This is a genomic window from Bradyrhizobium cenepequi (assembly GCF_020329485.1).
GTDB lineage: Bacteria > Pseudomonadota > Alphaproteobacteria > Rhizobiales > Xanthobacteraceae > Bradyrhizobium > Bradyrhizobium cenepequi.
The window spans coordinates 1-115343 of the sequence record NZ_JAGKJI010000015.1; the positions used below are offsets into that span (position 1 = coordinate 1).

General features: G+C 63.2%; 101 protein-coding genes and 2 pseudogenes. 35 read left to right on the forward strand and 68 right to left on the reverse strand.

The features are described 5' to 3' along the window. Window positions 1-21 precede the first annotated feature (21 nt). Both J6497_RS17540 and J6497_RS17545 read left to right on the forward strand, forming a co-directional pair. A complete protein-coding gene (locus J6497_RS17540) occupies window positions 22-1206 on the forward strand; it encodes an autotransporter outer membrane beta-barrel domain-containing protein (RefSeq protein ID WP_225705654.1) in 1185 nt (394 codons plus the stop codon). Window positions 1207-1210: 4 nt separating this feature from the next. Continuing rightward, entirely contained in the window at window positions 1211-1948 is a 738-nt protein-coding gene (locus J6497_RS17545; protein ID WP_225705532.1) for a DUF6065 family protein, read from the forward strand. 67 nt (window positions 1949-2015) lie between these two features. Here the strand turns inward: J6497_RS17545 and gyrA are convergent, their stop codons facing one another. Both gyrA and J6497_RS17555 read right to left on the reverse strand, forming a co-directional pair. Next, complete coding sequence (gyrA, locus tag J6497_RS17550) at window positions 2016-4751, reverse strand: DNA gyrase subunit A (RefSeq protein ID WP_225705533.1); 2736 nt, start codon at window positions 4749-4751, stop codon at window positions 2016-2018. Between the two features lie 401 nt (window positions 4752-5152). Beyond that, window positions 5153-5644, reverse strand: a complete 492-nt coding sequence (locus tag J6497_RS17555) for a single-stranded DNA-binding protein (RefSeq protein ID WP_225705534.1) — start codon at window positions 5642-5644, stop codon at window positions 5153-5155. A gap of 450 nt (window positions 5645-6094) precedes the next feature. Here J6497_RS17555 and J6497_RS17560 point away from each other — a divergent pair, with 450 nt between their 5' ends. Next, window positions 6095-6841: an outer membrane protein gene (locus J6497_RS17560; RefSeq protein ID WP_225705535.1), complete on the forward strand. Its 747-nt coding sequence runs from the start codon at window positions 6095-6097 to the stop codon at window positions 6839-6841. 309 nt (window positions 6842-7150) lie between these two features. Next, on the forward strand, window positions 7151-10129 hold the full coding sequence (uvrA, locus tag J6497_RS17565; RefSeq protein WP_225705536.1) for an excinuclease ABC subunit UvrA: 2979 nt from the start codon (window positions 7151-7153) through the stop codon (window positions 10127-10129). 15 nt (window positions 10130-10144) lie between these two features. Here uvrA and J6497_RS17570 read toward each other — a convergent pair whose 3' ends face one another. Next, window positions 10145-10783 carry a glutathione S-transferase family protein gene (locus J6497_RS17570; RefSeq protein ID WP_225705537.1) on the reverse strand — a complete coding sequence of 213 codons (639 nt, stop codon included), beginning with the start codon at window positions 10781-10783 and terminating at the stop codon, window positions 10145-10147. A gap of 218 nt (window positions 10784-11001) precedes the next feature. On the opposite strand from J6497_RS17570, the gene J6497_RS17575 reads away from it, so the two are divergent. Beyond that, window positions 11002-11565: a hemerythrin domain-containing protein gene (locus J6497_RS17575; RefSeq protein ID WP_225705538.1), complete on the forward strand. Its 564-nt coding sequence runs from the start codon at window positions 11002-11004 to the stop codon at window positions 11563-11565. Window positions 11566-11602: 37 nt separating this feature from the next. Continuing rightward, window positions 11603-12032, forward strand: a pseudogene (locus J6497_RS17580) (hypothetical protein); the annotation flags it as partial. On the opposite strand, the gene J6497_RS17585 reads toward J6497_RS17580, so the two are convergent. Both J6497_RS17585 and J6497_RS17590 read right to left on the reverse strand, forming a co-directional pair. Beyond that, the gene (locus J6497_RS17585) at window positions 11978-13516 is read right to left on the reverse strand and encodes a pentapeptide repeat-containing protein (protein WP_225705539.1); all 1539 of its coding nucleotides are present in this window, start codon (window positions 13514-13516) and stop codon (window positions 11978-11980) included. The pseudogene J6497_RS17580 and the gene J6497_RS17585 sit on opposite strands and share 55 nt — an antisense overlap. Continuing rightward, complete coding sequence (locus J6497_RS17590; protein ID WP_225705540.1) at window positions 13513-14424, reverse strand: hypothetical protein; 912 nt, start codon at window positions 14422-14424, stop codon at window positions 13513-13515. The genes J6497_RS17585 and J6497_RS17590 overlap by 4 nt, the downstream gene beginning before the upstream one ends. A gap of 172 nt (window positions 14425-14596) precedes the next feature. Between J6497_RS17590 and J6497_RS17595 the strand changes: the two genes are divergently transcribed. Beyond that, window positions 14597-15238, forward strand: a complete 642-nt coding sequence (locus tag J6497_RS17595; protein WP_225705541.1) for an HAD hydrolase-like protein — start codon at window positions 14597-14599, stop codon at window positions 15236-15238. Between the two features lie 75 nt (window positions 15239-15313). On the opposite strand, the gene J6497_RS17600 is transcribed toward J6497_RS17595, so the two are convergent. Further along, window positions 15314-16069 (reverse strand): AAA family ATPase, encoded by a 756-nt coding sequence (locus J6497_RS17600; protein ID WP_225705542.1) that lies wholly within the window; start codon window positions 16067-16069, stop codon window positions 15314-15316. A gap of 13 nt (window positions 16070-16082) precedes the next feature. After that, entirely contained in the window at window positions 16083-16856 is a 774-nt protein-coding gene (locus tag J6497_RS17605; protein WP_225705543.1) for an AAA family ATPase, read from the reverse strand. Between the two features lie 93 nt (window positions 16857-16949). On the opposite strand from J6497_RS17605, the gene J6497_RS17610 reads away from it, so the two are divergent. Then, window positions 16950-17288, forward strand: a complete 339-nt coding sequence (locus J6497_RS17610) for a hypothetical protein (protein WP_225705544.1) — start codon at window positions 16950-16952, stop codon at window positions 17286-17288. 858 nt (window positions 17289-18146) lie between these two features. Here the strand turns inward: J6497_RS17610 and J6497_RS17615 are convergent. From J6497_RS17615 to J6497_RS17625, 3 genes are all read right to left on the reverse strand, one after another. Continuing rightward, a complete protein-coding gene (locus tag J6497_RS17615; RefSeq protein WP_225705545.1) occupies window positions 18147-19016 on the reverse strand; it encodes a PCC domain-containing protein in 870 nt (289 codons plus the stop codon). Next, window positions 19016-20659, reverse strand: coding sequence for an acyl-CoA synthetase (locus tag J6497_RS17620; protein WP_225705546.1), 1644 nt, complete (start codon window positions 20657-20659; stop codon window positions 19016-19018). Before J6497_RS17620 ends, J6497_RS17615 begins: the two co-directional genes overlap by 1 nt. A gap of 87 nt (window positions 20660-20746) precedes the next feature. Continuing rightward, window positions 20747-21151 carry an SPW repeat protein gene (locus J6497_RS17625; RefSeq protein ID WP_225705547.1) on the reverse strand — a complete coding sequence of 135 codons (405 nt, stop codon included), beginning with the start codon at window positions 21149-21151 and terminating at the stop codon, window positions 20747-20749. 209 nt (window positions 21152-21360) lie between these two features. Here J6497_RS17625 and J6497_RS17630 point away from each other — a divergent pair, with 209 nt between their 5' ends. Both J6497_RS17630 and J6497_RS17635 read left to right on the forward strand, forming a co-directional pair. Next, the gene (locus tag J6497_RS17630) at window positions 21361-21639 is read left to right on the forward strand and encodes a GNAT family N-acetyltransferase (protein ID WP_225705548.1); all 279 of its coding nucleotides are present in this window, start codon (window positions 21361-21363) and stop codon (window positions 21637-21639) included. Window positions 21640-21655: 16 nt separating this feature from the next. Next, on the forward strand, window positions 21656-21928 hold the full coding sequence (locus tag J6497_RS17635; RefSeq protein WP_225705549.1) for a GNAT family N-acetyltransferase: 273 nt from the start codon (window positions 21656-21658) through the stop codon (window positions 21926-21928). 101 nt (window positions 21929-22029) lie between these two features. Here the strand turns inward: J6497_RS17635 and J6497_RS17640 are convergent, their stop codons facing one another. Next, entirely contained in the window at window positions 22030-22434 is a 405-nt protein-coding gene (locus tag J6497_RS17640) for a DUF3597 domain-containing protein (protein ID WP_225705550.1), read from the reverse strand. A 301-nt stretch (window positions 22435-22735) separates the two neighbouring features. On the opposite strand from J6497_RS17640, the gene J6497_RS17645 reads away from it, so the two are divergent. Beyond that, the gene (locus J6497_RS17645; RefSeq protein WP_225705551.1) at window positions 22736-23644 is read left to right on the forward strand and encodes a DUF2189 domain-containing protein; all 909 of its coding nucleotides are present in this window, start codon (window positions 22736-22738) and stop codon (window positions 23642-23644) included. Between the two features lie 219 nt (window positions 23645-23863). After that, window positions 23864-24676 (forward strand): lytic murein transglycosylase, encoded by an 813-nt coding sequence (locus J6497_RS17650; protein WP_225705655.1) that lies wholly within the window; start codon window positions 23864-23866, stop codon window positions 24674-24676. Window positions 24677-24740: 64 nt separating this feature from the next. Here J6497_RS17650 and J6497_RS17655 read toward each other — a convergent pair whose 3' ends face one another. Then, window positions 24741-25154, reverse strand: coding sequence for a hypothetical protein (locus tag J6497_RS17655; RefSeq protein WP_312010310.1), 414 nt, complete (start codon window positions 25152-25154; stop codon window positions 24741-24743). A 681-nt stretch (window positions 25155-25835) separates the two neighbouring features. Here J6497_RS17655 and J6497_RS17660 point away from each other — a divergent pair. From J6497_RS17660 to J6497_RS17675, 4 genes are all read left to right on the forward strand, one after another. Then, window positions 25836-25988 (forward strand): DUF1127 domain-containing protein, encoded by a 153-nt coding sequence (locus tag J6497_RS17660; protein ID WP_080663824.1) that lies wholly within the window; start codon window positions 25836-25838, stop codon window positions 25986-25988. Window positions 25989-26113: 125 nt separating this feature from the next. Next, on the forward strand, window positions 26114-27547 hold the full coding sequence (gene trmFO, locus J6497_RS17665; RefSeq protein ID WP_225705552.1) for a methylenetetrahydrofolate--tRNA-(uracil(54)-C(5))-methyltransferase (FADH(2)-oxidizing) TrmFO: 1434 nt from the start codon (window positions 26114-26116) through the stop codon (window positions 27545-27547). Between the two features lie 3 nt (window positions 27548-27550). Beyond that, window positions 27551-28654 (forward strand): serine/threonine protein kinase, encoded by a 1104-nt coding sequence (locus J6497_RS17670; protein WP_225705553.1) that lies wholly within the window; start codon window positions 27551-27553, stop codon window positions 28652-28654. A gap of 176 nt (window positions 28655-28830) precedes the next feature. After that, window positions 28831-29106, forward strand: coding sequence for a DUF1488 family protein (locus tag J6497_RS17675; protein ID WP_225705554.1), 276 nt, complete (start codon window positions 28831-28833; stop codon window positions 29104-29106). Window positions 29107-29112: 6 nt separating this feature from the next. On the opposite strand, the gene J6497_RS17680 is transcribed toward J6497_RS17675, so the two are convergent. The 5 genes from J6497_RS17680 to yajC are packed head-to-tail and all read right to left on the reverse strand — an operon-like array spanning window position 29113 to window position 33401. Next, a complete protein-coding gene (locus J6497_RS17680) occupies window positions 29113-29973 on the reverse strand; it encodes a phytoene/squalene synthase family protein (RefSeq protein WP_225705555.1) in 861 nt (286 codons plus the stop codon). Beyond that, entirely contained in the window at window positions 29970-30353 is a 384-nt protein-coding gene (locus J6497_RS17685) for an Mth938-like domain-containing protein (protein ID WP_225705556.1), read from the reverse strand. The genes J6497_RS17680 and J6497_RS17685 overlap by 4 nt, the downstream gene beginning before the upstream one ends. A gap of 6 nt (window positions 30354-30359) precedes the next feature. Further along, window positions 30360-31385: a protein translocase subunit SecF gene (gene secF, locus J6497_RS17690; protein ID WP_225705557.1), complete on the reverse strand. Its 1026-nt coding sequence runs from the start codon at window positions 31383-31385 to the stop codon at window positions 30360-30362. A gap of 10 nt (window positions 31386-31395) precedes the next feature. After that, window positions 31396-33000, reverse strand: coding sequence for a protein translocase subunit SecD (secD, locus tag J6497_RS17695; protein WP_225705558.1), 1605 nt, complete (start codon window positions 32998-33000; stop codon window positions 31396-31398). 38 nt (window positions 33001-33038) lie between these two features. Beyond that, a complete protein-coding gene (gene yajC / locus J6497_RS17700) occupies window positions 33039-33401 on the reverse strand; it encodes a preprotein translocase subunit YajC (protein ID WP_225705559.1) in 363 nt (120 codons plus the stop codon). A 183-nt stretch (window positions 33402-33584) separates the two neighbouring features. Here yajC and J6497_RS17705 point away from each other — a divergent pair, with 183 nt between their 5' ends. Beyond that, window positions 33585-34556, forward strand: a complete 972-nt coding sequence (locus tag J6497_RS17705; protein WP_225705560.1) for an ATP-binding protein — start codon at window positions 33585-33587, stop codon at window positions 34554-34556. Window positions 34557-34721: 165 nt separating this feature from the next. On the opposite strand, the gene J6497_RS17710 is transcribed toward J6497_RS17705, so the two are convergent. Both J6497_RS17710 and J6497_RS17715 read right to left on the reverse strand, forming a co-directional pair. Continuing rightward, window positions 34722-36092, reverse strand: a complete 1371-nt coding sequence (locus J6497_RS17710; protein ID WP_225705561.1) for a peptidoglycan DD-metalloendopeptidase family protein — start codon at window positions 36090-36092, stop codon at window positions 34722-34724. Window positions 36093-36202: 110 nt separating this feature from the next. After that, window positions 36203-36853 carry a protein-L-isoaspartate(D-aspartate) O-methyltransferase gene (locus J6497_RS17715; protein WP_225705562.1) on the reverse strand — a complete coding sequence of 217 codons (651 nt, stop codon included), beginning with the start codon at window positions 36851-36853 and terminating at the stop codon, window positions 36203-36205. A gap of 289 nt (window positions 36854-37142) precedes the next feature. Between J6497_RS17715 and J6497_RS17720 the strand changes: the two genes are divergently transcribed. Further along, the gene (locus J6497_RS17720; protein WP_225122443.1) at window positions 37143-37520 is read left to right on the forward strand and encodes a response regulator; all 378 of its coding nucleotides are present in this window, start codon (window positions 37143-37145) and stop codon (window positions 37518-37520) included. An 88-nt stretch (window positions 37521-37608) separates the two neighbouring features. Here the strand turns inward: J6497_RS17720 and surE are convergent, their stop codons facing one another. The 12 genes from surE to J6497_RS17780 all read right to left on the reverse strand — a co-directional run bounded on the left by surE (window position 37609) and on the right by J6497_RS17780 (window position 49510). Beyond that, window positions 37609-38376, reverse strand: coding sequence for a 5'/3'-nucleotidase SurE (gene surE, locus J6497_RS17725; protein WP_225705563.1), 768 nt, complete (start codon window positions 38374-38376; stop codon window positions 37609-37611). A 97-nt stretch (window positions 38377-38473) separates the two neighbouring features. Next, window positions 38474-38863, reverse strand: a complete 390-nt coding sequence (locus J6497_RS17730; RefSeq protein ID WP_225705564.1) for a hypothetical protein — start codon at window positions 38861-38863, stop codon at window positions 38474-38476. A gap of 15 nt (window positions 38864-38878) precedes the next feature. Next, a complete protein-coding gene (serS, locus tag J6497_RS17735; protein WP_225705565.1) occupies window positions 38879-40210 on the reverse strand; it encodes a serine--tRNA ligase in 1332 nt (443 codons plus the stop codon). A gap of 169 nt (window positions 40211-40379) precedes the next feature. Then, window positions 40380-41183 (reverse strand): twin-arginine translocase subunit TatC, encoded by an 804-nt coding sequence (gene tatC / locus J6497_RS17740; RefSeq protein WP_225705566.1) that lies wholly within the window; start codon window positions 41181-41183, stop codon window positions 40380-40382. After that, window positions 41180-41719: a Sec-independent protein translocase protein TatB gene (tatB, locus tag J6497_RS17745; protein WP_225705567.1), complete on the reverse strand. Its 540-nt coding sequence runs from the start codon at window positions 41717-41719 to the stop codon at window positions 41180-41182. The genes tatC and tatB overlap by 4 nt, the downstream gene beginning before the upstream one ends. A 145-nt stretch (window positions 41720-41864) precedes the next feature. Then, window positions 41865-42101 carry a twin-arginine translocase TatA/TatE family subunit gene (locus J6497_RS17750; protein ID WP_225705568.1) on the reverse strand — a complete coding sequence of 79 codons (237 nt, stop codon included), beginning with the start codon at window positions 42099-42101 and terminating at the stop codon, window positions 41865-41867. A gap of 157 nt (window positions 42102-42258) precedes the next feature. Then, window positions 42259-42987, reverse strand: a complete 729-nt coding sequence (scpB, locus tag J6497_RS17755; RefSeq protein WP_225705569.1) for an SMC-Scp complex subunit ScpB — start codon at window positions 42985-42987, stop codon at window positions 42259-42261. A gap of 21 nt (window positions 42988-43008) precedes the next feature. Continuing rightward, window positions 43009-43839 (reverse strand): segregation and condensation protein A, encoded by an 831-nt coding sequence (locus J6497_RS17760; RefSeq protein WP_225705570.1) that lies wholly within the window; start codon window positions 43837-43839, stop codon window positions 43009-43011. Beyond that, on the reverse strand, window positions 43836-44858 hold the full coding sequence (gene nagZ, locus J6497_RS17765) for a beta-N-acetylhexosaminidase (protein ID WP_225705571.1): 1023 nt from the start codon (window positions 44856-44858) through the stop codon (window positions 43836-43838). The genes J6497_RS17760 and nagZ overlap by 4 nt, the downstream gene beginning before the upstream one ends. Window positions 44859-44904: 46 nt before the next feature. After that, window positions 44905-46374: an SPOR domain-containing protein gene (locus J6497_RS17770; RefSeq protein WP_225705572.1), complete on the reverse strand. Its 1470-nt coding sequence runs from the start codon at window positions 46372-46374 to the stop codon at window positions 44905-44907. Between the two features lie 115 nt (window positions 46375-46489). After that, the gene (gene argS, locus J6497_RS17775) at window positions 46490-48289 is read right to left on the reverse strand and encodes an arginine--tRNA ligase (RefSeq protein WP_225705573.1); all 1800 of its coding nucleotides are present in this window, start codon (window positions 48287-48289) and stop codon (window positions 46490-46492) included. 9 nt (window positions 48290-48298) lie between these two features. Further along, window positions 48299-49510 (reverse strand): deoxyguanosinetriphosphate triphosphohydrolase, encoded by a 1212-nt coding sequence (locus J6497_RS17780; protein WP_225705574.1) that lies wholly within the window; start codon window positions 49508-49510, stop codon window positions 48299-48301. Window positions 49511-49614: 104 nt separating this feature from the next. Here J6497_RS17780 and erpA point away from each other — a divergent pair, with 104 nt between their 5' ends. Further along, entirely contained in the window at window positions 49615-49944 is a 330-nt protein-coding gene (gene erpA, locus J6497_RS17785; RefSeq protein WP_225705575.1) for an iron-sulfur cluster insertion protein ErpA, read from the forward strand. An 11-nt stretch (window positions 49945-49955) separates the two neighbouring features. On the opposite strand, the gene J6497_RS17790 is transcribed toward erpA, so the two are convergent. The 3 genes from J6497_RS17790 to J6497_RS17800 are packed head-to-tail and all read right to left on the reverse strand — an operon-like array spanning window position 49956 to window position 55066. After that, entirely contained in the window at window positions 49956-50798 is an 843-nt protein-coding gene (locus J6497_RS17790) for an amidohydrolase family protein (RefSeq protein ID WP_225705576.1), read from the reverse strand. A 2-nt stretch (window positions 50799-50800) separates the two neighbouring features. After that, complete coding sequence (locus J6497_RS17795) at window positions 50801-53926, reverse strand: efflux RND transporter permease subunit (RefSeq protein WP_225705577.1); 3126 nt, start codon at window positions 53924-53926, stop codon at window positions 50801-50803. 6 nt (window positions 53927-53932) lie between these two features. Next, window positions 53933-55066, reverse strand: a complete 1134-nt coding sequence (locus J6497_RS17800) for an efflux RND transporter periplasmic adaptor subunit (RefSeq protein ID WP_225705578.1) — start codon at window positions 55064-55066, stop codon at window positions 53933-53935. 159 nt (window positions 55067-55225) lie between these two features. Here J6497_RS17800 and xth point away from each other — a divergent pair, with 159 nt between their 5' ends. Then, entirely contained in the window at window positions 55226-56017 is a 792-nt protein-coding gene (gene xth, locus J6497_RS17805) for an exodeoxyribonuclease III (RefSeq protein WP_225705579.1), read from the forward strand. 28 nt (window positions 56018-56045) lie between these two features. On the opposite strand, the gene J6497_RS17810 is transcribed toward xth, so the two are convergent. Both J6497_RS17810 and ilvD read right to left on the reverse strand, forming a co-directional pair. Next, window positions 56046-56885, reverse strand: a complete 840-nt coding sequence (locus J6497_RS17810) for a tetratricopeptide repeat protein (protein WP_225705657.1) — start codon at window positions 56883-56885, stop codon at window positions 56046-56048. After that, window positions 56872-58596: a dihydroxy-acid dehydratase gene (ilvD, locus tag J6497_RS17815; protein WP_225705580.1), complete on the reverse strand. Its 1725-nt coding sequence runs from the start codon at window positions 58594-58596 to the stop codon at window positions 56872-56874. The genes J6497_RS17810 and ilvD overlap by 14 nt, the downstream gene beginning before the upstream one ends. A gap of 700 nt (window positions 58597-59296) precedes the next feature. Between ilvD and J6497_RS17820 the strand changes: the two genes are divergently transcribed. After that, window positions 59297-61492, forward strand: a complete 2196-nt coding sequence (locus tag J6497_RS17820) for a lytic transglycosylase domain-containing protein (RefSeq protein ID WP_225705581.1) — start codon at window positions 59297-59299, stop codon at window positions 61490-61492. Between the two features lie 166 nt (window positions 61493-61658). On the opposite strand, the gene J6497_RS17825 is transcribed toward J6497_RS17820, so the two are convergent. From J6497_RS17825 to pdhA, 9 genes are all read right to left on the reverse strand, one after another. Next, window positions 61659-62627 carry a tripartite tricarboxylate transporter substrate binding protein BugD gene (locus tag J6497_RS17825; protein WP_225705582.1) on the reverse strand — a complete coding sequence of 323 codons (969 nt, stop codon included), beginning with the start codon at window positions 62625-62627 and terminating at the stop codon, window positions 61659-61661. A gap of 89 nt (window positions 62628-62716) precedes the next feature. Continuing rightward, on the reverse strand, window positions 62717-63958 hold the full coding sequence (locus J6497_RS17830) for a threonine synthase (protein WP_225705583.1): 1242 nt from the start codon (window positions 63956-63958) through the stop codon (window positions 62717-62719). Between the two features lie 18 nt (window positions 63959-63976). Further along, the gene (gene lpdA / locus J6497_RS17835; RefSeq protein ID WP_225705584.1) at window positions 63977-65398 is read right to left on the reverse strand and encodes a dihydrolipoyl dehydrogenase; all 1422 of its coding nucleotides are present in this window, start codon (window positions 65396-65398) and stop codon (window positions 63977-63979) included. Then, complete coding sequence (locus J6497_RS17840; protein ID WP_225705585.1) at window positions 65398-65583, reverse strand: hypothetical protein; 186 nt, start codon at window positions 65581-65583, stop codon at window positions 65398-65400. Before J6497_RS17840 ends, lpdA begins: the two co-directional genes overlap by 1 nt. Window positions 65584-65586: 3 nt before the next feature. Further along, a complete protein-coding gene (locus J6497_RS17845; RefSeq protein ID WP_225705586.1) occupies window positions 65587-66957 on the reverse strand; it encodes a pyruvate dehydrogenase complex dihydrolipoamide acetyltransferase in 1371 nt (456 codons plus the stop codon). A gap of 97 nt (window positions 66958-67054) precedes the next feature. Continuing rightward, a complete protein-coding gene (locus tag J6497_RS17850) occupies window positions 67055-67507 on the reverse strand; it encodes a nucleoside deaminase (RefSeq protein ID WP_225705587.1) in 453 nt (150 codons plus the stop codon). Between the two features lie 2 nt (window positions 67508-67509). Then, window positions 67510-67815: a DUF5076 domain-containing protein gene (locus tag J6497_RS17855; RefSeq protein ID WP_225705588.1), complete on the reverse strand. Its 306-nt coding sequence runs from the start codon at window positions 67813-67815 to the stop codon at window positions 67510-67512. A gap of 3 nt (window positions 67816-67818) precedes the next feature. Next, window positions 67819-69219, reverse strand: a complete 1401-nt coding sequence (locus tag J6497_RS17860; RefSeq protein WP_225705589.1) for a pyruvate dehydrogenase complex E1 component subunit beta — start codon at window positions 69217-69219, stop codon at window positions 67819-67821. Between the two features lie 38 nt (window positions 69220-69257). Then, window positions 69258-70280 (reverse strand): pyruvate dehydrogenase (acetyl-transferring) E1 component subunit alpha, encoded by a 1023-nt coding sequence (gene pdhA, locus J6497_RS17865; protein WP_225705590.1) that lies wholly within the window; start codon window positions 70278-70280, stop codon window positions 69258-69260. 639 nt (window positions 70281-70919) lie between these two features. Here pdhA and J6497_RS42445 point away from each other — a divergent pair. Then, window positions 70920-71075: pseudogene (locus J6497_RS42445) on the forward strand (VOC family protein); the annotation flags it as partial. Window positions 71076-71096: 21 nt separating this feature from the next. Here the strand turns inward: J6497_RS42445 and J6497_RS17875 are convergent. The 14 genes from J6497_RS17875 to eno form a co-directional block, all read right to left on the reverse strand. Further along, complete coding sequence (locus tag J6497_RS17875; RefSeq protein WP_225705591.1) at window positions 71097-71468, reverse strand: cupin domain-containing protein; 372 nt, start codon at window positions 71466-71468, stop codon at window positions 71097-71099. Between the two features lie 117 nt (window positions 71469-71585). Further along, window positions 71586-72833: an adenylate/guanylate cyclase domain-containing protein gene (locus tag J6497_RS17880; protein ID WP_225705592.1), complete on the reverse strand. Its 1248-nt coding sequence runs from the start codon at window positions 72831-72833 to the stop codon at window positions 71586-71588. Next, on the reverse strand, window positions 72830-73219 hold the full coding sequence (locus J6497_RS17885; protein WP_225705593.1) for a response regulator: 390 nt from the start codon (window positions 73217-73219) through the stop codon (window positions 72830-72832). Before J6497_RS17885 ends, J6497_RS17880 begins: the two co-directional genes overlap by 4 nt. Further along, window positions 73216-76278 (reverse strand): GAF domain-containing protein, encoded by a 3063-nt coding sequence (locus tag J6497_RS17890; RefSeq protein ID WP_225705594.1) that lies wholly within the window; start codon window positions 76276-76278, stop codon window positions 73216-73218. Before J6497_RS17890 ends, J6497_RS17885 begins: the two co-directional genes overlap by 4 nt. A 209-nt stretch (window positions 76279-76487) precedes the next feature. Continuing rightward, on the reverse strand, window positions 76488-77567 hold the full coding sequence (locus tag J6497_RS17895; protein ID WP_225705595.1) for a LysR family transcriptional regulator: 1080 nt from the start codon (window positions 77565-77567) through the stop codon (window positions 76488-76490). Between the two features lie 34 nt (window positions 77568-77601). Beyond that, window positions 77602-78069 carry a nuclear transport factor 2 family protein gene (locus tag J6497_RS17900; protein WP_225705596.1) on the reverse strand — a complete coding sequence of 156 codons (468 nt, stop codon included), beginning with the start codon at window positions 78067-78069 and terminating at the stop codon, window positions 77602-77604. 190 nt (window positions 78070-78259) lie between these two features. Then, window positions 78260-81046, reverse strand: a complete 2787-nt coding sequence (locus tag J6497_RS17905; protein WP_225705597.1) for an ATP-binding protein — start codon at window positions 81044-81046, stop codon at window positions 78260-78262. Between the two features lie 301 nt (window positions 81047-81347). Next, a complete protein-coding gene (adh, locus tag J6497_RS17910; RefSeq protein ID WP_225705598.1) occupies window positions 81348-82865 on the reverse strand; it encodes an aldehyde dehydrogenase in 1518 nt (505 codons plus the stop codon). Window positions 82866-83098: 233 nt separating this feature from the next. Next, a complete protein-coding gene (locus tag J6497_RS17915; protein ID WP_225705599.1) occupies window positions 83099-84613 on the reverse strand; it encodes a helicase HerA domain-containing protein in 1515 nt (504 codons plus the stop codon). A 120-nt stretch (window positions 84614-84733) separates the two neighbouring features. Further along, window positions 84734-85699, reverse strand: coding sequence for a helix-turn-helix domain-containing protein (locus tag J6497_RS17920; protein WP_225705600.1), 966 nt, complete (start codon window positions 85697-85699; stop codon window positions 84734-84736). Window positions 85700-85839: 140 nt separating this feature from the next. Then, on the reverse strand, window positions 85840-86157 hold the full coding sequence (locus J6497_RS17925) for an FtsB family cell division protein (protein WP_225705601.1): 318 nt from the start codon (window positions 86155-86157) through the stop codon (window positions 85840-85842). Window positions 86158-86255: 98 nt separating this feature from the next. Beyond that, window positions 86256-86807: an NADPH-dependent FMN reductase gene (locus J6497_RS17930; protein ID WP_225705602.1), complete on the reverse strand. Its 552-nt coding sequence runs from the start codon at window positions 86805-86807 to the stop codon at window positions 86256-86258. 174 nt (window positions 86808-86981) lie between these two features. Then, window positions 86982-88118, reverse strand: coding sequence for a zinc-binding dehydrogenase (locus J6497_RS17935; RefSeq protein ID WP_225705603.1), 1137 nt, complete (start codon window positions 88116-88118; stop codon window positions 86982-86984). 100 nt (window positions 88119-88218) lie between these two features. Then, window positions 88219-89502, reverse strand: a complete 1284-nt coding sequence (gene eno / locus J6497_RS17940; RefSeq protein WP_225705604.1) for a phosphopyruvate hydratase — start codon at window positions 89500-89502, stop codon at window positions 88219-88221. Between the two features lie 165 nt (window positions 89503-89667). On the opposite strand from eno, the gene J6497_RS17945 reads away from it, so the two are divergent. Further along, window positions 89668-90669, forward strand: coding sequence for a Vgb family protein (locus J6497_RS17945; RefSeq protein ID WP_225705605.1), 1002 nt, complete (start codon window positions 89668-89670; stop codon window positions 90667-90669). Window positions 90670-90784: 115 nt separating this feature from the next. Next, a complete protein-coding gene (gene queF / locus J6497_RS17950; protein WP_225705606.1) occupies window positions 90785-91237 on the forward strand; it encodes a preQ(1) synthase in 453 nt (150 codons plus the stop codon). On the opposite strand, the gene J6497_RS17955 is transcribed toward queF, so the two are convergent. From J6497_RS17955 to tpiA, 6 genes are all read right to left on the reverse strand, one after another. Beyond that, window positions 91234-92442: an MFS transporter gene (locus J6497_RS17955; protein WP_225705607.1), complete on the reverse strand. Its 1209-nt coding sequence runs from the start codon at window positions 92440-92442 to the stop codon at window positions 91234-91236. The two genes, queF and J6497_RS17955, sit on opposite strands and share 4 nt — an antisense overlap. A 19-nt stretch (window positions 92443-92461) precedes the next feature. Next, window positions 92462-93313 (reverse strand): 3-deoxy-8-phosphooctulonate synthase, encoded by an 852-nt coding sequence (kdsA, locus tag J6497_RS17960; RefSeq protein ID WP_225705608.1) that lies wholly within the window; start codon window positions 93311-93313, stop codon window positions 92462-92464. Window positions 93314-93409: 96 nt separating this feature from the next. Beyond that, window positions 93410-93736, reverse strand: a complete 327-nt coding sequence (locus tag J6497_RS17965) for an NIPSNAP family protein (RefSeq protein ID WP_225705609.1) — start codon at window positions 93734-93736, stop codon at window positions 93410-93412. A 234-nt stretch (window positions 93737-93970) separates the two neighbouring features. Then, the gene (gene pyrG / locus J6497_RS17970; RefSeq protein ID WP_225705610.1) at window positions 93971-95602 is read right to left on the reverse strand and encodes a CTP synthase; all 1632 of its coding nucleotides are present in this window, start codon (window positions 95600-95602) and stop codon (window positions 93971-93973) included. A gap of 168 nt (window positions 95603-95770) precedes the next feature. Beyond that, complete coding sequence (gene secG / locus J6497_RS17975; protein ID WP_225705611.1) at window positions 95771-96163, reverse strand: preprotein translocase subunit SecG; 393 nt, start codon at window positions 96161-96163, stop codon at window positions 95771-95773. 128 nt (window positions 96164-96291) lie between these two features. After that, on the reverse strand, window positions 96292-97047 hold the full coding sequence (gene tpiA / locus J6497_RS17980; protein ID WP_225705612.1) for a triose-phosphate isomerase: 756 nt from the start codon (window positions 97045-97047) through the stop codon (window positions 96292-96294). Between the two features lie 303 nt (window positions 97048-97350). On the opposite strand from tpiA, the gene J6497_RS17985 reads away from it, so the two are divergent. From J6497_RS17985 to J6497_RS18010, 6 genes are all read left to right on the forward strand, one after another. Beyond that, on the forward strand, window positions 97351-99252 hold the full coding sequence (locus J6497_RS17985) for a peptidylprolyl isomerase (RefSeq protein ID WP_225705613.1): 1902 nt from the start codon (window positions 97351-97353) through the stop codon (window positions 99250-99252). A gap of 71 nt (window positions 99253-99323) precedes the next feature. Continuing rightward, window positions 99324-100337 carry an anthranilate phosphoribosyltransferase gene (trpD, locus tag J6497_RS17990; protein WP_225705614.1) on the forward strand — a complete coding sequence of 338 codons (1014 nt, stop codon included), beginning with the start codon at window positions 99324-99326 and terminating at the stop codon, window positions 100335-100337. 66 nt (window positions 100338-100403) lie between these two features. Next, complete coding sequence (trpC, locus tag J6497_RS17995; RefSeq protein ID WP_225705615.1) at window positions 100404-101225, forward strand: indole-3-glycerol phosphate synthase TrpC; 822 nt, start codon at window positions 100404-100406, stop codon at window positions 101223-101225. 4 nt (window positions 101226-101229) lie between these two features. Further along, on the forward strand, window positions 101230-101733 hold the full coding sequence (gene moaC, locus J6497_RS18000) for a cyclic pyranopterin monophosphate synthase MoaC (protein WP_225705616.1): 504 nt from the start codon (window positions 101230-101232) through the stop codon (window positions 101731-101733). Between the two features lie 116 nt (window positions 101734-101849). Further along, a complete protein-coding gene (locus J6497_RS18005) occupies window positions 101850-102125 on the forward strand; it encodes a hypothetical protein (RefSeq protein ID WP_225705617.1) in 276 nt (91 codons plus the stop codon). Window positions 102126-102307: 182 nt separating this feature from the next. Continuing rightward, a complete protein-coding gene (locus tag J6497_RS18010; RefSeq protein ID WP_225705618.1) occupies window positions 102308-105037 on the forward strand; it encodes a bifunctional diguanylate cyclase/phosphodiesterase in 2730 nt (909 codons plus the stop codon). A 179-nt stretch (window positions 105038-105216) separates the two neighbouring features. Here the strand turns inward: J6497_RS18010 and J6497_RS18015 are convergent, their stop codons facing one another. Further along, entirely contained in the window at window positions 105217-106554 is a 1338-nt protein-coding gene (locus J6497_RS18015; protein ID WP_225705619.1) for a S41 family peptidase, read from the reverse strand. 127 nt (window positions 106555-106681) lie between these two features. Next, window positions 106682-107866, reverse strand: coding sequence for an NADH:flavin oxidoreductase/NADH oxidase (locus tag J6497_RS18020; protein ID WP_225705620.1), 1185 nt, complete (start codon window positions 107864-107866; stop codon window positions 106682-106684). Between the two features lie 1135 nt (window positions 107867-109001). Between J6497_RS18020 and J6497_RS18025 the strand changes: the two genes are divergently transcribed. The 5 genes from J6497_RS18025 to J6497_RS18045 all read left to right on the forward strand — a co-directional run bounded on the left by J6497_RS18025 (window position 109002) and on the right by J6497_RS18045 (window position 112861). Next, window positions 109002-109631 carry an HAD-IA family hydrolase gene (locus J6497_RS18025; protein WP_225705621.1) on the forward strand — a complete coding sequence of 210 codons (630 nt, stop codon included), beginning with the start codon at window positions 109002-109004 and terminating at the stop codon, window positions 109629-109631. 9 nt (window positions 109632-109640) lie between these two features. After that, a complete protein-coding gene (locus J6497_RS18030; RefSeq protein WP_225705622.1) occupies window positions 109641-110852 on the forward strand; it encodes a molybdopterin molybdotransferase MoeA in 1212 nt (403 codons plus the stop codon). A 201-nt stretch (window positions 110853-111053) separates the two neighbouring features. Beyond that, complete coding sequence (gene lexA / locus J6497_RS18035) at window positions 111054-111755, forward strand: transcriptional repressor LexA (protein ID WP_225705623.1); 702 nt, start codon at window positions 111054-111056, stop codon at window positions 111753-111755. A gap of 306 nt (window positions 111756-112061) precedes the next feature. After that, window positions 112062-112487: a hypothetical protein gene (locus tag J6497_RS18040; protein ID WP_225121953.1), complete on the forward strand. Its 426-nt coding sequence runs from the start codon at window positions 112062-112064 to the stop codon at window positions 112485-112487. A 152-nt stretch (window positions 112488-112639) separates the two neighbouring features. After that, window positions 112640-112861 carry a hypothetical protein gene (locus J6497_RS18045; RefSeq protein WP_225705624.1) on the forward strand — a complete coding sequence of 74 codons (222 nt, stop codon included), beginning with the start codon at window positions 112640-112642 and terminating at the stop codon, window positions 112859-112861. 7 nt (window positions 112862-112868) lie between these two features. On the opposite strand, the gene J6497_RS18050 is transcribed toward J6497_RS18045, so the two are convergent. Further along, the gene (locus J6497_RS18050; RefSeq protein WP_225705625.1) at window positions 112869-115157 is read right to left on the reverse strand and encodes a ComEC/Rec2 family competence protein; all 2289 of its coding nucleotides are present in this window, start codon (window positions 115155-115157) and stop codon (window positions 112869-112871) included. Window positions 115158-115343 lie beyond the last annotated feature (186 nt).

Consider the following 115343-nt stretch of genomic DNA (forward strand, 5'->3'; position numbering starts at 1 on the left):
CCTCCACCTCCGCCGCCATCCGTGACGCCTAGACCACTGCCGCCGCTGCCGGCTCCGCCGCCGTTTGGGCCACCTCCGCCCCCTACGTCGCCGCCACCGCCGCCGCCACCGCCTGCCACCGATCCGCCGGCGCCTCCATCCCCTCCGTCGCCACCGCCGGCTCCTCCATCGCCCCCACCACCCGGACCGCCGGGGTCACCACCTCCGCCGTTATTGCCGCCTCCACCGCCGACGCCGCTGATCCGGTCCGAGATTCCAGGCTACGTGCTTGTGCCAGCGATGGCGCAGCAGATGGGTGTCCTCTCGGTCGGTACGTTCCATAAGCGCGTGGGTGATCAGGCTCTGCTGAACAATTTCGGCGAGGTCAACGGCGCGTGGATGCGCGGGCTGGGCGAGACGCGCGAACAGCAATGGAGTTCGACGATCGCAGGCATCAATTACCAGCTTGCCCCGAAGATCGACGGCCATGCTTGGGGCATCCAGACGGGTCTGGACCTGTTCGCCAGCGACAACCCCGCGGGGCAGGACCGTTTCGGCCTGTTCTACACGCATGCCGAAGCGAGTGGGACTGTCTACGGCAATACGCTCGCGATCAACGGCAACCGCTCCGGCAGCCTCGCGCTGCAGGGGGACAGTATCGGCGGTTACTGGACGCATGTCGCCCCGAATGGCTGGTACGTCGACGCCGTCACGATGCACACGTGGCTCAGCGGAGGCGCCTCGTCGGACCGGCGATTCGGCGCAGGAGCTTACGGCACCGCCATGATCGCTTCGCTCGAAAGCGGCGTTCCTTTCTCGATCGCCCCCAACTGGAGCCTCGAGCCGCAAGGCCAGGTCATCTGGCAGCGCGTCAGCTTCAACGACACCAGCGATGCATTCTCCACGATCGACTATCAGAGTTTCGACGCGGTGATCGGCCGGCTTGGCTTGAGGCTGGAGAACACCACACTGGTCTATGGCACTCCGTGGCAATCCTTCGTCAGTGTCGATGTGTGGCACAATTTTTCGCGGACCGCGAATGTGATATTCAACGACAGGAACGTCGCAACGGCGCTCGGCGGAACCTCGCTGGAAGTGCGGGGCGGCCTGTCCATGCAGTTGACGGCCACTGTCGCCGCCTATGGATCCGTGGGCTATACGACCAATCTGAACGACGAGACGCTGCGCAGCGTCGGTGGCAATGTCGGCGTTCGCGTCCGGTGGTAGTGGCATGAAGGAATTGACCGCGTACGTCATCAACGGCCACGAACTGCGGATACGACCGGCCGCCGCCGAGCGGCAATGGATGGATGACAGCGATCAGCGCTTCGCCTATCGCTGTCTGCCGCTGAATATCGCCAACACCTACGGCTGGGAAATTCTGTGCACGGCCGGTTTCTCGGCGATCTGGGACGGTCGCAAGACCAAGGATGCGATCACGATCAAGGCAACGTCGCACCTTCCGCCGCCGGCGATCAGCCATTTCGGCGGCGGCGTGCTGACATTCCATGTGCCCTGCTTGTTCCGGACGGATTCGGGTATCGACCTCTACGTGACCGGCCCGGTCAATCGTCCCAAAGACGGTATCGCGCCGCTCTCCGGCATCATTGAAACCGACTGGTCGCCTTACACATTCACGATGAATTGGCTATTCACCCGGCCCCACCATGAGGTGTGGTTCGAAGCCGGCGAGCCGTTCTGTCATTTGCTTCCCGTTCGGCGCGGCGAACTCGAGGAGTTTTCTCCGGCGATTCGGAAGCTTTCGGAGAAGCCGGAGCTCGAACGCGAACACAGGTTCTGGTCGGAAAGCCGCAACACCTTCAACGCGGACCTCAACCAGCCCGGCTCCAAGGCGGTGCAGGATCAATGGCAGAAGACCTACTTCCGCGGCATCATGCCTTCGGGGCAGCCGGCGCCGGACGGACACCGAAGCCGACTGCGGTTGCGGCCGTTCAAGAGCGCGGAATAGAGCGCTGCCGGCGGCTCCGCGATCCGGCGACGGACATCCCGGGGTTTCGCTTCACCCGAGCTACTGATTACTGGCCGTTCCCGTTGCCGTTCTCGCCATTCTCGCTGTCGTCGCCGATATGCTCGACCGAGACGACATGCTCGTCGTCGGCGGTGTCGAACACGATGACGCCCTGGGTCGAGCGGCCGGCGATGCGGATGTCTCCGACGGGGCAGCGGATCAACTGGCCCTTGTCGGTCACCAGCATGATCTGATCGGCCTCTTCGACGGGGAACGAGGCCACCAGCTTGCCATTGCGGCTGTTGACGCTCATCGCGACGATGCCTTTGCCACCCCGGCCGGTGGTGCGGTACTCGTAGGACGAGGTCCGCTTGCCGTAGCCGTTTTCGGACACTGTCAGCACCACCTGCTCCTGCGCCGACATCTCGACATACCGCTCCTGCGAGAGCTGGATCGCGCCCGTTGTCTCCTCGGCCTCGGTCTCCGCCGGCTCCTCGGCGGCCGCTTCGCCCGCGACCGCGCGGCGCATCTTCAGGTAGGCCGAACGTTCGTCCGAGGTCGTCTCGACATGGCGCAGGATCGCGAGCGAGATCAGCTTGTCGCCTTCGGCCAGCGAAATGCCGCGCACGCCCATCGAGGTGCGGCCGGTGAAGACGCGCACGTCGGTGACGGGGAAGCGGATGCACTGGCTGCCGGCGGCGGTCAGCAGCACGTCGTCATGCTCGGTGCAGATCTGCACGTCGACGATCGCCTCGCCCTCCTCCAGCTTCATGGCGATGATGCCGGAGCGGCGGACGTCGACGAAATCGGACAGCTTGTTGCGGCGGACGTTGCCGCCGGTGGTGGCGAACATCACGTCCAGATTGCCCCAGGAGGATTCGTCCTCGGGCAACGGCATGATGGTGGTGATGCGCTCGCCCTGCTCCAGCGGCAGGATGTTGATCAATGCCTTGCCGCGCGCATTCGGCGCGGCCATCGGCAATCGCCAGACCTTCTCCTTGTAGACCTGGCCGCGCGAAGAGAAGAACAGGACCGGCGTATGGGTGGAGGCCACGAACACGCGGCTGACGAAATCCTCGTCGCGCGTCTGCATGCCGGCCCGGCCCTTGCCGCCGCGGCGCTGGGCGCGATAGGTCGACAGCGGCACGCGCTTGACGTAGCCGGCGTGCGACACGGTCACCACCATGTCCTCGCGCTGGATCAGGTCCTCGTCCTCGACCTCGCCTTCCTGCTCGAGGATGACCGTCTTGCGCGGGGTGGCGAACTCGGCCTTCACCTCGGCGAGCTCGGTCTTGACGATCGCCTGCACGCGGGCGCGCGAGCGCAGGATGTCGAGATAGTCCGAAATCTCGGCTGCAAGCGTTGTGAGTTCCTCAGCGATCTCGTCGCGCCCAAGCGCGGTCAGGCGCTGCAGGCGCAGATCAAGGATCGCGTTCACCTGGGCCAGCGAAAGCCTGATGGTGCCATCCGGATTGATGCGGTGGCGCGGATCGTCGATCAGCGTGATCATGTCTTCGACGTCCCGTGCCGGCCAGTCGCGCGACATCAGGGTTTCGCGCGCTGCCGCCGGGGTAGGCGAAGAGCGGATCACGCGGATGACCTCGTCGATATTGGCAACCGCAATGGCGAGGCCGACCCGCTCATGGGCGCGGTCGCGCGCCTTGGTGAGCAGATATTTGGTGCGGCGTGTGACGACCTGCTCACGGAAGTTGACGAAGATCGTCAGCAGGTCCTTCAGGTTCATCGTCTGCGGACGGCCGCCGTCGAGCGCGACGCTGTTGACGCCGAAGGTGGTCTGCAGCGGCGTAAACTTGTAGAGCTGGTTCAGCACGACGTCGGCCATCGCGTCGCGCTTGAGTTCGACGACCACGCGGTAGCCCTGGCGATCGGATTCATCCCGCAGGTCGGCGATGCCCTCGATCTTCTTCTCGCGGATCAGTTCGCCGATCCGCTCGACCATGCTTGCCTTGTTAACCTGGTACGGGATCTCGCTGACGATGATCGCCTCGCGATCCTTGCGGATCGTGTCGATCTCGACCTTGCCGCGCATCACGATCGAGCCGCGGCCGAGATGGTAGGCGCTGCGGATGCCCTGGCGGCCCAGGATGATGCCGCCGGTCGGGAAGTCCGGTCCCGGAATGATCTTGATCAGTTCATCGATCGTCAGCGCAGGGTTGTCGATCAGCGCCACGCAGGCGTCGATTACCTCGCCGAGATTGTGCGGCGGGATATTAGTCGCCATGCCGACCGCGATGCCACCGGCTCCGTTGACGAGCAGGTTCGGGAATTTCGCCGGAAGGACGACCGGCTCCTTGTGCGCGCCGTCGTAATTGTCCTGGAAGTCGACGGTTTCCTTGTCGGTGTCGTCGAGCAGCTTCAGCGCGATCTTGGTCAGGCGCGACTCAGTGTAGCGCATTGCCGCCGCCGGATCGCCGTCCACCGAGCCGAAGTTGCCCTGCCCGTCGATCAGCGGCACGCGCATGGAGAAATCCTGCGCCATGCGCACCAGCGCGTCATAGATCGCCTGGTCGCCATGGGGATGGTATTTGCCCATGACGTCGCCGACGATGCCGGCCGACTTCTTGTGCTTCTTGTCGTGCGTGTAGCCCTGCTCGTTCATCGAAAACAGGATGCGGCGGTGGACTGGCTTCAGCCCGTCGCGCGCGTCCGGCAACGCCCGCGCCACGATCACGCTCATGGCGTAATCGAGGTAGGACTTCTTCATCTCGTCGAGAATGGAGATCGGACGAATGTCTGAGGGCTCCGACGGCTCGCCGGGCTTGTCGTCTTCAGGGTCTGCCAAAGGGGAATCCGGGTCAGTTCTACTGGAGAATCATATAGCGTATCGGGGGGCCGATAACCACCCCGGAACAGCCTCGATAGCGGCTTTTTCTCTTCGTTTTTTCATAGACTTACGCGGTTGATGAGCGCCAGTCGGAACGCCTTTTTGAAGCCTTACAAGAGCGCCTCGCAGGCCGCCGGCCCGTCTGGGTGCCCGCCGAGCGGCACTAATCCGGTTAGCCCGATTTCCTCACAGTTCACATGAGCCGGGAGACGAGAATCCGGCCACAGCGTACCAAGCAACCTCAATTGCTTGATGAACATATCTTGAGTCATTCACGAGGATAAGTTCCCCCAACCTCAATCGCGCAAGGGGAATTTTTCTCATCCTCGCGCGACACCCTCAAGGAACGCACCGCTCGATCAGAACGGAATATCGTCGTCCATGTCGCTGTTGCGGGCACCGGCTGGCACCGCGCGGCGCGGTGCGGAACTCGACGGCCCGCTGCCCCCGAAATCGCCGCCACCGCCGCCCATGTCGTCGGAGAAGCTGCCGCCACCGCCCTTGCCGTCCAGCATCGTGAGGTTGGAGTTGAAGCCCTGCAGCACCACCTCGGTCGAATACTTCTCGACCCCGCTCTGATCGGTCCATTTGCGGGTCTGAAGCTGGCCTTCGATATACACCTTGGCGCCCTTCTTCAGATATTGCTCGGCGACCTTGGCGAGCCCCTCATTGAAGATCACGACTCGATGCCACTCGGTCTTTTCCTTGCGCTCGCCGGTGGCCCGGTCGCGCCAGGTCTCGGAGGTGGCGACGCTCAGATTGGCGATCGGCCGGCCGTCCTGGGTCCGCCGGATTTCCGGATCCTTGCCGAGATTGCCCACCAGAATGACCTTGTTCACACTTCCCGCCATCGCCGCTCTCCACTCAATCACTGGTGCGGCCGGTTGCACGGCCGACACATTCAGTCTTCGCTAACCAACATCTCACGTTGCCGACGGACCCTATACGCTCACCGACGCCGCGGCGCAGCCATTCCCGTCAATCTCGCAATTATCCACATATAGCACCAGCGACGCCATTGTTCCAGCTTTGTTCCCCACAACTTGACGTAATCATGGCATTATAGTGGCCCAATTTTGGTGCAACCCGAATGGAACCCGAAGTCGACCCTCGGGTTCCCGAATTCATTAAGCAAATCACTAACTTATGTTATCCGCACTTCGCCGTTAAGTGTTGCGTTTCGGCGACGGTATTTCCGGTTGAATCGAGGTATATGCCTAAAACGACGGCGCGGCGCTCGCGTCTTTAACACCGTAACGCTTCGGGACCCAATTGAAGCGAACACAGGCTGGAGAGCTACGATGAAGAAGTTTTTGCTTGGTACGGTTGCCTTGGTCGCGCTGGCTGCGCCGGCGTCGGCCGCCGATCTTGCTCCGCGTCCTTACACCAAGGCCCCGCCGGCACCCGTCGCCGTCGTTTATGACTGGACCGGGTTCTATATCGGCGGCAACGGCGGCTGGGGGACGAGCCGCAAGCGCTGGGACGTCTTTGGTTTCGATGACGGTTCCCATGACGCAGACGGCGGCACCGCTGGTGGTCAGATCGGCTATCGCTGGCAGGCCGGCACCTGGGTGTTCGGCGTCGAAGGTCAGGGGAACTGGGCCGACTTCAAGGGCAGCCACACCAGCCTGCTGACGGGCATCGACGAGAACGAGTCGCGGATCGACGCCTTCGGCCTGCTCACCGGCCAGGTCGGTTATGCCTGGAACAACGTGCTGCTCTACGTCAAGGGCGGTGCGGCCGTGGTCGGGGATCGCTTCCGCGTGCGCGATACCTTCACCGGCATTCCGATCACCGACACCGTCGACGACACCCGCTGGGGTGCTACGGTTGGTGCCGGCATCGAAGTCGGCTTCGCACCGAACTGGTCGGTTGGCGCCGAGTACAATCACATCTTCCTGGGCGATCGTTCCTACGACTTCATCAACAACGGCAATTTCGCTCCGGCCGGGACGCTCTTCGCCACCGAGAACATCAGGCAGGATGTCGACCTCGTCACCGTCCGCCTGAACTACAAGTGGGGTGGCCCGCTGATCGCGAGGTACTGATCGCGCGATCGGATACCAATCTGAGAAAAGGCCGGCCTTGCGCCGGCCTTTTTGCTTGCGAGCCGTTTGTTCCGCGCCCGGTCGCTCGCAGAGCTCCGTCTGTGCCGCCTTCCTCTTGCTGCCAGCTACTGCCAAAGCTGAACGAGAAAAATACGACCAGAAACAAATCGTTGATGATTCGCCCTCAGCACTGGAAATCATCGCGCGTTCTTCCTATGTTCCAGCGTCACCCCATCGGCGCCGTGGTACGGATTTCCGACGACGCGCGCCCGTAACGTGGCGTGCTTACAAGCGCCTGGAAATGCCGATATGGATGAAGTGCTAAGGGCGAAGCGCCAACAGACCGCCGGCTCCTCAACGCGTGCCATCACCATCCGCGGTGCGCGGGAGCACAACCTCAAGAACATCGACGTCGAGATTCCCCGCGACACGCTTGTCGTGTTCACCGGCCTGTCCGGCTCCGGAAAGTCCTCGCTTGCCTTCGACACCATCTATGCCGAGGGTCAGCGCCGCTACGTCGAATCGCTCTCGGCCTATGCGCGCCAGTTCCTGGAGATGATGCAGAAGCCGGATGTCGACCAGATCGACGGCCTCTCGCCCGCCATCTCCATCGAACAGAAAACCACCTCGAAGAACCCGCGCTCCACCGTCGGCACGGTTACCGAGATCTACGATTATATGCGCCTGCTCTGGGCCCGTGTCGGCGTACCCTATTCGCCGGCCACGGGGCTGCCGATCGAGAGCCAGACCGTCTCGCAGATGGTCGATCGCGTGCTCGCGCTGCCTGAGGGCACCCGCCTCTATCTGCTGGCGCCGGTCGTGCGCGGCCGCAAGGGCGAGTACAGGAAGGAGCTCGCCGAATATCTCAAGAAGGGCTTTCAGCGCGTCAAGATCGACGGCACCTTCCATGAGCTTGCGGATGCTCCCAGCCTCGACAAGAAGTTTCCGCACGACATCGACGTCGTCGTCGACCGCATCGTGGTGCGCCCCGACATCGGCCAGCGGCTCGCGGAAAGTTTTGAGACCGCGCTCAAGCTCGCCGACGGCCTCGCAGTGATCGAATTCGCCGATGCGCCGGCAGCACAGGCTCCCGCCGAGGAAAAGAAGAAGACCGCAAAGATCCACGACAAGAGCGGGCCTGAGCGCATCCTGTTCTCGGAAAAGTTCGCCTGCCCGGTCTCCGGCTTCACGATCCCCGAGATCGAGCCGCGGCTGTTCTCGTTCAACAATCCCTATGGCGCCTGCCCCGCCTGCGGCGGCCTCGGCGTCGAGCAGCATGTCGACGAGGATCTGGTGATCCCGGACAAGGAGCTGTCCTTGCGCAAGGGCGCGATCGCGCCATGGGCCAAGTCCTCCTCGCCCTACTACCTGCAGACGTTGACCGCGCTCGGCAAGCACTACAAGTTCACCCTCGACACGAAGTGGAAGGACCTGTCGAAGAAGACGAGAGACGCGATCCTGCACGGCTCGGGCGATGACGAGATCAAGTTCTCCTACGAGGACGGCGTGCGCGCCTACGACACCAAGAAGCCGTTCGAGGGCGTGATCACCAACATCAACCGCCGCTACCGCGAGACGGAAAGCGAATGGGCGCGGGAGGAGCTGGCGAAATATTTCACCGACATCCCCTGCGCGGCCTGCAACGGCTATCGCCTCAAGCCGGAAGCGCTGTGCGTCAAGATCGGCGGCAAGCATATCGGCGAGATCGCCGATCTCTCGGTGAAGCGCGCCGGCGAGTGGTTCGAGACCGTGCCGGAAGCACTGAACACGCAGCAGAACGAGATCGCCGCGCGTGTCCTGAAGGAGATCCGCGAGCGATTGACCTTCCTGCTCGACGTTGGCCTCAACTATCTCACGCTGTCCCGCTCCTCCGGCACATTGTCCGGCGGCGAAAGCCAGCGCATCCGCCTGGCCTCCCAGATCGGCTCGGGTCTCACAGGCGTGCTCTACGTGCTGGACGAGCCTTCGATCGGCCTGCACCAGCGCGACAATGCGCGGCTCCTGGATACGCTGAAGCGGCTGCGCGACCTCGGCAACACCGTGGTCGTGGTCGAGCATGACGAGGACGCGATACGGCTAGCCGATTACGTGCTCGACATCGGCCCCGGCGCCGGCATGCATGGCGGCCACATCGTGGCCCAGGGCACGCCATCAGACATCATGCGCAACCCAAAATCGCTGACCGGCAAATATCTCACCGGCGAGCTTTCGGTACCGATCCCCGACCGGCGGCCGCCGAACCATCGCCGCACCATCAAGGTCGTCAATGCGCGCGGCAATAACCTGAAGAACGTCACGGCGGAGATTCCGCTGGGGCTGTTCACCTGCATCACCGGCGTCTCTGGTGGCGGCAAGTCGACGCTCCTGATCGACACGCTCTACAAGGCGATTGCGCGCAAGCTGAACAATGCGAGCGACGCTGCCGCGCCGCACGACCGCATCGAGGGGCTCGAGCATATCGACAAGATCATCGACATCGACCAGTCGCCGATTGGCCGCACCCCGCGCTCCAACCCCGCGACCTATACCGGCGCCTTCACGCCGATCCGCGAATGGTTCGCCGGCCTGCCCGAAGCCAAGGCCCGCGGCTACGAGCCAGGCCGGTTCTCCTTCAACGTCAAGGGCGGCCGCTGCGAGGCCTGCCAGGGCGATGGCGTCATCAAGATCGAGATGCACTTCCTGCCCGACGTCTACGTCACCTGCGACGTCTGCAAGGGCAAGCGCTACAACCGCGAGACGCTGGAGGTGTTGTTCAAGGGCAAGTCGATCGCCGACGTGCTCGACATGACCGTGGAAGAGGCCGCTGAATTCTTCAAGGCGGTGCCGCGCGTCCGCGAAACCTTCCGGACCCTGCACCGCGTCGGCCTCGACTACATCCACGTCGGCCAGCAGGCAACGACGCTGTCGGGCGGTGAAGCCCAGCGCGTCAAGCTGGCAAAAGAGCTGTCCAAGCGCGCTACCGGCCGCACGCTCTACATCCTGGACGAGCCCACCACCGGCCTGCACTTCCACGACGTCGCGAAACTGCTGGAGGTGCTGCACGAGCTGGTCGCCCAAGGCAACACGGTCGTAGTGATCGAGCACAACCTCGAAGTCATCAAGACCGCCGATTGGGTCATCGACCTCGGCCCCGAAGGCGGCGACGGCGGCGGCGAAATCGTAGCCTGGGGCCCGCCCGAGGATATCGTGAAAGCGCCGCGGAGCTATACGGGCCAGTTCCTGGCACCGGTGCTGAAGAAGGCGAACAGCAAGCCAAGAAAGAACAGCGCGAGCGAAGCGGCGGAGTAAGAGTTTCTCAGTGGATCAGTCCGCCGCAGCGAAATGTGCCATCTGGTCTGCATGAGCCTTCACGAAGGATGGGCGGGCCGTGGCGCGCGCGACATAGTCACGACAGGCGGGATGTCCTGTCAGCCCGTCGAAACGATCGACAAGGCGCAGCGCGTCCGCCATGAGGATGTCAGCGACGGAGAAGGACCCTGCCAGCCATTCGCGTCCCGCCAATACCGGCTCCAGATGCTTGAGCCGGCCTTTGAGGAACTCGTCCAGATACTTCGAAGCTGGCGTATCACCGGTATCGCCGGTGAACTTCAACAAGGACCAGGGCAGGCTCGCCATCTCGACTGAATTGAGCGCTGCGAACACCCATTTCGTAGCCTCGCCGCGACTGCGCGGATCGGCAGGCATCAGCGCCTCACTATGCTCGCCGAGATGGAGCAGAATCGCACCGCTCTCGAATATCGAGATGTCCCCATCGGTCAGCCACGGAACCTGGCCGAAGGGCTGGTGCACGAAATGCTCGGCGTTCCGAGGGCTAAATGGCACGGTCTTGACGCGATAGGGCAAGGCGGCCTCTTCCAGTGCCCAACGCACACGTATGTCACGCACGTAACCCCGCGGCATCTCGGGAACCCAATCGAAGGTGGTCAGAATCAGGTCGACCATTCGGCATCTCCATTTGCTGGTTCACAGCAAAGGACGATCGAACGGCTCGCGCCCCGACATCACTGACAATTTTTTTATCACCGCCGAAAGAGGCTGAGTTACCGGCACTGATCGCGTGCGACGTCCGGATCACGCAAATCGGCTGCGACCTTGATCTAACGCAATGCCACGATGATTTTATCGCCTATTTTTCTGGTTCGCCGTTGTGGATCACCGCAATGATCATCGAGTTGCTAGACCAAGAGCACCGCAATATTGAAAGGCTGCTTGCCGTCCTCGAGCACGAGCTGGATATTTTCGATCGCTCAGGCCGACCGGACTACGAGGTCATCCGCGCCATCATCGCTTATTTCGAGGTCTATACTGAGATGTATCACCACGCTCAGGAAGACCGTGTCTTCGCCAAGCTGAAAGTTCGCGATCCCGCCGCTGCTGCCAAGATTGGTGATCTCACGCATGAGCACCGGGAAGGCGCCAAGCGTTTGCGCCGCGTCGCCAACGCCGTCGACGCTGTGCTCGCTGATCGCGAGGTCCTTCGTGAGGACGTGGACAGGATCGTTCGCGATTTCCTGCAACATGAGCGGCATCACATCAGGATGGAGGATCGTGATTTCCTCCCCGCCGCGCTGAAGGCATTGCAGCCTGACGATTGGGCCGAAATCGCCTCAGCCTTGTCCCCTCATAAGGACCCGTTATTCAGCTACGCGACGGAAGCCAGGTTCGATGCACTGCGGGCCCATATCCTCCAACTGGAGCAAGAGGCCGAAGCCGAGCGACATTAGTGCAGTTGTCCTTTGAGCGGCATGCGGCGAGAGCTGCGGAGGTGAAGCCAAGCGCGTCCAACTGGCAGCGGCGGTCAAAGCGCGCCACCGGCCGCACCCTCTACTTCCTGGACGAGCCGACTACCGCCCTGCACGTCCACAACGTCGTAAAGCTGCTGGAGGTCTGCACGGGCAGGTTGCCGGGCAACACGGTGGTCGTGATCGAGCACAATCTCGAAGTCATTGAAACTGCCAGTTCGGTGATCGATCTTGGCCCCGAAGGAGTCGATGGCGGCGGCTATATCGCCGCTTGGGGTCCGCCTGAAGATATCGTCAAGGCGCCGGGCAAATTCCCGCGCCAGTGCTGCAGAAGACGAACAGCAACCGAAGAAGAGCAGCGCCAGCGAAGCTGGCCGAATAGAGAATTCCGGTGTCACTTCTTCGATGAAGCCAGCACTCTTTCACTAAGTGCTGTCCGAAGATGGTGATGCCAGCCGCTCAAGTCTTCAGATAAGCGCTCCAAAAGCTCTTCGACTGAACGTCGAAGCGTAAGGTCTTCGGGCCAGCGTCTAAGAGCCTCTGAAGCTGCCCGAGCTGAAATCTGCCCTGGGTCTACGCGCTGAATTTCCCGCATTAAAAGTTCGCGCCACCCGCTCTCGCTATGACCTACGCTCGTAAGCCAATCGAAGGCAGCGCCCCGCACGAGATTATCTTCGTCCCGTACGAAGATGTCGGCATACCAATCCCGCTCAGCAAAACCGAGGGACGCAGCCAATCTTACCGCCACAAACCGCACATTTGCATCTGTATCTCGAACGGCTCTATCAAGGAGCAAGTCTATTTGATCCTTTCGATGGCCAACGACCTCAAGAGCCGCTCCACGGACCTCGTGATGTTCATCCGTGGCTGCAATTATGCGAAGATTTGCAACATCATCGCTCGTCAACTTGCTTCCGTCGTCTCTTCGAACTCGGATAGCAGCTGCTCGCAACTCGGCTTCCGTACTGGTCTCGAAAACCTTCCGTACAAACGCAGCAATTTTCGGATCATTGTCCTTCGTTCTGTAGTACGCGTCGATCATTCTAGTTCGTTCATACATCGACAATGAAGGATCTAGAATCGCATTCTCAATTAGACGGCGAATGTCGAGCGTATCGAACCCGGTCATCAGCACTGGAACGACCTGAAACTTGAAACCCATCCAAACATCGCGAGTTATCAAATCCTCCAAGTAGGAGCCGACGCGATCGTCGCCTCCAAAAACTTCTCCAAGGACCGTCAACGCTACATTCCCCGATGTTAAGTATCCCTCCTGCTCGATCAGATCCCTGCAAATTTCGAGAAGCTCATCATTTCGACCAACGCGTGATGCCAGCTCGCGCAAGAGTCTGGCCCTAACCGTGACGTAAGGATTTCCGCCCGAACGCAAGAGTTTGAACCGCAGCTCATTGCCTGCTACCTCAGGTCTAGTTTGCCTCGATTCCCAACCGATCACTATCGAGCTAACAATTCTTCCAACGCGTTCGCGTCGTACGTGCTCGTTTAATAGGAAGGACCACGCTCGTTCGTCGGAGGCATGCTTCGTTAAAATGCTTTCAATAAGCGGTCCGCGTTGTCCTCCGGTTGCACTGTTTGTAATTTGCTTAATGAGCATGTCGAGTTCGTCGTGCTCAAACGTATCTCGCTCGTCGTCATCTAGAGCTATGGAGCCGGTTAGGTCTAAGCCAATCGCTCCCTCTGTTTTTAGATCTCGAATCCTTGCCCCAACGAACGACGCGCCGCTTAGATCGCAGTTCGATAGATCCCAACTATTCATAACCGATCCAGCGAAATCGGCGCCCTTGAGATCTGCGCCCGCGAGATCCGTTCGAGGGTTTAGACCAACAGCTATAACAAGCTCGTCAAAGCGCTCAGCGTTTGTCATGAAAAGCCGACCAAGTTTCGATCGTAGATCAACGTCATCAAAAATCATTCAGCCCTCACAAATTTTGGACGACGCCTTCCGCGTAAAGTAGTTCTTCCCAAAGTTATTCTTACTTCACTGGGCGGAAGCTTGTTGTTTTGGGTCAGCTCTATCAGTCGGCGCGCGATTAGCTCGACGTTGATCCTCTCCCTTTGGAACCAGGTCTTTGGTGCACGATGCTCCCCCTGAACCATTACCCGGTGAAAGACGAGATCCTTAGGTTGAATCTCTATCGCTAATTCGATCGCGATTTCGGAGGCGCCATCATTTGCTTGAACGGTTGCCAGCGGCGCATCCACTGGATCATTCGAGGGCACATCCAAATATTGACCGCGACTCGTAAGATAATCGCCGTCGAGACAACCCTCCCGAGCATTTGGCTCAGTCAGGTCCCAAGAGCCGTGAGGCCGAGGAATAACTCTGAGAACGCTTTCTTCCCGAGACGCTTGCTTCTCGACCCGGTGAGCTGTTTCACCCGAGGCCTTTGCGTCGAGCGACGCACCGCCGTCAACGCCCTGCAAAACACCGATTTTCGCCTGGATTTGCGCTGCCCCGGAAGCCGCGATTTCGCGCGTTTGCTTTTCTTGAACTGCAACTACATTTCGGGAAGGAAGAGGGTTCAGACCGTACAAAGAGTGCGCAAGCAGCGAACATCCGTCACAGGCGCTACTCAGACGAGCAGCTCTTGTGCCGACCCGCACCAGAATATTATCAAATTTCAGGATCATCTGGGCGAATCGAACATCGGCCCGAATATCGAACTTCTCGCGCCAACTTCCCTGAGGTGGACGCGGGAGTGTCAACTCGAAAAGATCGATCGGATTTAGGTTCGGTTCAACAACAAGATCGAAGACCTCACGAGTATCCGCTTCGTGGATTTCGACAACGGCAGTCCGCTCTTGCTCTTGGTCGTACATACTCGCCCCCGGTGGAGCGACCAATTTAGCTTTATTTGACAAAGATACAACTCTCGATACACCTCAAACTTGGACCACTAACCGTTCATCGCCTGCACGTAGCTTCTGAGCCATGTGTATTGTTTGGCTGCGATCAGTCCTGGCTCGGCGGGGATTTGCTAGTAACACTTCCATGCCCTATTCCCTCGTCATCTTCGACCTCGACGGCACGCTTGCAGACAGCTTTCCCTGGTTCTTGCGCAATGTGAACGACGTCGCCGATCGGTTCGGCTTCCGCCGCGTCGCGGATGAAGACGTCGATGAGCTGCGGCATGCCAGCTCGCGCGAGATCGTTGCGCGGCTCGAGGTGCCGACGTGGAAGATCGCTTTCATCGCGCGGCATATGCGGCGGCTGAAGGCGAAGCACCTGGCCGACATCGCGCTGTTTCCAGGTACCGAGACCATGCTGCGGACGCTCAAGGATGGCGGCCTGCGGCTGGCGCTAGTCAGTTCGGACAATGAGGCGAATGCCCGCGGGCTGCTTGGCGAGGCCGCCTCACTGTTTTCCTGGTTCGATTGCGGCGCGTCGATCTTTGGCAAAGCCGCAAAATTCCGCCGCGTCGTCAAGCGCGCCGGCGTTGCGCAAACACAGGCGATATCGATCGGCGACGAAACCCGCGACATCGAGGCCGCACGCGCCGCCGGCATCGCATGCGGCGCCGTATCGTGGGGCTATGCGGCACCTGCCAAGCTGCGGGCGCTCGGGCCTGACCTGATGTTCGAGCGGATGGAAGATATCGCCGCCTCTCTGCTGGTGTCAGAGGCGCCCCCGTAGGATGGGTAGAGCGCAGCGAAACCCATCGGCTCACAATTGGTGGGTTTCGCTTCCGCTCTACCCGCCCTACGCAGTTCACTCCTCGATCGCCGCCTCGACGAACCCATGGGGATCATCGCAGAACTCGCGCATCACCCTGTAATGATCGGTGTCCTTCACATTCACCGGCTCCAGTCCGTGTTTCGACAGCCGCAGCAACGTCGCATTTGGATAAGCCATCAGGATCGGCGAATGGGTGGCCATGATGATCTGGCATTGGCCGCTCTCGTCCATCCGGCGCATCAGCTTCAGGAATTCGATCTGGCGCGCGGGCGATAGCGCGGACTCCGGCTCGTCGAAGATGAAGATGCCCTGGCGCTGGCAACGCTCCTCGAAGAAGTAGAGGAAGCCCTCCGCATGGGAATAGGAGAGATAGTCGGGTGGCGATTCGCTGGTCTGATCCAGATATCTTGCGACCGAGAAGAACGTCTCCGCCCGGAAAAACCAGCCGTAGCTGACCTTAGGTAACCAGCCGGCGCGCAGCGCAGCCGACAGGTCTTCGCCGGTCGCTTCGATAGCGCCGGAATGATCGATCGGCCTGTATCCCTTGCCGCCGCCACCACTGTCGAACCCGGCAAGCGCCGCGATGCCTTCGAGGATGGTCGATTTACCGGTCCCGTTCTCGCCCGCGATGATGGTGACGGCTTTTTCGAAACTCAGATCGAACTCGTCCCTGAAAATGGGAAGGCAGAATGGATAGGCTTCCCAATCCGGAACGAGGGAGCGATCGAGCCAGACCCGCCTTAGATAAGGCGCAGGCAGGCTGGTCGTGCGGTTTCGTCTTCGGCCCATGTCCCCCCCAACTCTAGTCCGCAATAGCCGCTTCGACGAACCCTGCCGGGTCATCGTAGAATTCCCGCATCACCTTGTAGTGGTCGGTCTCTTCGACGGTGACGGGCTCAAGATCGTATTTCGTCAGTCGCAACAGCGATGCATTGGGATAAGCCATCAGCACGGGAGAGTGCGTCGCCATCAGCACCTGGCAATGCCCGATCTCGTCCATGCGCCGCAGCAGTTTCAGGAATTCAATCTGGCGCGAGGGCGACAGCGCCGATTCCGGCTCATCGAAGATGAAGATACCCTGCCGCTGACAGCGCTCCTCGAAGAAGCGCAGGAAGCCCTCGCCATGGGAATGGGAGAGGAAGTCCGGCGGGGGTGGCCCAAACGGGTCCTCTCGCGCCGATTTGTCCAAATATCTCGCCACCGAGAAGAAACTCTCGGCACGGAAGAACCAGCCTTTTGTGATCTTCGGCAGCCAACTGGCGCGGAGGGCTGTTGCAAGCTCGCCGCCCATTACCTCAAGCGCATCACAATGATCGACCGGCATATACCCCTTGCCGCCGCCGGCTCCGTCAAATCCGGCCAACGCCGCAATTCCCTCCAGCAAGGTGGATTTGCCGGTGCCGTTCTCGCCGACGATGATGGTGATCGCACGGTCAAACCTCAGCTCGAAATCATCCCGCAGCAAGGGCAGGCAGAACGGATACGCGTCCCGGTCGGTGATGCGGGTCGGATCGAGCCAGATGCGCTTGAGGTAGGGCGCCGGCAGATTGATCGTTCGGTTCTTTCGTGGAGCCATGCGCGTACCTAACAACCGGCGCAGTTGAGGGCTTTAGCCCTAGCCTGGATTATCTGGCACAGTTCACGGAACACAACAAGAACATTCCTGCCCATGAGCGTTCGCGCTGCGCCAAGCGCCACTTACGCCCTCTTCCGCAGCGCCATTGTCGGCGAGCGACAGGTCGTTTGTACCTACGACGGCCGCACCCGTGAGCTCTGCCCGCACATCATCGGCACCAACAAATCAGGCGAAGAGGTCGTGCTGGCCTGGCAGTTCGCCGGCGAGAGTTCGGGCAAGCTCCCGCAGTGGCGCTGCCTGAGGCTCGCCAATGTCCGTGACGCCCGGTTGCGCAAGGGCCGCTGGCATGAGGGCGGCTCGCACCGCACCGAGCAGACCTGCGTCAGCAACATCGATCTCGACATCAACATCCACGTCCGCAAGCGGCGGTGAAGATGTTGGCTTCTAGCGGCGCGCGCCGATGCCAGACCCTCATGGTGAGGAGCGCATGGCGCGTCTCGAACCATGAGGCCCGATCTCGCCCGCGGCCCATCCTTCGAGACGCCGCTTCGCGGCTCCTCAGGATGAGGACTGAGGCGGCGTTTCCACATTTCGCTCGAACGAAAATTCGCCCGCAATATCAATGTGATTTGCCTCGTCCAGCCCTGGTGCGAAAAACATTCCGCTTCGTTCTGATCGCAAATCACCTTAGAAACCCCGCCGTCCCGCCTCCACTTGAGGGGCGTATCGCGATCGTCACGGACGTTGGAAGCGGGATGCGATGGACGTAGCTGCGTCAGGCGTGGAAAGCGCCGGACGAATGGCGTGGCTGCGTACGGCGAAGTCGTGTGGTTCTGGCGCCCCGACGCTGGCGCTAAGCTTTTTGCGCGAACAAGCTCGCGCGAGAGGTGACGGTGGCAAGAAAGCCCGGTCACCGGGAAGAGCACGAAGTAAGCCGTAAAGCCGTCGCGCAGGGAAAGCCGGTGTGATTCCGGTTGAACCTGTGGTCCTACCCCCGTGCTTTTGTTGCACGGGACCCATGGGTGCAATCGGCGCCCGGCTTTCCCTGCGCCCTCTTTTCGGTGAGAGGGTCAGAAGCGACGCAAACCTCGGACGCAACGCGCCGCGAGAATGCGAACGCACATCCCCTCCGCTGTTTGAAAATTGAATCGGAATCGTAGGGTGGGTAGAGCGAAGCGAAACCCACCATCCTGCGGCTTGCTACGAAGTCGATGGGTTTCGCTTCGCTCTACCCATCCTACGACATCGGACTCGTCGTCTGGCCTTCGCCTGGACAACAGAGAGGTTCGCCTACCCCTCCTCGTCCAGCACTTCGAGCACGAGCTCCATCGTCATCAGCACCGGGTTGTCGCCGCGCACGAGCGTCCCCTCGGCGAGGCCGCCGAGATAGTCGACGAGCGCGATGTCGAGCTCGGCTTCGAGCTGGCCATCGGCGTCGGGGGCGATCGTGCCGGCGTTGACCGCGAGCTCGGTCGCGAATGGCACCACGCTGCGGCCATCGGTGAAACACGCGCCAATGGTCGAGCCGACGCCCCCATGCAGGCGGGCGTGCAGCATGCCATGCTGGCGGCAGAACTTTTCCAGCGCGCAGGCAAAATCCTGGTTCGGGCGCAGCCGCAGCGCGAAGGCGCGGCTGGTGGTCTCTGCATCGGTTGCCTCGCGCGGCACCGGGCCGAACAGCTTGAAATTGGTCTCGGCATCAAGCTCAGCCACGAACATCGCGCCGTCGAGACCGAAGGCCTGCACCTCGAAGGGCTCGGCGACCACCGTCTCCTCCGGCAGCATATGGCCGCCGTTGAAACGGCCGTCGGCTTCGGTCCACAGTCCATGGCAGTGAAAGAATGGCGCACCGTCGCGTTCGCCCAGCGTCATCGTGGCGAACTTGGGCCGGGTGATGCCGTCGGGACGAAACGTCTCGCTGTAGAATGCGGCGTTGGCGCCGGTCTTCGACAGGGCCGGCATTACGTAAGCAAACGGGCCAAGCGCGCCGCCGCTTGCGCTCAACACACCGCTCGAAAATCCTTCCGCTGCAAAGCCGCGGCGTGCGGCTTCAAGCAGCGGAATGCCGGCCTGCAGCGCAAACGAAAATGCGCGCCCGCGCGCTTCCACCCATTGAATGCGCTCGCGCGCAGGCGGCCCCGGTTGGGCGATGCTGCGCATCACCCGGTCTGCTTGGTGGAGACGTCGAGCAGCCCGCGTGCTTCCAGCTCATCGCGGATCAGGCGCTTGGGTATCTTGCCGTAGCCCGACTTCGGCAGCGCGTCCCAGAAGAAGAAGCGCTTGGGCATCTTGTAGCGCGGCACCTTCGGCGCAAGGTAGGCGGCAAGCTCCGCCTCGCTCAGCGCGCTGGCGCCCTCGCGCGCGACGCAGACGGCGATGCCGACCTCGCCCCAGAAGGGATCGGGCACGCCGAGCACCGCGACCTCGCCGACGGCCGGATGCGTGAGGATCTTCTCCTCGATCTCGCGCGGATAGATGTTGGAGCCGCCGGAGATGTACATGTCGGACGCGCGGCCGGTGATGTAGACAAAGCCTTCCTCGTCCATGTGGCCGAGATCGCCGGTGCGAAACCAGCCGTCGCGAAACGCCTTCGCATTGGCTTCCGGGTTGTCGTAGTAGCCCGCGAACACCGCAGGGCCGATCACGCAGATCTCGCCGGTCTCGAACGGCTTCAGCTCGCGCCCCTGGTCGTCCTGGATCGAGACCTGCATGCCGACGCGTTCGAAGCCGCAGGTGCCGATCCGCGCATGCGGGCCATCCTCGGGATCATGCAACGCCGGCGGCAGCACGGTGATGTTGCCGGTGACCTCACCCAAGCCGAAATACTGCACCAGCACGGCGCCGAGCTTGCTCAGCGCGAGCTTCTGGTCCTCGCGGTACATCGGTGCGCCGGCATAGATCACGTGACGGAGCGAGGAATGATCGAACTTGTCGACCGCGGGATGCTCGACCATCATCTTCAGGATCGTCGGCACGGTGAAAAGATTGCTGACGCGGTGCTGCTCGATCAGCCGGAACGTTTCGGCGATATCGAATTTCTCCGAAGGCAGCAGGATGGTCGGCACGCCGCGCGCGGCCTGCATGAGCTGATGGATGCCGGCGCCATGCGACAGCGGCGCGACCACGATCGAGGCATCCCGCGCGCTCACACCGGGCGTCAGGTCGGCAAGATGATTTGTCACCACAAAGGCCATCTGACCATGGGTCAGCACAGCGGCCTTGGAGCGTCCGGTGGTGCCGGAGGTGAAGAAGAACCAGCAGGGATCGTCATGCTCGACGGCGACATTATCGACCTTCGCGCCGGCGTGCGCGGCGATCGCTTCCGTGACCGTCTGCTCGCCAAAACTCCCCTCCTCGCCGATCCGCCAGGTGAACTGCAGCGCGGGATTGGCGGCGGCCGCAGCGTGCTCGGGAAAGTCGCCGTGGCAGAGGAAGGCCTTGGCGCCGGAGGCTGCCGCCAGATAGGCGACCTCATCAGGCATCAGGCGGAAATTGGTCGGCACCCAGACCGCTCCGAGACGGAAGGCGGCGAACATCGACCAGAACATCTCGTCGCAGTTCTTGGAATGGACGAGAATGCGGTCGCCCTTGACAATGCCCTGCGCCGCCAGCGCAGCCGCAAGTGCGGAGACCAGGCCGTCGATCTCGTGCCAGGTCCAGCTCCGGTCCCGCCAAATGAAGCCTGCGCGATCACCATGCCGGCGCGCATTCTGGGTCACGATATGCGCCAGGTTCATCACCCGGCGCGACATTCGCACGATCCCGCCGCGCGGCGCGGCCAGGCTGCTCGTCTCTCCGCTCATTTCCGTCCCATCGGGAGTTTCCCCATGCGGGGCACCTTGAGGCCCCTTCGCGGTTTATCGTCTCGGCACGGGGTTCGGCAAGGGCGGTCACTGCGGATGGTCGGCGAGTTCCTGATCGCTCCTGCCCCAGTCCTGCCAGAGCTGCAGCGCGCCCAGTAGGACCACCAGCGCGCCAAGGATGCCGTGCCAGACCTGCAGCATCGTGTCGCCGGAATAGCCGAACAGGAATGGCGAGGCGATCAGCCAGCAGCCGAGCACGATGGCCGAAACCTCCTCCCAGCGCTGCAGGGCGACATATTCGAGCTGCGCCAGGCCGAACACCAGCATGCCGATCACGAAGGTGTTGAGGATCATGATGCTACGATCGGCATCGACGACCTCACGGCCGGCCTGCATCGGAAACCACGGCGACACCACGATCAGCACGCCAAGCAGCATGCCGAACCAGTCCTCCCAAGGCCTATGGGTGCTAAAGAAACGCTTATCCGACATGGTAGACCTCCCTGAAAAAGAGGCATACGTCAGCAGCCAGCGATCATGACATTGCGGTACCAAACGGACCATCGGGCCGCTTCGGGGCGTATGTCTTGAGAAAAACGTAGGCCGGTTATGATCGGCTTGCAAGGCAGCCGATCGCCAATTCGCGGAGGACCGGACCATGCGGCGATGCAAACAACAGGAATGAGATGATGGATGGAAGTGTGAACCAAGCGGTCGTCAACAACGCCGCCCACAAGCGCTATGAGCTCGCGATCGACGGACATATTGCCGCGGCCTACTACGAGAAAGCGGACGGCGTGATCACCTTCGTCCACACCGAGGTGCCGCCGGAGCTCGGCGGGAAAGGGATCGGCTCAAAGCTGGTGCGCGGCGCGCTGGACCAGGTGCGCGCCGAGGGCCTGAGGGTGATCGCGGAGTGCCCGTTCGTGAAGGCCTTCATCGAGAAACACGCGGACTATCAGGATCTGCTGAAGCACTGAAGGCGCAACACCAGCCATGACCAAGGTCCGCAACAACAAGGCGCAAAGCCGCTTTGAACTCGACGTCGAAGGCGGCATCGCCTTTGCAAACTACCGCGCGACGCCATTAGCCGTCATCATCACCCACACCGAAACGCCGCGTGCGCTACGCGGCCGCGGCATTGCCTCCGAGCTCGTCAAGGGCGCGCTGGAATTGATCCGCGCCGACGGCCACAAGGTCATCGCGGGCTGCGGTTTTGTCGTCGACTATCTCGGCAAGCATCCCGAATACCGGGATCTTATGGCATAACGATCGGGCGTGACGATAATCCTTCGTCAGCATCTAACGCGGTTGACAAAAAGGGCCCGCGACGATCGCGGGCCCTTCGAACGCTTATTGCCAGCGTCACCTTAATGCTTGATTTCCGGCGGCAGCTTGCCGCCATTGGCGGCGAGCTTGGTCATCACCTGCTTGTGCAGCCAGATGTTCATGCTCGCGGAATCGCTGGTGTCGCCGGTGTAGCCAAGTTCCTTGGCAAGCTCCTTGCGCGCGGACAGGCTCGAATCGATGTCGAGCGCCTTCATCAGATCGACGATCGATGTGCGCCACTCGAGCTTCTCCTTCTTCGCAGCGACGGCGTTGTCCAGGATCGGAGCGACATCAACACTCTGCGCGGGCGCCGCAGCGGGTGCGGCCGTGGCAGTCGGCGAGGCACCGGCGGGTGCGCTCCCCGCCGGCGCACTACCGGCCGGCGCCGCAGTCGCTGTGCTGCTGCTGCCGAAGATCGAGCTCATGATTTTTCCGAAAATGCTCATCGTTCGCTCCCAAAGGACTTGAGATGTGGTGTCAGGTGGTTCTCTCGGGGCTCTTGTTGACCGGCAGCACCTCGCCGGGGTGGCGAAACAATTCTACTCGGCCCGACCAGAGTTGCCAATGCGACATTCACCGAAGCGTGAGTGCGTCTATCCTGGTTTGGGAGTAGCCTTACGCTGCAATTCGCGACATGGCCGGTTGGGTGTCTTCGCGTCTGGCCGTGGTCGTGATCGCGTAGGAGACGGCACGTTGTGCCCTCGCTAGCGGGCACAGAAATGCGGCCGCCGCAGGGAGACAACGACCATGCCCACCTATCATGACAATGTCACATCATTGACGCAGAGCGGACAGAAAGCTGCCGCTCTGCCCGAGATTCGCACCATCGATCTCAACGATCTGCACCGCGCGCTGCAACTCGGCTGGGACGATTTCAAGGCCGTGCCGAGCCACGCCATCGTCTTGTGCGTGGTCTATCCGGTGTTGGGCCTGGTCCTTGCGCGCGTCGTGCACGGCTATTCCGTGCTGCCCTTATTGTTCCCGTTGGCCGCGGGCTTTGCCCTGCTCGGCCCATTCGCGGCGATCGGTCTCTATGAACTTAGTCGCCGCCGCGAGAATGGCGAAGAGCCTTCGGCATGGGACGCGATCGCAATCGTCCGCTCGCCGTCATTTGGTGCCATGCTTGGACTAGGCACGTTGCTGTTCGCGCTGTTCGTCACCTGGATCGCCACCGCGCAAGCCATCTATGTTGCGGCGTTCGGTTATGCGACAGCCGCGGGGATTCCCGATTTCTTCACGCAGGTGCTAACGACAACGCGGGGTTTGTGGTTGATCCTGGTCGGCTGCGGCATCGGCTTCCTCTTCGCCCTGCTCGCGCTTTGCATCAGCGTGGTCTCGTTCCCGATGATGCTCGACCGCCACGCCACGACCGGTGAGGCCATAGTCACCTCGCTTCGTACTGTCGCACGTAATCCAATATCGATGGCCACTTGGGGACTGATCGTCGCGGGATTGCTGGTGCTGGGAACGCTGCCTTTCTTCCTTGGTCTCGCCGTCGTCATTCCCCTGCTCGGCCACGCCACTTGGCATCTCTATCGGGAAGTCATCGTTCCCGATCCCAATGCGCGGCCGCTGCCGCCACGCCCGCGCGAGCGCAAACCTGCTGCAGATTTCCCCGCCAACTTGTTCCCGTGGCGACGGAAGAACAGCGCGTAGGTTTTCGGTAAATCTGTTCCGTCATCCCCCGGTCTGGTGCGCGAGCACCCGAGGAGGATGCGCATATTCCGGCTCCGATACGTGACATCGCCTCGGCGGGTGGATTGGCTTGGGTGTGCAAGGTCCGATAAGCCTTGTTTTGGCCGCTCTTGCCGCGAACATTTTGGTAGCGTTTCAAGGGTAATGTCGATGATGGATCGACATGGAGTGAATGATTTCATGGGCTTTCGCTTTTCGCTGCGGACTGCACTTGGAGCCCTGCTCCTGACCTTGAGCACACCTTCTTTCGCTGCGCCCTGCGGCAGCGGCTCGTTTGACGCGTGGCTGGACGACTTCAAGAAGGAAGCGGCGACCAAGGGGATTTCGGCGTCGGTAATCCAGGTCGGCCTGAACGGTGTTACGCTCGACAAGAACGTGCTCACGCGCGACCAGTCGCAGAAGGTGTTCAGTCAGACTTTCGAGGAATTCTCCGGGCGGATGGTGCCGCCCCGCCTCACCCGCGGCTCCAACATGATGAAGCAATATGGCTCGGTGCTATCGCGCATCGAGGAGACGTATGGCGTCCCGGGCGAAGTGCTGGTGGCGATCTGGGGACTGGAGACTGATTTCGGAGTCAATATTGGCAGATTCGCAACGATACGATCGCTGGCGACGCTCGCTTATGATTGCCGTCGTTCCGATATGTTCAAGGCCGAACTCTTGGATGCTCTCCGCGTCATCGAGCGCGGCGATGTCGCTCCGCAGGAATTGCGCGGCGCATGGGCCGGCGAAATCGGCCAGACCCAATTCATGCCGTCGAACTACATCAAATTCGCCGTCGATTTCGATGGGAATGGCCGCCGCGATCTTCTCCACAGCGCGCCAGACGTGCTGGCCTCGACCGCGAATTTCTTCGCCAATCACGGCTGGCAACGCGGCAAGGATTGGCAGCCAGGCGGCCCGAACTTCGCCGTGATTCAACAATGGAATAAGAGCGACGTCTATGCGCGGACAGTCGCCCACTTTGCCACCCAGCTCACCCGCATTCCCTAGGCGTTTCTCCGGTTAAGGCGCCGATTGCTGCAGGACGATCGGCGCCTTCAAGAAGCCTTGCTCCTTACTTCGCCGCGCCGGCGTGCATGGCCTTGTTCAGGTGCACTGCGCACATGCCCATCTTCCCACCGAGCAGCGCGTTCTGGGCTTGCGCAATCTCCTTTTGCGCGACGATCTTGCCTGGGCCATCCGCCATGGTCTCGACTGTGGATTCGGTCTTGGCGAGATTGTCGCCGCTGCAGCTGGCGCTCACCTTGGCGGCGTGGGCGGGAACGGCTGCGTAGGCGACGGCAGCCATCGCAGTGGCTGCGAGCAATGTCTTGAGCATGGTATTTTCCCCAGTTGCTATCTCTTGAATGGAAGCCGCCGTCATTGCCGGAATCCGTGACATCAATTGTTCGCCCATCATCGAAAAGTTCGGAATTCCGCACGATAGAGATGTGATTGAGGCTGCCGGCAAAGCACGCATGCGTTGCATCAGTCTTTTCATTACATCCCGGTAAGGAAGCGCCAGCCGCACGAGGGGGTTGCTGCCGCCACCGCGGTGTCCGGCCGCCTCTCATCACGAACCGTACTCTGGGGAATAGGGAGTTGTGGGTTCGGCATCGTCGGCGGCCAGCCTTCGAATTGCGAACGTCCTTCGGCGATCGGTCTGAGGACTCGGCGGCCCGTCGGGTCAAACAATCCGAGCCGACTTTTGGTTCGGCATCCAAATCCCCGCGAGGAATATTCTTCTAAATCGCCAACAAAAGAAGTGAACTATATTTCATTACTAAGGGATCGAGCGCATGCGAATCACGCATGAGGAGTTCGCCAAGCGAGTCGTCCTCCCGGGTCATACTGACGAGGACCAAGAGCCGGCGATTTGATTTAACGCCCGTTGGCTACCACATACAAGGGATCCAACGGAAGCGCTGCAATGACAGCAAACCCGTGATTTTACGTACATTTTTTGATCCCGGCTTCCGACGTTACTGATGCGCTGGGTTTTCCTCGGCGGCTCTGCTGAAGGGTTAATCGGACCTTACCAACGTTATGCATTTTCCACTTAGCTGCATCGCAACATAAGAGCTGGTGCAGTGCATCAACTCAACTTACGTTCATTTCATCAACGATGAAGCGTCGCTCAAAAGCTGAATCGTAATTCTAGGAGACTACCATGTTGCTCTCGCTCATCCGCATGATCCGGGCCTTCCGCGATTATCAGCGCAATGTTGCCGAGCTGTCCCAGCTTAGCGATCGCGAGCTGGCGGACATCGGCCTTGATCGCTCTGATATTCCGCGCGTGGCCTCTGGGCACTACAACGGCTGATCCTTCCTCAGTCCATCAATGAACGGATAACGCCCGCTCCCCATGCGGGCGTTCTCGTATTCTCTCCCCAGTTTCTCTGCCCGGTTTCAGATGCGCTCGTGGAAAAAACGCGCTAACCCTGCGCGATGACTGCGACCAAGCCTTCTCCAGATCCTGTCCATATCATCGGCGCCGGCCTCGCTGGTTCTGAAGCCGCTTGGCAGGTGGCGAGCGCCGGTGGGCGCGTGGTGCTGCACGAGATGCGCCCACAGCGGATGACCGAGGCCCACCGCACCGACGGCCTTGCCGAGCTCGTCTGCTCCAATTCCTTCCGCTCCGATGACGCTGCCAACAATGCAGTCGGCCTGCTACATGCCGAAATGCGCCGGCTCGGCTCGCTGATCATGCGCGCCGCCGACGCCAACCAGGTGCCTGCGGGTGGCGCGCTGGCGGTCGATCGCGAGGGATTTTCCGCAGCCGTCACCAAGGCCCTCAACGATCATCCCCTGATCGAGATTCGCCGCGAGGAGATCGCGGGTCTCCCGCCCACCGAGTGGCGCAATGTGATCGTTGCGACAGGCCCCCTCACCTCGGCTCCGCTGGCAGAGGCCGTCCGCAAGCTGACCGACGAAAGTGCGCTCGCCTTCTTCGATGCGATAGCGCCGATCGTGCACAAGGACTCCATCGATATGAGCGTGGCGTGGTTCCAGTCGCGCTACGACAAGGTCGGTCCGGGCGGTACCGGCGCCGACTACATCAACTGCCCGATGACAAAGGAGCAGTATGACGAGTTCGTCGATGCGCTGCTGGCCGGCGAGAAGGTCGACTTCAAGGACTGGGAGACCAATACGCCCTATTTCGACGGCTGCCTGCCAGTCGAGGTGATGGCCGAACGCGGCCGCGAGACGCTGCGACATGGCCCGATGAAGCCAGTCGGGCTCACCAATCCGCACGATCCCACAACCAAGCCCTACGCGATCGTACAGCTTCGGCAGGACAACAAGCTCGGCACCCTCTACAACATGGTCGGCTTCCAGACCAAGCTGAAGCACGGGGCGCAGCAACGCGTATTCCGCACCATTCCGGGCCTCGAGCACGCCGAATTTGCAAGACTCGGCGGGCTGCACCGCAACACCTTCCTGAACTCGCCCAAGCTTCTGGATTCACAACTGCGGCTGCGCGCAGAGCCGCGACTGCGCTTTGCTGGCCAGATGACGGGCTGTGAAGGCTATGTGGAGTCCGCGAGCATCGGCCTGCTCACCGGCCTCTATGCCGCGGCAGACGCCCGCGGACATTCGCTGACGCCGCCGCCCTCGACCACGGCGCTGGGCGCCCTGCTCGGCCACATTACCGGCGGCCATATCGAGACTGTCCAAACGGGTCCGCGCTCATTCCAACCGATGAACATCAATTTTGGCCTGTTTCCGCCGCTGGCCAGCCCGCCGACGAAGAAGCCCGACGGCACGCGGCTCCGCGGCAACGAGAAGACGGTCGCGAAGAAACAGGCGATGTCCTCCCGCGCGCTTGCCGACCTTGACCGCTGGATATCGGATCACTTGCGCGTCGCGGCGGCGGCTTAAACCATGAGCTTGCCAAAAGACGACGCCGCCACCTTGTCGGCGCGATGGTGCGAGGGAGTCCTGCTCAAGCGCGATGTGTTCTCGACCGTTGAGCGCGGCCGTTTTCGCAGCGAGACCGGTGAAACCGACGCGGTGCTGCGCCGACTTGACCAAGTGCCGTTCTGGTCGTTTCCCCTAGCGCTGCACCTGTTTTCGCGCGAGCGCCGGGCGCTGTCGATGGCGCGCGACCTCGACGTCGGACCGAAGCTGCTATGGGCGGGACAACGCACGCTGGTGCGCGGCTTCATCGATGGCGTGGCGCTGCACCTGGCCAAGCCGCATGGCGACGTCGCCTATTTCCGTTCGGCCAAGGACGCACTGCGCAAGCTGCATCGCGCTGGCATCTGTCACAACGATCTTGCCAAGGAGCAGAACTGGCTGGTCGGCCGCAACGGCCGCGCCTATCTCACCGACTTCCAGCTCGCCGCCTGTTTCAAGCGCCGTAGCCGCTTGTTCCGCATCGCAGCCTATGAGGATTTACGGCATCTGCTGAAGCACAAGCGCAGCTATGCGCCCGACGCGCTGACCCCGAAGGAACGCAAGATCCTCCAACGCAAGTCAGTCGTCGCCAGCCTGTGGCTTAAAACCGGCAAGAAGGTCTACCAGGTGATCACCCGCGGTGTCTTCAATTTCACCGATCGCGAAGGCGGCGGCCGGCGGCTGGTCAATGATGCGCCGGTCCTGATTGATTTGATTCGGAAGAACCCGGAGGTCCGCGACACCGCGATCGTCGCCTTCGCCGACCGCCGCGTCGGCGTCGGGCTCTATGCCTTCGTGGAAGCCGATGATGTCGCGCTGGAGAAGAAGCTGCGCACCACGCTTGCTTCAGCCAAGAGCGTCAAGCCGCCCGAGCATATCCAGATCGTCCATGCGCTGCCGCGCGATGTTGCGGGCAAGCCGCGCACCGAGATATTGCAGCTCGTGGCGATGAACCAGATCGATCTGATCGAGCCAATGATGCAGAGCGAGGCCGATCGCGCCTTCCTTAAGGACATCCTTGAACAGCGCAAGAATCTTCGCGACCGATTCAATTTCGAGGTCGCCGAGATGGACCGGCTGAGGCGCTAGAGCATGATCCGGAAAAGTGTGAAGCGGTTTTCCGAAAAGATCACGCACACAACAACCTAAAGCGCGATGATGATTCATCCTCATCTCATCGCGCTTTAGACCATCCTCGCATCGTCACCTCGACAAAGCCATCGTTGCGAAACAATCTCGCAATCAGCGCCAAGGGGAGTGTTTCGATGCCGCTGACGCGTGGCAAGGTCGGGGGACATAATTCCGAACGCTTAGCATTCGCGTTCACGATGCTGAACGATGGTGAAACCGTGGAGTGCCAGATCAGCGACGCCGCGATGGACGAGCTGGCGGGGACGCGTGGTACGCCAAGCATCGCGCGGCAGGGACAGTTCGTTAGCCTGCGCGACGAAATCGAGAAGATCGCGTCCGACCTGTTCGATGCCGGCCCGGTCGTGAAGGGCCGCATGATCAGGATCTTCACCAAGCACATCCACAAATAGCGCGCGTCAGCCGCCAAACTCACCTCGCCGCGACGCCCGCCACACGGCCCACAGCACCCGCAGCCGTGACGTGATCTGCGGCACGAGGGGATCGCTGCCGGCCCGCGACATCCGCGCGAGATCGCGCTGGACCAGAGCCAACGGCAGGAAGATTGGCCGTACCGCCGGCGGAACCGTCGGCAGCAGCGACAGCGCTGTCTTAAGATGGTTGTTCGCCTCGCCGATGAGTTGATCGATCGCCGCGCGCAGTTGCGGCGTCGACTTGCCGGAGAACACGTCTTCGATGTTGCCGCCATGCTGCTCAAGGAACTGCAGCGGCAGGAACAATTGCCGCCGCGAAGCGTCGCGTGGCAGTGCGGCGACCACTTGCGCGATGCCTTGCGCAAGTCCGGCATGCTGCGCGAGGTGGTCGATCTGCTCCGACGGATTTGCCATCACGCGCGCGGCGAGCGAGAACAGAGCCGAGGTGGTCTCGTGGAGATAGCCCTCGAGCGCCACCATCGACGGCATCGGATCGTTGTAGAGATCGAACTGGTGCTCCTCGACCAACCGCGACAGCGGCTCGACAGGAAGCCCGAACTTCCTGATTGCGAACAGCAGCTCCGCGGCGACTGGGTTGCCTTCGACGCTGCCATGGCCGCTGCCTGCGAGCATATCCGTCCACCATTGCAGACGGATCTCGCCGGGCAAGGGTTGGCTGACCAGCTCATGAACGCGAGAAATCTCGGCGTTGAAGGCGTAGATTGCGAGCAGCGCGCGGCGCTCGAGCGCCGGAACGAACAGTGTGGAGGCATAGCGCGGAAAATCATGCGTCCGCACCAGATCGGCGCAGAACGCTGCGGCATCCGTGCCGCCGGGCTCGGTCATGGCACAGCAATCAGCGCTGCTGCCACCCGCCGCCGCTCGCCCATCATGATGTTGTAGGTGCGGATCGCAGGTCCCGTCTGCATCGCGTCCAGCACCACATGCACCGCACGCAAGGCGTCGCGCAGCGCCTTGGGCACTATCCATACTTCCGTGCCGGTGCCGACGATCAGCGTGTCGATGATGTTGGCTTTCGCGAAGACAGCCTCGAGCGAGTATCGGTCGATCTGCTGCGGTGCGGTCACCGGCCAGGCCCAGATCCCATCGGGCAGGCAGAGCAACGAGCCTCGATGCGACATGTCGGCAAAGGCAAAGCCGCCCTTGCCGTAGGCATCGATCGGCGCCGACCTCGGAAGATGTGGAGCGTCCGAGGATTGAGCCATGGTTCGCTACTTCTTTATCGCCGCTTCCGGCTTCTTGGCCGGGGTATCCGGCGCATCACCCCGCGCGGTTCCCACGCCCAGATAGATCAGGATCGGCGCCGCGATGAAGATCGAGGTGTAGGTGCCGACCAGCACCACGCCGAACATCATCACGGCGGTGAAGCTGTGGATGGCATGGCCGCCGAACAAGAGCAGCGCCAGCAGCGCCAGCGTCACGGTGACGTGAGTGATGATCGAACGCGACAGCGTCGAGTTGATCGATTCGTTGAGGAGCTGCGGCATTGGCATCTTCTTGTAGCGCCGCAGCATCTCGCGGATACGATCGTAGATCACGACCGTGTCGTTAAGGGAGTAGCCGAGAATCGTGAGCAGCGCCGCGATGCTGGTGAGGTCGAAATCGACCTGGCTGATCGACATGAAGCCGATGGTCAGCACGATATCGTGGACATTGGCGATCATGGCGCCAAGCGCGAACTGCCATTCGAAGCGGAACCAGAGATAGATCAGAATGCCGACGATCGCGAGCATCAGGCCGAGCATGCCGTAGGCCAGGAGTTCGCCGGAGACGCGCGGGCCCACCACTTCGACGCGGCGATAATCGACGGAATCGCCAAGCGCGCCGCGGACCTTCTGCACGGCCTCCTGCTGAGCGCTGTCGCCGCCGGGCTGCTCGGCGACGCGGATCAAGACGTCCGCCGGACCACCGAATTGCTGCAGCTGGACCTCTCCGAGATTCAGTGCACTGAGCGTGGCGCGCATCGCGGCGATATCAGCGCTGCCCGACTTGGCCTGCACTTCCAGAAGCGTGCCGCCACGGAAGTCGATGCCGAAATTCAGGCCGTGGGTGAAGAACAGCGCGATCGCCACCATCGAAAGCACCGCCGAGATCGGGAAGCTGATGCGGCGGAAGCGCGTGAAGTCGAAATGTGTATCGTCCGGGACGATGCGCAGCGGCGGCAGGAGGCCGAGCGCGCTGACGACGGTCAGCACGGCGATCAGGATGCCAAGGCCGATGAGAACGTAATGAGTCACAATAGGCCTCTCAGATCGGCACGGTCTTCTGCGGCCGCCTCCACCACACCCACGACGCGACGATCAGCCGGGTAAGCGTGAACGCGGTGAAAACCGTGGTGATGATGCCGATCCCGAGCGTGACGGCGAAGCCGCGCACCGGGCCGGTACCGATGTAGAACAGCACCGCGGCCGCGATGAAGGTGGTGATGTTGGAGTCGAGGATGGTCGCAAGCGCGCGCTTGAACCCGGCGTCGATTGCCGAGATCGCGTTGCGCCCGCCCCGCAGTTCCTCGCGGATACGCTCATAGATCAGCACGTTGGAGTCGACCGCAATGCCGATGGTGAGCACGATGCCGGCGATGCCGGGCAGCGTCAACGTGGCGTTCAGCAGCGACAACAGGCCAAAGATCATCGCGACGTTGACGGTCACTGCAATGTTGGCGAACACGCCGAACAGCCGGTAGGTCAGCAGCATGAACACGATGACCAGGATCGAGCCGACATAGGCCGCCAGTTCACCCTTCTCGATCGAATCCTGGCCGAGCCCCGGACCGACCGTGCGCTCCTCGATCACGGTCAGCGGCGCCGGCAGCGCGCCGGCACGCAGCAGGATCGCAAGATCGTTGGCGGACTGGACGGTGAAGTTGCCCGAGATCTGGCCCTGCCCGCCGGTGATCGGCTCGCGGATCACGGGCGCGGAGATCACCTCATTGTCGAGCACGATGGCGAAGGGCTGGCCGACATTCTCGGTCGTGGCCTGGGCGAATTTCCGCGCGCCGGAGGTGTTGAAGCGGAAACTTACGATCGGCTCGCCAGTGCGCTGGTCGAATCCCGGCTGCGCATCGGTCAGGTCGCCGCCGGAGACCAGCACCTGCTTCTTGATCACGTACGGGATCTTCGGCGTCGACGCGCTCATCAGGATTTCGGACTCAGGTGCAACCCTGCCCTGCTGGGCCTGATCGGGCGGCACCGAGGTGTCGACCATGCGGAATTCCATCTTCGCGGTCTTGCCGAGCAGTTCCTTCAGGCGTGTCGGGTCCTGCAGACCCGGCACCTGCACCAGGATGCGGTCGGTACCCTGGCGCTGGATCACGGGCTCGACGGTGCCGAGCTGGTTGACGCGGCGCTCGACGATCTGGATCGATTGCTCGATGGTCTGCCGGATGCGCTCGGTGATCGCGGCCTGCGGCACGGTCAGGCGGATCAGCCCGCCGCCGGCATCGGACACTTCGAGGCTGCGCTGGCCGCTGGAACCGAGCAAGCCGCCCAGCGGCTGCGAGAGCTCGCGCAGTTTGGAGAGCGCAGTCGGGAGATCCGTCTCGCGGCTGATCCGCACCTCCACCACGTCATTGCGCGCGTTGAGGCCGGTGTAGCCGATCTTGGCGTCGCGCAGCGTGCGCCGCACATCGTCGCGGATCTGGTCGAGCTTCTCTTTCCTCACATAGTTGGAATCGACCTCGAGCAGGAGATAAGAGCCGCCCTGCAGGTCGAGGCCGAGCACCAGACGCCGCTGCGCCCATCCCGGCCAAGTCTTGACCTGGGATTCCGGGAAGAAGTTCGGCACGGCGCAAAGGCACACCACGAGCGCCGTGAGAATGATTCCCAGCGCCTTCCACCGCGTGAAATACAACATCGGGTTGACCTGTCAGATCAGAAAATGCGGCGCGACAATCAGCTCGCTGACGTCTCGTCCTTGGCCTCGGCCTTTTCCTTCGCCGGCTCGCCCTTGGCGCGCACGCCGGAGATCATCTGCCGCATCTGCCGCACCCGGACGCCATCGGAGATTTCGAACTCGATCTGGTCGTCGTCGACCACCTTGGTCACCTTGCCGACGAGGCCGCCCGAGGTCACGACGGTGTCGCCGCGGCGGATGTTTTTGACGAGCTCGGCATGGTCTTTCACCTTCTTCTGCTGCGGGCGCAGAATCAGGAAGTACATGATCACGAAGATCAGCGCGAACGGCAAAAGCGACATCAACATGCTGTTGGCATCGCCGCCGGCGCCAGCCTGGGCAAACGCAGGAGTAATCAGCATTCGGACAATCCTCGTGAAACGGGAAAGGACCGGCGACGCCTGGCGCGTCAAGCCCGGTCCGGGGCAAATTCGCGCGGACTATAGCGGCGGCCAGCCCAATTGCAACGTTAACAGACCCTCATTTAGGCCGCTTGCAGCAGCCGCCAAGGCCCGTTAAAGGCTGCCCCTTCAGGAACTGCGCAAATGTCGAAAAAAGCCAAAAAATCAGCGCCTCGCGCCATGCCCAAACTGGCCTCCCAAGGCCCCCGCAAAACCGCGACAAAAGGTCCGGCAAGCGAGCCCAACGCCGACACCGCCGAGCGGATCGCGAATGCCCTGGAGGAGATCGCGCGCCACCTCTCCGCCGCCACCCCGGACGCGGATGCAAGCGGGCAGCTTGCTGCGGCCGATGCCTTCGTCTGGCATCCGGACGGACGGCTCGCGAAGGTCGCCCGCGTCAGCCGCGTCGAGATCTTCCTGCTCAAGGGGATCGACCGGATGCGCGACATCCTGATCGACAACACCGAGCGCTTCGCCAATGGTCTGCCCGCCAACAACGCGCTGCTCTGGGGCGCGCGCGGCATGGGGAAATCATCCCTGGTGAAGGCCGCACATGCCAGCATCAATCTTGACCGCAAGCCTGCGGATCGGTTGAAGCTGATCGAGATCCATCGCGAGGACATCGAGAGCCTGCCGACGCTGATGGAGGTGCTGCGCGCCTCTGATTTCCGCTTCATCGTGTTCTGCGATGATCTCTCCTTCGACGGCAATGACGCGTCGTACAAATCGCTGAAGGCGGTGCTGGAAGGCGGCATCGAGGGACGTCCTGAGAACGTGATCCTCTATGCCACGTCCAACCGGCGGCATTTGCTCGCGCGCGAGATGATCGAGAACGAGCGCTCGACCGCGATCAATCCCGGCGAAGCGGTCGAGGAGAAGGTTTCTTTGTCCGATCGCTTTGGCCTGTGGCTCGGCTTCCATCGCTGCAACCAGGATGAATATCTCGCAATGGTCAAAGGCTATTGCGACCATTTCGGCATCAAGATCGGCGACGAAGAATTGGAGCGCGAGGCGCTGGAATGGTCGACCACCCGCGGCTCCCGCTCCGGCCGTGTCGCCTGGCAGTTCACGCAGGAATTGGCCGGCCGGCTTGGTGTGAAGCTGAGCGCGAAGTAGCCGCAAGTTCCGCGAGACTGATAGCCGTCATTCCCCGCGAAGGCGGAGAGTCCAGTACGCCGCGGCCTCTCTGCTCAGCTACGACTGTCTCTGGAATACTGGATCGCCCGGTCAAGCCGGGCGATGACAGCGTCTCTGTCGTGAGAAGTCCCGCGAGTTCCTGCCTCACGCGCCGTTGAGGAATTGCAGCGGGTCGACGGGGGATGATCCCTTGCGGATCTCGAAGTGAAGCTGCGGCGAACTCACCTCTCCCGACTGGCCCGACTTGGCAATCACTTGGCCGCGCTTGATCGTATCGCCGCGCTTCACCAACAACTCACTCGCATGGGCATATGCGGTGACGTAGCCATTGGAGTGCCGCACCAGGATCAAATTGCCATAACCCTTCAGCTCGTTGCCGGAATAGGCGACCACGCCATCCTCGGCGGCCTTCACCGGCGTGCCCTCAGGCACCGCGAGGTTGATGCCGTCATTGGCCTTGCCGTTGGTCTTGGAGCCATAGCCGGTGATGACCTTGCCGCGGGCCGGCCAGCGGAAGGTCGGCAGCGAGCTGGTGGTTTCACTCGGCTTGATCGCCGCCGGCTCCGGCGCCGAGGCCGGCTGTTCGACATTCACCGCGGGCTGAACCAGGCGCGCGGCCTGTGGCTGTGCGGCAGCGACCACCTTCGGTGCCGGAGCGGCCGGCGCGGCAGCAGGGGCCGGTGCAGGCGCCGGCGCTGCGGGCGCAGCGGCCGCGGTCTTGGTGCCCGGGACGGTCAATTTCATGCCAAGGCTGAGCTTGGCCGACTGGTCGAGGTGATTGGCCCTCGCAAGCTCGGCCGGCGAGATGTGATGCTGCCGCGCGATGCTGTGCAGCGTGTCGCCCTTGTTGACGTAATGGGAGCGCCCACCCGTCGCCGCAACGGCGACCGGCTTGCTCGCCGGCGGCGCCACGGCGGGCGCCGGTGCAGCCGCGACGGCAGTCGGACGCGGGATGATCAATTGCTGGCCCGGCGACAGCGTGCGCGGCCCCTTGTAGCCGTTGGCGCGCAGGATCTCTGCGGTCGAGACGTTGTAGCGCTTCGATAGCACCTCCAGCGTATCGCTGGTGCCGACGATGATTGTGGTGCCGCCGTGGGCGGCGGGCGCACGCGCTACCGACTGCGGCACGGTGGCCGTCGTCTCAAGACGGGGCGGCTGCTGCGGCGGAGCGTAGGACGCCACACCCCTTCCGCCCCCGGACACGCCGGAGCTCGACACCGGATAGGATTGCGGCGCAGCAACCGGCGGCGGCAACGGCTGGGACTGATAGGGCTGCGACTGCGGATACGACGATTGCGGCCGCGCATATTGCGGCAACTCACGTCGCTCGACCGGCTGCTGCGGCACCGAGCCGGTCGACTGAGGCTCGAAGGCGAAGGGGTTGTTGGAGTAGGAGTTTTGCGAGAAGCGCGTCGACATGTCGGCGCTGCACCCGGCAAAACCGAACGACATCAGCGCCAGCACCGCCACCTGCGGCACACGGCGCGAGCGAAGCAACTCAACGACAGCGGACATGGTTACTCACTCGTACGCAACAAAATACTGTTTTGAGTAAACACGTACCGAGTAAATAACGCCTTAACCTTCTGAACAAGGCATTGGCGCGAGGCAGCAATCCCCAAATCCTACAGTTCCCGGGCCACCCCCGGCAGGGCCGGGACAAAGCGCACGTCGACCAATTCCTTGCGCTCGAAGCCGGTCTCGGTCCTGATCACGCGAACGAGCGTCTGGGTACCGTGGTGTGGTCCGACCGGCGCGATCAGCATGCCGCCTGCCTCGAGCCGCTGCAAAAGCTTCTCCGGAATTTGCTCCATCGCCGCGGTGACGATGATGCGGTCGAAATCGCCGGCGCCCGCGGGCACGTCGAAGCCGTCGCCGAGCATGACCTCGATGTTGTAGTAGCCGAGCTTCTCCAGCCGCTGGCGGGCCGTATCGGCCAATGTGCGGTAACGCTCGATCGTCAGCACATGCTTGCACAGCCGCGAGAGCACCGCGGCCTGGTAGCCGGAGCCCGTGCCGATCTCGAGCACCCGGTGATCCCTGTTGAGCTGAAGCTGTTCGGTCATGTAGGCGACCACGAAGGGCTGGCTGATGGTCTGCCCGCAGGCGATGCCGAGCGCGGCGTCGCGGTATGCATGATCGCGGTCATTCGGCTCGACGAAGCACTCGCGGGGCACCTCCTCCATCGCACGGAGCACCGACAGGTTGCTGACGCCGCGTCGCCTGAGCGTGAGCTGAAACATCATTTTCTCGGGCGGCTCAGATGTGGTGGCCATAGCGGGTCTCGTAAGCTTGCTGCTGCGGCACGGTTGCCGAGCGCGATCTTAGCCGATTAATGCCACTCCAATTCGAAATCCCGCGTTAAGGAAAAAATCCCTCACAACTCCGTTCCCGCTGCGGAACCATCGGCACGGCACGGCGTTGGCGAGCAAGAATTCTACACCCCATATGATCGGCAACGACGCACGATCGAGGCTCTGCGAGGCGAGCATGAGTGCGAACGTTTACGTTGCGCCTGCGGCGGATATTTGCGAACGTGCCGCGGGGACAGGCAAGGATTCCGACATGACTGCCACACGGCCTGAGGGCTGTTCTGTGTTTCTCGTCGAAGACGAGGTCATGATCCGGATGATGGTCGCCGATATGCTGGAGGAGCTGGGTCACAGCGTGGCGGCCGAGGCCGGCGAAATCTCGGAAGCGGTCAAGCTCGCCCAATCGACCGAGTTCGACCTCGCGATCCTGGACGTCAATGTCAACGGCAAGGTCATCACGCCCGTCGCCGAATTGATCAATGCGCGCAACCGTCCCTTCATTTTCGCCACTGGCTATGGCTCTTCTGGTCTACCGGAGGAATATCGCGATCGCCCAGCGCTGCAGAAGCCATTCCAGCTTGAAACGCTCGCCCAACTGATCGACAGCACGCTGAAGAGCGCGCCGGTTTAAGCGTCAACGAACGCGATTACGTAGCCCCGATGGAGCGAAGCGCAATCCGGGAATCTCGTACGCTTCGCTCCATCGGGGGCTACGAGGCTTACTTCAGCGTCGACGTCAGCGTTTCCGAGAACGCTTCATCGGTGCGATCAAGCCGCAATGGCGTCACCGACACGTAGCGCGCCGCAAGCGCTGCGAGATCGGTGCCTTCCGCGGGCGGGTCCATCATGGCGGTGCGCTCGAAGCCGATCCAGAAATACGGATTGCCGCGGCCATCGCGGCGCTCATCGATCTTCAAGAAGCCGAGATTGCGCTTGCCCTGCCGGGTGACGCGGATGCCCTTGACGTCCTCCGGCGCGCAGGCCGGAAAATTGACATTGATCACGGTATTCCTGGGGATGCCGGCATCCATCACCTTGCGCACGATGTCGGGGCCGAATTGCAGAGCGGTGTCCCAGAGCGGCCTTTCACGGGTCTCGAGGCTGAATTCCTGCGACAGCGCAAATGACGGCAGGCCCAGAATGGTGCCCTCGAGCGCGCCGGCGATGGTGCCGGAATAGACCACGTCCTCGGCGACGTTTCGGCCCTTGTTGACGCCCGACAGCACGAGATCCGGCAGTTTAGGGCTCAGGATATGGCGCGCGCCCATGATGACGCAGTCGGTCGGCGTCCCCCTGACGGCGAAGTGGCGCGGACCGATTTCGCGCAGCCGCAAGGGATCGTTCAGCGACAGCGAATGCGACACGCCGGACTGGTCGAGTTCGGGCGCCACGATCCAGACATCGTCGGACAAAGCACGTGCGATCTGCTCGACGATCTTCAACCCGGGCGCGTGGATGCCGTCATCATTGGTGCAGAGAACTCGCATCCGCTCAAATTGCCTCGTTCAATTCCTGGTAACAATCGCCTGAAGGCCCTCTTAACCGGCAAACGCCGCAGAGGCAAACCCCCGTGATTGCGGGTTCTTACCGCTTCATCCGGACGCGCCAGGGACGCAGGAATTTGGCGCTGCCGGCAATCTTGAGCTGAAATCCCGCCGTTTTCGGCGGTAGCTGCTTAATGACCTCTGCCATCGCAATCTCGACTTTCTCGGCGAGCGGCGGCTCAGGCACCGAATCGACTTGAGCCGGCGCCGGCGGCTTCCTGTGGCGCTGCCGCGCGACCGAAAGCCCCTTGGCAAAATCAACGGGATTGAACCATTTCTGCGCGCTCAGATCTCCCGCGATGTCCTTGTCCCAGAGCCGCGCGATCCCGATATCGAACTTTCCGCCGTGTCGCTGATCGATGAGCTGCATCCCGAAACCGGTGACGGCCCACTGCCGTCCGATCCAGTAGATGTCGCGATGCAGCGCCATCCTTGCACGTTCACTTCACTTGTCGTGCTCGATCACTTTCGAGCCGCCCACATAGGGCTGCAGCACGTCAGGAACGGCAATCGAGCCGTCCTGCTGCTGATAGTTTTCCATCACGGCGATCAGCGCGCGGCCGACCGCGGTGCCGGAGCCGTTCAGCGTGTGCACGAAGCGCGGCTTGCCGTCGCCGGCGCGGTAGCGCGCATCCATTCGCCGGGCCTGGAAATCGCCGCAGACCGAGCAGCTCGAGATTTCACGATAAGCTCCGCCATCGCCCTGCCCCGGCATCCACACTTCGATGTCGTAGGTCTTTTGCGCGGAGAAGCCCATGTCGCCGGCACACAGCGTCATCACGCGATAATGCAGGTCGAGCTGGCGCAGCACTTCCTCGGCGCAGGCCAGCATCCGCTCATGCTCGTCGCGGCTCGTCTCCGGCGTCGTGATCGAGACCAGTTCGACCTTCGTGAACTGGTGCTGGCGGATCATGCCGCGCGTGTCGCGGCCGGCGGCGCCCGCTTCGGCACGGAAGCAGGGCGTCAGCGCCGTCAGCCGCATCGGCAGCTCTTTTTCGTCGACGATGGATTCGCGGACGAGGTTGGTCAGCGAGACCTCAGCGGTCGGGATCAGCCCGAGGCGTTCGCTCTTCAGCCGCTCCTCATCCGCCGCCAGTAACTCGCCCTTGATCGCCCAGAACTGATCGTCCTCGAATTTTGGCAATTGCCCGGTGCCGAACATCACCTCGTTGCGCACAAGGAGCGGCGGATTGATTTCGGTATAGCCGTGCTCGTTGGTATGGAGGTCGAGCATGAATTGCCCGATCGCCCGCTCCAGCCGCGCCAATCCCTTCTTCAGCACGACGAAGCGCGCACCCGATAATTTCGCGGCCGCCTCGAAATCCATGTAGCCAAGAGCACCGCCGAGATCGTCATGCGGCTTCGGCGCAAAGCCGTACTGACGCGGCGCGCTGAACACATGGTGCTGCACATTGCCGTGCTCGTCGACGCCGTCGGGCACGTCGTCCGCCGGCAAGTTCGGTAGCGCGGCGAGTTGCGTGTTCAGCTCCTCGTCGGCCGTCTTCGCGGCGGCCTCGAGCTGCGGCAGCGAGACCTTGAGCTCGGCAACTTCGGTCATCAGCTTCGCCGCGCGCGCTTCGTCCTTGGCTTTCTTGGCCTCGCCGATCTCCTTTGACGCCGCATTGCGCCGGGCCTGCGCCTGCTCCGACGCCAGAATTGCCGCACGGCGTTTCTCGTCGATCGCAAGCAGCGACGGCGACAGCGGCGCAAACCCGCGCCGTTTCATTCCGGCGTCGAAGGCTTCGGGGTTGTCGCGGATTGCTTTGATGTCGTGCATGGCGGAGATTCCTGGGACTTGGCCGGTTAAGGCGCGTTTCCAGTACCACGACCGTCATCGTCCGCGAAAGCGGGCGATCCAGTATTCCAGAGACTGCCGTGGCTAATCGAGAGGCCGCCGCTTACTAGATACCCGCCTGCGCGGGTATGACCGCCGGTTTGGAGGATGCCTACTCCGCCGGATTGGCGGCGTTTGGCGGGCTGCCGGTCGAGGTTTGGGCGGCCTTCCTTTCCACTATGCGGACGGCGATGATGGCTCCCTCATAGAGCGCCAGCAGAGGGATCGCGAGCGAGGCCTGGCTCAAGATGTCCGGCGGGGTCAGGACTGCGGCAATGATGAAGGCGATGACGATGAAATAGCGCCGCTTTTCGCGCAGCATTTGGGACGTCACGATGCCAATGCGGCCGAGCAGCGTCAGGATCACCGGAAGCTGGAACGCGATGCCGAAGGCAAAGATCAGCGACATCATCAGCGACAGATACTCGCCGACCTTGGGCAGAAGCTGGATCTGTGCCGTCTCGTCACCGCCCATTTGCTGCATGCCGAGCGAGAACCGCACCAGCATCGGCATCACCACGAAATAGACCAGCATCGCGCCGGCCACGAAGAACACCGGGGTCGCGATCAGGTATGGCAGGAACGCATTGCGCTCGTGCCGATAGAGCCCGGGCGCCACGAACTTGTAGATCTGGGTTGCGACGATCGGGAACGAGATGAAGCCGGCGCCGAACAGCGCAAGCTTGAGCTGGGTGATGAAATATTCCAGCAGCGCGGTGTAGATGAATTTCGAATTCTCAGGGCCGGCAACCCAGACGAACGGCCATACCAGTACGTTGTAGATCTGCTTGGCGAAGAAGAAGCAGAAGATGAAGGCCACGCCAAAGCCGAGCAGCGCCTTGATCAGCCGCGAGCGCAGCTCGATCAAGTGGTCCATCAAGGGCGCCTTGCTGCCTTCGATGTCTTCGGCGCTCATGACGCTTTAGCGCTCTTTTGCACGTCGGGCACCTCAGGCGCGTCCTGCAGCGCTGCCGGCTGCTGTTGTGCCTCTTTGACGATCGCGAGCGGCTCGTTCGCCGCCGCGTGCATCTCGGCTTCGACAAAGGTCTCCGGGGTAGGCGTGGCCGGCGTCGTGGGAATGACCGGCATCTCGCTCGCCGAGGTCAGCGACGTGGGGGCGGCCGGCGCATCGGAAGGCTTGGGCTCCGCAGGCTTCTCGATGTCGCCAATCTGCAGGGCGTCGTTGACGTCCTTCTGCAACGACGTCATGACGTTGCCGTTGGTGATGCCGGTGGCGGCTTCCTTGACGTCGTCAAAGCCTTTCTTGAGTTCGGCCATCTCGGCCTCGCGCATGGCCTCCTGGAATTGACCCTGGAATTCGGCGGCCATCCGGCGCGCCTTGCCCATCCACTGGCCTACCATCCGCAGCACGCCGGGGAGTTCTTTCGGGCCGATGGCGATCAACGCGACAACCGCGACGACGACCAGTTCACTCCACCCGATGTCGAACATGAAAGATTCCGCTCACGCACACAAATAACCCCCACCCTTGTAACAGGATTTGGGAGTGCGCGCGTTTTTTCTCAACGAACGTCCATTGCGTTTTCAAGCGAAAGTGGGCACCGGCTCGCGTGAAGAAAACGCGTCAGACAGAGCCTTAGACAGCCTTGCTACCGACGTCCGACCGTGCCGACGACGGCGCCGCGTTGTGATCGATGGTCTTCACCGGCTCGGCGGGCTTTTCTGCAGTCTTGTCATCGTCCTGCATGCCCTTCTTGAAGGCCTTGATGCCTTGCGCGACATCGCCCATCAGATCGGAAATCTTGCCGCGGCCGAACAGCAGCAGGACCACTGCGATCACGACGATCCAGTGCCAAATGCTAAGAGAACCCATCCTGCAAACCCTCCAGAGGTGACCGGCGCACCGGCCTAAGTTTCGAGCGGAAGGTATGCCCGCGGGGTGTCAAAAACAAGGACTTAAGCCGCGGCAAATCGCTGTCGCGGCTACGCAATATTGCTACCGTTAAGCTACGGCGTTCCGGTTGCACCGGTCAGGCTGAATCCTTTCCGCCGCCGTCCTCCGGCTCGGCAGCCGGCGCGAGGAACAGTTCCAGATTGTCGCCGGGCTCGAGCGGATCCTCATCCTCGCGCAGCGTCGGATCGTCCGATGGCGTCGGGACATTGAAGCCGGAGGGCAGGCGCGAATCCAGGAGGCCAGTTCCCTTCAGCTCGTCCAGACCGGGCAGGTCGCTGAGCGCTTCCAGGCTGAACTGCGAGAGGAACGCGTCCGTCGTGCCGAAGGTCAGCGGCCGTCCCGGCGTCTTGCGACGCCCGCGCGGGCGGATCCAGCCGGTTTCCAGCAGCACGTCTATGGTGCCTTTGGAGGTGACCACGCCGCGGATCTCCTCGATCTCGGCGCGGGTCACCGGTTGATGATAGGCAATGATCGCCAGCACCTCGATCGCCGCACGCGACAGCTTCTTGGTCTCCGTGCTTTCGCGCGTCATCAGCCAGGCGAGGTCGCCGGCGGTGCGGAACGTCCACTTATTGGCGACCCGGACGAGATTCACCCCGCGCGGGGCATACTCCGCCTGCAGTTGCGCCAGCGCGGCCTTGACGTCGACGCCCTCGGGCATGCGCTTGGCCAAGGCGGCCTGGTCGATCGGCTCGGCGGAGGCGAACAACAGGGCTTCCAGCAGCCGCAATTCCTCAGGCCGGGCTTGCGGATCGGTGACATGGTCCTCGGCATCTTCCACGCGCTTTTCCGCCACGCTTGCCATGGCTCGGTCTCCTTCTTCCACTTACTCGGCCGTAAGGTCCGGCGCGGTTGCACCGGGCGCTTGCGGCAAACGCTTTCGAAAATAGAGCGGCGCAAACGCTCGGCTCTGGTTCAGTTCCATCTCGCCTTCCCGCACCAATTCCAACGCGGCAGCGAAACTCGACGCGAACACGGTTGCCCGCTGTGACGGTTCGACGACATAGCTCATCAGATATTCGTCGAGGCAGTTCCAGTTCTCGGCGTCGGCCGCACCGACCAGCCGCTCCAGCGAGGCACGCGCTTCGGCGAGCGACCATACCGTCCGCTTGGCCAGATGCACGCTGGCCAGCACCCGCTGCTGCCGCTGCACGGCGTAAGCCGTGAGCAGGTCGTAGAGAGTCGCTGTGAACTTGGGGTGCTTGATCTCAGCGATCGACTCCGGATTACCGCGCGGAAAGATATCGCGCTGGAACTGCGGCCGGTTCATCAACCGGTTCGCCGCTTCGCGGATTGCCTCGAGCCGCCGCAGCCGGTTGGCGAGCGCGGTCGCCATCTCCTCGGCGGTCGGCCCTTCCGCCGCCGGCGGCTCCGGCAACAACAGCCGCGATTTCAGGAAGGCGAGCCACGCCGCCATGACGAGATAGTCGGCGGCAAGCTCCAGCCGGATCTTCCGCGCCGCCTCGATGAACTGCAGATATTGGTCGGCGAGCGCCAGGATCGAGATCTTGGACAGGTCGACCTTCTGCTGCCGCGCCAGCGTGAGCAGGAGGTCGAGCGGGCCCTCATAGCCGCCGACATCAACGACCAGCGCCGGCTCGCCCTCGCCGATTTCAGCCGGTCGCCCGGTCTCAAACGACAGAATTTCCGCGGTCATGCCGTACCTACTTGTCCTATCAAAGCATCCAGTTCGGCCCGTGCTGCCAGCCGGTCGAACGGAAGCGGCGGCTTTCGCGCTGCCAGCGCGCGCTCGGCGCGCTCCAGCGCCTCGCCGGTCAGTTCCGGCGCCTCGCGCGCGACTTCGCGCATCTCATCGAGCTTGCCGTTGCAGTGCAGGACCATGTCGCAGCCTGCGTCGATGATGGCCCGGGTCCGCTCGGCGATCGATCCCGAGAGCGCATTCATGGACACGTCATCACTCATCAACAAACCCTGGAACCCGATACTATCGCGAATCACCTGTTGGATGATTGTCGCAGAAGTCGTCGCCGGTTGGGCGAGGTCCAGCGCGCTAAACACAACATGTGCAGTCATCGCCATCGGCAGGTCCGCAAGCGGCCGGAACGCCGCAAAGTCGGTCCCTTCCAATTCGGGCCCGGGTGTATCAACGGTCGGCAGCCGGAAATGGGTGTCCGCCGTGGCCCGTCCATGGCCCGGTATATGTTTCAGCACCGGTAAAACGCCACCCTGCTCCAACCCTTCCGTGACGGCACGGGCGATCGCGGCCACTTTGGCCGGATCGGTTCCATACGCGCGGTTCCCGATCACCGCGTCGGCGCCTTTTACCGGCACGTCCGCCAGCGGCAAACAGTCGACCGTGATCCCGAGGTCCGCCAAATCAGCGGCGATCAGCCTGGCGCTGAGCCGCGCCGCGGTCAGCCCGAGCTGCGAATCACGATCGTACAGCGCGCCGAATACCGCCCCGGCGGGATAAACGGGCCAATGCGGCGGTCCAAGCCGCTGAACCCGGCCGCCCTCCTGATCGATCAGGACCGGCGCGTCGGGCTGCCCCACAATTAAGCGGTATTCACGAACAAGTGCAGATACTTGATCGAGACTTTCGACATTGCGCTTGAACAGGATGAAACCCCACGGCCGCTCGGCGCGAATGAATTCGCGCTCGGCGTCGGTCAGTTCAAACCCGGATACGCCCGTGATGAATGCGCGGTTTGTCATGCGGCCGATTAGGCCGCATGTATCCTGAGCGTCAAGGAAACCGCCGTTAATTCCTTTGGATGAGGCACTGCGGCCCGCCGGCGGCCTTCAGGTTATTGCAAACATGCGTCGCCTGATCGAGGGAACTGAACGGACCGGCAAAGGCCCGGTAGTACACCCCCTTCTCGCCGAGATCGACGCGCTTCACGAGCAGCGATTGCGAGCCGAGCACATTGGGATACTTGCTCTGCAGCGCCCGGTAGGAGGCCTGAGCATCCGCCTCGTTACGCTGTGAGGAGACCTGAACCACATAGCCGCCGCCCCCGCTGCTCACGCTTGCCGAGGGATTGGTCGAGGCGACCCGGGTCGGGGCCGGATCGGGCTGCGGCGTCCCGGGCGCCAGCGACAGCGGCGTATTGGCACTCGCGTTCGCGGAGGCGGGGCTGCCGTGTGACGGGCTCGGAGACGCAGTTCGTGTGGCAGGCGGCTTGGCTGGCGGAGGCGGCGCTGACGCCGGCACGCCGGCTTCCGCCGCATCACCCTTGACCGAGAGCGTACGGATCCGCCGCGGTTCGTTGTTCGGCAGCGTGCCACTCGTCGTCATCGGCGAAGGAGCCGAGGGAGCGACGCTCGCCACTGGCGGCGGGTTGGCATTCTGGTTCAACGGCGGGAATACCACGCGGGGTCCGGAATTGGAGGTGACGTCGACCGGCGTCTCCTCGCGCGAGACGAGTTTTTCCATGCCATCGCCAGACGCCACGCGGTCAAGCTCCTTGCCGGCACCGTCCGGCTGCGCCGGCATGACCTTGGTCGGTGTGTTGTCGGCCTTGATGATCGGCGGTTCGCCGCTGCGAGGCGACCCCACATAGGTGCGGTAGGCAAAGGCTGCACCCGTACCCACCACTGCAAGCGCGAGCACGGACGCGACCGTCATCAGTCCGCTGCTGCGCTTGCGCGGCGGAGGTTCTTCCTCCTCATAAGCGGCGCTCTGATAGGCGTAGGGATCATCGGGGTACGCGGCTTCGCGCTGGAAATCCTGCTCGCCGGCCTCGATCTGGCCGTAAAGCGCATCGTCGTAGCGCGACAGATCGGGCTGTTGCGCCGGCTCCTCAAGCGGCAACTCCTCGCGATATTCCGGCGCCGGTGCCGCGGCGTGCTGCGCAGCATACCGGTGCAGCGGGTGCACGGCGCTCGGCTGAATGTCCGGCTCCTCATAGTCCTGCGATGGCGCCACATACTGCTGCGGTGGCGCGACCTCATGGCGGGTACGCTGCATCCAGGGCGGCGGGCCGGCCGGCAGGTCCACCTCCTCATCTTCAGGCTCCGGCTGATAGGCCTGCGGGCGAACATTGGCCCGCGACTGCAGCGGATGCGGCGCCGGCTGCGCCCTGGGCGGCGTAGCGGCAAACGGATCGGCCTGTCCGATCAGCCGCGCCAGTTCGGCCAGCGGGTCGTTTTCGGCCCGACCCGCGGCATTGGCGCCGCGATCATAATCGTGGTCGGCGGGAAAAGGTCGGTTTTGATATCGATCAGCCATCGTGATCATGCATCCCATTTGGGACAGCGCCAAGTCGCCAGCAACTTCCTGGTACGAACGAATTGGTCCCTGCCAAATACCCCCACGATCCCCATCGCGAGAGGCTTCGCCCCTGCTACCGCATCTCGGTTGGGGCCTGGACGCCTAGAACAGCTAGGCCCGATGCCAGAACCGAGACGACGCCCTGAACCATTGCCAGTCGCGCCCTTGTGATCTCTGCATCATTATTGATAATGAAGCGTAAATAGGGCAAATCGCCCCCTTTATTCCACAGCGCGTGAAATTCGCTGGCCAAATCATACAGATAGAAAGCGATTCGGTGCGGCTCATGCGCGACCGCCGCAGCCTCGATCATGCGCGGATAGAGCGCCAATTGCTTGAGCAGGCTGAGTTCGGACGGGTCGGACAGCCGTTCCAACGCCGCGTCAGCAAGATACTTCCGCCGTGCGCCGTCCTCGTCCGGCAGGTCGGGTAGCACGCCCTGCTGGCGCGCGTTGCGGAAGACGGAATGACCGCGGGCGTGTCCGTACTGAACGTAGAACACGGCATTGTCCTTGGTCTGCTCGATCACCTTGGCAAGGTCGAAATCGAGCACCGCATCGTTCTTGCGGAACAGCATCATGAAGCGCACCGCATCCGAGCCGACCTCGTCGACGACTTCGCGCAGCGTCACGAACTCGCCGGCGCGCTTCGACATCTTCACCGGCTCGCCATTGCGCAGCAGCCGCACGAGCTGCACGATCTTCACGTCGAGCTCGGCTTTCCCTGCGCTCACGGCTTTCACCGCCGCCTGCATGCGCTTGACGTAGCCGCCGTGGTCGGCGCCGAACACATCGATCAGGTTGTTAAAGCCACGCTCGAACTTGTTGCGATGGTTGGCGATGTCCGACGCGAAATAGGTGTAGGAGCCGTCCGACTTGATGAGCGGACGATCGACATCGTCGCCATAGGCAGTGGCGCGAAACAGCGTCTGCTCGCGATCCTCGTAATCCTCGACCGGCTTGCCCTTCGGCGGCGGCAGGCGGCCGTCGTAAATGTCGCCCTTGTCACGCAGGAAATCGATGGTCTCGGCAACCTTGTTGTTGCCGGTCTCGATCAGCGAGCGCTCGGAGAAGAACACGTCGTGCTTGATGTTGAGGGCGGCGAGATCGTCCTTGATCTCGGCCATCATCATCGCGATCGCTTTGTCGCGCACGATCGGCAGCCAGGCAGCCTCTCGCATCGAACGCAGCTTGTCGCCGTATTCCTTGGCAAGCGCCTGCCCCACGGGCTTCAGATAGTCGCCGGGATAAAGTCCTTCCGGAATCGCGCCGATGTCCTCGCCCAGCGCCTCGCGATAGCGGAGATAGGCCGAGCGTGCGAGCACGTCGACCTGGGCGCCGGCATCATTGATATAATATTCGCGGATGACGTCGAACCCTGCGAACTGCAGCAGGCTGCACAGCGCATCGCCGAACACCGCGCCGCGGCAATGGCCGACATGCATCGGCCCGGTCGGGTTGGCCGAGACGTACTCGACATTGACCTTTTCATTGCCCCCGACTGCAGTTTGCCCATAGGCAGCACCCTCGCGCAGCACGACGCGCAGCGCATCGGTCCAGACGGTGGGCTTGAGGGTCAGGTTGACGAAGCCGGGGCCGGCGACCTCGACCGATGCCACAAGTTCGTCGGCGCGCAATTTGGCCGAAATCTTTTCGGCGAGATCGCGCGGCTTGGCCTTGGCTTCCTTGGCGAGCACCATCGCGGCGTTGGTTGCCATGTCGCCATGGCTGGCCTCGCGCGGCGGCTCGACCACGACCCGCGAAAGCTCGATGCCACCGGGCCAATTGTCTTCGGTCGCGAGCGCGGCGCAAATCGCATGTACGCGCGCGAGCACATCGGCAAAAAGATGCGGAGAAGCTGGTTTGTCGGCCATGGGCGCCGCCTAACGCAAATCCGGGGTCGAGTCAAAAAGCCTGTTATGCTCGATGAGCGCGTAGCGGTCGGTCATCCCGGCAATGAAATTGCCGATCCGCCTGGCGCGTTCCGCCTCAGTCTCCGCCTCCCTGCCCTCCACCCATTCAGGTGGGAGGTCTCCTGGGGATTCCCGGTAGCGGGCGAACAAGTCGAAGACGATCTGTTCGGCATCGTCCATCACCCGCATCACCCGCTTATGGCGGTACATCCGCTGCCAGAGGAAGGCCTTGATCTCCGCCTCCTCCTGGGCAACGACCGGCGGGAAGGCAATCAGCGGTCCATTGTGACGGCGCACATCGTGGGCGGATTGAGGCTGTGCTGCGTCGAGCCGCCGGCTCGCCTCGGCGAACACCGCGCCGATGAAATGCGAGATCAATTCGCGCACCAGTTCCGCGCCGCGCCGGACTTCGTCCAGACCGGGATAGTGCCGGTCGATTTCGGCGATGACTTCCGCGGTCAGCGGCATCACCTTGAGCTCGTCGACCTTGAACAGTCCCGCGCGCAGGCCGTCATCGATATCGTGGGCATCGTAAGCGATGTCGTCGGCGAAAGCGGCGACCTGGGCTTCGAGCGAGGCAAAGCTCCATAGATCCAGATCGTAGGTCTGGTTGTACTCAAAAATACCGATGGGGATGCCGCCCGTCTCGCGGTAGCGCCCGGCCGGCGCGCCGCTGCGCTCGGTCAGTGGGCCATTGTGCTTGACGATGCCCTCGAGCGATTCCCAGGTGAGATTGAGCCCGTCGAATTCGGGATAGCGGTGCTCCAGTGCGGTGACCACGCGCAGCGTCTGCGCGTTGTGATCGAAGCCGCCATGGGGTTTCAGGCACCTGTCCAGCGCCCGCTCCCCCGCATGGCCGAACGGCGGGTGCCCGAGGTCGTGCGCGAGCGCCAAGGTCTCCGTCAGGTCCTCATCCAGCCCGAGCTGTCGGGCCAGCGCGCGGGCGATTTGCGCGACTTCCAGCGAATGGGTCAGCCGCGTGCGGTAGTGGTCGCCCTCGTGGAACACGAAGACCTGGGTCTTGTACTTCAGCCGCCGGAACGCGGTGGAATGGATCACCCGGTCGCAATCCCGGCGGAAGGCGCTGCGGGTCCTGCTCGGGCCCTCCGCGAACAGCCGCCCGCGGCTGCGATCGGGGTCGCAGGCATAGGGCGCGCGGGGAGCTGCCATTCCGACCGACACGGTTTTTTAGTCCTTATCCATTTGATTCCGCTTCCTTCCGCACTTAACTATGGTGACGGCGGGATACCAAATGAAATGGGTATGACGCAGTTTTGGAGATTGCCATGACTGACTCTGTCACCATCAGCGAGCGGGCCGCCCGCCGGATCGGGCAAATCCTCAAGAGTGAGGGTGATGGTGCGATGCTGCGCATTTCGGTCGAGGGCGGCGGCTGTTCCGGCTTCCAGTACAAGTTCGACGTCGACCGCGCCCAGGCCGAAGACGATCTCGTGATCTCCCGTGAGGACGCGGTGGTCCTGGTCGATTCGGCCTCTGCGCCATTCCTGGCAGGGTCCGAGGTCGATTTTGTCGACGATTTGATCGGCGCATCGTTCCGCGTCGTTAACCCCAACGCGACCGCCTCCTGCGGCTGCGGCACCAGCTTCTCGATCTGATTAGCCCTCCCTCAACGTAGCGCGAACAACGCGCGGGCATTGCCGTACGCGATCTTTGCGGCAATGTCGGGCGGTAGCTGATCGAGCCAGGCGCGGTAGCCGGCCATGATGTCGCCGTAGCTTGCCCAGCGTTCCGCCACCCAGGTGTCGGAGCCGAGCAGGAAGCGGTCGGAATGGCGCTCAAACAGCGCGCGCCATTCCGCCGTCAGCTTCCCTGCCCCGTCGACGATGCCGCCGCGATAGGACAGTTCGCCCCACAGGTTCGGATACTTGCCGAGTATGGCGGCGACGCGATCGGTCGGCAGGCCAAAGCCGGTATGCGCCCAGATGATCTTGGCGCGCGGGTTATGCCGCATCAGGATCTCGACGGCTTCCTGATCGGCGTGCGCGTGCAAATAGAGATCGTGGTCGACGGCGAAATCGACGGTCTTTTTCACCCACTCGCTATCAGCCGCCTTGCCTGACAAATGAAATTCGCCGATGCCGCGGTAGTAGCCGCGCTTGAACTCCTCCTGCACGAGGTCGAAGATATCAGGATCGCCAAACCAGGTCTGGATGTCGGCGCGGACACGGTAGGGCCGGATGAACGGCACCACCTCGAGGCCTTCGGCCTTGGCATCGACCAGCGCATGGGTCCCGGTATTGGGACGGCTGGTGGCGATGATGCCGGTGATGCGGTGCTTCCTGAACAGCGCCAGCACTTCATCGAGCTTGTAGGTGGGCGTCGGCTCCCAATTGTAGTGCAGATGCGCGTCGAAAATTTCGATCGGCTCGGCCGCGCGTGCCGGCGCGCCGATTGCTGCGAACCACAGGGCGGCGGCAAATCCAACCGCCCACATTGCACGAGGGAGCATCATCACTCCGCCGCCACCACGTGTGGCCGGTCCTCGCCGCCCTCCTCGAGCTGCGGCTCGAGCCTGCGGCGCAGCCGGCGGTCGATGCGGTCGAGATAGATGTAGATTACCGGCGTGATGAACAGCGTCAGCAGCTGCGAGACGCAGAGGCCCCCGACCACGGCCACGCCAAGCGGCTGGCGCAGCTCGGCGCCTGCGCCCGCACCGAGCGCGATCGGCAGCGTACCGAAGATCGCGGCAAACGTCGTCATCATGATCGGGCGGAAACGCAAGAGCGCCGCTTCACGGATCGCATGTTCGGCGCTCAATCCCACGCGACGACGCTCGAGCGCAAAGTCGACCATCATGATCGCATTCTTCTTGACGATGCCGACCAGCATCACGATGCCGATCATTGCGATCACCGACAGCTCCATGTTGAACAGCATCAGCGTCAGGATCGCGCCGATGCCGGCCGACGGCAGGCCGGAGATGATCGTGATCGGATGGATGAAGCTCTCGTAGAGAATGCCGAGGATCACGAAGGCCGCGAACACTGCAGCGAGGATCAGGACGCCCTGCCCGCGCAACGAATCCTGGAATACCTGTGCGGTGCCGGAGAACCCGGTCGCGATCGTCGCCGGCAGGTTCGAGCTCTGCTCCAGCGCGGTAATCTGGTCGACCGCATGGCCCAGCGAAGTGCCGGGCGCGAGGTTGAACGAGATCGTCACCGCCGGCTGCTGGCCCTGGTGGTTGATTTGAAGCGGCCCGACCGACGGCACCAGCCTTGCGACCGCATCGAGCGGAATGGTCTGGCCGCTCGCGGTCTTCATATAGAGCTTGGACAGATTGGACGGATCAACCCGGAACTCCGGCTGCACCTCCAGGATGATCTGGTAGTCGTTGGAGGGCATGTAGATGGTGCCAACCTGGCGCGAGCCATAGGCATTGTAGAGCTGGTTGCGCACCTGATCGACGGTGATGCCGTAGACCGCAGCCTTCTCGCGATCGATGTCGACCGTCATCTGCGGGTTCTTGATGTAGAGATCGGTGGTGACGTCGAGCAGGCCCGGGATCTTCTCGATCTTGTCGCGCATGTCAGGCGCGATCCGGTACAGCGACTCGGTGTCGCCGCTCTGCAGCACATATTGATACTGGCTCTTGGAGACGCGGCCGCCGATGTTGAGGTTCTGGACGCTCTGGAAGAACGCCTGCATGCCCGGGATGGCGCGGGCCTGCTGGCGCAGCCGTCCGATCACGACGGTCGCGTTGTCACGCTCCTTCTGCGGCTTCAACGCGATGAACAGGCGGCCGTAATTTGCGGTCGGGTTGGGCCCGCCGGAACCAACGGTCGAGTTGACGTAGTCGACCGCAGGATCAGTCCGAAGCACGTCGACCAGCGCCTGCTGGCGCACCTTCATCGCTTCGAATGAGGTGTCGGTGGCAGCCTCGGTCACGCCGATCAGGAAGCCGGTGTCCTCCTGCGGGAAGAAGCCCTTTGGCACGATCATGTAGAGATAGAAGGTGCCAGCGAGCGTCGCCAAGGTGACGGCGAGCATCAGCGCCTTTTTCGCCAGCACCCAGTCGAGCGTCCATTCATAGGCTCGCAGCAAGGCGTCGAACATCGCCTCGAACGCCCGAAGCACGACATTCGGGCGCTTGGTCTCGTCATGGGCACGCAGCACCCGCGCGCACAGCATCGGCGTCAAAGTCAGCGACACGAACCCGGACACGATGATCGCGACCGAGATGGTCACCGCGAATTCGCGGAATACGCGGCCAACAATCCCGCCCATCAGGAGCACCGGGATGAACACGGCGATCAGCGAGAAGGTGATCGAGATGATGGTGAAGCCGATCTCGCGTGCGCCCTTCAGAGCCGCCTCAAACGGTCGCATGCCGCGCTCGATGTGGCGGACGATGTTCTCCAGCATGACGATGGCGTCGTCGACCACGAAGCCAACCGACAATGTCAGCGCCAGCAGCGTCATGTTGTTGACGGAGTAATCCAGCGCATACATCGCCGCGAAGGTCCCGAGCAGCGATATCGGAACCGCGAGCGCCGGAATGACCGTGGCCCATAGCGAGCGCAGGAACAGGAAGATCACCATGATGACCAGCGCGATCGCGATCAGCAGGGTTTCCTCGACGTCGTTGACCGCCTGCCGGATCGAAACCGAGCGGTCCATCATCACCTGCATGTTCACCGAGGGCGGGATCGAGGCACGTAGCGCGGGCAGCTTCGCCAACACGGAATCGACCACTGCTACCGTGTTGGCATCGGGCTGCTTCTGGATCGCGAGCACGATGGCGCGCGTGTCGTTCAGCCAGGTCGCGACCTTGTCGTTCTCGACGCTGTCATAGATCTTTGCGATTTCGTCGAGCCGGACCGGAGAACCGTTGCGCCAGGCGACATAGATCTGCCGGTAGTCGGCCGCCTTGTCCATCTGGCCGGAGGCCTGCAGCGCGACGTCCTGCTTCGGCCCGTTCAGTGTTCCGACGGGCGTCGAGGAATTGGCGCGTGACACCGCCGCCCTGACGTCCTCGAGCGAGACCCCGCGCGCCGCTGCGGCCACGGGGTCGGCCTGGACCCGGATGGCGAATTTCTGCGCACCATAGATCAAGACCTGGGCGACGCCCGGAAGCTGCGACAGCGCTTGCCCAACGGTGATGTCGCCATATTCATTGACGGTCGAGAGCGGCAGTGTCGCCGAGTTCAGCGAAATGAAGAGAATCGGGAACTCCGCCGGGTTCACCTTGCGGAAGCTCGGCGGTGTCGTCATCTCGACCGGCAGCCGGCGCTGGGCGATCGTCAGCGCGGTCTGCACGTCGAGCGCCGCGGCGTCGATGTTGCGGTTGAGATCGAACTGGATGGTGATGACGCTCGTGCCCTGCGAGGAGTTCGAGGACATCGAGGAGATGCCGGCGATTGTCGAGAGCTGCCGCTCGATGATGCCGGCGACCGAGGCCGCCATGGTGTCAGCGCTCGCGCCCGGAAGCGTCGCGGTCACGGCAATGGTCGGGAAATCGACTTTCGGCAGCGCCGAGACCGGCAACAGGCGGAAGCCGAAGATGCCAAAGGCGATGATCGACGCGGTGATCAGCGTCGTCATCACCGGCCGTCGGATGCAAAGCTCGGGCAGCGACATCGCTATCTAAGCCCCGGCCTTGCGGGCGCGCGGCTCGGCCCGTACACCATCCGACAATAGCAACTGGCCGTCGACGACGACATCCTCGCCGCCGGAGAGCCCCTCAGCGATGACCGAGAACCCGCCAAAGGTGCGGTCGACCTTGACCGGGATGACCTTGGCCACGCCGTCCTTCACGGCGAAGACATAGTTGCCGCTCTGGCTGCGCTGGACCGCGACCGTCGGCACTACCACGGCGTCCTCGCTACGGATGATCAGCTTGGTCTGCACCAGGATGCCCGGCCACAGGGTCTCGTTTCCATTGTCCATGATGCCGCGGACGGTCACCATGCCAGTGGTCGAGTCCACGGTGTTCTCGACCATCGCCACCTTGCCCTCTTCCGAGCGCTTGTGCCCTGGGATGGTCGCAATCACCTTGGACTCGCCCCTTGCCATGGCGTCACGGAGGTCGGCCAGCACCCGCTGCGGGATCGCGAAGGTGACATAGACCGGCGCCATCTGATTGATGGTGGCGAGCGGCTGTGTGTCGGCGGGGCGCACGAAATTGCCGACCTTCACATTGGCGGCGCTGATGCGGCCGGCAAACGGCGCGCGGATGACGGTGTAGCTTTTCTGCACGCGGAGATTATCGAGCGCGGACTGGTCGGCCTTGATGGTGCCGATCAGGATGTCGGACTGGGTCTTGGCATTGTCGACATTGACCTGGGTGGTCGCGCCCTTGGCGACGAGATCGTTGTAGCGGCGGAGATCGCGCTGCGCGCCCTCGAACTGTGCCCGGTCCTTGGCCAGCACGCCCTCGGCCTGCTCGATCTGGGCGTCGATTTGCCGCGCATCCAGCGTGAACAGCAGGTCGCCCTCATTGACCTTGGCGCCGTCCTCGAAATGCACGCCAATGATCGTGGTCTCGAGCCGCGACTTCAGCGCCACGCTAGCCATCGGCGTCACGGTTCCGATGGCATCGACATCGACCGGCACCGATCGCCCTTCTGCTTTGGCAAGCTCGACCGAAACCGCGCGCGGCCGCTGCGGCGCTTGCGCGTTCGCGCCGCCACTAACCAGCCACGAAGAGCGGGTGGCGTAGGCGGCCGCGGCGGCGATGCCGATGACGCCTGCAACGAGAATCAAATTACGTTTCTTCATGCTTTTTGCTCGTCTGCCGGCCCACAACGGCCGGGACGACCCAATCCTGCCCCTTGCCTGCCCCTCGACGGCGCAATTTGCGCCATTATTTTAAATGGTTATCACAACCGCACGACAGATGGTATGCCACCCGCGGAAATTGCGACTATAGGTCCCCTCATGCGCATCGCGACGTGGAACGTCAATTCGATCCGGCAGCGGATCGAGCCCCTCCTCACCTGGCTGAAGGAGTGCTCCCCCGATATCGTCTGTCTGCAAGAAATCAAATGCACCGACGAAGCCTTTCCGCGGCTGGAGATCGAATCGCTCGGCTACAACGTCGTCACCCACGGTCAAAAGACCTTCAACGGCGTTGCGCTGCTGTCCAAGCTGCCGTTCGACGAGACCAAGTCGGGCCTGGCCGGCGATGATGAGGATGCCCACGCCCGCTTCCTCGAGGGCGTCGTCACCCACAAGCACGGCGTGCTCAGGATCGCCTGCCTCTATCTGCCCAACGGCAACCCGGTGAACAGCGACAAATATCCCTACAAGCTCAAATGGATGTCGCGGCTTCTTGAGTATTCGAGGGACCGACTTAAAGCAGAAGAGCCACTGATCCTTGCCGGCGACTTCAACGTGATCCCTGCGGCGCTGGACGTCTACAACCCGGCGGCCTGGCTCGAAGACGCTCTATTCCGCCCGACCACCCGTGAAGCGTTCCAATCCCTGCTCGGCCTCGGCTTGACCGACGCGCTGCGCGCGGTCACCGATGCGCCTGGTCAGTACACGTTTTGGGACTATCAGGCCGGGGCGTGGCAGAAGAATTGGGGCTTGCGGATCGACCACCTCTTGATGTCGCCGCAAGCCAGCGACCGGCTGATCGATGTCGGGGTCGACAGCTATGTCCGCACCTGGGAAAAACCATCAGATCACGTGCCAGTCTGGGCCGATCTCGACTTCGAGGCCGCCTGAGGCGCGACGAGCTGTTGAGCTAGTTGGATCAGTCCCGGCGGCCCTGCACCCAGTGCTCGAGCATCTGCAGCGCCATCGCGCGGTCGTCATCGGAGGCCTTGGCGAACGCGCGGTTATAGCTTTCCTTGATCCACATCTCGTCAGGTCCGGCGCTGTCGCGGGCGAGCGTCAGCCACATCAGGCCGCGGGCCCGCTGCGGCGGCAGCCGGTCGCCATTGAACAGCATCTGGCCAAGCAGCGCCTGGGCCTGATGCTGACCCTTCTGGGCCGCAAGTCCGAGCCATCGTGCGCCATAGCGGAAATCTTCCCGGGAGGCGTCCGGCGTCTTCAGGTAGAGCCGGGCGAGGTCGTACTGGGCGTCGGCATTGCCGAAATAGGACGCGGCGTAGGAGAACATCTCCCGCGCCCGCTCGGTATCCATCTTGATCTTCGAGTTCGGGATGCCGTTGAGGTAGTAGCGTCCCAGCGCGACGAACGCCTGGGCCACGATCGTCGCCTGCGGCGCCGAGGGGCTATCCTCGGCATGCGCATTGGCGATGCGACTGAAATATTCGAAGGCGCGCAGGTCATCCTGGGCGACACCGTCGCCCTCGGCATACATCCGCCCCAGCTTCCACTGGGCGATAGGATGACCGCCCTCTGCGGCAAATTGCAGCGACGAGAAAGAGGTCGTGGAGTTGGCGGGGTTCGCCGCGGGCGCCGGAACCGCCACCCGCTTCAATACTCCCCCAGCACTGGACTGAGGCGAAACTATCGGTAGCGTAGCATCCTGCGGATTGACCGGGGCGCCGTCGAATGCGAATCCAGGGCCCGCCACCGGAATGGCCCCTAAAATCAACGCAATAATCGTACGCTCAAATGTCCGCATAACACTGTTTCTCGTGCGCACCACCTGGATGGGTGACCGCGCCATCCACCGCAGGCCCGACCTGCTGGGCATACTTCCACAGCGCACCAGATTTATGGTTAGTCGCGCGAGGGGCCCATTTGGTCTTGCGTTCGGCGAGCTCGGCGTCACTCAATTTTACGTTAAGAGTGCCGGCCACCGCGTCGATCTCGATGATGTCGCCGTCCTGCAGCAGCGCGATCGGTCCGCCGATCGCGGCTTCCGGTCCGACATGGCCGATGCAGAAGCCTCTGGTGGCGCCCGAGAAGCGGCCGTCGGTGATCAGCGCGATCTTACCGCCCATCCCCTGGCCGGTCAGCGCCGCCGTCGTTGCAAGCATTTCCCGCATGCCCGGGCCGCCCTTCGGCCCCTCATAGCGGATGACGATGACCTCGCCCTCCTTGTAGGTCCGCTTCTGGACCGCCTCGAAGGCGTCCTCCTCGCGGTCGAAGCAACGGGCAGGACCAGTAAACTTCAAATTCGACATGCCAGCGACCTTCACGATCGCTCCTTCCGGCGCAAGATTACCCTTCAAGCCGACGACACCGCCGGTAACGGTGATCGGCTTGTCCGCAGGACGGACCACGTCCTGGTGCGGATTCCACTTCACGCTTTTGAGGTTTTCGGCGATCGTTCGGCCCGTCACGGTCAGGCAATCACCATGCAAGTACCCGTTATCGAGCAGCGTCTTCATCAGCAGCGGAATGCCACCAGCTTCAAACATGTCTTTGGCAACATAACGGCCGCCCGGCTTCAAATCCGCGACATAGGGAGTCTTTTTGAAGATTTCCGCCACGTCGAACAGACTGAACTTGATGCCGCATTCATTGGCGATCGCAGGCAGATGCAGCGCAGCGTTGGTGGAGCCGCCGGAAGCTGCAACGACGGCCGCCGCGTTCTCCAGGGATTTACGGGTGATGATGTCGCGCGGCCGGATATTCTTGGCGATCAGCTCCATGATCTTCTCGCCGGCGGTGGCGCAGAAGGCGTCGCGGATCTCGTAAGGCGCCGGCGCCCCGGCGGAATACGGGAGTGCAAGCCCGATCGCTTCGGACACGGTCGCCATGGTGTTGGCAGTAAACTGGGCGCCACAGGCGCCGGCCGAGGGACAGGCCACACGCTCGATCTCGTCGAGATCGGCATCCGACATGGTCCCCACCGAATGCTTGCCGACGGCTTCGAACATGTCCTGGACCGTGACCTGCTGGCCGCGGAAATTGCCCGGCAGGATCGAGCCGCCATAGATGAAGATCGAGGGCACGTTGAGACGGACCATCGCCATCATCATGCCCGGCAGCGACTTGTCGCAGCCGGCGAGCCCGACCAGGGCATCATAGGCATGGCCGCGCACGGTCAGCTCGACAGAATCGGCGATGCATTCCCGCGACGGCAGCGAGGAGCGCATGCCGTCATGACCCATGGCGATGCCGTCGGTGACAGTGATGGTGCAGAACTCGCGGGGTGTGCCGCCGGCCGAGGCTACGCCCTTCTTCACCGCCTGGGCCTGGCGCATCAGCGCGATATTGCAGGGAGCGGCTTCGTTCCAGCAGGAGGCCACGCCGACAAACGGCTGGTGGATCTGCTCGGTGGTGAGACCCATGGCGTAGAGGTACGAGCGGTGCGGGGCACGCTCGGGGCCCTCGGTCACATGGCGGCTTGGCAGTCTTTTCTTGATATTGGTCTTGGCGTCCATCGCGAACCCTGTTCCCCAGCCTTCTCTGTCTTTGACCCGGGAAATGGTGATCTTCCCTTCGCTTCGCGAGCGCCGTGGCTTTAGCCTTCCGAAGCATGATTTCATGCAGGGGTGTGGCTAAAAAGCGGCGCGTGCAAGAGCCGGCCAATTAAGCGGTTAAATCTTAGAGAACTGTTGCCTGAGGGCAACGATCGTTGCCCGGCAGCAACCATTTAGACGGACTCCAGGCACCCCGCGGGCATTTTTCGGGCACGAGAGCTGTCATGGGAGCAACTATTCTTAGCGAAGATGGCGCGTTTGGCTTCGCCCCAACTCGCCCTGCGATTCTCGCGCTCCGTCGCTCCTCGGACTCATGCGATGGCAGCAGGCGCCCTAACAACCGGAGATTGTTAGGGCACGAACAAGCGCCCGTCACTTAGCACATTGCCATCGCGTTGCCGTGCAAGGACCATGATGCCGTCACTTGCGCGTGCTGCTGAGAAGCATCACGCAAGACCAAGCGCAATCATCGGCACGTGCGAGGTTCCATCTCCATCAATCCGCAATTCGACGACTTCAAAGTTCCATTCAGTTCAGCGTTTTTTCCGCACTGTGGCCTGAGCGCGACAGTTGCAATTCGATGCTGTGTTAACCTTAGGTCATTCAAGCCGCACGGTTTGCGACTTGGTTTGTGTCTGATGGTTCGCAGGGGGACCATGGAATGAACCAGTGCTTACGTTCGCTGTCTTGTCTCCTCACGGTCGCTGTGCTCGCGCTGTTCTCGACGGATGCGACGGCCCGATCGAACAACAGACAAACGCACACCAAGAAGAACCATGACGCGACGACGAAGGCGCGTCAGCAGCGTGATGCCGCAGTCGGAAAACGCGGCCGTGCCAAGCACACCGATGCACGCCGCAAGTCCAGGGAATCGAAGGATGCATCCGCGAAGGAAGCGCCGACGCCGACACTGTCGGGCGATCTCGCGCTCGTGAAAGACGCGATCGATCTGGCGCGCAAGGCGAAGACGGAAGAAGCGACGGCCACCAGAGACAGGATCACCGACCCGGCGGGCCAGAAGCTCGTCGAATGGTACATCCTGCGCCGCTCCGAGACGACCGCGAACTTCAACCGGTATGCAGCATTCATCGCCGCCAATCCGGACTGGCCGAGCATGGCGCTGTTGCGTCGTAAAGCCGAGGGACGGCTGTGGGAGCAGCGCAGCGATGCAGTCACCGTTCATCGCTTCACCCGCGATCGGCCCGCCAGTGCCAAGGGCAAGTTCGCGCTGGCGCGCGTGCTCCTGACCGAAGGCGACCGCGATGGTGCAGAGCGCCTGGTACGCGACGCCTGGCGCTCGCATGAATTGTCGGAACGGCTGGAAAGCGACGCGTACGAGCTGTTCGGCGATCTTCTGACCCGCGAGGACCATCGCGCGCGCATGGACAAGCGCATCGGCGCCAAGGATCTCGCCGACGCCAGGCGCGCGGCGCAACGGCTTGGCAGCGACGAGCTTGCGATCGTGAAGGCGTGCGGCGCGGTGGCAGCGAAATCGAGCAAGGCGCTCGACCAGCTCAACGACGTCGGAACTGACGCCCGCAAGGATCTCGGCTACACGCTCTGCCGCCTGCAGTGGCTGCTCGGCCAGAACAACATCGACGATGCCGCCAGCCTGGTGCTATCAGCCGCGCCCGAGACCATGGCGCTGCAGGACACCGACCAATGGTGGCGCGAGCGGCGGTTGCTGGCCCGCAAGCTGCTCGATCAGGGCAAGTTCCAGACCGCGTATGACGTGATTGCTGCCGCCGCTTTGCCGGCCAACGAATATTACCGCGCCGATTTCCACTCCATGTGCGGCTGGATCGCCTTGCGCTACCTCGATGATCCCGTGACGGCGGCGACGCATTTCGCGCGCATCGACGAAGGCGCGACCAATCCGATCGTGCTGGCACGCGCGAACTACTGGCGCGGCCGCGCCGCCGAAGCGCTGGGAGAAGAGGACGCGATGCGCGCCAGCTATGAGGCCGCGGCGCGCTACCCGACCGCCTATTACGGACAACTCGCGCGCGCCAGGCTGGGCCTTGACGCGATCGAGTTGCGTCCGCCCTCACCTGTTGCTGCCGTCGACGGCATGGCGGCTGCAGACGAGCGCGTGCGCGCGGCCGACATGCTCTACCAGATCGGCGAACGCGATGTGGTGCTGTATTTCGCCGCCGATCTCGGCGAGCAGAGCACGGATATCTCCATGCTTAACGCGCTCGGCGAGCTCACCGCCCGCCGCAACGACGCGGCCGCCATGATGCAACTCGGCAAGCTGGCGCTCGGGCACGGCCTTGCGCTTGACTACTACGCCTTCCCAACCATCGGGATTCCCAAACATACCCAGGTTGCGCCCGAGATCGAGCGCAGCATGATCTATTCGGTGGCACGGACCGAGAGTGCGTTCGACCAGCGCGACAAGTCGCCGGCGAATGCGGTCGGCCTGATGCAGGTGACCCCGGAGGCCGGCCGCGATACCGCCAAGCGTTTCGGGGTCAGCTATGACTGGGACCGGATGGTTTCCGATCCTGTCTACAATACCCAGATGGGCGCGGCGGAGCTCAGCGCGCTGCTGTCGGAATACAAGGGCAGTCACATCATGACCTTCGCCGGTTACAACGCCGGCCGCGGCCGCGTCCGCGACTGGGTGAAGGCCTATGGCGACCCGCGCGATCCGGACGTCGATCCGGTCGATTGGGTCGAGCGTATTCCGATCTCCGAGACGCGCAACTATGTGCAGCGCGTGATGGAGAACCTGCTGGTGTACCGTGCGCGCTTTGAGAGCGGCACGGCGGTGGCGACCAAGACGGATCAGCGCGTGGTCACGCAGGAGGTCAACGCGGCGGCGCCGACGGGAGCCGCGTCTGCGGCGCAGTAATCGAGAAGCGCCGCACGCTCTCACCCCTCATGGTGAGGAGCGCGCAGCGCGCGTCTCGAACCATGAGGCCCCCGTCTCGCTCGGGGCCATCCTTTGAGACAGCCGCTTCGCGGCTTCCTCAGGATGAGGACCTGCTGCCCTGGCAAGACTCGCCGCCGCCAACCCCTCAATCCACCTTCACGTTGGCGGCTTTGATCATCGGCCACCATTTTGCGATCTCGGCCTTCTGCCACGCGCCGAGCGCTTCCGGCGTCAGCTGATCCTTCGGCGGCATGCGCAGGCCGAGGTTCTCAAGCTGTTTCACGACCGCGGGATCGTTCAGCGCCTCCACGGCCGCAGCGTTCAGTTTGGCTGTGATCTCCTTCGGAGTGCCCTTGGGCACCCAGAGGCCGGACCACAGCGTCATGTGGAAGCCCGGCAGGCCGGCTTCGTCGGTGGTCGGGACTTCGGCCGCGGAGGTGACGCGCTTGTCGTCGGTGACGGCATAGGCGCGGATATTGCCGGCACGGACCTGGTTGATGGAGTTGGAGGTCTGATCGAGCATGATGTCGATCTGCCCGGCAACAAGATCGTTCAAGGCTGGCCCCGTACCGCGATACGGCACATATTGCAGCTTGATGCCGGAGACGTTCTCGAAATAGAGCCCGGCGATGTGGCTGCCAGAGCCTGCGCCAGCCGTGCCCGCGGTCGGCGGCGATGGGCGAGACTTCAACCAGGCCAACAGTTCGCTCAGCGATTTCGCGGGGATCGCATTCTTGCTGACGATGATCATCGGATTGCTCGGCAGCAGCACCACCGGATCGAGATCGGCGACGAGGTCATAGCCGAGCTTGTAGACGGCGCCGTTGGCGACATGCGTGCCGAGGTGGCCGAACGAGATGGTGTAGCCGTCCGCCGGCGAGCGCACCGCGCGGCCAACGCCGATCGAGCCGCCCGCGCCCGTGACGTTCTCGATCAGGAGGTTCTCTCCGAGCGAGACCTTCATCCGCTCGGCGAGAATACGCGCCATCGCATCCGACGGCCCGCCGGCCGAGAACGGCACGATGATGGTGATCGGACGCGAGGGAAAATTCTCGGCGACCGCCGCGCTGCCGAACAAGAGGACTGCCAGCATCGCCAGAACTATTCTTCGCATCGCTCCCTCCCCTGTAAAAAGCCGGGCTCGGCTTGTTCTTATTTGGACATGGTCAACTCAACAGAACGGTACCCGCTTTCTCTAATTCTCTAGAACTGCGCGAAGTCGATCGGCTTGAGACGATCGAGCGTCCGCGTGACCGGCGGCAGCGGATATTTAAGGCCTGTGGCGCAATTGAACAGCATCACCCGATCGTTTTTCGTGAGGCGCCCGTCGGCAAGGCTTTGCTTATACGCCGCATAGGTGGCCGCGCCTTCGGGGCACAACAACAGCCCCTCCTCGCGCGCAACTTCGTTTAGCGCAGCAGAAATCTTCTCGTCGTCGACCGCGACGGCGAAACCCTTGCTCTCGCGGACCGCTCGCAGGATCAGAAAATCTCCGATCGCCTGCGGCACGCGGATGCCGGAGGCGATAGTGTGCGCGTCTTCCCAGCGAGTCGCATGCTCAGTGCCTGCTTCAAAAGCACGCACCATCGGCGCGCAGCCCGAGGCCTGCACCGCGACCATGCGTGGCCGCTTCGCACCAATGAAGCCGATTGCTTCCAGTTCGGCAAAGGCCTTCCACATGCCGATCAAGCCGGTGCCGCCGCCGGTCGGATAGAAGATCACATCGGGCACGTCCCAGCCGAGCTGCTCGGCCAGTTCGAGCCCCATCGTCTTCTTGCCCTCGATCCGGTACGGCTCCTTCAAGGTCGACGTGTCGAACCAGCCGACCTTGGCCTTGCCCTCGCCGACGATCTTGCCACAATCGTCGATCAGGCCGTTGACGCGATAGACCGTCGCGCCCTGCAGTTCGATCTCGCTCACATTCACCTCCGGCGTATCGGCCGGGCAGAAGATCGTGGTCTTGATGCCGCAGGCGGTCGCATAGGCCGCCAGCGCCGCACCGGCATTGCCGTTGGTCGGCATCGCCATGTGGTTGATGCCGAGCGCCTTGCCCATCGACACCGCCATGACGAGGCCACGTGCCTTGAACGAGCCGGTCGGCAGCCGCCCCTCATCCTTCACGATGATCTCACCACCGCCGAGCTTGGCGCCGAGTTTTGGCAGCCGGATCAGCGGCGTCGTCACCTCGCCGAGACTAACGATGTCCTTGCATTGGCGCACCGGCAACAATTCGCGATAGCGCCACAAATCGGCCGGGCGCTCCTTCAGCGCATCCTTGCTCAGCGCCTTCTTCACGCCGGCGAGATCGTAGCGCACCAGAAGCGGCTTGCCGGCCTTGGAGAGATTGTGCACCTGGTCGGCGGGATAGTAATCGCCCTCCATCGCGCATTCGAGATGGGTGACGAAGGTCGGGCGTTGGATGGTGAGATTGTCGTTGTCTTTCACGGTTCGCCGTCCCTCTCGTTACATGTTGAGAACACGCCCATAGGCGTCCAACACCGCTTCCTTCATCATCTCCGACAGCGTCGGATGCGGGAAGATGGTGTGCATCAATTCTTCCTCTGTTGTCTCGAGGTTCATCGCGATCACATACCCCTGGATCAGCTCGGTGACCTCTGCGCCGACCATGTGCGCGCCGAGCAGCTGCCCGGTCTTCTTGTCGAAGATCACCTTGACCAGGCCCTGGTCCTCGCCGAGCGCGATCGCCTTGCCATTGCCGACGAAGGGGAAGCGACCGACGCGAATGTCGCGGCCGGCTTCCTTGGCTTTGGCCTCGTTCATGCCGACGGACGCGACCTGCGGATGGCAATAGGTGCAGCCGGGGATCATGTTCTTGTCCATGGGGTGCGGATTGAGGCCCTTGATCGCCTCGACGCAGATGATGCCCTCGTGCTCAGCCTTGTGCGCGAGCATTGGGGGACCGGCGACGTCGCCGATCGCATAGATGCCGGGAACGTTGGTCCGGCAATAGCCGTCAATCGCGATGATGCCGCGCTCGGCCTTCACGCCGATCTTCTCCAACCCGATGTTCTCGACATTGCCGACCACGCCGACGGCGGAGATCACGCGGTCGAACTCGATGGTCTGCGGCTTGCCCTTGCCGTCGTCGATGGTGGCGACCACGCTGTCGGTCTTCTTGTCGAGCTTTGTCACCTTGGTATTGGCCAGGATCTTGATGCCCCGCTTTTCGAACGCCTTGTGCGCGAATTTCGCGATCTCGACGTCCTCGACTGGCAGGATCTGCGGCAACACCTCAACGACCGTCACCTCCGCGCCGAGGGTACGGTAGAACGAGGCGAACTCGATGCCGATCGCGCCGGAGCCGATCACCAGCAGCGACTTCGGCATCTTGTCCGGCACCATCGCCTCGAAATAGGTCCATACCAGCTTCTTGTCGGGCTCGAGCCCCGGCAGCACGCGCGGCCGCGCGCCGGTCGCGATGATGATGTGCTTGGCCTGATAGGTGCCCTCGCCCAGCGCGCCCTTCGGCGCCTCGACCGGCGATTTTTTCACCGTCAGCTTACCCGGTGCATCGATCGTCGCTTCACCCCAGATCGTCGTGACCTTGTTCTTGCGGAATAGAAAGCCGACGCCATCGTTCAGCCGCTTCACCACATTGCGCGAGCGCTGCACCACCGCCTTCGGATCGAACGAGATGTTCTCCGCCGACAGGCCGTAATCCTTGGCATGCTGCATCAGATGATAGACTTCCGCCGAGCGCAGCAGCGCCTTGGTCGGGATGCAGCCCCAATTGTTGCAGATGCCGCCGAGATAGGCCTTTTCCACCACCGCCGTCTTGAAGCCGAGCTGAGCCGCGCGGATCGCGGTGACGTAGCCGCCGGGGCCGGCGCCGATAATGATAACGTCGAAGGAAGTGTCAGCCATCACAAATCCGATCTAGCGAGAGCAACCAGGAATCCGGTCCATCCAACCGCAAGCAGTCCGGCGCCGCCCAGCATGATCCGGAACTGGGTCGTCGATGCCAGGTCACGCGCGCGGACGATCAGCGCAGCAATCGCGAGCGCTATTGCAACAACATAAGGACCATAGAGCAATGCGTTAGACGTCACGCATCACACCATCATCATAACGGGGTTTTCGATCAGCTGCTTGAAGGCGCCGATGAGCTCGGCGCCGAGCGCGCCGTCGATGGCGCGATGGTCGCAGGACAGCGTCACGCTCATGATGCTGGCGATCTCGATCTTGCCGCCCCGCACCACCGGCCGCTCCTCGCTGGTGCCGACGGCGAGGATCGTCGCATGCGGCGGATTGATCACGGCGGTGAAGTGGTTGATGCCGTACATGCCGAGGTTGGAGACGGCGGTGGTACCGCCCTGATACTCTTCCGGCTTCAGCTTGCGCGCACGGGCGCGGGCGGCGAAATCCTTCATCTCGCCCGAGATCACCGACAGCGTCTTGGTTTCCGCCTTCCGGATGATCGGCGTAATCAGGCCGCTTGGCATCGCCACCGCCACACCGACGTCGGAATGCTTGTGCTTGACCATGCCGCCGTCGGTCCAGCTCACATTGCAGTTCGGGATCTTCTGCAGTGCGATCGCCATCGCCTTGATGACGAAGTCGTTCACCGAGAGCTTGTAGAGCGGCTTCTTGTCGGCGTCCTTTGGTGCGGCGGCATTGATCTCCTCGCGGGCGGCGAGCAGCTTTCCGATATCGCAGTCGATCGTCAGATAGAAATGCGGAATCTGCTGGATCGACGCGGTCAGCCGCTGCGCGATCGTGCGGCGCATGCCGTCATGCGGCACGATCTCGTACGAGCCCGGCTCGAACAATGCGAGGATCTGCTGGTCCGACATTGACGGCGCGATAGACGGCGTCGTGCTGGGCGCAGCCGGCGGCGCCTTCAGGCCCTTGCCGGACTTCGCCTCTTCGACGTCGCGCGCGATGACGCGGCCATGCGGACCGCTGCCGTTGATGCGCCCGAGCTCGATGCCGGCTCCCTTGGCGAGGCGCCGTGCCAGCGGTGACGAGAAGATGCGGGTGTGCCCGTTGCCCTGGGGCGCCGGTGCCGCGGCTTGCGGCGCGGGTGCCGGGGCTGCAGCAGGCGCCGCAGCTTTCGGTGCCGGCGCTGGTTGGGCGGGGGCCGGCGCAGGCGCCGGTGCAGCAGCGGGCTTGGCAGCGGGCGCCTCGGCAGCCTTCGGCGGCGCAGACGTCGCCGCACCTGCAGCCGCCTTCACGTCTTCGCCGTCGCCGGCCAGCACCGCGATCACGTCGTTCACCGCGACGTCCTGCGTGCCCTCAGGCACCAGGATCTTGGCGATGGTGCCCTCATCGACCGCCTCGACTTCCATCGTCGCCTTGTCGGTCTCGATCTCCGCGATCACGTCGCCGGACTTGACCTTGTCGCCCTCCTTCTTGAGCCACTTGGCCAGATTGCCCTTCTCCATGGTAGGCGACAGCGCGGGCATCAGGATGTTGATGGGCATGGTGACCTCACAAAGCTAACTTTTGCATGGCGGCTTCCGTCACGTGAGGAAGTCAGCCGGAATTGTCTGGGACGGATCGGTGTAGGCGGAAGACGCCTCAATTGCCGATATCGCCCTGCCAGGTGCGCTCGTTGGCGGGATCCGAGCGCCAGTTCTTCATCATGTTGCTCGAGCGGTCGTCTGCGAGATCGATGAAGGGGATGCCGAACTGCGTCAGGATGTCCTTGCTGCCCGGGAACGTCACGGACTCCCCGATCACCAGGAGCTTCAGCTTGAACAATCCGATCGCGCCGGCGCACATCGAACACGGCGAGAGCGTCGTGTACATGACGGTATCATGGAACGAGATCAGGCCGGCGTCGCGGAAGCACGACATCTCGCCGTGCAGGATCACGTTCTTCTCCTGCATCCGCCGATTATGGCCGCGCGCGATGACCTTGTTGTCGCGCGTCAGCACCGCGCCGATCGGCAATCCGCCCTCGGAGATGCCGATCTCCGCCTCGCGGATCGCTTCCGCCATGAAGTCGTAGTGGTATTGCTCGATGGTCACGATCAATGCCCCTGTTTCGATCGCGGCGTGGTGCTGCCCGGATCGGTCGGCCGCGCGACCTCAGCCTCGAACATGTCGATGATGCGAGCGAGCGCCTCTTCCTCGGTGTACTCGCTCTCCCGCGCATAGGCGCGCGCGGCGTGACGGGCGATGTCGACCAGCATCAGGCCCCAGGTATCCGGCTCCTCAAAGGCGCGCTGGAAGGCGATGGAGAGTCCGCCGTCGACAACAAAGGCGCGCAGCACCTCGATCGCATCATCGCGACCCATCACGTCAGGCGGTAATGGCTGTTCCTGCGGGCCCGCCATGCGTCACCGGTAACAAACGGCCTTGGCGGCTTCCACCACCTCGGCGACTGAAGGCAAAGCCATCTTCTCGAGATTGGCCGCGTAGGGCATCGGCACGTCCTTGCCGGATACGCGCGCAACCGGTGCATCCAGGTAATCGAAGGCATGCTCCATGATGCGGGCGGCGATCTCGGCGCCGACGCCGCTCTGCTGCCAGCCCTCCTCGACCGTCACCGCGCGGCCGGTCTTCTGGATCGAGGCGACGATAGTCTCGGTGTCCATCGGGCGCAGCGTGCGCAGGTCGACCACTTCCGCCTCAATGCCTTCTTTGGCGAGTTCGTCGGCCGCCTTCAGCGAATAGGTCATGCCGTTGGACCAGGAAATGATCGTGACATGCTGGCCCTTGCGAGCGACGCGCGCCTTGCCGATCGGCACGATGTAATCGTCGAGCTTCGGCACCTCGCCGGAATGACCGTACAGCACCTCGTTCTCGAGGAAGATCACCGGATTGGGATCGCGGATCGCAGCCTTCAAGAGGCCCTTGTAGTCGGCGGCCGAGAACGGCGCGACCACCTTCAGCCCCGGGATGTGCGAGTACCAGGACGAATAGTCCTGGCTATGCTGGGCGGCAACGCGCGCCGCGGCGCCGTTCGGTCCGCGGAACACGATCGAGCAACCCATCTGGCCGCCGGACATATAGAGCGTCTTGGCGGCGGAGTTGATCAGCTGGTCCATCGCCTGCATGGCGAAGTTGAAGGTCATGAACTCGACGACCGGCTTGAGGCCCGCCATCGCCGCACCGATGCCGATGCCGGCAAAGCCATGCTCGGTGATCGGCGTGTCGATGACGCGCCTTGCGCCGAACTCCTGCAGCAGCCCTTGGCTCACCTTGTAGGCGCCCTGATATTCGGCGACCTCCTCGCCTATCAGGAAGACATCCGGATCGCGCCGCATCTCCTCCGCCATGGCGTCACGCAGGGCTTCGCGGATGGTCTGGGTCATCATCTCGGTGCCGGCGGGTACCTCCGGCTCGGGCTCGCTGACGGCCTTCGGCGCGGCCGGCGTTTTCTCTTCCGCCTTGGGTGCAGGCGCCTCGGTCTTGGCCGCCGCAGGAGGTGCGGACTCGGCTGCCTTCTCCTGCTTTGCCGGGCTGGCGGCCTTGGCGAGATCGGAGGCGCTTTCGCCGTCGGCCAGGATGGTCGCAATCGGCGTGTTGACGGCGACGTCGGCAGTGCCTTCCGGGATCAGGATCTTGCCGAGCGTGCCCTCATCGGTCGCTTCGACCTCCATGGTGGCTTTATCGGTCTCGATCTCGGCGATGACATCGCCGGACTTGATCAGCTCGCCTTCCTTTTTCAGCCATTTGGCGAGGTTGCCCTTCTCCATCGTGGGCGACAGCGCAGGCATGAGAACTTGAATGGGCATATCGGCTCCCGGATCACTCTTTCGTTTTCAGTCTGCGCTTAGCGGTAGACGTCGGTGTAGAGCTCGGACGGATCGGGCTCGGGATCGTGCTGGGCAAAGTCGGCGGCGCCATTGATGATGTCACGCACCTCGCCGTCGATCGACTTCAAGTCCTGCTCGCTCACTCCGCCGGCAAGCAGGCGATTGCGCACCTGCTCGATCGGGTCTTGGTCATGGCGGACCTTCTCCACCTCCTCCCGGGTCCGGTACTTGGCCGGATCGGACATCGAGTGGCCGCGATAGCGGTAGGTCTGCATCTCCAGGATATAGGGACCCTTGCCCGCGCGGCACCAAGCAACCGCCTCGTCACCGGCGGCTTTCACGGCACGGACGTCCATGCCGTCGACCTGCTGGCCCGGGATGTTGAAAGAGAGGCCGCGCTTGGAGAAATCGGTTTGCGCCGAGGAGCGCGTCACCGAGGTGCCCATGGCATAACGGTTGTTCTCGATGATGTAGACGACCGGCAGCTTCCACAGCTCGGCCATGTTGAAGCTTTCATAGACCTGGCCTTGGTTGGCGGCGCCGTCGCCAAAATAGGCCAGGCTCACGAAATCGTTTTCCCGGTAGCGGTTGGCGAAGGCGAGACCGGTGCCGAGCGAGACCTGCGCGCCGACGATGCCGTGGCCGCCGTAAAAGTGCTCGGCCACGCTGAACATGTGCATTGAGCCGCCCTTGCCCTTGGAATAGCCGCCGCGGCGTCCAGTGAGTTCGGCCATCACGCCCTTGGGATCCATGCCGCACGCGAGCATGTGCCCGTGGTCTCGGTACCCCGTTATGACCTGGTCACCCTTCTTCAGGGTCATCTGCATGCCGACGACGACGGCCTCCTGGCCGATATAGAGATGGCAGAAGCCGCCGATCGCACCCATGCCGTAGAGCTGGCCGGCCTTCTCCTCGAAGCGCCGAATCAGGAGCATGTCGCGCAGCGCGCGAAGTTCCTGTTCTCTGGTGAATTCCGGCGGGGAGCCGTTCCCCTTCTCCTGCCCTGCTTCCTTTGTGACGCTTTTCTTGGGTGCGGCCATGGCATTTCCGGATGAGAGGGGACGATTTGGCCCTCTCTAGCCCAACTCAAACGGCCGTGGAAGGATTGCGTGCGCCGGGTGGAATATTGCTTATGCCGCAGTGCAGCGCAGATCAAAATATTGCTATCGATTGATGCGTTCGTTCGGAATTTCATTGCGCGACCATGGCGCGGGCAGACGTCTCGCCGTCCGCAATCGCGAGATGCGGGCGCGCTGCCTGATCTACGCGGGCTAGAAGTTTGGAGCGGATGCGGAAAGGATTCGTGGTTCACGTGTGACCAGAACCCGCGGAGGGCCGAGGTAACGTGACAATGGCCTCCAATCCGCCTTCAGGGCGGTTATGGATGTGCAATGCCGCGCCATGGCCGCGGATGACGGCCTGGGCTGCAGTAAGGCCAAGACCGATGCCGCCGCTCGTCCGAACGGCTTCCGTTACTGAGGCGAGTACACCGCCGCGCTATCGGCGCCGCCGTCGGCTACCATTTCTGAGCAGAGTTGAACCACCTTTATCTGGCAAAGGCGGCAGCTTGTTTGCCGCCCTCACGGTGGCGCGTCAGAAGAAGCCGAGCTTCTTGGGGCTGTAGTTGACCAGGAGATCCTTGGTCTGCTGATCGTGGTCGAGCATCATCTTGTGGGTCTCGCGGCTGGTGCAAAGACAAATGGGGCATCTCCTGGCAAATCACGCCGCGCGTGCTGACCGAGGCGCTAGCGGCTGGCGGTGATGAAGCGAAGCGCGCATTTGATGCGATGATGGGCATGAAGAAGATAGACGTCGCTGCGATCAAGACGGCGCGGCTGACGTTGCGAGTAAAAGCCTCACGGCTCCATCGTGTAGGAGCGTCCAGGTTCGAGCGCGTAGATGGTCAGAAAGCGGAGCGGCCGTTCCGGGTCACAATTGCGAAAGAGAGTGTGCGGAATATCGGCCCGATCCTGCAAGGTCTCGCCCGCTCGATACTGCCGCGGATCATCGCTGCCATAGGCCGACTCGGCAACACCTTCGATGATGAAGACCACTCCCCCAACGGGATGTCGGTGAAGCGGAGCTGCGCCACCAGGTGGATAGGTCACCTCAACCACGACCAGTTCCCGATGATCGCCGGGCAATGGAAGACGTTCGAGAACCTTACGTGTGACACCCGGAAACCCGGCCTGTTGGGCGCTTGCCTGACCATCGATACTTTCCGCCATTGGACACCCCTTAACGTCGAGTCGTTATACTTCGATCAGATCGCGGTGCGAATGACTATGGGAACGCCTCGCCAATGCAACAAGGTGCCCGAGCGCAGTTCTCCATGTCGGCTCCTGTCAGTCGAGCTCGATGCGGACGCCTTTGGCGCCATTGAGCAGCCGCCTCAAATGATAGCTGGCGAGCGGATCATCGGCATGCGTTCCGACCAGTGCCGCGAAAGCCGGCATGGCCGCGGCGTCGCCCGACTCGAGCTTGGCAAAGGCGATCGCATATTGCGTTGTGGCCGGCGCATCGAATTCCGCCGCCGATAAAGGCTCGTGAGCGCGCAATGGCTCGCTGCGGCCGCGCAGGACAAGATCGCCGATCGGCCGCCCCTTGAATTCCTCTGCCGCGCTTGCGACCGCACCACTGACGCAGATCCGTGTGCCCAGCGCCTTGTTCGCAGCTTCCAGCCTGGCTGCCGTGTTGATCGTGTCGCCATAGGCCGTGTAGTCGAAGAAGCGGTTGCCGCCGAAATTGCCGACCAGCGCGGGGCCGGCGTGGACGCCGATCCGTGTGACGCCGAAATCCACGCCTCTCTCTTTCCAGCGCCCGCGAAACGCCTCGGCCCATTCATCGAGCGCCTGGGCGCAGGCAATGGCGCGGGTCGCGTAGTCCGGCTGATCGCCAGGCGCATTGAACAGCACCTGGATCGCATCGCCGATCACCTTCGCTACCGTTCCTTCATGCGCGAAGACGACATCTGTCAGACCACCGACATATTCGTTGAGTAGCTCCGCCAGCACCTCCGGCGCGGCGGTCTCGACCAGCGAGGTAAAGCCCGTGATATCGGTGAAGATCACCGCGATCTCGCGCCAGCGCACCTCCATGTCGCTGCCGCCCCCGGCGACAAGACGCTTGGCGAGCTCGGGCGAGAAATAGCGCGACAGCGAAGCGTGGGCGCGCTCCGCTTCGATCTGACGGCGGCGCGCCTCGCGCAGGACCTCGATGTGACGCATCGTCTTCTGGATCGTCATTTCGAGGTCGGCAAAATCGATCGGCTTGGTCAGGAAGTCGAATGCACCCCGATTCATCGCGGTGCGTATGTTGCTCATGTCGCCGTAGGCCGAGACGATGATGGTCGACTTCTTGTCCTCCGCCTCCTGCAGTTTCGCGAGCAGCGACAGGCCATCCATGCGCGGCATGGCGATGTCGCAGACCACAAGATCGACGTGAGGATGCTGCTCGATCGACTGCAGGGCCTCAAGGCCGTCACGCGCGAAGACGAAGTTCACCAGCCCGTCGCGAATCTGCCTGCGGAATTTCTGGAGCACGAGCGTCTCCAGATCGGGCTCGTCGTCGACTACGAGGATGGTGGCGGTCATGCGGTCTGTTCCAGCCGCGCGTCGATCTCGTGCCGGACCTGACCGAAGTCGATCGGCTTGGTTAATAGGCCCTCCGCGCCTCGCTCCAGCGCCCTGTTGCGCGTCGCGGCATCTCCGTAGGCCGTGATCATGATCACGGGAACGTCAGGCCGCCGGGCGCGGACCTCCGGCAACATCTCCAGCCCGCTCATCCCGGGCATGTTGATGTCGGAGAAAATCAGGATCAGCGAGTGCTCGCCGACGTCGGTGACGCGCGTCAAGGCCTCCGACGCCGACCCGGCGAAATCCATCACGAAACGCTGGGCCCGGAGATCGCGGCGAAATTGCTGGCGAAACAAGGCCTCCACGTCGGGCTCGTCATCTACCACCAGAACCATCACACTCACGGCTTACCTCTGGAATTATCCAAAAAATAGCTTCTGCGCGGCAGCAGGATGGTGAACTCGGTAAACTCGCCGGGCTCGCTCTCGACACTGATCGTGCCGCCATGCTGCTTTACGATGATGTCATGGCTCATGGAAAGTCCGAGTCCGGTGCCTTCGCCTGGCGGCTTGGTCGTGAAGAACGGGTTGAACATCTTCTCCTTTACCTCGGGCGGAATGCCGACGCCGTTGTCGCGGATGCGGATTTCGACGTATTCGCCACGGCTATGTGTGCTGGCACTGAGCGCAGGTTCAAACTCGGGACCATTTTCGCTGCCGCGCTTGGCGACCGCATAAAAGCCGTTGGAAATCAGGTTCAGCAGGACCCGCGTGATCTCCTGCGGAAACACCTCGGCCGTGCCGACGTCAGGATCGAGCTCGCGACTGAGCGTAACGTTGAACTGCGGCTTCTCGGCGCGCGCGCCGTGATAGGCCAGATTGAGGCTCTCCTCGACCAGAGCGTTCACGTCGGTCGGCTTGTGCTCGCCGCTGCCCTCTCGCGAATGCAGGAGCATGTTCTTGACGATGGAATCGGCGCGCTGGCCGTGCTGCGCGATCTTTTGCAGATTGTCCTTCAGGAGGCCGCTCAATTCATCGACCTCGCCACGAATGTTGTCGTCGAGTGCCGCTGATGCAAGCAAATCGCTCAATTCGCCCGTCAGTTCCGCCGAAAGTGCGGCAAAATTATTGACGAAGTTGAGCGGATTCTTGATCTCATGCGCAATGCCGGCCGTGAGCTGACCGAGGGAAGCCAGCTTCTCGGTCTGGATCAGGCGATCCTGCGCAGCCCGCAAATCGTCGAGGGATTTTGCAAGCTCCTTGGTGCGGGCCCGCACTTCCTCGAACAGGCGGACATTGCCAATCGCAATCACTGCCTGGTCGGCGAAGGTCTGCAGGAGTCCGATCTGCTTGTCGGTGAACGGGTGCACCTCGTTGCGACGGAGCAGGATCGCGCCGATGCTTTCGTCGTCGCGCAACAGCGGTACCGACAGTACGGTGCGAATGCGAGCCCCGGAGCGCTCGGTCAGCGCCTTGCTGTCCGGAAATCCATTGCCTTCCTCCGACATTGAGTCGCGCAAATGCACCGGCTTGCCGTCGAGAAAAGCGCGGCCGGCAGTCCACCCGCGGCTGATCGGCCATTTCTCGACATTGATCTCGATCGGCCCGTGATGGGCGCTGAAGCGGAGATCGTCGCCGTCCTTTAGCACCACTGCAGCGTCATAGGCATCGCAAAGCTCGCAGGCGCTTTCGACGATTGCCTTCAATGCCGGCCCGACATCTGTCGGCGAGGAGGCAATCACCTTCAGGATGTTGGCGCTGCCGGTTTGGTAGGTGAGGGCTTCCTGCAGATCGCGGGTCTTGGCCTGCACCTCGTTGAACAGCCGGGTGTTCTCGATGGCGATCACGGCCTGATCGGCAAATGTCCTGAGCAGGGCGATCTGGTTGTCGGCAAAGGCTCCCGGTTCAGCGCGCGAAACACCAATCGTGCCGATCGCAACGCCTTCGCGCAGCATCGGCACGACGATGATGCTTCGATATCCTCTGACGCGCGCCATGTCCTTGACTGCTCGAGAGACATCGGGCTCGGTTTCGATATCAGTGCGGAAGGCGATCGTTGAACTCAGCGCGACCCGGCTGTGAATTCCCGAGGACGTAAGCGGGCTCGGGAATGAATTCTCTATCTCCCTGTGTCCGGCTTCGCTTCCCGCTGTGCGGGCTGCCAGATGCAGCATGCTATCGACAACACGCGTGACGAGCGCCGTTTGGCCGCCCAGCAGCCGCCTCGCACTTTCGGCGATGGCGTTGAATACCGGCTGCACGTCGGTTGGCGAACTTGCGATGACATTGAGAATCTCGGCGGTCGCGGTCTGCCGCTCCAGTGCTTCCCTCGTCGCATTGAACAGGCCGACATTCTTGATCGCGATCACGGCCTGGTCGGCGAAGGTCTGCAAGAGGCGGACCTGGTGTTCGCCGAACGCGCCGGTCGGCCGGCGCGTGGTGATGATGATACCGATGACCTGGCTCTCGCTCACCAGCGGGGCGAACAACATGCTGCGATAGCCGCGTGCACGTGCGATATCCCGCGCGGCCGGCTCGAGCTCGGTGTCGGGCAGTTGCGCTGCCGCACCGTCCGCCACGAGCTGGCAGGGCGGAAATTGAGCGAGCGGCACCGGGAACGCCGCTTGCAGGACTCGATCGCCGGCCGGCTCGGTCGGCGTGAAGGCCGCCAGATGGGCGCAGCCGTCGACATAGCGAAGCACCGCGGTGGAAAAGCCGCCGATCAGCCGGTTGGCGTTGGCGGCGATGGCCTCGAACACCGGCTGCACGTCGGAGGGAGAACCTGCCATCACTTTCAGGATATCGGCGGTGGCGGTTTGCCGCTCCAGCGCTTCCCGGGTCTCGTTGAACAGACGCGCGTTCTCGATCGCGATCACGGCCTGATCGGCGAAGGTCTGCAGCAATTGCACGTGATCCGCGGCAAACGCGCCCGGCTCGGCGCGCGTCACGCTGATCATGCCGACGGGCGTCCCCCGATTCATCAGCGGCGTGAACAAGACGCTGCGGAAGCCGCGCAGCCTTGCCAGATCCCTGTTCAATTGCGGGACGTCGTCGGCCTCGCTGTCCGGAAATTGAACCGTCTCGCCACTGCGAACCAGGGCAAAGGTCGGAAAGTCCGCGATCTGTCGGGGGAATGATGCCTGCAATACTTCATCCGCATCGGGGCTGGTCGGCGTGTACGCCACCAGATGAAGCTCATCACCGATGAATTGGAGCACGGTGGCGGAGAAGGTGCCGAGCAGGCGCTTGGAGCTGGATGCGATCGCCTCGAACACCGGCCGGGCATCGGAGGGGGAAGCCGCGATGGTGCGCAGGATCGCGGCGCTGGCGCTCTGGTGATCACGCGCGATCGCAAGCTCGCTTTGCAAACGAGCCTTCTCTGCGGCGCCGGACTGCAATTGCTGCTCGAGCTCGTCGATCCTGCGCCTCAGCTCGGCGGTCATATCTTGGGACAGCGCGGTCATTCGTGGTCCGGTTCGGCGCCGCGATGCGAGCAGGCGCAATGCACGGCCGACGGAAGCCGGCCAGCCAAGGCGCCGCATTATCACATCCTGCCCCCGGCCGGGAGCCAGTGCCCCTGGCCGCGGCTTTGCCCGCCGGCGGTTCCGTTGGACCCGCTAGGCAGGCCGAGGGGCCTGACGCCGGCCTCGTGAGAAAGCAGTTCCGTCTGTATTCATACCCCAACCACCTCGTTGGCGGGCGACAATACTCGTGCAACACAACGCTCCGCAGAAGTCGCTGGAGGCGACGGACATATGGCGGTTGATGGGAAACGAGCGGGACTTGCGCGCAGCGATCCGGTTGCCCGCCTCAGCATCTCTCGCAGCCACTGCTGCGGCGCATCGCTTGTGTTGCGCTCATGCCAGAGAACGCCGACGTCCATCAAGCTCGTCTTGTAGGGCAGCTCGTACGTCGACAACGGGTGGATGCAGGCCAATGACCTCGCGAGTGGTCGAGGTACGATCGCGGTGAGTTCGGATTCCGCGAGCAGAGCAGGCAGCGCAAGAAAGTGCGACAGTGAAATCGCGATACGCGGGGCCTGCTGCGATCCGGCGAAGGCCTGTTCGAGGGCCGCTCGATCGTACATTTCCGATCGGCGAGCCAATCCACGTTCGGACACAAAACCGTTTACGAGCCCTTCGTGCTCGCCATGCAGCGACACCGCGGCGATAGACAGGCGGGACAGCGATTCCAGCGACAGCCTGCCAAGCTTCCGCGAAGAATGGGCGATCAGAACATCGTCATACGCGAACAGCCAGCTCGACTGGAAGCGCGCCGGAATGTCCGAGAAGGTTCCGATTGCGGCGTCGATCTGTCCGCGATCGATCTGCTCGGTCAAATCGATCCGAGAGTCCGGGCGGATCACGAGATCGACAAACGGCGCCTCTTGCCTCAACAGGCGGAGGAGATCAGGTGCCATAACCGCGGTCACAAAATCGCTCACCGCGATCGTGAACCGCGTGGCCGATTTGCCGGGCTCGAATCTGGGCAGACCGATCGCCGCTTCCAGCGATTTCCATGCCTGGCAGATCAATGGAGCCATGGCGAGCGCACGCGCAGTCGGCTGCATTCCGGTTGCCGTGCGGACGAACAATTCGTCGTCCAGCATCTCTCGCAGCCGCGCGAGAGCGTGGCTGACGGCCGACTGACTAAGGCAAATCCTCTGGGCCGCGCGCAACACGCTTCGTTCCGCCATGATGGCGTGGAAGACGCGCAGGAGGTTCAGATCAAACCGGTTGAACTGTGTCGTCATCGCTGAATCACTCGGACGGATTGCTTCAAGCGTCTCAGAAGTCGAAATCGCTAAGCTCGGGGTGGTCATCGGGCCTGCGTCCCAGCTGCCACAGGAACATCCGGTCGGTCTCAGCGATCGGATATTCGTTGATGCTGGCGAGACGCCGTCGTATCAGCCCATCCGGATCGAGCTCCCAATTCTCGTTTCCATAGGCCCTGAACCAACTTCCTCCCCTGTCGCAGTATTCATAGGCAAACCGCGCTGCGATCCGATTGTCGGTAAAGGCCCAGACCTCGTTGATCAGCCGGTACTCCAACTGCTCTGCCCATTTGCGCGCCAAAAACGCTTCGATGGCGGCGCGTCCGGAGAGAAACTCGAGGTGATTTCGCCAGAAGCTGTCGATGGTGTAGGCCAATGCCACCCGGGCGGGCTCGCGGCTATTCCAGCAGTCCTCGATCGCTCGAACTTTCTCCGTAGCGGTGTCCCAAGTGAAAGGTGGCAAGGGGAAGCGTGGTGACATGGCCATTGCTCCGCGGATCACGCGAACGCAGAGTGGAGCAACACCGGACTGGCGGCGAGTTTATTGATGTAAGAGAGTGTAAAGCCGCACGCCGGGTTCGGATGCTGCGCCGCAGCATCCGCTGAATTCTGCGCCCTGGACGTGACAAGCCTATGGGGACGTGGCCGGCCGCCCGCGAGAGCGAAGTACCTCAAGGGCTGGACGTCCGGACTCCGAGAACGTGAAGCTGACGTTCTGCCTCTTTCAGGTCGGCAGTTTCGAATCCTTCCGTGAATTGTCCGTACACGTCTCCGAGCAGCGCCCGTGCTTCGTCCACGCGCCCATGCTCCATCCACAAGCGCGCCAATTCCGTCGCTGAACGCAGCTCCCACCCAAGAGCGTGCTGTCGCCTGGCGTTGTCAAGCGAGTCCTTGAGCGAGGCCTCCGCGGCCGGCCAGTTCGCCGGTGACGCCGCGAGCAGCACCGTCGCGCGAGCCCGCAGCAAATCCGGCAGTTCGAAGGTGCCGGAGCCGCGCATCGCGTCGGCGATGGCCGCATCGATAATGCTGGCGGCTTCTGCCGATCTTCCGGTGCGGGCGAGACCTTCGGCCAAGGCGCGCGAATTGGATGACAAGAGGATGTTCCGCTGCTCGGTTCGCAAGATGGACAACGCTTCACGCAAGGTCTTGATGCCAAGCTCGGTATCGCCGCTCTCCAGCACAAGCGCCCCTCGCAAGCCCAGGCCGCCGGCCTTGTACATGGTGAGCGAGTACCTGCCAGCGTAGGCAATAAGACGTTCTACGAGGTCTTCCGCGATCTGCCGATCTCCCCGCCACAGAAACACCGGCGCCACATAGACAAGGCAGATGCAAAGCGAGACAGGATGCTCCTTGCTTTCCGCGATCTCGATCGCTCTATATGCGAATTGAGCCGCCTGATCTGGAAGGCCACAATCCCACAATGTCCGCGCGTAGCCGACCAACGCTCTCACCTGGTGATCGTATCCGAAGGAATCCAGCTCGCTCACGCCGGCAGCCGCTGCGTGCTCGAAGCCGCTTTTATAGCTCTGCCGCGCAGCAGCCTGGTCTCCCACCAGATGATAACTCGCACCAAGCATCCACTCGGCCATCACGACTTCCCGCGGCCGGCCCAATTCCCGGGCTATGGCAGCGTAGCGTTGCGCGGCTGCCAGGGAGCGGCCGAAATCCGCAAGCCGTGCGCAATAAAGGTTGAGACCGGCCAGCAATTCCAACTGGTACCCGGCTTCCCCCATCGAATCGGCGAGGTTCAGTCCACGCTCCAGTGCCGCTCCCACCTCCCCGCTGTCGCTATGAGCGTGGTTCGACGATGTCGCCAAGGACAGTTGCAGCCCCAATTCGAGCTTTGTCCCGCGATCTTCCTCTGACAGCGCACGCAGCGTTTGCAGGCTCCACCAGCGGCACTCGCGCAGCATCGACATTCCAAGGAGCAGGGGCACTGCGCCTGCGCCCAGCGCCACCCCAACCGACCTGTCGCCGGACGGCGAAAAACTCCACTCGAGCGCCGCTCTGATGTCGCCTATGTGCCGCGAGTAAGGCGTTAGATCGCGATCCTTCAAGACGCTGGTCCGGAGTCCCGCGAGGCGTTCTGCGTGGTAGAGCGCATGCCGTCTTGCCGTTGCGTTCGCCGCCCCCTGCTCCTTCAATTTGACCGCGGCATAGGCCCGCGTCGCATCAAGCAGCCGGTACGGGCTTGCGCCTCCCGTCAGCGAGACCGAGATCAACGACTTGTCGACCAGGCTTGCGATGGCGTTTACAAGCTGCAGTTCATCGCGGTCCGCGTCTGCTACGACGGCTTGCGCCATCTCCATGGTGAACGCACCGACAAACACGGATAGCGCGGATAAGACCGCTTTCTCGCGCTCCGACAGGAGATCGTAGCTCCAGTCGAGCATGGCCTGCAGCGTCTGGTGTCGCGGCACGCTGCGCCGCCCCTGCCAAAGCAGCATCAAGCGGTCACCGATCAGTTCTGCCAGTCCACCGATGCCGTAAGTGCTCGCCCTGCTGGCCGTCAACTCGATCGCGAGCGGCATCCCGTCAAGCTGGCGACAAATGTCGGCGACGATGGGCGCGTCCTCGTCGGTAAGCTCGTCCCGATATCCGCCGGCAGCGGCGCGTTCCATGAAGAGCTGCACAGCAGGCGAGGCCAGTGCCTCGGCCGCCGTCAGCGACGCCGCGCCTCTTGGACTGTCGAGGGAGCGAAGTGGGTGGACGTTCTCGCCCTCAACGCGGAGGGATTCGCGGCTGGTCGCGATAATGTGGACAAGCGGCGCTTCGCGGAAAAGCCCCTCCGCCAGGACGGCGACGGCCTCAATCACATGCTCGCAGCTATCGAGAACCAGCAGAAGACGCTTATCGGCAAGGAATGCGAGCAGCCGCGATAGCGAGTCCTGCGTATGCTCCAGGCATCCAACGACTGAAGCGACGGCCGGAACCACGAGCGCGCCCTCCTGCAGCGCGCTGAGGTCCACGAAGCAGACCGCTTCGCGGAACTCATCCGCCAGCCTATGCGCAATAGCGACAGCCACTGTCGTCTTGCCGACCCCGCCGGGTCCGACGATGCTGACGAACCGTCGAGACACTACTTCCAAGCGCAAGGCTTCGACAGTCTCGTCGCGGCCAACCATTCGCTGCAAACCCGCAGGGAGGGTCTGGATCTTGCCGCGCCCGACAGGTGCAGCCGTGGACCGGCCACCTTGCACCGAGCGCTGGACCGGTGCCACGAAGCAATATCCGCGTCCGGGAACGTTGGTGATGTAGCGCGCACCGTCGCGACCATCGCCGAGCGCTTTGCGGATCCCCGCAACCGAAACCCGAAGGCTGGCCTCTTCGACGATCACATCGGGCCAAACCCTTTTGATCAGGTCCCCATGGCTGACGACTTCCCCTGCCCGTTCCACCAAAGCAATCAGAACATCGAGCGCGCGGCTGCCCAGGGGCACCTGCACGTCTCCGTTCATCAGCAGCCTTTCAGACACGGTCAGACGAAACGGCCCAAACTGAAATGACTCACCCTCGTAAGCGCGTTGCTGCAAGGTAGCGACCTCAACCTTCACCCAGCACCCACCGCCCGATGAGAGGGACGAGTTGGCCTCTCTATCCCAACTCAAATGGCCGTGGAAGGACTGCGTGATGTCGCACGGCAATTGCTATTGCCGCAGTGCAGCGCGGATCAAAACATTGCTATCGATCGATGTCACTCGGAATTTCATTGCGTGATGACGGCGCGACAGAGGTCGCGCCGTCATCACGATCCCCGTATCAGAAGAAGCCGAGCTTCTTGGGGCTGTAGCTGACCAGGAGATTCTTGGTCTGCTGATAGTGGTCGAGCATCATCTTGTGAGTCTCGCGGCCGATGCCCGACTGCTTGTAGCCGCCGAACGCCGCATGCGCGGGGTAGGCGTGGTAGCAGTTGGTCCAGACGCGTCCGGCCTGGATCGCCCGCCCAAACCGGTAGCAGCGGTTCGCATCGCGGCTCCAGACGCCGGCGCCAAGGCCATAGAGCGTGTCGTTGGCGATGGCCAGCGCCTCGTCATCGGTCTTGAACGTCGTCACGGACACGACCGGGCCAAATATCTCCTCCTGGAAGATCCGCATCCGGTTGTTGCCCTCGAACACGGTGGGCTGGACATAGAAGCCGCCTTCGAGATCGCCACCAAGCATGGCCCGCGCACCGCCGGTCAGAAGCTTGGCGCCTTCCTTCCGGCCGATGTCGATATAGGAGAGAATCTTCTCCAATTGCTCGTTCGAGGCCTGGGCACCGATCATGGTGGCGGAGTTGCGCGGGTCGCCTTGCTGGATCGCGGAGACGCGCGCCAGCGCCTTCTCCATGAAGCGCTCATAGATCGATTCCTGCACCAGCGCCCGGCTCGGACAGGTGCAGACCTCGCCCTGGTTGAGCGCGAACATCACAAAACCCTCGATCGCCTTGTCGAGGAAATCGTCATCCTCCGCCGCCACATCCTTGAAGAAGATGTTCGGCGACTTGCCGCCGAGTTCGAGTGTGACCGGGATCAGGTTCTGGCTGGCGTATTGCATGATCAGCCGGCCTGTCGTGGTTTCGCCCGTGAAGGCGATCTTGGCGATCCGCGGGCTCGACGCCAGCGGCTTGCCAGCCTCGAGCCCGAAGCCGTTGACGATGTTGAGGACGCCGGGCGGCAGCAGGTCGGCAACGAGTTCGATCCACACCATGATCGAGGCCGGCGTCTGCTCGGCAGGCTTCAGCACCACGCAATTGCCGGCGGCAAGCGCCGGCGCCAGTTTCCAGCATGCCATCAGCAGCGGGAAGTTCCAAGGAATGATCTGGCCGACCACGCCAAGCGGCTCGTGAAAATGATAGGCCACCGTGTCGTGGTCGATTTCGGCGAGACTCCCCTCCTGCGCGCGGACGACGCCGGCGAAATAGCGGAAATGATCGATCGCGAGCGGCACGTCGGCGGCGCGGGTCTCGCGGATCGGCTTGCCGTTGTCCCAGGTCTCGGCGATCGCGAGCCGCTCCAGGTTCGCCTCCATGCGGTCGGCGATCCGGTTGAGGATGTTGGCGCGTTCGACGACGCTATAGTGCCCCCAGGCGTCCTTGGCGGCATGTGCGGCATCCAGCGCGAGCTCGATGTCCTGCGCATCCGAGCGCGCGATCTTGCAGACCACCTTGCCGGTGACCGGCGAGGCATTGTCGAAATACATGCCCGAGCGCGGCGCCACCCATTTGCCGCCGATGAAATTGTCGTAGCGCTCAGCAAAGGGGTTCGTCGATGTCGTGAGGAATTCAGGCTTGTTCATGCTTCACTCCCGCTGTCGTTTGATTGCTGACCATCGCCGGCTCATCCCGCGCGACGGCGCGGAAAACATGTCGGGGGGAAGCAAGGATGTCAGCTGGGTGACATCAGAACACGGGGCCGACCTGTCGCAGATTTGCGACACTCATGGCTCGGCGCGGGCGCCGTCGTAGCGCCTTCCGCCGATCGGGAGAGCCAAATGTTTAGATGACCTATTAGACCCTCTTCGACCGCACATCACGGAGATGCACTGCTGCAATCTTGCTGCGCCGGCAGTTCCTCGGCATTCGGGTCGCCCGGGGCGGTCGCCCAGGCCAGTTCGACGAGTGTCACGGTCCTTCGACCTGCACCGTCAAGCTGGCAGACGATGAGGCCCTGATCCTCGATATACGTCAGCAGACGCTGTGCGCGGCGGAGCGAGTGTGACCCATAGGCGCGGGCAATCGCTGCATCGCTGGGGCACGGCCAGCCCTCCTTCGCCGCGCGCGCAATCATCATGAAGACGCCCTGCATATCCTCCGGCAGGATGGAGGCGCGGACCGAGACATCCTGCCACGCATCATCCTCGACCAGATCGGAGCCGAGCCCGGCGCGGGCGCGCGTCAGCATGCGGCGGAAGTCATTCAGGTCCGGCACCGCCGAACCGAGGCCCTCGATCCGGCAGCGAACCACGAACTCCTGATAGAGCACGCCGATGGCGCGGAATCCCGCATCGGGTTCAGCCAGGACCGCGCTCAGGATACGGTCCACCTGCTCACGCCGCTCTGCCAGTTCGTCATCGCTGACTGGCAGCTCAATCGGCTCGGGACGGGTATTTGAGACGGCGGACTTCGCCGCCCTGAGCTGCTCGAGAAGATCCGGCGCCGGCCGGCGCTGGGGCCGGCCGGCCTCGGGCGGCGGGGCTGCCAGGATGACGGCACGCGCATCTTCCAGTGTCGCTTCGGGCAGCGGCATCAGTCGCGGAGTCGCATTGCGCGCGTGGGTATCCGTTGGACCAATGCGCAGCCCCCCCAGGGGGCGGCGGGACAGAGCCGGGCCCAGCGCCATGAATTGTCCGCGCTCGAGGTCCCGGAAGGCCTCTGCCTGTCGCCGCTCCATGCCGAGGAGATCGGCGGCGCGCGCCATGTCGATATCCAGGAAAGTCCGGCCCATGAGGAAATTGGACGCCTCGGCCGCGACGTTCTTGGCGAGCTTCGCAAGTCGCTGGGTTGCGATGACGCCGGCAAGCCCACGTTTGCGGCCACGGCACATCAGGTTCGTCATGGCGCCGAGCGAGAGCTTGCGCGCCTCGTCCGAAACTTCCCCCGCGACCGCCGGTGCGAACAGCTGCGCCTCGTCCACCACCACAAGCATCGGGTACCAGTGGTCGCGCTCGACGTCGAAGAGACCGCCGAGGAAGGCGGCGGCGCGGCGCATCTGATTCTCCGCGTCCAATCCCTCGAGATTGAGCACTGTCGAGACGCGATGGATGCGCGCCCGCTCACCGGCAACCTGCAAGCCTCGCTCGGTATGTTCCTCCGCATCGATCACGAGGTGACCGAAACGATCGGCCAGCGTCACGAAGTCGCCTTCGGGATCGATGATAGCCTGCTGCACCCAGGCGGTGCTCTGTTCAAGGAGCCGGCGCAGCAGATGGGATTTGCCGGAGCCTGAATTGCCCTGCACCAAGAGGCGGGTCGCCAGCAATTCCTCGAGGTCCAGAGTCGCTGGGGCGCCGGCAGTCGTGTGCCCCATCTCGATCGCAACGGTCATGTCCCGACTCAAACTCTCCTTGCGGAGAGGGGCTTATCAACCTGATCCCAGCCCGTCGAGCGCCACATGGCCAATCAGCCGGTGTTCCACACTGCTGTATTGGCAGGACCGCGGAGGCACCTAATGCGCCTTGACGTCGAAGCGCTTCAGCTTGCGGTGCAGGGTGGCGCGGCTGACGCCCAGCGCCTTCGCCGCGGCCGAGACATTGCCCTGCGCACGTGCCAGCGCCCGTTGCAGCACCGCGCGCTGCGCGTCGCCGAGATGCTCGCCGCGCCCTTCCCGGCCATTGAGCAAGTCGGCCGCTGGAACCGGCCGGAGTGCACAGTCGGGCGCAAGCCCGAAGGCAAGCCGCGCCGAACGCGTGGCGCCGATCACGAGGTCGTCCCCGTCGATCGCCAATAAGCCGCCGCCATGGGCCTCGGTCGGCGGTGTCAGGACGATCCGAGCATTTGCAAAGGCGCTGCGGAACAGTTCGGCCTCGATGCGCCGCGCCGCTTCGCCTGCGGCGAGCGCAATCAGGTTGGCGAATGCATCGGTGCGGTCGGCGCGACACGAGGAAACATCGAGCACACCGACGAGCCTTGCATGCTCGTCATAGATCGGGGCCGCGGTGCAGCTCAGGAGCGTGTTGCGGGTGAAGAAATGCTGTCCACGGTCGATCGTCAGGACGCGCTGCTCGACCAGGCAGGTGCCGATGCCATTGGTGCCCTCATGCTCTTCGTCCCAGATCGCACCAGTCCACAAGCCCCACTCCTCGAAAGTGGAATCGTCCGCCGCGTTGCCGCGCCGCTCCAGCGGAATACCGTCGTGATTGGCGAGCAGCACACAGCAGCCGGCGGCACCCACCGCCTGGTGCAGTCGATCCATGCTCGCTTTTGCGGCGCACAGCAACGGCGCGACGCGCTGCCGCTCCTGCTGGAACTCAACCTCGGTCAACCGTTGCGGCGGACGCGTTCCGGCGGGATCAAGCTGATGCAATCTGGAAGAGCGTCGCCACGACGCAACAAGCGCGGATCTCGCGGCCTGGCCCGATTCGATCGCGGCCTCGACATGGGCCGCATGATGAGTGAGCTTGAGCTCCTTCATCCCGCTGATATTCCTCCCTTTGTTTAAGGATAGGGCATTCCCACCATGGCTTTTTTGATCTTCGTCAAATTCGCAAGACACGCCGGACCGCTAGCCGCGGGCCCGGAACGGAGGTTACGGCGATTGGAGAAGTTCGACAATCAGTTTGGCCGGGAGGTCCGCACCAGGTCGCGCGGGTTGGCGTAATCGAGCTGGTAGCGGGCCCGCTCGTCCAGCATGTCGGGGTCGAGGCTCTCGGAACGGAGCAGCGAGACGCGCTTCTCGCCTTCGACGCGCTCCTTCTTCAGCCGCTCCAATTCGGAGGTCAGCGCGATGATCTCCTGATCGAGTTCCTGCCGTGCATTCAGGCCGTATTTGCCGGTATAGGCGTTGACGCCGAAATAGCCGATCATCAGGGCCGCCATCGTGTAGAGGGCGAGCCCGGTCAGGATCGATTTGAGGCGCGTGCGGGAAACCATGCCGCCAGCTTGAGACGGCGCGGTTAATGGACCCCTAAGGCCTTTATTTTGCGCCTATTCTTTTCGCAAAACCGGCGGCCAACTTTGCGGAATACGCGCTATTTGCTATGCTTCTCGACGTGGGCGGCGAAGGCGTCGATGTATTGCTGCAACACCGGCCGCAATGACTCCTTGGTGAGCTCACCGTTGGCGTCGAAAGCGTCGCCGATCCCGTTCAGATAGATCTCCGGCTGCTGCAGGATTGGACCCGCAATCCCCGGCAGGATGTTCTGCAGGTGCTTGGCGGCGGACACGCCACCGAGGGGCCCCGGCGAGGTGCCGACGATGCCGACCGGCTTGCCGTTGAACGAGCTCTTGCCATAGGGGCGCGAGCCGACATCGATGGCATTCTTCAGGACGCCGGGGATCGAACGATTGTATTCCGGCGTCACGAACAGAACGGCGTTCGACTGCTGCAGCTTCTCCCGGAACGACAGCCAGTCGGCCGGCGGGTTGGCCTCGAGGTCCTGGTTGAAGAAGGAAATGCCATGCGGGGTAATGACGTCGAGCTTCAGCGAGGACGGCGCCAGCTTCGCCAGCGCATGAGCAATCTTCAGCGAGAAGCTTTCCTTGCGCAGGCTGCCTGCGATGGTGACGACGGTGTAGGCCATTTGGTTTCCCTTCGATCGACGAATTCGACGGGCGACTTAAGCCGCCACCTCGAAAAGAATGCAAGTGCATGGAACGTGCAATTGCGGAAACACAGCGTTCGGAAAAAAGAGCCTACCGGAAAACCGTGACACCCCGTAGCCCGGGTTACGCTCCGCTCCACCCGGGCTACGGCCCTATTTGTTTGGGTTGATCAAGAACTTCTCGCCGGTGGCGCGCTTGGCATAAACAGCGATGTTGGCAAGCGACAGCGCTTCCTGCAGCGACACCACCTGCGTGTAATGGCTTGCAAAGGTGGTCTTGAGTTCGTCGACCACTCGCTGGCGCAATCTTGCGAAATCCGCCGGCGGCAGCCTCTGCAGGAAATAGGTCAGGAGCCAGCCACCGACGCCCCAGGCCATGCCGAAACCGCGCGGCAGTTCGATCGGGCCGGTGTCGAGGCTGCCATAGACATAGATCTGCTTGTGCACGGCCGAGCCATAGCGGCTGTATTCCTTGGCGGTCTTGTTGATCGCGACTTCCATCGCGTTGAGGATCTGGCCGGCGAGCCTGCCGCCGCCGATCGCGTCGAAGGCGATGGTCGCGCCGGTCTGGACCAGCGCATTGGTGAGATCGTCGAGAAATGTCGGCGCGGAGGAATCGACGACATATTTGGCCCCGATCTTGTGAAGGATATCGGCCTGCGCCCTGCTGCGCACGATGTTGACCAGGGGAATGCCGTCCTTGAGGCAGATCCTGTTCAGCATCTGGCCGAGATTGGAGGCCGCCGCCGTATGCACCAGCGCCTTGTGGCCTTCTCGCCGCATCGTCTCGGTCATGCCGAGCGCGGTCAGCGGATTGACGAAGCAGGAGGCGCCCTCCGCAGGCGTCGTCCCCTCGGACAACACCAGCACGTCCTTCGTGCGCGCCACACGATATTGCGCATACATGGCGCCGCCGAGCAGCGCGACCGTCTTGCCGAGCAGCGCCTTCGCCGCATCCGACGACCCGGTCTTCACCACCACGCCGGCTCCTTCATTGCCGACCGGCATCGATTGGTCGAGCCGTGCTGCGAGCCCGCCGAGCGCCGCGTCCGGCACCTTCGCAGTGATGATCGGAGATTCCTTGGTGCCCGAGGCCTTGGCAGTCGAGAGGTCGGCGGGGCCGATCAGAAGCCCAAGGTCGGACGGATTGATCGGCGCGGCCTCGACCCGGACCACGATCTCGTCCGGACCGGGTTCAGGTGTTGGCACCTCCAGAAGCGAGATTTCCAGCTCGCCGCTTTTCTTGATCAACGAACGGAGCTGAAGTCCAGTCTTGCCGTCGGATGCCATCGTACCCCTCCCTTGCTTGTTGTCCGGCCGCCTCCAGTTAGGCGGGGCGGCCGCAACAAACAAGGGTCGAAGCCCGCGCCAAACAGCTCAGCACGCCGCGTTATGCCAGCGCCTTGAATGCCGCCCTGCCCGCGTACTTCGCCTGCCTGCCGAGCTGCTGCTCGATGCGCAAGAGCTGGTTGTACTTCGCGGTCCGGTCGGAGCGCGCCAGCGAGCCGGTCTTGATCTGTCCGCAATTGGTGGCGACCGCGAGATCGGCGATGGTGGAGTCTTCCGTTTCGCCGGAGCGATGCGACATCACCGAGGTGTAGCCGGCCTTGTGCGCCATCTCGACGGCGGCAAGTGTCTCCGTGAGCGTGCCGATCTGGTTGACTTTGATCAGGATCGAATTGGCGCGACCGCTCCTGATGCCATCGGCGAGGCGCGTCACATTGGTGACGAAGAGATCGTCGCCGACGAGCTGGCACTTGCTGCCGATCAGATCGGTCAGCTCCTTCCAGCCGTCCATGTCGTCTTCGGACATGCCGTCCTCAATGGTGACGATCGGATAGCGCGAGACGAGATCGGCGAGATACTTCGCCTGCTCGGAGCGCGAGCGCGTCTTGTTTTCGCCGCCATAGACATACTTGCCGTCCTTGAAGAATTCAGTGGACGCGCAGTCGAGCCCGAGCATGACGTCATCGCCGGCCCTGTAGCCGGCCTTGCCGACCGCGTTGACGACGAAATCCAGCGCGGCGTCCGCGGACGGCAGGTTCGGCGCAAAGCCGCCTTCGTCGCCGACATTGGTGTTGTGGCCGGCCTTCTTTAATTCGCTGCGCAACGTGTGGAAGATTTCCGAGCCGCAGCGCAAGGCATCGGCAAAGCTTTCCGCACCGACCGGCAAGATCATGAATTCCTGGAAATCGATCGGGTTGTCGGCATGCACGCCGCCATTGATGATGTTCATCATCGGCACCGGCAGCGTCCGCGCCGAGGTGCCGCCGACATAGCGATAGAGCGGCATGTCGAAGGATTCAGCCGCCGCCTTGGCACAGGCGAGCGAGACGCCGAGGATGGCATTGGCCCCTAACCGGCTCTTGTTCGGCGTGCCGTCGAGGTCGATCATGATCTGGTCGATCCGGACCTGGTCCTCGACCGCGTGGTCGCTGAGCGCCTCGAAGATCTCGCCGTTGATGGCTCCGACAGCCTTCTGCACGCCCTTGCCGAGATAGCGCGCCTTGGCGCCGTCGCGCAGTTCCACCGCCTCGTGCGCGCCGGTGGAGGCGCCCGACGGCACCGCAGCGCGGCCGAACGAACCGTCTTCCAGCACCACATCGACCTCGACCGTGGGATTGCCGCGGCTATCGAGAATTTCGCGGCCAATGATGTCGACGATGGCGGTCATGATGCACTTCCTCAGGTGTGGTTCTGGTTGGATGCGCTGCGTCATACACGGCATGCAAGCAAATGTGAACGCTGACGCTTTGGCACGCGTCTGACGTGGCAATGTGGTAGGTTTATGCTGATCTTCGCGTTTTAGCCCATTGTTTCACAAAGCCGGGGTAACGCAATGAATCGACGCCAGTTTCTCAGCTCGAGTGCTGCCGCAATTTTGGCCACGCCCGCCGTGTTGCGCGAGGCCCGTCCCCAGGAGGCCCAAGCGGGTGCATTCCCTGTGAAATATTTCCCGGTAGCCCGCGGCATGGGCTCGCGCGACGTCACGCCGGCCCTCGATGGCACGATCTGGTTCTGCGGACAGCGCAATGGGAAGCTCGGCCGGCTCGATCCGCGGGACGGCGCCTTCAAGCTAATCGACCTCGGACAAGGTGCCGCGCCTCACGGAGTCACCCTTGGCCCGGATGGCGCGCCGTGGATCACCGAGGGTGGGCAGAATGCGATCGCGCGTGTCGACCCCGGCGATCACAAGGTGACGCTGTTTCGCCTTCCCGAAAAATACGCCTACGCCAATCTCAATACCGGCGTGTTCGACAAGAGCGGAATCTACTGGTTCACCGGTCAGTCCGGCTATTACGGCCGGCTCGATCCGAAGTCCGGCGAGATGAAAGTATTCGAGGCGCCCAAAGGCGTCGGCCCCTATGGCATCACGGTCACCCCGAAAGGCGATGTCTGGTACGCCTCGCTGGCGGGAAGTCACATTGCGAAGATCGATCTCGTGACAGGGCGAGCGAGCGTGGTCGAGCCGCCCACGCCGAAGCAAGGCGCGCGGCGGATCTGGTCGGATTCGCGAAGCCGCCTGTGGATCAGCGAATGGAACAGCGGCCAGGTATCGATACACGATCCCGCCGATGGCTCGTGGAAGACCTGGAAATTGCCGGGTGACAACCCGCGCGCTTACGCGGTCTATGTCGATGACAAGGACAAGGTCTGGCTCACCGATTTCTCGGCCAACGCGATCGTGCGCTTCGATCCGCAGACGGAGGCGTTTCGTTCGTTCCCGAGCGACAAGCCCGGCGCGAATGTGCGGCAGCTCGATGGCCGGCCAGGCGAGACCTGGGGTGGAGAATCCGGCAACGACCGCCTTGTCATGATTCAGACGACGGCGCCCGCATAGATCCGGCGCAACCCTGTTGGCTCGTCAGCGATCTGACACGCTTGCGTCCTCGCCTTGACGGTTGACGAATAACCCCGCTTGCGTCCATGTCAGCCATCCCCGAAGGACAGATTTCATGGCGCAAAGACCCCTGCAACTCGGCCGTGCCGTCAAATGGCCCGACAGCCCTGACAAGGCTGTGCTCGACCGCGTTCCCAACCCGCAAGCAGGCGCCGATTACCTGGTGCGGTTTGCCGTGCCGGAATTCACCTCGATCTGCCCGGTGACGGGCCAGCCGGATTTCGCGCATCTCGTGATCGACTACGTCCCGGGCCGCTGGCTGCTCGAGTCCAAGTCGCTGAAGCTCTATGCCGCCAGCTTTCGCAATCATGGCGCTTTCCACGAGGACTGCACGGTGATGATCGGCAAGCGGATCGCAAGCGAGATCAAGCCGAAATGGCTGCGCATCGGCGGCTACTGGTATCCGCGCGGCGGCATCACGATCGACGTGTTCTTCCAAACCGGCCGTCTGCCGAAGGGCGTCTGGGTCCCCGACCAGGGCGTGGCGCCCTATCGCGGGCGCGGCTAAGCAGCGACGTCCGGGCGACCAGCGGCGTCCCCCGGAATCCTCTGCTTCAGCAATTTGGCGCAGGCTAGTCCCAGCGCGATCATGATCGCGGCCGATGTCAGCAGGGTCGGCGCCTTGCCGGCATGCTGGAGGCCAAAGCCATAGGCGATCGGCCCCACGGTCTGGCCCATGAAGAAGAAGAACGAATGCAGCGACATCGCGGTCGCGCGCGCCTCCACCGACAATTCGCTAGCGAAGACCTGCAGGCAGCCATGAATCATGTAGAAGCCCCAACCCATCGCCAGCAGGCTCAGTGCCTGGATCTTCCAGCCGGGACTGAACGCGACGGCAACAAGCTGGACGCCGACCAGCGTCGCGCCGGCAATCATCATGCCCCTGACGCCGAGCCATGGGAGAAAGCGCGACACGGTCATGGTGTAGAACAGGCCGCCCACCGCAAACCCGGCGATGACGATGCCCGCGATCGACAGCGAGGTTTCGCCGAGATCGAACAGGAATGACGCCACGAACGGAAACAGGCCGAGCACGCAGCAGCCTTCGATGAAGACGGCCGAATAGCAGATCGGCGCGTTCGGATTGGTGAAGATGGTACGGTAGCCATGCTTCAAGGCGGAAAGGCTCGTCTTCGGCGCATGCGCAAGCTCCGCGCCGCGGAAGCCGGCGAGCACCGCAACCGAGGCCAGCACGACAATCGCGCCGAGCACGGCCAGCACGCCGCGCCAGCCGAGGAAGTCGCCGATCAGGCCGGAGGCTGAAGCGCCCAGGAGGTTACCGGTCATGGCACCCGCCAGCGTTCGCCCGATGGCGACCTGGCGCTTGTCGGGCGCCACGAGGTCGCTGGTCAGCCCGAGCGCGACCGGAAACACGCCGCCGGAACCGATGCCGGCGAGAATGCGGGTGGCGAACAGCATCGGGAATGATGTCGACAGCGCGCCGAGAATGTTGGCGAGCCCGAGCAGCACGAGACAGATGATCATCAGCCGCGCCTTGCCGAACAGGTCGGCAGCGGCGCCCAGCAGCGGCTGGACGATCGCGAAGGTGAAGGCGAACACGGCGGCAAAGCTTGCAGCGGTAGCGATGCTGACGCTGAACTCGTCGGCGACATGCGGAAGCACCGGATCGAGCGCACGCGCGGAAAGACTCGCGGCAAAGGTCGCGATCGCAATGATGTTGAGCGCCGGCGGCAGGCGGCCAGTTGCAGTCACGGCCTTCGCACCCGCCCCCTCATCCCGCGGTCTTCTTGGCCAGCGCGTCGAAATCCATCAGTGTCCTGATGAGCCCCTCGAATTCGCGGAGCGGCACCATGTTCGGCCCGTCCGATGGGGCGTGATCGGGATCGGGATGGGTCTCGATGAAGACGCCGGCAACGCCGACCGCCACGGCCGCGCGCGCCAGTACGGGGACGAATTCGCGCTCGCCGCCCGAGGATGCCCCCTTCCCGCCCGGCTGCTGCACCGAATGCGTGGCGTCGAAGACGATGGGCACGCCGGTGGTGCGCGCCAGGATCGGCAGCGCGCGCATGTCGGAGACCAGCGTGTTGTAGCCGAAGGATACACCACGCTCCGTCACCAGCACGTTCGGATTGTTGGCGCCGGTCAGTTTTGCAACCACATTGGCCATGTCCCAGGGCGCGAGGAACTGGCCCTTCTTGACGTTGACGACCTTTCCGGTCGCCGCCGCAGCGAGCAGCAGATCGGTCTGCCGGCATAGGAACGCCGGAATCTGCAGCACGTCGACCGCTGTCGCCACCTCCCCGCACTGCGCAGGCTCGTGCACGTCGGTCAATACCGGCAGGCCGAGCGAAGACCGGATCTCGGCAAAGATCGGCAATGCCTGCTTCAGCCCGATGCCCCGCGCGGCGGATGCGCTGGTGCGGTTGGCCTTATCGAAGGAGGTCTTGTAGACCAGCCCGACCTTGAGGCGATCAGCGATCTCTTTCAGCGCAGCCGCGACCTCCAGCGCATGCGCCCGGCTCTCGAGCTGGCAAGGCCCGGCGATGATCGAGATCGGCAGATCGTTGCCGAACTTGACCGGGCCGACGCTGACAATCGGTGCCGCCGAGGTCTTGGCGTTCAAAGGGTAGGTCCTCTCTGTTTCGCGCGGACCATGCCGGTCCGCGACACCAGGATCAACCCCGTTCGCATCAGGAACAATACAGGGTTGCGCTGAACCTCACTTCAGCGCAGAGAACGCCGTCGGCACCAGCAGCTGGTTGACGATGTTGCCGACAATCTGCCCATCCTCTTCGGTCTTCGCCCGCGCCGAAATCCATTCCGGATCGGTCTGGAACGCCGTCCATTTCTTCTCGCGCTCGGCAAGCGATTCCCAGGCCAGCAGGTACGTCAGTTCCTGGTTGGATTCGCCGACCAGCGTGGTGAAGAAACCGGCCTGTTTGATTCCGTGCTTCTCCCACAGCTTGAGCGTGGTGGTCTCGAAGCGCTTGAGCAGCGCCGGCAGCCGGCCCGGCAGGCAGCGATAGACGCGGGTTTCGTAGATCATTCGGCAGTCCTCCCTGTTCTTATAGCGTTAGCCGCGGCAGTTATAGCGGTTGCCAGGAAGACTGTCTTGATCGGGGCATGCACGCCGCATGGCGGTGCGTGCATGACTTCATGCGGTTCGATTGTAGGGTCTGTCATTCCGGGGCGCAGCGCGAACCCGGAATCCATTTGTCCCCGTAGTCTGCGGCCCGATGGATTCCGGGCCTGCGCCTTCGGCGCATCCCGGAATGACGGCCTAGACCAGCCTGCTCTGCGCTATGGCCGCCTGAATGAAGGATGCGAAAAGCGGGTGCGGCTCGAAGGGGCGTGATTTCAGTTCGGGGTGGAATTGCACGCCGATGAACCAGGGATGGTCCTCGTATTCCACGATCTCCGGCAGCACGCCATCGGGTGAGAGACCGGAGAAGCGCAGGCCGTGCTGCTCGAGCCGGTCCTTGTAGGCGGTGTTGACCTCGTAGCGGTGGCGGTGGCGCTCGGAGATTTCGGTGGCGCCGCCGTAGACTTCGGACACCCGGCTGCCGCGCTTGAGCACCGCCGGGTACGCACCGAGCCGCATGGTGCCGCCGAGATCGCCCTGCTGCGTCCGCTTTTCCAGTTCGTTGCCACGCAGCCATTCCGTCATCAGGCCGACCAGGGGTTCGGGCGTCGGGCCGAACTCGGTGGAATTGGCCTGCTCGATACCAACCAGATTGCGCGCGGCCTCGATCACGGCCATCTGCATGCCGAAGCAGATGCCGAAATATGGCACGTCGCGCTCGCGCGCGAATTGCGCCGCCTTGATCTTCCCTTCCGCGCCCCGCTGGCCGAAACCGCCAGGCACCAGGATGCCGTTGACGTGCTCAAGGAACGGCGTCGGGTCCTCGTTCTCGAACACCTCGCTCTCGATCCAGTCGAGATTAACCTTCACGTTGTTGGCGATGCCGCCGTGGGACAGCGCCTCGATCAGCGACTTATAGGCGTCCTTCATCCCGGTGTATTTGCCGACGATCGCAATCGTCACCGCGCCTTCGGGGTTGCGGACACGCTCGTTGATGACGTGCCAGCTCTGCAGCGCCGGCGGAATCTTCGGCGCGATCCCGAACGCGGCCAGTACCTCGTCATCGAGGCCGGCGGCGTGATAGGCCTCGGGCACGGCATAGATGTTGTCGACGTCGCGCGCCTCGATCACAGCGCTTTCGCGCACGTTGCAGAACAACCCCAGCTTGCGCCGCTCCTCCTTCGGAATTTCGCGATCGGTGCGGCAAAGCAGGATATCCGGCTGGATGCCGATCGAGCGCAATTCCTTCACCGAGTGCTGCGTCGGTTTTGTCTTGAGCTCGCCTGCACTTGGGATGTACGGCAAAAGCGTCAGATGAATGTAGACCGCATGGTCGCGCGGCAGTTCATTCTTGAGCTGGCGGATCGCCTCGAAGAACGGCAGGCCCTCGATGTCGCCCACGGTGCCGCCGATCTCGACCAGGACGAAATCATAGCCGTCGTTGCCCTCGAGCACGAATTCCTTGATCGCGTTGGTGACGTGCGGGACCACCTGGATCGTGGCGCCGAGATAATCGCCGCGACGTTCCTTTGAGATGATGTCCTGGTAGATGCGCCCGGTGGTGATGTTGTCGGCCTTGGTCGCCGGCCGCCCGGTGAACCGCTCGTAGTGGCCGAGATCGAGATCGGTCTCGGCTCCGTCGTCGGTCACGAACACTTCGCCGTGCTGGTACGGAGACATCGTTCCGGGATCGAGGTTGAGATAGGGATCGAGCTTACGGAGGCGGACCTTGTACCCGCGTGCCTGCAGCAGGGCCCCGAGTGCCGCTGACGCCAGACCCTTGCCGAGGGAAGAAACCACGCCGCCGGTGATGAATATGTACCGCGCCATGGGGCTTAACCTTTATCTCGACGTCGGCGATTCGCCAAAATGATTCGCGTTGTCCCGGCAAACAAAATGCCGGGCTGTGAGTGACGTGAATTTTACTGCTTTGTCAGACCGTTAATGGGAGTTCCTGATGCAGGGTGCCAGTCCGTCGCCCTGAATAGCCACCCCGCATTATTGCGAGCGCGGCGCCTGCGGACCGGCAGGTGCCTGCTGGCCCTGCTGCTCGTCGGCCTTCTTCAGCGAATCCAGGATGCCGCCTGAGGTCGGCGGCGTAATCGGCGCGCCGCCTGCCGGCTGCTGCGCCGGCGCCGGCGCACCGTTGCCGATGATCGAAGCGGGCTGGCGGCTGAGACCGGCATGCCAGGACAGGAACAGGCTGGTCGCGAAGAACACCACCGCCAAGACTGCGGTCGTCCGCGTCAGCAGGTTGGCAGTGCCGCGGCTCGACATGAAGCCTGCGCCCCCACCCATGCCAAGGCCGCCGCCCTCAGATTTCTGCAGCAGCACGGCGCCGATCATCACGGCGACGATCATGAGGTGGATGACGATGACGACAGTCTGCATTGTGACCTTCCGTCGCAAGCCTAGAGCGCCGGGTTCCAGCGGCTCGGGCTATCAGCGGTTTTCCTGAAGTTGCGCGGTGTTACACGATCGGGACCGGCAACGCCACCCCAATAACCGCCGCAATTTAGCTAGGGAGCGCCCGTCGCGATCGCAAGGAAATCGGCGGCCTTCAGGCTGGCGCCGCCGACTAGCGCACCATTGACGTTGGCAACGCCAAGCAGCTCGGCCGCATTCGAAGGTTTTACCGACCCGCCGTAGAGAATGCGGATCTTTGCGCCCTCCCCTTTGAAGCGATCTGTCAAGACACCGCGGATAAATCGATGAACTTGCTCGACATTCTGCACCGTGGGCGTCAGCCCGGTACCGATCGCCCAGACCGGCTCATAGGCAACCACCACGTTGGCCGCGGTCGAACCGTCGGGCAACGAGCCCTTGAGCTGGGTGCCGCAGATATCGAGCGTCTGCCCGGCGTCGCGTTGTTCGCGGGTCTCGCCGATGCAGACGATCGCGGTGAGCCCCGCGCGCCAGGCGGCTTCCGCCTTCTGGCGGACCAGCGCGTCGGTCTCGCCATGGTCGGCGCGGCGCTCGGAATGGCCGACGATGATGGCGCTGGCGCCAGCATCCGCCAGCATTTCCGCCGAGATGTCGCCGGTGTGGGCTCCGGAAGCCTTGGGATGGCAATCCTGGGCGCCGACCGCGAGCTTCGAGCCGCGGGCCTTGTCGGCGCAGGCGGCGATCAAGGTCGCCGGCGGGCAGACCAGGAGATCGGCCTTGCCGGCAAGCGCGCCGGCACCGGCCAGCATGGCGTCGAATTCATCAGCGGAAGCTTTCAGGCCGTTCATCTTCCAGTTGCCGGCGATCAGCGGCCGGATTGCATCGGTCATGGCAGGATTCCCGAGAAATGGCAGAGCGCCAGCGCTAGCAGAGCCCTGCCGTCACTTCCAGACCGCCGCTTCAAATGGCCGCCATAGCGGGACGGCATCCGCCGTCCCGCGTTAGCTTCTTGTTTGAGCATGATCTTTCCGGAAAACCGGGGTCCACTTTTCCGGATCATGCTCTAGGTTGCGACGGCGCAGTTGCCACTTTATGATGCGTTCCCAACTCGGTGACGCCCTTTAAGGAATCCGGCTTATCGGATTTTCCCCGGGTACGACCCGGTTCCCCTCCTTCTCAAACAAGTTGGACCCATGCTTCGAGGAATTCGGACAGCCTCATCAAACTGGCTCGGCAAGATTGTCATGGCCGTGGTGATGGGCGTTTTGATTGTCAGTTTCGGAATCTGGGGCATCGCCGACATCTTCAGGGGATTCGGCCAGTCGACGCTCGCCAAGGTTGGCAGCACCGAAATCTCGACGGAGCAATTCCGCCAGATCTACACCGACCGGCTGCAGCAGATCGGCCGCCAGTTCGGCCGTCCGTTGACGCCGGATCAGGCGCGCGCGTTCGGCTTCGACCGCCAGGTGCTGCAGCAGACGATCGCGGAAGCGGCCCTCGACGAGGAGGCCAGGCGGATGCGGCTCGGCCAGTCCCCGGACGAGACCATGCGCGCGATCTACAACGATCCGAACTTCAAGGGGCTGAACGGCCAGTTCGAGCCGCAGCGCTTCCAGGCCGCAATCCGTCAGTTTGGTTATACCGAGCAGCGCTACCTCGCCGAGCAGCGCCGCGTCGGCCTCCGCCGCCAGATCGCCGGCACGATCGGCGCGGGCATCGAGCCGCCAAAGACATTGATCGAGGCCCTGGTCCGCTATCAGAACGAACAGCGCTCGATCGAATACATCAAGCTCGGCGCGGCGCAGGCCGGCACCATCGACCCGCCGTCGCCCGAGGCGCTCGCCGCCTATTTCGAGGATCACAAGGCCCAGTTCCGCGCGCCCGAATACCGCAAGGTCGCGTTCGTCGTCGCGACGCCCGAGGAGATCGGCAAGTGGACCGAGGTCTCCGACGAGGATGCGAAGAAGATATTCGAGCAGCGCCGCAACCAGCTCGGCACGCCGGAGAAGCGCGAGGTGTCGCAGATCGTGTTTCCGAACATGGAGGAGGCCACTGCCGCGCGGGCGCGGCTGACCTCAACCACCTCGTTCGACGACCTCGCCAAGGAGCGCAATCTCAATCTGTCCGACGTCAATCTCGGGCTGGTCACCAAATCGGGAATCCTCGATCCGGCTGTCGCAGACGCTGCCTTCTCCCTGCCCCAAGGTGAAGTCAGCCAGCCGGTGCAGGGCCGCTTTGGCGTGGCGCTGGTCAAGGTCGGCAAGATCGAGCCGGGCACGACGCCGACCTATGAGAGCATGGCGGGCGAGATCAAGAAGCAGATCGCAACCGAGCGCGCCCGCGAGAAGGTCGCTGATCTCTACAACAAGATGGAAGACGAGCGCGGCGGCGGCGCCAGCCTCGTCGAGGCGGCGCAGAAGCTCGGGCTCGCGGCCGTCACCATCGACGCCGTCGACCGCTCGGGACGCATGCCGAACGGTCAGCCCGTGGCGAACATCCCGAACGGGCTGGATGTGGTTTCGCAGGCCTTTGGCAGCGACGTCGGCGTCGACAACGAGCCGATCCAGTTCAGGGGCGGCTATGCCTGGTACGACGTGCTAGGCGTGACGCCGTCGCGCGATCGCAGCCTCGACGAGGTACGCGACCAGGTCGAGGCGAAATGGCGCGAGGATCAGATCGCGACCAAGCTGCGCGAGAAGGCCACCGAGATCGTCAAGAAGGTCGAGGCCGGCGGCAAGCTCACTGAGGAAGGTTCGGCGCTCGGCGTGAAGCTCGAGACCGCGGATAAATTCCGCCGCGACGCCTCGCTGCCGGGCATACCCGAGAGCGTGGTCTCGGCTGCCTTCCGCACCGCCAAGGATGGCGTCGGCCAGGCCACCGGCGCGGGCGGCGACGAGCGCGTTGTCTTCCGTGTCACCGAGATCACGGTGCCGCCGGTCGATCTTGCCTCCGAGGAGGTGAAGAAGCTGAAAGACGCACTGCAGCGCGGATTGACCGACGAGCAGCTCGCGCAATACGTCAACAAGATTGAAAACAACATCGGAACATCAATCAATCAGGCCGCCTTCGCACAGGTGACGGGCGCGAATAACTGAGCATGATCCGAAAAAGTGGAAACCGGTTTTCCGATCAGATCATGCGCCACTAAACCACGAGCCAGCACGCGATGGACGACCTGAAATCGATACTTGGAAAAGTCGCCACCGGGGCCACCCTGTCGCGTGACGAAGCAGCCGCCGCCTTCGACAGCATGATGTCGGGCGAAGCCACGCCCTCGCAGATGGGCGGCCTGTTGATGGCCTTGCGCGTGCGCGGTGAGACCGTCGACGAGATCACCGGCGCGGTGTCGGCGATGCGCAGCAAGATGCTGCGGGTGACCGCGCCTGCCGAGGCGGTCGATGTGGTCGGCACCGGCGGCGACGGCTCCGGCTCCGTGAACGTGTCGACCTGCGCCTCCTTCATCGTCGCTGGCGTCGGCGTGCCGGTGGCGAAGCATGGCAACCGCGCGCTGTCGTCGCGCTCGGGTGCGGCCGACGTGCTGGCCTCGCTCGGCGTCAAGATCGACCTTACGCCGGTCCAGGTCGGCCGCTGCGTGCAGGAAGCCGGGATCGGCTTCATGTTCGCCCCCGCCCATCACCCGGCGATGAAGAACGTCGGCCCGACCCGGGTCGAACTTGCGACCCGCACCATCTTCAATCTGCTCGGCCCGCTGTCCAATCCCGCCGGCGTGAAGCGACAGATGGTCGGGGTGTTCTCGCGACAATGGGTGCAGCCCTTGGCGCAGGTCCTGAAGAACCTCGGCTCGGAGGCCGCCTGGGTGGTGCACGGTTCCGATGGGTTGGACGAGATCACCCTCACCGGCCCGACCTTCGTCGCGGCGCTGGAAGGCGGCGAGATCCGCACGTTTGAAGTCACTCCGGATGACGCCGGCCTCGGCCGCGTCGGCAGCAAGGCGCTGAAGGGTGGCGATGCCGATGCCAATGCGGTGGCGCTGCTCAGCGTGCTCAATGGCAAGCCGAGCGCCTACCGGGACGTCGCGCTGCTCAACGCCGCCGCGGCGCTGATTGTCGCCGGTCGTGCCAAAGATTTGAAAGAAGGTGTCTCGCTTGGGACCCATTCATTGGATAGCGGTGCTGCAGCCGCGAGGCTTAAACACCTGATCGCGGTTTCCAGCAGCTAGAGCATGATCCGGAAAAGTGGGAACCGGTTTTCCGAGAAGATCATGCTCAAGAAATAAGGGATCGCGATGTCCGATATCCTGAAGAAGATCGAAGCCTACAAGCGCGAGGAGATCGCCGCCGCCAAGCGAGCGCATCCGCTTTCCGACATCGAGGCGCGCGCCAAGGCTGCCTCGCCGCCGCGCGGCTTCGTGCGCGCAATCCGCGAGAAGCATGGTCACGGCGATTATGCGCTGATTGCCGAGATCAAGAAGGCCTCGCCATCGAAGGGCCTGATCCGCGCCGATTTCGATCCTCCCGCGCTTGCCAAGGCCTATGAGGCCGGCGGTGCGGCCTGCCTGTCGGTGCTGACGGATACGCCCTCGTTCCAGGGGCATCTCGACTTCATGGTCGCGGCGCGCGCGGCGACCAATCTGCCGGTCCTGCGCAAGGATTTCATGTTCGACACCTATCAGGTGGTCGAGGCCCGCGCCCATGGCGCCGACTGCATCCTGATCATCATGGCAGCGCTCGATGACGCCCCAGCCAAGGATATCGAGGACGCCGCGATCGCGCTTCAGATGGACGTGCTGGTCGAAATCCACGACCGCGCCGAACTCGACCGCGCGCTGAAACTCCGCTCGCCGATGATCGGCGTCAACAATCGTAATCTCCGCACCTTCGAGACCACGCTCGCAACCAGCGAAGCGTTGGCGCCGCTGATCCCGAAGGAGCGGCTGATGGTCGGTGAAAGCGGCATCTTCACGCCGGACGATCTGGCCAGGCTCGAGCGCGTGGGCATGTCGACCTTCCTGGTCGGCGAGAGCCTGATGCGTCAGGCCGACGTCACCGCAGCAACCCGCACGCTGCTCACCCGGCAGGGCGCGCCGCGCGCCACCGGAACGCGCTAGAGCGATGGCGGAGAAGCCGAAGGGCGGCCCCGCCCTCACCCATATCGATGCCAGCGGCGAGGCACGGATGGTCGACGTCTCCGCCAAGCCTGCGACCGAACGCACCGCGATCGCCGAAGGCCGCGTCGTCATGAGCCGCGCGACGCTCGAGCTGATCGTCTCGGGCAACGCCAAGAAGGGCGACGTGCTCGGCACCGCGCGGATTGCCGGCATCATGGCGGCGAAGCGCACGTCCGAGCTGATCCCGCTCTGCCATCCGCTGGCGCTGTCGAAGGTGACGGTCGATATCGAGCCGGACGAGAAACTGCCGGGCTGCATCGTGCAGGCGACGGTGAAGGTCACCGGCCCGACCGGCGTCGAGATGGAGGCGCTGACTGCGGTCTCGGTCACCTGCCTCACCATCTACGACATGATCAAGGCGGTGGAACGCGGCGTCAGCATCGAAGGGATCCACCTCGTCGAGAAAAAGGGCGGCAAGTCCGGCCACTATCGCAGCGTGGATCGATGACGCACATGGCGCACATGGCGCACGACCGCTCTGTCACGCGGCTGTGACCGGGCGGCTGGGAGTGCATCACCGCTTGCGGGGTTACATTTGGCGTGACCTTCCAAAGGAGCAACGCAATGTCGGCCTTCAAGCTTCTTGCCGTGGCTGCAGCGTTGTGCGTCGTCAGCGCGCCGGCGATGGCGCAGCAGGTGATTTCGGAGCCCGGCTATTGCGCGCAGTTCTACCCCAACGCCAATTGCCAGAACAAAGGTCCGGGCAACCCCTATACAGGCGGCTATCAGCGCTACATCGACCAGGGTTACGGGATGTTGGCCCAGGATCCGCCGATCCGGTCGGCCGGCAAGCGGTCGCGGACACACCGCTCCGGTTCATCCGCGATCCGCACGCGCTGAAACCCGATCAGATGCGGTCGTGGCCGCACTACGGTTGTTGCCGCCAATCGGCGCTACTGCGGGAATGATTTGTTAACCAGGATTGCTAACGTCGGCTCCATCTCGCTGGTGTACCAGTGCTGTCGGCCGGGGGTGCGCCAAACTGCTTCCGGGCGCGCGTTCCAGGCAGCAATCCCGGTGCGATGATTCCAGACGGTGCCTCATTCAAGCTCACCTCAGTCCTGCGGGGCGGACCGATCCGCTGGCTGATCCTGGGCGGCATCCTGCTGATCGTCTCGATCGCGATCGGCGCCACTGTCATGGCCAAGAACTTCCGCGAACGCGCCTTGCGCAACGCTGAGCGCGAGCTGGAAAACACCACGCTGCTGCTGGCGCGCCATTTCGATCAGCAATTGCAGGACTTCGAGGTCGTGCAACAGGATGTGATCCGGTTCATGCGGTTAAGCGGGATCGCTACCACGCGCGAGAATTTCAGGCAGCGGTTGTCAGGCGAGGACATCCACCTGACGCTCAAATCCAAGATCGACGCGCTCTCCTATGTCGGCGGCATTAACGTGTTCGACGCTGACGGCGTGCTGATCAACTCGTCTTCGAGATGGCCGGTGGCGTCCGTGAGCGTCGCCGACCGCTCCTATTTCCGGACCTTCAAGTCCGACCCGCAATCGCCCGAGCGGCTGCTCGAACCTGTCCATAGCCGGATCACCGGCGCCTGGACCGTGTTGCTCGCGCGCAAGGTGACCGGGACGAACGGCGAATTCCTGGGCGTCGTCGGTCGCGGCATCGAGCCCGCCAACTTCGAAAGATTCTTCGCGACCGTCGCGCTGGCACCGGGAGCGGCGATCTCCATGCATCACCGTGACGGCACCCTGCTCGCGCGCCATCCGCATGTCACGGAGCTGATCGGCCAGAACTTCAAGACTGGTCCCGCGGTCCAGCAGCAGGTCTTCGAGCTGGATCACAGCACCTCGCGCCTGATCAGCCCGATCGACGGCCAGGATCGGCTGGTCGCCTCGCAGGCGCTGACCAGGTTCCCGCTCGTCATGGTCGCGACCACCACCACTGCGGCGGCGCTGGCCGACTGGCGCGAGCAGACCACGATCCTCGTCGCCGTGACCGCCGCTTCCGTGCTCGCGATCGCCACGCTGCTGTTCTTCGTCGTGCGAAAACTGTCGCAGCAGCACCGCCTGCAGCAGCAGCGCCTGACGCTGGAAAAGCTGCGCCTCGACACCGCCGTCAATAATATGACGCAGGGCCTGCTGCTGTTCGACGCATCGCAACGGCTCGTCGTCTGCAACAAGCGCTATGTCGAGATGTATGCACTGTCAGCCGATGTGATCAAACCGGGCTGCAGTTTCCGCGACGTCATCGCCCATCGCAAGGCGACCGGATCGTTCGATGGCGATGTCGATCGCTTCGTGGCGCTGGTGCTGCGCGATATCGGGCTGCGCAACATGATGGTGATCACCACCTCCGACGGCCGCTCGATCCAGGTCGTCAACGAACCGCTCGCCGACGGCGGCTGGGTCGCGACCCATGAAGACATCACCGAGCGCCACCGCGCCGAGGAACGCATCACGCACCTCGCCCACTACGATGCGCTGACCGACTTGCCGAACCGCGCGCTGTTCCGCGAACAGCTCAAGCGCGAGCTGCCGCACGCCACGCCGGCGAAACAGCTCGCGGTGCTCTATATCGACATCGACGAGTTCAAGGACGTCAACGACTCGCTGGGCCACATGGTCGGCGACGAGTTGCTGAAGTCGGTTGCGAAAAGCCTCACCGGCTGCGTGGGAGACGGCGACTTCGTCGCGCGACTGAGCGGCGACGAATTTGCGATCGTCCAGTTCGCCATCACCAGCGAGGCCGATGTCATCGATCTCGTCAACCGCATCCATGAGGCGATCCGCAATCCCTATGAATGCCTCGGCCATCAGGTAACCACCGATGCCAGCATCGGCATCGCGCTGTCGCCGCAACATGGCTCAGATATCGACGAGATCCTGAAGAACGCGGACCTCGCGATGTATGCGGCGAAATCCGCCGGACGCCGCACTGCGCGCTTCTTCAAGCCGGAGATGGATGCGGAAGTGCGCGCCCGCCGCGCCCTTGAGATGGATTTGCGGCAGGCGATCGCGGACGGAAGCGGGCTGGAAGTCCATTATCAGCCCTGCCTCGACCTGCAGAACGACCGGATCACCGGCTGCGAAGCCCTGGTGCGCTGGCGCCACGCGGAACGCGGCGCGGTCTCGCCGGCCGAATTCGTGCCGATTGCCGAGGAAACCGGCCTGATCAACGAGCTCGGCGAATGGGTGCTGACGACGGCCTGCAAGGAAGCGGCGGCCTGGCCGGACAGTTTCCGCCTCGCCGTCAACGTCTCGCCGGTCCAGTTCAAGAGCGGCACGCTGGCGCTGAAGGTCATCGCGGCGCTGGCCGCCTCGGGCCTGCCGGCAAACCGTCTCGAGCTCGAGATAACCGAGGCCGTGCTGATCCGCGACGACGACGCCGCGCTTGCGATCCTGCACCAGCTCCGCGCCATCGGGGTGCGGATCGCGCTAGACGATTTCGGCACCGGCTATTCGTCGCTGAGCTATCTGAAGCGCTTCCCGTTCGACAAGATCAAGATCGATCGCTGCTTCATCACCGATCTCGCCGAGCCGGAAGGATCATCCGGCATCGTGCAGGCGGTGGTGAACATCGCCGCCGAGCGGCACATGACGACGACGGCCGAGGGCGTCGAGACCGTCGAACAGCAGGAGATCCTGCGCGAGCTCGGCTGCTTGGAAATGCAGGGCTACCTGTTCAGCGCCCCCAAGCCCGCCGACGAAATCCGCGCATTGCTCCGCGCCCATCACGCAAACCCGGCCCACGCCGCCCCCCGCAGCAAGCGCAGGCCGGTCGCACGCAGGGCCTGAAACTGCATCCACGTCGCACGCTGCGCTCCCTCTCCCGCTTGCGGGAGAGGGTTGGGGTGAGGGTGCCTCCGCGATGGGACTTTCCGTGGGAAAGAGCCCTCACCCGCTGCGCTTCGCGCAGCGACCTCTCCCGCACGCGGGGCGAGGTGAATCAGAGCTCGCTTCTCTATCGAAGCCCCTCAGTTCGGAATCGTCCGCTTCGGCGCGCCCTTGGCGTCGGCATTGACGGTGACCCCGCGCAAGAGATTGTAGGCGGCGTTCAGCGCCTTGTCGTTCTTCTCGTCGGGCGGGACATAGGATTGTGAGCCGGTCTGCTCGGTGCCTTCGGCGGCCAGGTGTCCGCGCATCGACGCCTCGCCCTTGATCTCGGCGCGGGTCTTCAACTCGTCCGGCACATCCTGCAGGATCTCGATGTCGGGCGCGATGCCCTGCGCCTGGATCGAGCGGCCCGACGGCGTGAAGTAGCGCGCGGTGGTCAGCGCCAGCGCGCCATTGCCGGCTCCAAGCGGAATGATGGTTTGCACCGAGCCCTTGCCGAAGGTGCGGGTGCCGATCAGCGTCGCGCGCTTGTGGTCGTGCAGCGCACCCGCCACGATCTCAGAGGCAGAGGCCGAGCCACCGTTGATCAAGACCACCAGCGGCTTGCCCTTGGTCATGTCGCCGCCGCGCGCGGTGAAGCGCTGCGTTTCCTCCGGCAATCGCCCCCGGGTCGAGACCACCTCGCCACGCGCCATCAGCGAGCTCACCACAGACACCGCCTGGTCGAGCAGGCCGCCGGGATTGTTGCGCAGGTCGATCACATAGCCGGCAAGTTTGTCCTGCGGGATCTGCTTGGCGATCTCGGTGATCGCCTTGTGCAGGCCTTCGGTGGTCTGCTCGTTGAACGAGGTGACCCTGATATAGCCGATGTTGCCACCGTCGGTGTGGAAGCGCACCGGGCGCACGCGGATGATCTCGCGGGTGATGGCAACGTCGATCGGCTTGTCGGCATCCTTGCGGATGATCTTCAATCGGGTCTGGCTGTTGGGCGCGCCTTTCATCTTGTTGACGGCCTGATCCAGCGTCATGCCCTGGATCGGCTCGTCGTCGATCTGGGTGATGATGTCGCCCGACATGATGCCGGCGCGCGAGGCCGGCGTGTCGTCGATGGGAGCCACCACCTTGATGAAACCGTCTTCCATCGTGACTTCGATACCGAGGCCGCCGAACTCGCCATGCGTGGTCTCCTGCATGTCGGTCCAGCCCTTCGCGTTCATGTAGCGAGAATGCGGATCGAGCGCCGAGATCATGCCGTTGATCGCGCCCTCGATCAGCTTGGAGTCATTGGGCTTCTCGACATAATCGGTGCGGACGCGCTCGAACACGTCGCCGAACAGATTGAGCTGAGAATAGGTGTTGTCGGAGCGGACCGCAGCTTTGGCCACCGCAATCAGATGCGCGCCCTGCGGCGCGGTGACGAGAAGGGTAAGACCAGCGCCGGTGACCGTACCGAGGAGAAAGCCAAAGTTCCTGCGCATTGCGTGCGATCCTTCCCGCTGTAGCAGCCACGACTGTTGATGAATCGTCGTTCTCACCCGGCAGGCGCAAACACACAATGCCTTTTTGGTCGGATCAAGGCCAATTTTACCGGAGAAATACCGTTGCTCACGACAACGTGCGTTGCCCGTTGCGTTGCTCTTGGAGTCCGCTCTGCCAAGTCGACGGATTTGTGCCAAAGCCGCGTTTGGCGCGGGTGCCCAGCCAATAGCCGAACTGCGGCGGAACATTACGGAACGGTGCTTCCACGCCGAGCTTCAACGCGGCATCCATCGGCCAGTTCGGGTTGTTGAGGATCTCCCGCCCAACCGCGATCAGATCTGCCTGTTCTTCACGCAGGATCTGTTCGGCCTGGTCACCGTGGATGATGAGCCCGACCGCCATGGTGAGAATGTCGGCGTGGCGGCGAACATATTCCGACAGCGGCACCTGGTAATTGTATTTGATCTCCTTGCCGAGGATCGGCGCCATGTCGGTGATGCCACCGGACGAGCAATCGATGACATCGACGCCTTTCGTCTTGAGGATTCGGGCGAGCCGCACACTCTGCTCCGGGCCCCAGCCGGCATTGTCCTCCACCGACAGCCGCACGAACAGCGGCTTGTGATGAGGCCAATAGGTGCGCACCGCTTCCGTCACCTCGATGATGAAGCGCATGCGGTTCTCCTCCGAGCCGCCATATTCGTCAGTGCGCTGGTTCGCGCGCTCGGACAAGAACTCATGCACGAGATAGCCGTGGGCGCCATGCAGTTCGAGCACGTCGAAGCCGGCCTCATTGGCGCGGCGCGCGGCTTCGCCCCAGGCCTGCACGAGGTCCTTCACCTCGCTGCGCTCCAGCGCCCGCGGTACTGGCCAGCGCGCACTGTGCGCGATCGCGCTCGGCGCGACCGGGGTCCAATCGTCCCAGTCCTCGATGTCAGGCGTACGCTGCAGCGGCCCGTCGCCTTCCCACGGCCGCGTCGCGCGCGCCTTGCGTCCGGAATGGCCGAGCTGGATGCCGGCAAGCGCGTTCTGCTGCTTGATAAAGGTGACGAGCCGGTTGAGCGGCGCGATGAACTTGTCGTCCCAGATGCCGAGATCGCCGACCGTTCCACAGCCGCGACGCTCGACCTTGGTCGACTCGACAACGACGAGTCCCGCGCCGCCGGCGGCGAACTTGCCTGCATTCATCAAATGCCAATCGGTCGGAAATCCCCTCACGGCCGAATATTGATGCATCGGCGGCACCACAATCCGGTTCTTCAGCGTGATGCCGCGGATCGTCATCGGCGAGAACAGGAGCGTGTCGGACATAACTGGTTTCCTCGCATCATTGGACATCGTTACCCGTCGTTTCGCCCGGGATCGGTCTCTTGCTGCGAACGATATACGCAGCATCAATGACGGCAAAGCCGAAATCCGGGTGGCTTCCATGCCCAATCTGCGATTGCCAAAGCGCGAGCGTCGCGCTCGTCCAGCGCGCTTACGCCTCGCTCGTTGCCAACCACCGCCGTCATTGCGAGCGGAGCGAAGCAATCCATGCCTCCGCGCGTGGCACTATGAATTGCTTCGCTCCGCTCGCAATGACGATGTGGCTGATTTGGGTGCGACAGATCAACCCGACAGGCAAATCAGCAAGAACCTGTCCAGTCCGGGCGACAAAAATATTTCTGTTTTTCCGAAATGCAAATCAGTCTATTAGTTTGCGCGTCCCACCCGATTGAGGGGCGCTTCGCGATCGTCACGAGTGTTGCGGTGGGATGCGGTGGACGCGGATTGCGCAACGGACGAGTGCGCATGGGGCGGACGGCGAAGTCGTGTGGTTCTGGCGCCCCGACGCTGGCGCTAAGTACGCGAGCAGCAAGAGCTGCCGCGGATGACGGTGGCAAGAAAGCCCGGTCACCGGGAAGAGCACGAAGTAAGCCGTAAACCACTGCGCAGGGAAAGCCGGTGTTGCTCCGGTTGACCTGTGGTCCTACCCCCGTGCTTTTTGTTGCACGGGGCCCACGGGTGCAACCGGCACCCGGCTTTCCCTGCGCCCTCTGTTCAATAAGAGGGTGGAAACTGAAGCAAAGCTCGGGCGCCAAGCGCCGCGAGAATGCGGACTCACATCTCCTCCGCCGTTTGAAATTTGAATCCGCTCTCTCCCCGCGTCGTCCCGGCCTTGCGTGCCGCGGCGAAGCCACTTGGCGTAGCCGGGAGCCGGGACCCATAACCACAGGCCTACGCGATGTGGCCCGCTGCAACCGCTTGCTCGCGCCACAACACCTCCCTGTGGTTATGGGTCCCCGCCTTCGCGGGACGACAGTCGTAGGATGGGTAGAGCGCAGCGAAACCCATCATTCGCGCGGCTCGCTCCAAAGCAGATGGGTTTCGCTGCGCGCTACCCATCCTACCCGTAAACGAAGACATTGCCGCCTTCTCGAGATTTTCGTACACCACCGTCGCCATGAACCAACCGTCTCTCTCCCCTGGCTCTGCCGACGTTCTCTTGTTCGACCTCGGCCGTGTCGTGCTCGATATCGATTTCGGCAAGGTGATGACCACCTGGGCCGGCCATGCCGGCTGCGAGCCTGCCGAGCTCGCCACCCGCTTTGTCATGGACGAGAGTTTCAGGCATCACGAGGTCGGTAAGATCGATGACGCCGCCTTCTTCGCAAGCCTGCGGCGGTCGCTCGGCATCAGCATCTCCGACGCCCAGTTCCTGGAAGGCTGGAACGCGATCTTCGCCGGCGAGATACCGGGAATCGCCGAGCACCTCGCACGCGCCAAAACGCGGCTGCCGCTCTACGCTTTCTCGAACACCAATCCGCCTCATATCGAGCATTTCTCGACAGCCTATTCGGACGTGCTCGGCCACTTTCGGCAGATTTTCTTCTCATCGACGATCGGGCTTCGGAAACCTGACGCGGAAGCCTATGATTACGTCGTGAAGGCGATCGGGGCGCCGGCTTCGCGCATCGTGTTCTTCGACGATTCCGCCGAGAACATCCGCGGCGCACGGGTGGCAGGCCTTAACGCCATTCACGTCACATCTGCAGATGATGTGACGAACGCGCTTCTCGCGCTTGGAATTTAGGAGTTGCCCGTGGCTCTGATGCCGGTCGCCGATGCGCTCGCCGCGGTCCTCGCCGGCGCGGAACCTTTGCCGGAAGAGATGGTCGCGCTCGATGCCGCCTATCACCGCACGCTCGCGCATGATGTCGCGGCAAAACGCACCCAGCCGCCGCAGGCGATGTCGGCGATGGATGGCTATGCGGTGCGATCAGCCGATGCCGCCGATCTCAGCGCGCGGCTGAAGGTGATCGGCGAAGTCGCCGCGGGCCGGCCGTTCGATCGGGAACTTGGTCCGCACGAAGCCGCGCGGATCTTCACCGGCGGCGTCATTCCCGCTGGCGCCGATGCCGTCGTGATCCAGGAAGACACCAGGGTTGATGGCGATCACATCACCATCACCGAGGCTGCCATCGCCGGGCGGCATATCCGGCCGGCCGGGATCGATTTCCGCGAGGGCGACGTGCTGCTCAGGCACGGAAGCCGGCTGACCGACCGCGCACTGTCGCTGGCGGCGTCGATGAACTATCCGGAACTTCCCGTGCGGCGCCGGCCCAAGGTGGCCGTGCTCGCGACGGGCGACGAACTGGTGATGCCGGGCTCCTCTCCGGGCCCGGGGCAGATCGTCTATTCCAACGGCTATGCGCTGCGGGCGCTGGCGCGCGCCGAAGGCGCCGAGACGATCGACCTGGGGGTCGCCGCCGACACGGTTGCCGCGACCACCGAAGGCATCCGCCGCGCGCATGCCGCGGGCACCGACATCCTCGTCACGACCGGCGGCGCATCGGTGGGCGACCATGACCTCGTGAAACCCTCGCTCGAGGCCGAGGGCGTCACCATGGCGTTCTGGAAGATCGCGATGCGGCCGGGCAAGCCGATGATGCATGGCCGGCACGGCGCGATGCGGGTGATCGGCCTGCCCGGCAATCCGGTGTCGTCCTATGTCTGCGCCTACCTGTTCCTGGTGCCGTTGATTCGGGCCCTGCTCGGCCGCTCGACGATCCATCACGTCAGGGAAAGCGCCCTGCTCGGCCGCGATCTCGCGGCCAATGATCAGCGCGAAGATTATCTTCGTGCGCTGCTCGAAGAGCGTGACGACGGCACGCTGATCGCAACGCCGGTCACCCGGCAGGACAGTTCGCTGCTTGGGAATCTCACTGCGGCGCAGGCACTTGTGATGCGTCCGCCGTTCGCGCCGGCAGCGCCGAAGGGCACGCCGTGCGACATCCTCCGATTGCCTGAATGAAGCCGCGACCAGCACCTATTTGGCCATTTCTGATCGCGTTCACCGGAAATTAAGTGGTTGCAGAACACATATCGAACATATAGTGTCCGTTCATGATTTGTTTCGAAACTCGCTGTCTACGAATGGGAGTGCGTGACTCCCGAGATCAGCTCTTCTCAAGTCTCGGATCGAACGACGCTACCAACCGGGGGAATGCTCGCGATGCTTACGCGCAAACAGTATGAACTTCTGCGTTTCATCAACGAACGGCTGAAAGAGGCCGGTGTGCCTCCTTCCTTCGACGAGATGAAGGACGCACTCGACTTGCGCTCGAAGTCCGGCATCCACCGCCTGATCACGGCGCTGGAGGAACGGGGCTTCATCCGCCGCCTGCCGAACCGCGCCCGCGCGATCGAGGTAATCAAGCTTCCTGAGCTGGCGGCCGCCAGCAACGGCCGTCGCGGATTCACGCCGAGCGTCATCGAGGGCACGCTCGGCAGGCGCACCAGCAGCCCGCCCGCGGTCGAGGATGACGGCAACCGTCCCGTTGCGGTGCCCGTGATGGGCCGGATTGCGGCGGGTACGCCGATCGAGGCGCTGCAGACCCGCAGCCACACGATCAGCGTGCCGCCCGACATGCTCGGCTCCGGCGAACATTATGCGCTCGAGGTGCGTGGCGATTCCATGGTGGAGGCCGGCATCCTCGACGGCGACATGGCGCTGATCCAGCGCAACGACACCGCCAACACCGGCGACATCGTGGTGGCGCTGATCGATGAGGAGGAGGCGACGCTGAAGCGCTTCCGTCGCCGCGGCGCGTCGATCGCGCTTGAGCCTGCCAATGCGGCCTACGAAGTGCGCATCCTGCCGCCGAACCGGGTGCGGATCCAGGGCAAGCTGATCGGACTTTATCGCAAGTACTGAGCCGCCGACGCAGCAGCCCGCCTGGTACTCGGGTGGGTGCTCTGCCCCTGCTGGGCGCTGAGAAATCTGCTTGGTGGCAAGAACTACTTAGAATGATTAGAATGAGAGTCCCGGTAGTCGGCCGGGGCTCTTCTGTGCAACATGACGTGCGGCAGCGCCTCGCTATCGTGTTTGTGAACGGTCAAAAGACGCGAGCCGTACAAATGCCAAGAACGAAGCAGAAGCTCATAAGTTATCGTCCACTCTGATAGAGGCCTGCGCCTCTTCCCAGGCCCGGGTCGGCTATCTCGAATGAGGAGCAATCCGATGTGTGACTATAGCCTGCACGCCGTGGCGACGCGTCCCGCCCAGGTTGGAGAGACGCTCATCACCACCACCTTCCGCGGCACCTCGACCCGCGGCTTCGCTTCGGAAAGCGATCCGACGGTTGCGGTCTGCATGCTTCCCGGGACCGAGCTCGCGTTCGCCGATAACGTCCGTTACGACAATCGCTGGATCTGGACCAAGACGACCGGCTTCCGCGTCGGCAAGTTCAACCAGATTGATCCGCATATTCGGGATCGTCATCACGACGCGATCGAATTCCCCGATGGCAGCCATGTGCTGGTGACCCAGCTCTGCGAAGGGCAGCGGGCGACCGTGCTGCAATTGCCCGTGACGCATCATGTTGCCGAGCCGGCGCAGAAGGCGGTCGAGCAGCGGCCCGCGCCGAACCCGCTGTTCATCGGCTGACTGCCTCGCCCAGCGTGCGCCGCCGGTTTCGGCCGGCGGAACGTTGCCGCGAGTGACAAGCAAAATGTTTTGAGCGGCCCCGGAGCCGATCCGGGGGCGCATCTGATTTTGTGTTGAACGAGGCTTCATTTCGCCGAGGGGGAGCGTGATCCGTGGTCACCAAGATCACATGGCAACGAGCTGGACGCGTGACCGAGCCGGGCCGATACATGTTCAGGTTCGGCTGGCTTACGGTCGCGGCGGAAGACCTCGCGATCTGGGAGCGATTTCCGGATGCGACGTTTACGCTCGTTCGAATGCCGTCGTATTCGGACGGCTCGGACGAATTCCGGCTCGGCGCGTTCGAACTGCCGGCCAACGCCGGCGGAGATTGATGAGGGCTCAGTCTTCCGACTGCAGGTCGGATTCGGACGGGGTCGCATCGATGGCGCGCGGCGCTGATGTTCCCTGGATTCGGATCGTGGTCTCGGGCTTGCCTTCGCCTGAGATCGCGGGCGACCACGGGCGGTTGAGCCCGGCAGGTTTGGCCGCATCGATGACGAAGCCTTTCCGGTTCCGCCGCAGCGCCAGCGCGCCTTGCCGCCGCAGGCGCTCGGCATCGATGACCGCCGCGGCGCAGCCATGCGGTACCGAACTTGCAGTCACGATCAGTGCCGCCCGCTCGCAATCGTCTGCGAGCGCCTCAGCGCGCTGCGTGAGCGCGATGAACGCGCCACCCGCCGCAGGCGTCACGCAGCCGCCCTCATCGCAGGACACGCCCTCCGTGAGCGACGGATCGCTTGCGGTCCGGGCATCGGCGTCCGCGGCGAGCCATTCCTTGGCCAGGAAGGCGTCCTTTGCGGTCCGCATCAGGTGCAACCGCCCGTCACCGCCGCGGACCGCAACATTGCGGCCGTCGCCGGAAATCAGGATGTCCGGCAGCGGCGCCCTCACCGCCCAGACCGCCGCAACAAGAAGCACGGCCGCGCCGACGAAACGCAGCGGCGTGCGCAATAGCCCGAGCACGATGATGCCAAGGCTCGCAGCGATCAATGGGCCGATCCCGAACGCACCGATGCGGCCGACCGCGCCCGGCAGCGCGGCGACCCACTGCGCGACGATGACCATCCAGTCGATCCCAGTGCCCATGATGGCCCAGAACACGCCGTCGAAGCCGAACGGCATCGCCAGCAGGCCGAGCAGCCCGGCCGGCATCACCAGCGCCGACACCACCGGCATCGCCGCGAGATTGGCGAGCACGCCAAAGGGCGCCACCCGGTGGAAGTGGAAGGCGGCGTAGGGCGTGGTCGCAAGCCCTGCCACCAGCGAAGCGAGCAGCAGCATCGCGACCTCCCGCCCGCCCCACAGCGCGATCCGGGCGGTCGTGGAATGATCGGGCGCGGCGAACAGATGCGGCATTCCGATCTGCACCAACGCCACCAGCCCGAGGGTGGCCGCAAACGACATCTGGAAGCTCGGATGCACCAGCGCTTCAGGCGCGATCGCGAGCACGATCATGGCCGCGACTGCGAGCGTCCGGAACGTCACCGCGCGGCGGTCGACCATCACGGCGATCAGCACCACTGCCGTCATGAAGAACGACCTTTGGGTCGCGACCTCCGCACCCGAGAGCAGGAGATAGAGCGCGGCAGCGACCAGCGCCGCGGCGGCAGACCATTTCTTGATCGGAAAGCTCACGGTGAGCACCGGAAACAGCGCGAGCAACGCCCGCACCGCGAAGAAGACCACGCCTGCGACCACAGCCATGTGATAGCCCGAGATCGACAGCACGTGACCGAGCCCCGAGACGAACATCGCGTCATTCACCGGCCCGGAGATCGCATCGCGCCGGCCGGTCAGCAGCGCGGTCGCGATCGCGCGATTATCGCCCTCGAGCACGCTGCGGATGCGCGCGTCGATCGCATCGCGCATGCCCTGCATGAACGCCGCATAGCGCAGCGCAAGCCCACGGCCTTCCGGCGGCGCCGTCGTCTTGATCGCGCCCAGCACGAAACCGGAGGCGCCGATGCCCTGGAAATAGAGATCGCGGCCGAAATCGTAGCTGCCAGGCCGCAAAGGTGCGAGCGGCGGCTGCAGCCGCGCCTTCAGTTCGACAAAACTGCCGACTTCAGGGGCAGTGCCCTTCTTCACCGACAGCCGAACGCGCTCAAGCTTCGGCGCACCCCGTTGGCTTTCGATGCTGGCGACTCGCAGCACGAAGCGATCGGTGCGCTCGCGGATGTCACGCGTCTCGACAAATCCGGTGAGCGACACCGAAAACAACGGCCGCGCCAGCACGACATGCGCGACCCGCGCGGTTCGCCAGGTGGCAACCGCGAACCCCGCCGCAACGACGGCAATCATGACGGCGGCGGCGAACGCCTGCCGCCGCCTGAGCAGGAACGCGAGAGCGCACAGCGCGACCGCGACCGTGGCCGCGATCGACAGCACCGGTTCATGGTCGGCGGTGAAGTAGAGCGCGATGCCGATGCCGAACGCGACCGGCACCCACGGCAGAAGCCGCCCGGCGCCCGCCTCGGCACGGGCCCATTGGCGCAGTGTCTCGACGATTGGGGGCAAGGCGCCGACATTGATCGGAGCATAACCACCCGCCGGCGCCACCGCCTCGCGGGGCGGCCAGGTGCCGGCATAGCCGCGCCTGCCGCCCGGCGTCCTGCCCTCGTCCGCCATCCTGCGCCCTGGAACATCCCTGCTTCTGCAAAGCTACCGGATGCAAGTATCCGCGGGATAGCGGAACAGATGCAGAATACGGAGGAAAGAGCGCCCCGCCGGTGCACTCCTGATCCCGTGTTGGTTGCTCAGTCGGCTTCAAGCCCGATTGAGCCGAAAGTCTCATAAGGCAGCAGCGCCATTGAG

Coding starts and splice junctions, on each gene's coding strand:
- J6497_RS18020 (WP_225705620.1), bottom strand. CDS start 107,866: ATGTCCGACACGCTCCTGTTCTCGCCGATGACGATCCGCGGCATCACG.
- xth (WP_225705579.1), top strand. CDS start 55,226: ATGCGCATCGCGACGTGGAACGTCAATTCGATCCGGCAGCGGATCGAG.
- queF (WP_225705606.1), top strand. CDS start 90,785: ATGGCGCAAAGACCCCTGCAACTCGGCCGTGCCGTCAAATGGCCCGAC.
- J6497_RS17820 (WP_225705581.1), top strand. CDS start 59,297: ATGAACCAGTGCTTACGTTCGCTGTCTTGTCTCCTCACGGTCGCTGTG.
- J6497_RS18025 (WP_225705621.1), top strand. CDS start 109,002: ATGAACCAACCGTCTCTCTCCCCTGGCTCTGCCGACGTTCTCTTGTTC.
- yajC (WP_225705559.1), bottom strand. CDS start 33,401: ATGCTGATTACTCCTGCGTTTGCCCAGGCTGGCGCCGGCGGCGATGCC.
- secG (WP_225705611.1), bottom strand. CDS start 96,163: ATGCAGACTGTCGTCATCGTCATCCACCTCATGATCGTCGCCGTGATG.
- pyrG (WP_225705610.1), bottom strand. CDS start 95,602: ATGGCGCGGTACATATTCATCACCGGCGGCGTGGTTTCTTCCCTCGGC.
- J6497_RS17855 (WP_225705588.1), bottom strand. CDS start 67,815: ATGGCGGGCCCGCAGGAACAGCCATTACCGCCTGACGTGATGGGTCGC.
- J6497_RS17900 (WP_225705596.1), bottom strand. CDS start 78,069: ATGTCACCACGCTTCCCCTTGCCACCTTTCACTTGGGACACCGCTACG.
- adh (WP_225705598.1), bottom strand. CDS start 82,865: ATGAACAAGCCTGAATTCCTCACGACATCGACGAACCCCTTTGCTGAG.
- J6497_RS17825 (WP_225705582.1), bottom strand. CDS start 62,627: ATGCGAAGAATAGTTCTGGCGATGCTGGCAGTCCTCTTGTTCGGCAGC.
- eno (WP_225705604.1), bottom strand. CDS start 89,502: ATGACCGCCATCGTCGACATCATTGGCCGCGAAATTCTCGATAGCCGC.
- J6497_RS18040 (WP_225121953.1), top strand. CDS start 112,062: ATGTGTGACTATAGCCTGCACGCCGTGGCGACGCGTCCCGCCCAGGTT.
- J6497_RS17880 (WP_225705592.1), bottom strand. CDS start 72,833: ATGACCGCCACCATCCTCGTAGTCGACGACGAGCCCGATCTGGAGACG.
- J6497_RS17650 (WP_225705655.1), top strand. CDS start 23,864: ATGGGCTTTCGCTTTTCGCTGCGGACTGCACTTGGAGCCCTGCTCCTG.
- argS (WP_225705573.1), bottom strand. CDS start 48,289: ATGGCCGACAAACCAGCTTCTCCGCATCTTTTTGCCGATGTGCTCGCG.
- surE (WP_225705563.1), bottom strand. CDS start 38,376: ATGCGAGTTCTCTGCACCAATGATGACGGCATCCACGCGCCCGGGTTG.
- J6497_RS17705 (WP_225705560.1), top strand. CDS start 33,585: ATGTCGAAAAAAGCCAAAAAATCAGCGCCTCGCGCCATGCCCAAACTG.
- J6497_RS17635 (WP_225705549.1), top strand. CDS start 21,656: ATGACCAAGGTCCGCAACAACAAGGCGCAAAGCCGCTTTGAACTCGAC.
- J6497_RS17770 (WP_225705572.1), bottom strand. CDS start 46,374: ATGGCTGATCGATATCAAAACCGACCTTTTCCCGCCGACCACGATTAT.
- nagZ (WP_225705571.1), bottom strand. CDS start 44,858: ATGACAAACCGCGCATTCATCACGGGCGTATCCGGGTTTGAACTGACC.
- J6497_RS17915 (WP_225705599.1), bottom strand. CDS start 84,613: ATGACCGTTGCGATCGAGATGGGGCACACGACTGCCGGCGCCCCAGCG.
- J6497_RS17560 (WP_225705535.1), top strand. CDS start 6,095: ATGAAGAAGTTTTTGCTTGGTACGGTTGCCTTGGTCGCGCTGGCTGCG.
- erpA (WP_225705575.1), top strand. CDS start 49,615: ATGACTGACTCTGTCACCATCAGCGAGCGGGCCGCCCGCCGGATCGGG.
- J6497_RS17875 (WP_225705591.1), bottom strand. CDS start 71,468: ATGGCGGAAAGTATCGATGGTCAGGCAAGCGCCCAACAGGCCGGGTTT.
- J6497_RS17920 (WP_225705600.1), bottom strand. CDS start 85,699: ATGAAGGAGCTCAAGCTCACTCATCATGCGGCCCATGTCGAGGCCGCG.
- pdhA (WP_225705590.1), bottom strand. CDS start 70,280: ATGGCCGCACCCAAGAAAAGCGTCACAAAGGAAGCAGGGCAGGAGAAG.
- serS (WP_225705565.1), bottom strand. CDS start 40,210: ATGCACGACATCAAAGCAATCCGCGACAACCCCGAAGCCTTCGACGCC.
- J6497_RS17795 (WP_225705577.1), bottom strand. CDS start 53,926: ATGTCGCTGCCCGAGCTTTGCATCCGACGGCCGGTGATGACGACGCTG.
- J6497_RS17680 (WP_225705555.1), bottom strand. CDS start 29,973: ATGACCGAGCCCGGCGGCACGGATGCCGCAGCGTTCTGCGCCGATCTG.
- J6497_RS17965 (WP_225705609.1), bottom strand. CDS start 93,736: ATGATCTACGAAACCCGCGTCTATCGCTGCCTGCCGGGCCGGCTGCCG.
- J6497_RS17905 (WP_225705597.1), bottom strand. CDS start 81,046: ATGAACGGAGACGTGCAGGTGCCCCTGGGCAGCCGCGCGCTCGATGTT.
- J6497_RS17625 (WP_225705547.1), bottom strand. CDS start 21,151: ATGTCGGATAAGCGTTTCTTTAGCACCCATAGGCCTTGGGAGGACTGG.
- J6497_RS17640 (WP_225705550.1), bottom strand. CDS start 22,434: ATGAGCATTTTCGGAAAAATCATGAGCTCGATCTTCGGCAGCAGCAGC.
- J6497_RS17570 (WP_225705537.1), bottom strand. CDS start 10,783: ATGGTCGACCTGATTCTGACCACCTTCGATTGGGTTCCCGAGATGCCG.
- J6497_RS17860 (WP_225705589.1), bottom strand. CDS start 69,219: ATGCCCATTCAAGTTCTCATGCCTGCGCTGTCGCCCACGATGGAGAAG.
- J6497_RS17615 (WP_225705545.1), bottom strand. CDS start 19,016: ATGCGCAGCATCGCCCAACCGGGGCCGCCTGCGCGCGAGCGCATTCAA.
- J6497_RS17895 (WP_225705595.1), bottom strand. CDS start 77,567: ATGACGACACAGTTCAACCGGTTTGATCTGAACCTCCTGCGCGTCTTC.
- J6497_RS17655 (WP_312010310.1), bottom strand. CDS start 25,154: ATGCAACGCATGCGTGCTTTGCCGGCAGCCTCAATCACATCTCTATCG.
- J6497_RS17845 (WP_225705586.1), bottom strand. CDS start 66,957: ATGCCCATCAACATCCTGATGCCCGCGCTGTCGCCTACCATGGAGAAG.
- J6497_RS17610 (WP_225705544.1), top strand. CDS start 16,950: ATGAGCGTTCGCGCTGCGCCAAGCGCCACTTACGCCCTCTTCCGCAGC.
- J6497_RS18015 (WP_225705619.1), bottom strand. CDS start 106,554: ATGCGCAGGAACTTTGGCTTTCTCCTCGGTACGGTCACCGGCGCTGGT.
- moaC (WP_225705616.1), top strand. CDS start 101,230: ATGGCGGAGAAGCCGAAGGGCGGCCCCGCCCTCACCCATATCGATGCC.
- J6497_RS17730 (WP_225705564.1), bottom strand. CDS start 38,863: ATGGCGCTGCATCGCGACATCTACTGGATCGGACGGCAGTGGGCCGTC.
- J6497_RS17930 (WP_225705602.1), bottom strand. CDS start 86,807: ATGGCCTACACCGTCGTCACCATCGCAGGCAGCCTGCGCAAGGAAAGC.
- J6497_RS17750 (WP_225705568.1), bottom strand. CDS start 42,101: ATGGGTTCTCTTAGCATTTGGCACTGGATCGTCGTGATCGCAGTGGTC.
- J6497_RS17670 (WP_225705553.1), top strand. CDS start 27,551: ATGAGCTTGCCAAAAGACGACGCCGCCACCTTGTCGGCGCGATGGTGC.
- tatB (WP_225705567.1), bottom strand. CDS start 41,719: ATGTTCGACATCGGGTGGAGTGAACTGGTCGTCGTCGCGGTTGTCGCG.
- J6497_RS17800 (WP_225705578.1), bottom strand. CDS start 55,066: ATGAAGAAACGTAATTTGATTCTCGTTGCAGGCGTCATCGGCATCGCC.
- J6497_RS17925 (WP_225705601.1), bottom strand. CDS start 86,157: ATGGTTTCCCGCACGCGCCTCAAATCGATCCTGACCGGGCTCGCCCTC.
- scpB (WP_225705569.1), bottom strand. CDS start 42,987: ATGGCAAGCGTGGCGGAAAAGCGCGTGGAAGATGCCGAGGACCATGTC.
- J6497_RS17790 (WP_225705576.1), bottom strand. CDS start 50,798: ATGCTCCCTCGTGCAATGTGGGCGGTTGGATTTGCCGCCGCCCTGTGG.
- ilvD (WP_225705580.1), bottom strand. CDS start 58,596: ATGGACGCCAAGACCAATATCAAGAAAAGACTGCCAAGCCGCCATGTG.
- J6497_RS17720 (WP_225122443.1), top strand. CDS start 37,143: ATGACTGCCACACGGCCTGAGGGCTGTTCTGTGTTTCTCGTCGAAGAC.
- trpD (WP_225705614.1), top strand. CDS start 99,324: ATGGACGACCTGAAATCGATACTTGGAAAAGTCGCCACCGGGGCCACC.
- J6497_RS17585 (WP_225705539.1), bottom strand. CDS start 13,516: ATGATTTTTGATGACGTTGATCTACGATCGAAACTTGGTCGGCTTTTC.
- J6497_RS17555 (WP_225705534.1), bottom strand. CDS start 5,644: ATGGCGGGAAGTGTGAACAAGGTCATTCTGGTGGGCAATCTCGGCAAG.
- trmFO (WP_225705552.1), top strand. CDS start 26,114: ATGACTGCGACCAAGCCTTCTCCAGATCCTGTCCATATCATCGGCGCC.
- J6497_RS17685 (WP_225705556.1), bottom strand. CDS start 30,353: ATGGCTCAATCCTCGGACGCTCCACATCTTCCGAGGTCGGCGCCGATC.
- J6497_RS17660 (WP_080663824.1), top strand. CDS start 25,836: ATGTTGCTCTCGCTCATCCGCATGATCCGGGCCTTCCGCGATTATCAG.
- J6497_RS17645 (WP_225705551.1), top strand. CDS start 22,736: ATGCCCACCTATCATGACAATGTCACATCATTGACGCAGAGCGGACAG.
- J6497_RS17935 (WP_225705603.1), bottom strand. CDS start 88,118: ATGGCATCCGACGGCAAGACTGGACTTCAGCTCCGTTCGTTGATCAAG.
- J6497_RS18050 (WP_225705625.1), bottom strand. CDS start 115,157: ATGGCGGACGAGGGCAGGACGCCGGGCGGCAGGCGCGGCTATGCCGGC.
- tatC (WP_225705566.1), bottom strand. CDS start 41,183: ATGAGCGCCGAAGACATCGAAGGCAGCAAGGCGCCCTTGATGGACCAC.
- lexA (WP_225705623.1), top strand. CDS start 111,054: ATGCTTACGCGCAAACAGTATGAACTTCTGCGTTTCATCAACGAACGG.
- uvrA (WP_225705536.1), top strand. CDS start 7,151: ATGGATGAAGTGCTAAGGGCGAAGCGCCAACAGACCGCCGGCTCCTCA.
- J6497_RS17675 (WP_225705554.1), top strand. CDS start 28,831: ATGCCGCTGACGCGTGGCAAGGTCGGGGGACATAATTCCGAACGCTTA.
- J6497_RS18005 (WP_225705617.1), top strand. CDS start 101,850: ATGTCGGCCTTCAAGCTTCTTGCCGTGGCTGCAGCGTTGTGCGTCGTC.
- J6497_RS17590 (WP_225705540.1), bottom strand. CDS start 14,424: ATGTACGACCAAGAGCAAGAGCGGACTGCCGTTGTCGAAATCCACGAA.
- J6497_RS17545 (WP_225705532.1), top strand. CDS start 1,211: ATGAAGGAATTGACCGCGTACGTCATCAACGGCCACGAACTGCGGATA.
- J6497_RS17760 (WP_225705570.1), bottom strand. CDS start 43,839: ATGACCGCGGAAATTCTGTCGTTTGAGACCGGGCGACCGGCTGAAATC.
- J6497_RS17985 (WP_225705613.1), top strand. CDS start 97,351: ATGCTTCGAGGAATTCGGACAGCCTCATCAAACTGGCTCGGCAAGATT.
- J6497_RS17600 (WP_225705542.1), bottom strand. CDS start 16,069: ATGGGCCGAAGACGAAACCGCACGACCAGCCTGCCTGCGCCTTATCTA.
- J6497_RS17595 (WP_225705541.1), top strand. CDS start 14,597: ATGCCCTATTCCCTCGTCATCTTCGACCTCGACGGCACGCTTGCAGAC.
- J6497_RS17620 (WP_225705546.1), bottom strand. CDS start 20,659: ATGAGCGGAGAGACGAGCAGCCTGGCCGCGCCGCGCGGCGGGATCGTG.
- lpdA (WP_225705584.1), bottom strand. CDS start 65,398: ATGGCTGACACTTCCTTCGACGTTATCATTATCGGCGCCGGCCCCGGC.
- secD (WP_225705558.1), bottom strand. CDS start 33,000: ATGTTGTATTTCACGCGGTGGAAGGCGCTGGGAATCATTCTCACGGCG.
- trpC (WP_225705615.1), top strand. CDS start 100,404: ATGTCCGATATCCTGAAGAAGATCGAAGCCTACAAGCGCGAGGAGATC.
- J6497_RS17715 (WP_225705562.1), bottom strand. CDS start 36,853: ATGGCCACCACATCTGAGCCGCCCGAGAAAATGATGTTTCAGCTCACG.
- J6497_RS17605 (WP_225705543.1), bottom strand. CDS start 16,856: ATGGCTCCACGAAAGAACCGAACGATCAATCTGCCGGCGCCCTACCTC.
- J6497_RS17575 (WP_225705538.1), top strand. CDS start 11,002: ATGATCATCGAGTTGCTAGACCAAGAGCACCGCAATATTGAAAGGCTG.
- J6497_RS18010 (WP_225705618.1), top strand. CDS start 102,308: ATGATTCCAGACGGTGCCTCATTCAAGCTCACCTCAGTCCTGCGGGGC.
- J6497_RS17945 (WP_225705605.1), top strand. CDS start 89,668: ATGAATCGACGCCAGTTTCTCAGCTCGAGTGCTGCCGCAATTTTGGCC.
- J6497_RS17890 (WP_225705594.1), bottom strand. CDS start 76,278: ATGACCGCGCTGTCCCAAGATATGACCGCCGAGCTGAGGCGCAGGATC.
- tpiA (WP_225705612.1), bottom strand. CDS start 97,047: ATGACCGATGCAATCCGGCCGCTGATCGCCGGCAACTGGAAGATGAAC.
- J6497_RS17810 (WP_225705657.1), bottom strand. CDS start 56,885: ATGCGGACATTTGAGCGTACGATTATTGCGTTGATTTTAGGGGCCATT.
- J6497_RS17710 (WP_225705561.1), bottom strand. CDS start 36,092: ATGTCCGCTGTCGTTGAGTTGCTTCGCTCGCGCCGTGTGCCGCAGGTG.